This is a genomic window from Kitasatospora sp. NPDC018058, from assembly GCF_044327205.1.
Classification (GTDB): Bacteria; Actinomycetota; Actinomycetes; order Streptomycetales; family Streptomycetaceae; genus Kitasatospora.
This window is the reverse complement of record NZ_JBIRFA010000001.1, coordinates 227,318-339,629: the sequence shown is the minus strand read 5'-3', so window position 1 is coordinate 339,629 and position 112,312 is coordinate 227,318. Positions and strand designations below refer to the sequence as shown.

Below are 112,312 nucleotides of genomic sequence, written 5' to 3'. Positions count from 1 at the left end.
TACGAACGACCCCATGAGCCCGGCATGAGCTCCCGCCCGATCCGGCAGTATCTGCAGCTCGATGTTGGGCCGCTCCGCCATCTCCGAGAGCCGGTCCAGCTGTTGACTCATGACCTTCACCCCGCCCACCTGGACTCGCAGCGCCGCTTCCCCTGCGATCACACAGACACGCGGCGGGTCGGCACGGTTCAACACCTCCTGCCGCGCGATCCGAGCAGTTACAAGGGCTTCCACCTCGTCCTTGCTCAGCGTGGACGGTCGCGCCTGGAGCACGGCTCGGGCATAGTCCGGCGTCTGCAGCAGGCCTGCTACCAACACGTTTTGGAACGACCGGATGTAGTCAGCCGTCTCCTCGTAGCCAATGAAGTCCGAGTATGACGGCCTCGCCAAGCTCGCACGCTGCACCCAGCCCGACTCGCGGCCGCGCCGTGCCATGGCCACCATGTCATCGACATACGCCTGATCATCAACGCCATAGAAGGTCAACAGATCACGCAGCTCGCCAAGCGAGATTCCCAATCTGGCGTTCTCGATCCGGCTGATTTTGGTCCGGTGGCAACCGATCCGTTGAGCCGCCTCCTCAGGCGTCTTGCCCGCCTCTTCTCGCAGCTTGACCAGCGCGGCAGCCAGCCTTCGACGGCGCACCGTCGGCCGCACATCGCTCATTTGACGCCCCTTCATGCATGGACCACTACCAGCGTACCGTCGCAGCCGAATCTTGGAACGAGTTCCAAAGTCTCAGTTGCGGATGGAACGCGAGCGGATGCAAGCTACTGCATGTAGTCGCTAGATCACCACAGGGTGATCATGGCGGCTCTTCCCCGGGCATCCCCATGCCTTCTTCAGCCGCTCTCACCTGCACACTCCAGAGGTGGCCCCGCCATGCCTGAAACCGTCTCCACCACCCCCGCCGAGCAGACCTGCTGGCTGCCCCGGCACCGCAAGTCCCCCCGAACCGCCCGCCAGGAGCTCCGCTCCTTCCTCCTCCCCCACCCCTGCGGCGAACCCCTCCTCCCCACCGGCGAGTTGCTGGTCAGCGAGCTCGTCACCAACTCCGTCCAGCACGCCCGTGTCCCGCGCGGCCGCCTGATCTTCGTCCGCTTCCACCTCAGCCCGGACGCCACCCTCCGCATCGAGGTGCACGACGCCGACAGCGAGAAGCCCATGCCCCGCCCCATCTCCACCTCCGCCGAGACCGGCCGGGGCCTGTTCCTCGTCCAGGAGTTGGCGCAGAGCTGGGGCTGCTCCCCGCGCGAGGGCGGCATCGGCAAGTTCATCTGGTGCCACGTCACCCCCGAGGCGGCCGCCGCGTGAGCGCCGTCCGGGCCGGGATCGCCGGCATCATGCTGCCGACCGACTTCCCCAGCCTCGACCACGCGCTGCCCGTCCTCTGGGAGCGTGTGCGCGCACTCCCGATCCGCGAGGCCCACCGGGACTTCATCCGCTGCTGCATCGGCCCGGGCGGCGGCACCGGCGCCGCCCGCTGCCTCGCCCGCAGCGGCCGCTGGAGCGTCATCCTCTACGTCGGCGAGATGACCGACTGGACCGCCCACCCGATCACCATCACCACCCACACCCCCTGAACTCCCCCGTCCCCGCCCGGCGTTCACGCCGAGCGGGGACGGGGGAACCGCAAAATTCCTCCGTGCGCATCCGACTACGGCTCTAGATTGCTCTCGTGAGCTCTACAGACCCCGCTACCGGCCCCTGCTGGTTCAGCTGCCGCATCCGCTTCGCACACATGTCAAGCAGCGACAACACCCTTCTGTATTCGGTATCGGTGTACTTGATCCGAGCCGACGACGACGAGACCGGCCTGGAACTGGCACTGGCCCGGGGGCGCCAGGATGAGCGGGTCTACGCCAACGCGGCGGGTGGCACGTCCAGGGTCGCCATGGTGGAGGTCGAAGCCCTGGACATGCTCGACCCCACCATCGAAGACGGCGTCGAAGTCGCCTGCCTCTGGTCCGACGACATCGTCCCGAACCCGTTCCCGATGGACGTCACCTTCCAGCCGGAAGCATCCAACCCCGCCAACACGGTGTGAGCGGGCCCTGAACTCCCCGCCCCTGCCTGGCGTGAACGCCAGGCAGGGGCGGACATCCACGCGCGGCCCAGTGCACAGAAAGTCGGCCCCGCCGACTTTCTGTGCACCGCGCCAGCCTCACTCCTCCCACCACTCAGCCGCGCAGAACCGGACCTCGCTGGACGTTCTTCCGCTACTTCGCGTCCAAGGAGGACGTGGTCGTCCGGTTCCTGGCGGAGATGGGCGGCGGCATGCGCGCCGAACTCGCCGGGCGGCCCGCCGAGGAACGCCCCTCCACCGCGCTGCGGAACACCGTCTGGGCCGCCATCGACGCCTGCGCCGGCCACGCCGACCGAACCCTGCGGGTGGTGCAACTGATCCTGGGCACGCCGGCCCTGCGGGCCCGCTTCCTGGAGCGTCAGGCGCAGTGGCGCGAGGAACTGGCCGCCGAACTGGCCGACCGGCTGGGCCTGGACCCCGAGACCGGCCTCTACCCCCGGCTCGCCGCCGGAACGGCCCTGACCGCCTTCGACGTCGTGCTCCAGCGCTGGAGCGACAGCGACGGCGCCGAGGACCCGGCCGCGCTGACCGACCAGGCCTTCGCCGCCATCGCCCCCGCCCTGGACGCACCCCCTCGGTAGCGGTCGACTCCCCCGCCCGGCCCGGCGTTTGCACCGGGCGGGGCGGCAACGGCGCCGCACGCCGCCCGTCCGTATGAACTCCCAAGCCACACCGGCACCACACGCATACGCACGACCCGCCCCCGGTTACCGTCCGGCCCACAGCCGAACGAAAGGGGCACCCCCGTGACGACCGGAATCCTCGACTACGAGAGCGACGCCATCGTCCAGCTCATGAGCATGGCGGAGGAGGACTGGACCGAGCAGGAGCTCAAGGACGCCCTCCAGCGGGCGATCATGCTGGAGGTGTCGACCATCGCGCCCTACGCCACCGCCCTCTGGTCGATCACCGACACGGACAACAGCAAGCCGGTCCGTCACACCATCCACGAGATCATCCTCGACGAGATGTACCACTTCGGGCTGGTCTGCAACATGCTCACCAGCATCGGCGGCACGGTCGTCCTCACCGACCCGCTCACCGTCCCGAAGTACCCGGGCGAGCTTCCCGGTGGCGTGAATCCCGGGCTGACGGTCTACCTCAGCGGGTTGACCCGCGACTCCGCCAATCTCTTCTCCGACATCGAGAAGCCCGAGAACCCGCTCGCCTTCGCGGCCGACGGCAACACCATCGGCGCCTTCTACCAGCGCATCGCCAACGTCTTCCCCAAGTTCGCCCACCTCCTCACCGGTCAGCGGCAGGTGACCTCCTCGCCCGGGCCGAACCGCGACCTCTTCGCGATGAATGCCATCGACGACGTGCTGAAGGCGATCCACATCATCCAGACCCAGGGCGAGGGGACCACCGCCTCCCCGGAGGACCCCTTCCCCAGCGCCCCGGGCGAACTCGCCCACTACTACGCCTTCAAGGAGATCGCCGTCGGCAAGAAGCTCGTCTTCAACGACATGACCCAGAAGTGGGAGTTCACCGGCGCCGACGTCCCTCTGCCGGACACCTCCCCGGTCGCCCGGGTGCCCAGGGGTGGCTGGCCCCGCACGGGCGACCCCAACTCGCCCGACCAGCCCACCGCCAAGCTCCTGGACGCCTTCAACAAGCAGTACAGCGACATGCTGCGCGCCCTCGAACACGCCTGGAGCGACGACCCGTCCGCGATCGGCACCGCGATCGGCCTGATGTTCCAGATGCGCACCACGGCCCAGCAGATCGAGGTCGTCAAGCTCCCCGCCGACCCCCGCTCCACCTACGGCCCCGAGTGGCTCCTGGTGTAACCGGACAGCGCGAAGGCCGGTGCGGACGGGTCCGCACCGGCCTTCAACTCGCAGTCAGCGGTTACTCGTTCGGCACGGTCGCGTAGCGCGCGGTGCCCTCGGCCATCTGTCGCAGCGCGTCCTTGCGGTCGCGCTTGGACAGCTTGTCGATGTAGAGGAACCCGTACAGGTGGTCGGTCTCGTGCAGGAGGCAGCGGGCGAAGAAGCCGGTGCCCTCGACCCGGATCGGGTTGCCGTCCTTGTCCACACCCGTCACGGCCGCGTAGTCCGGGCGCGGCAGCTCGGCGTAGGCGGTGGGGACGGACAGGCAGCCCTCGTTGCCGTCGTCGAGCACGCGGCGGCGGTCGGCCGGGTACTCCTCCAGCTTCGGGTTGATCACGTGGCCGATGTGGCGCACGCCCTCGTCGTCCGGGCAGTCGTAGACGAAGACCTTGAGGTCCACGCCGATCTGGTTGGCGGCGAGGCCGACGCCCTCGGCGGCGTACATCGACTGGAACATGTCGTCGATCAGTGCGGACAGTTCGCCGTCGAAGACGGTGACGTCCTTGACCTCGCGGTGCAGCACCGGGTTGCCCACGACGGTGATCGGACGCGCGGTGCCCTTGGCGAGGTCGGGCTCCTCACCGATCACCTTGACGGGCGCCTCGGGCGCCGCCCCCTCCACGTCGTGCTCGTGCTCGTGGTCGTGCTGCTCCGCCATGTCTTCCGCTTCCATAGGTCTACGCGTACCTCACCAGGGTACTCAGCAGACTTCTTCGAGATCCCGGTAAGCCCGGCTCCCGGGGGCGGCCGCGACCCAGCGGTCCAGCAGGGCGCGGACCAGGTGCGCGGGGGCGGCGATCCCGCACTCGCGCTCGACCAGCCAGGACATCCCGGCGGCGCCGCCCTGACTGAGGTGGCTGAGGTGCCCGGGGTGGGCGGCGTCGCCGTCGTCGTGCGGGTCGTGGTGGGCGACGACGCCGTCGTCGGAGGCCATCCGGCTCTCCGAGCAGGCCCGGCACAGCAGCCGCACCGAGGAGGTCCAGTCCTCGGCCGCGTAGCCGGCGTCGGCGACCAGCCGCTCCAGGGCGTCCCGGTCACCGGCCGTGGCGGCCTGCAGCAGCACCACGTAGGTGGGCACCGGGGAGGGCGCCCACAGTTCGATCTCGTCGAAGACGGGGTAGGCGACGCCGTCGGTGACCCGCTCGCCGTGCGGGGCGCCGTCGTGCAGCACCACCTCGCCCCAGCGGCGGCCGGAGGAGGGCAGCGGGATGGACAGCACCTCGATCCGGGCCGGGTCCAGGCGCCGGCCCCACACCACCTCGGACTCGCCGTCCGGGGACAGCCGCACCGGGGTGGTGCCGAGGTCGAGGCTGACCGGGCCGTCCACGCCGGGGCCGCCGGGCAGCCTGAGCCCGTACGCCTGCCAGGCGCGGCGGGCCAGCGGCCAGTCCTGCAGGGCGGTGGCGGTGATGCCGAGGTTCCACCAGTCGGGGGCGCCGTGCTCGCGGTCCAGCAGGGCGACGGCGCGCAGGCCGGCCGAGCGGGCCTGCTCCCAGTCCCGGCGGAACTTGTGCAGCAGGGCGAGGTTGAACCAGGAGTCGGACAGCCAGGGCTCCAGGTCGGCGGCCATCACCAGCAGGGCGCCGGCGTCCTCGTAGCGGCCGTCGCCGATCAGCGTGAAGGCCCGGTCGGTCGTCTGCCGCCAGGTGGCGGACGGCCGGTGCCGTGCCCGGTGGAAGATCCTCACGTTCGTCCCTGCCGTCGTCATCCGCTCAAGTCCCGTACCGCCGGGCCCGTCCCGTCCTCGACGGGGCCCGGGTCCCGGTGCTCCGGGTCGGTGTTCCACGCTACGACCGCATCCAACCACGCCCGCCCCCGCCCGCGCTCCCCACCGCCGAGGTTGGGGCCCGCCCCTCCCCAGCCTGCCCGCCGGAGCGCGCCTCCTCAACCCCTGGCCGCGCGGGCCCGATCCGAGGGCGAGCGGGCCTCCACCCCGACCCGGCCGCAGCTGTGCCCGCGCCCGGGGGCGCACCCGGGGCGCGCTCAGCCGCGGGTCTGCCCGCCGACCCGGGCCAGGGCGTCCACCACCCGGGCGTCGTAGACCCGGCCGCGGCCCAGCCGCAGTACCTCCAGCGCCTCCAGCCGCCCCACCGCCTCGCCGACGCCCCGGCCGCGGGCCGCGGTCAGCAGGTCGTCGTGGGCGTTGGCGACCCGGATGATCCGGGCCGCGAGCGGCACCGGGCGCTCGCCGCCGACCGGCCCGGAGCAGGGGTCGGCCAGCCGGGCGACCTGCTCGGCGACCTGCCGGGGCACCCCGGTGCGGCTGATCACCTCACTGCCCAGGCGGGCGATCCGCTGCTGCTCGTCGTAGGGCAGCAGCGCGGTGGCGCCGTCCGGCACCGGCTCGACCAGGGACAGCTGGCCGACGTCGTGCATCAGCGCCGCGTACTCCAGTAGGGCGAGCTCCCGGGTGCCCAGCCCCAGCTCGCGGCCCAGCGCGCACGCCGTGTCCGCGACCCGGCGCGCGTGCCCGTGCGGGGTGTAGCCGGCCACCTCGGTGGCCCGGGCCAGGGTCGCGATGGTCTGCCCGGTGGTGGCCCGCACCGCGGCGGCCCGCCGGAAGGACACCTGGGCGAGCAGCAGCGGGGTGCAGAACAGCGGCAGCGCCCACAGCCCGACCTCGCCGGCCGCGAGACTGACCAGCATCCCGGTGGAGACGATCGCCGAGCCGATCCCGAACAGCGAGCGCAGCTCGTCCTCCAGCGCCGCCGGGAACCGCGGCCCGCTCCCGGGGCCCGCCGTGTCGCAGCGCAGCAGCGCCGCCAGGGTGGCGTCGCAGAGCGCGGCCAGCGCGGCGACGGCGGTCAGGAACGCCCCGTAGGCCGGGCCCTCGGGCGAGAAGCGGTCGACCAGGCCGCCGTTGTAGAGCGGCTGGAAGACGGCGGCGGCGAAGCCGACCGCGAGCAGTCGACGGGCGGCGCTGTCCCGGCGGGCCGGGTCGGCCCAGGGCGGGCGCCGGTGCGGGCGCTCGGGGCGGTGCGGCAGGGCGAGGCCGGGCAGCCAGGCCAGCAGCAGGCCGGCCCCGGTCACCGCGACCACCTGGAGGATGCCGTGCGCGGTCGGCACCCCGCGCAGCGGTCCGAGCAGGGCGTACGCCAACGCACCGGCCGCGCCGATGGGCGCCTGTTCGCGGTCGCCCGGAAGGGTGATCCGGACGCACTCGCCGAGCGCGATCAGCGCGGTGAACGCCAGCGCGACCCTCGGCTCCGCGACCCCGCGCAGCGCGACCGCGCCGAGCGCGACCGCCAGCAGGACGGCGGCGGCGGTGTGCACGGCGCGGGCGGTGTGCCCGCGGGCCGCCCGACCGGACGCGGCACGGGCGGAGGCGGCACGGGCGGAGGCGGCACGGGCGGAGGCGGCACGGGCGAGCGCCGTACGGGCGGAGCCGACGCGCCCGGGGCCCGTCACAGCTGCCCGGCCGCGGGGACGGTCCTGCCCTGGGCGGGCACCCGGACGGGCGCGGCCCGCACCGGCTCGGGCACCCCGAGCGGGATGTCGGGGACGGCCCGCACGTAGTCCTCGGAGTGCACCACCGGCTGCCAGTCGTGCACGGCCAGCGCGGCGATCAGCGCCCGCACCATGGCCGGGTCGAACTGGCTGCCCGAGCAGCGCTCCAGCTCGGCCACCGCCTCGGTGACCGGGCGGCCGCGCCGGTAGGAGCGGGTGGAGGTCATCGAGTCGAAGGCGTCGGCGACCGAGATGATCCGGGCGAACTCGGGGATCTGCTCGCCGGCCAGCCCACTGGGGTAGCCGCGCCCGTCCATCCGCTCGTGGTGGTGCAGGATCCCGGCGTGCGCCTCGCCGAGGAAGTCGATCCCGCGCACCAGCTCGTACCCGTACACCGGGTGGATCTCCACGGCCCGGCGCTCGTCCTCGCTGAGGGGACCGTTTCTGCGCAGCAGCTCGGTGGCCACGCCCAGCTTGCCGACGTCGTGCAGGATCCCGGCGAAGCGCAGGGTGCGCAGCCGCTCGGCCTCCATGCCGAGCTGAGTGGCGATCAGCACCGAGGCCCGGCCGACCCGTTCGCTGTGTCCGCGGGTGTACGCGTCCTTGATCTCCACGGCCTGCACCAGCGACTGCACGGTGGCCTGGTGAGCGTCCCGCTCGCGCTGGCCCTGGGCGAACACCCAGGCGGAGATGGACAGCGGCAGCAGCGCCAGCAGCGCGGCGAACGCCCCGTACGGGCCCTGCCAGAGCACCGCGACCATCAGCCCGCCGGCCGCGTGCACCAGCACCGGCAGCCCGCACACCGAGCAGGCCCCACGCAGCACGACCCCGGCCCCGCGGCCCTCGCTGAGCATCAGCATCACGCCCACCACCGCGCCGTTGACCAGGCAGAACACGGCGACGGCGGCGGAGCCGGGCAGCAGCGCGGCCGGGAAGCGGGAGCCGAGCAGCAGCTGCGGGCCGCGCAGCAGGTGGAAGGCGGCGGAGGAGCCGAAGGCGCACAGCGCGAGCTGGGAGCCGTTGAACAGCTGGCGCCGGCGGCAGCCGGGGCCGGTCGGGCCGCCGAGCAGCGCGGCGGGGGCGGCGACCAGGGCGGCGGCGGCCGGCGGGAGCATCAGCACCCCGGCGAACAGCACCGGGAAGAAGGCGTTCACCCCGGGCCGGGCCGGCGCCCGCTTCGCCGGTGCGGGGCGGCGCAGCAGCCGGCGCAGGAGGAGTCGGCAGGGGGTGGGCAGGCCCTGGGCGAGCGACTCCCAGGCGCCGTGCAGGAAGGCCAGCAGCCCGACCTTGGGCCAGTCCACCGGGTGGCCGAGCCAGCGCGGCACCCCGGGCGCCGCGGCGGCGGGCAGCAGCGGCAGCAGGCAGCACAGCGCCGCCACCGGGACGGCCACCAGGTAGCGCGCCGCCCCCTGCGGCAGGGTCGCGCCTCCACTGTCGGTAGCGATCTCGACCTCCCCGCCGTCCGGGCCCGTGTTGCCTCAGCACGCCGGGAGTACCGGCGGTGAGCGTCCGTCAGGAGGATAGGCCGCCGTCCGGGCATGGGGACGCATGATCGCGCAATGGCGCAGTTGGCGCACCGCCAACTCACTCGAACGAGTGACGGCGCATGCGAGCAGAACGGGAGCGGCCCCGGGAGCGCACACTCCCGGGGCCGCTGAACTCCTTGCCCGAACCGTTCGGGCCGCCCTCGTCGACGGGCCGACGGACTACTCCGCCCGGCCGGTGGCCGTCACGCCGTGCTTCGACCGGCCGGTCACTCCGCCTGGGCGGCGGCCTCGACCGGCGCACCGGGGCGCGCGGCCTGCTCCTCGGTCGCGCCCTCCTGCGCCAGGGTCGGCGCCTGACGCGCGGACTCGACGTGCACCTCGACCGGGGTCTCCACGGCGACCACCACCTGCTCGCCCGAACGCTGCCCGGACCGGATCGAGTCGATCCTGGCCAGGACCTTGCCGCGCAGGTCGGCCGGGGTGTCGTCGCAGCCGCAGGAACGCTTGATCAGCGCCTTGATCGCCTGCTCCAGCCCGTACTGCTTCAGGCAGGGTGAGCACTCCTCGAAGTGCACGCGCAGCTTGGCGCAGTCGCCCTCGGCCATCTCGTTGTCGAGGAATTCATAGAGGTGGTCGAGGACCTCGCCACACTCCGTTTCGTGCGGATCGCCGCAGCTCATGAGCCCGAGCCCTTCGCTTCCTGCCCTGCCCCGCTGCCGGCCGGGACCAGCCCGCGCTCACGGGCGTAATCCTCCAGCATGCCGCGCAGCTGACGGCGGCCGCGGTGCAGCCGAGACATCACCGTACCGATGGGAGTACCCATGATGTCCGCGATCTCCTTGTACGCAAAGCCTTCTACGTCCGCGAGATAGACGGCGATCCGGAATTCCTCCGGAATGGCCTGGAGCGCGTCCTTCACATCGCTGTCGGGCAGGTGGTCGAGCGCCTGGGTCTCGGCCGAACGCAGACCCGTCGACATGTGCGACTCGGCCCGGGCCAACTGCCAGTCCTCGATCTCCTCCGCCGCGGTGCGCTGGGGCTCCCGCTGCTTCTTGCGGTACGAGTTGATGAACGTGTTGGTGAGGATGCGGTACAGCCAGGCCTTGAGGTTCGTGCCCTCACGGAACTGGTGGAAGGACGCGTACGCCTTGGCGAACGCCTCCTGGAGCAAATCCTCCGCATCCGCGGGGTTGCGCGTCATGCGCAGCGCCGCCGAGTACATCGGATCCAGGTAGCCCAGGGCGTCGCGCTCGAAGCGCTCCCGCCGGGCCTCCTCGGTCTCCTCCGCCGACACCCGGAAGGTGTCCTCGCCGATCACCTCGGCCAGCTCCTCACCGGTGAGCGCCTCGTCCGCAGGCAGGACCTCGTCCGGGCCACGGCCCGGCTCGGCCTCGTGCTCGGTCCCGACGACCGGACCCACCTCCTCGGCATGACGGACACGGCCCACGGCGGGCCGCCCAGAAATGGAGGATATCGGGCTGACGGGCTTCTCGCCCGCGTCAAGCCACTCCGACCAGGAGGGGGCGAACGCCGCTGCGGCCTCGCGCTCCTCAGGCCGTTCCGGGCACGCGATCGAACCCATCTGCCCTGCCTCTCACCGGTGACTCGTGCTGACGGAGACGACAACCACCGACACCCCGCCCGCATTCCCGCCCCCGCGCCCCGTTCACTCGCACGAGTGAGCGACTGCGAACTCCCTGCTCACAGCCGTCCCGGCGGCGAAGCGCTCACACCAGCCGCAGCACCCAGTCCCCCACCGCCGAACAGACCAGCCCCAGCACCTCGTCCTCCCCCATCGGCGCCCGCTTGGGCACCGCGAACCCGTGACTGCCGTACGGCACCCCCACCAGCTCGTGCCCCTGCGGCAGCTCGGGGAACTCCTCCGGCCCGCCGAACGGGTCCGCCGCGCTCTGCACCACCAGCGTCGGCAACCCCGACTCCAGCAGCTCCTCCGCCCGGCTCTTCTCCGGCTTGCCCGGCGGGTGCAGCGGGAACGCCAGCGCCACCACCCCCACCGCCCCGGTCGCCGCCCCCGTACGGCAGGCCACCCGCGCCCCGGCACTGCGCCCGCCGACCACCAGCGGCAGCCCCTGCCCGGCCAGGTGCTCGGCCACCGGCCGCCAGCCCAGGTCCAGGGTCTTCGGCGCCGGACCCAGCTTGCGGCCCTCCACCCGCCAGGGCTGCTCGACCAGTGCCACGGTGATCCCGCGCGGTGGCAGCCGCTCGGCCAGCGCCACCAGGTCCCGGGCCTCGATCCCGCCGCCCGCGCCGTGCCCGAGCGCCAGCACGGCCTTCGGGGCGGCCGCCCGGTGGAAGGTGATCCGGGCCTCGCCGGCCTCGGTGGCAACGAGTTCGGAGGTGGTCATCTCGGCGGCTCCAAGGAAAGGTTCGGACTCCGTCAATTCTCAGGCTGCATCGATTCTCAGAACAGGGTGGTCTCGTACTCGACCTCGGCCCACGGCTCCTTGAGCTCCGGGCCGTTGTTGCGGATGTTGCCGACCGCCGGGGACACCGGCGTGGCCAGCAGCGCACCGGGCGGCGGGGGTATCAGCAGCCGCCGCGGCCCGTCCGGGTCGCCCGGCCGCGGATCCAGCCACTCGCCCCACGACTCGCGGTCCAGGAACAGCGGCATCCGCTCGTGGATCGGCGCCAGCGCCTCCTCGGCGTCCGTGGTGACGATCGTGAACGTCACCAGCCACGCCTCGGGATGCCGCGGCGGCACCGCCCGGTTGCGCCAGAACTCGTACAGCCCGGCCAGCGCCAGCGGGGCACCGTCCGCCCGGGAGACGAAGAACGGCTTCTTGCGCGCCCTGCCCCACTCGCCCGGCACCGTCTGCCACTCGTAGTAGCCGTCCACCGGCAGGATGCACCGCCGCGAGGCGAAGGCCTGCCGGTACGCGGGCTTCTCGTGCACCGTGTCCGACCGGGCGTTGATCATCTTGACCGCCGTCTCGGCGGAGTTCGACCACTGCGGCACCAGCCCCCAGCGCAGCGCCCGCAGCTGCCGCACCGGCCGCGCCCGCTCCTTGGACAGCCGCTCCAGCACCACGAACGCGCTGTTGGTCGGCGCCACGTTCCAGTTCGGCTCCAGGGCCTCCTCGGGATCCCAGAACTCCACGTCGAACAGCTCGACGATGTCCTCGGGCTTGCTGCTGGCTGCGAAGCGACCGCACATGCGGGCCAGCTTGCCATGCCGCCCGTCCTCACCACTTCCTCATCCACCGGCCGGAACCGCCCGCTCCCGCCCACCCGTCCCCGCATGGGAGGCTGCCCCGAACGGCCCAACGCAGCGAACGGAGGCGCAGGCCCCCCGATGAATCCGAACGACCACAACCTCGGCGCCCTGTGGGACCAGGTCACCGGCACCCAGACCGCCCCGCCCGGCTGGCTCGTCCTGGCCACCGCCGCCGCCGCGCTGCTCACCGTCCTCGCCCGCCCGCTCTGGCACGTCGCCCGCAACGCCGTCACCATCGCCCACGAGGGCGGCCACGGCCTCGCCGCGCTCGCCACCCGCCGCAAACTCGCCGGCATCCGGCTGCACTCCGACACCTCCGGCCTCACCCTCTCCTACGGCCGCCCCACCGGCCCCGGCATGGTCCTCACCGCCGCCGCCGGCTACACCGCCCCCGCCCTGCTCGGCCTCGGCTGCGCCGCCCTGCTCGCCGCCGACCGGATCACCCTGCTGCTGTGGCTCGCCATCGCCCTGCTGCTGGCCCTGCTCATCCGCATCCGCAACGCCTTCGGCCTGTTCACCGTCCTGGTCGCCGGCGGCGCCTTCTTCCTGGTCTCCTGGTTCGGCAGCGCCCAGGTCCAGGCCGGCTTCGCCTACCTCGGCTGCTGGTTCCTGCTGTTCGGCGCCGTACGCCCCGTCCTGGAACTCCAGCACCAGCGCCGGATCGGCTGGGCCCGCGACTCCGACGCCGACCAGCTCGCCCGGCTCACCCACGTCCCCGCCCTCGCCTGGGTCACCGTCTTCCTGCTCGTCGCCCTCGCCTGCCTCGCCCTCGGCGCCAGCTGGCTCCTCCAACCCCTGTGACCCCACCGCGGGGGCGGGCGGCCCGTCCCGGCATGCGGCCACCGCAGGGGACCGTTCCGGTACGGCCCCTAGACTGGCCCACATGACCGAGACCCTGTGGCCCGCCCCCGTCGCCACCGCCCCCGTCGACGCCACCGTCACCATCCCCGGCTCCAAGTCGGTCACCAACCGGGCGCTGGTGCTGGCGGCACTCGCCGACGGGCCCGGCTGGGTGCGCCGCCCGCTGCGCAGCCGCGACTCCCAGCTGATGGCCGACGGCCTGCGCGCCCTCGGGGTCACGATCGAGGAGAAGGTCAACAACGACTCCGGCGGCACCGGCGGCGGCGAGGCCTGGCGGGTCATCCCCGCGCCCGTCCTGCGCGGCCCCGCCAACGTCGACGTCGGCAACGCCGGCACCGTGATGCGCTTCCTGCCCCCGCTCGCCGCCCTCGCCGACGGCCCGGTCCACTTCGACGGCGACCCGCGCAGCCACGAGCGCCCCCAGCACGGCGTGATCAACGCCCTGCGCGCGCTCGGCGCCCGCATCGAGGACGGCGGCCGCGGCAGCTTCCCGCTCACCGTCCACGGCACCGGCGGCCTCGACGGCGGCCCGGTCGAACTGGACGCCTCCTCCTCGTCCCAGTTCGTCTCCGCCCTGCTGCTCTCCGGCGCCCGCTACAACCAGGGCGTCGAGGTCCGGCACGTCGGCGGCCCCGTCCCCTCCCTGCCGCACATCCGGATGACGGTCGAGATGCTGCGCCTGGCCGGCGCCCAGGTCGACGCCCCCGAGGACGGCGGCGAGAAGGACGTCTGGCGGGTCACCCCCGGCGCCCTGATCGGCCGCGACCTGGTGGTCGAGCCCGACCTGTCCAACGCCGCGCCGTTCTTCGCCGCCGCGCTGGTCACCGGCGGCCGGGTCACCGTCCGCGACTGGCCCAAGCACACCACCCAGCCCGGCGACCAGCTGCGCGACCTCTACACCCGGATGGGCGGCGCCTGCGAGTTCACCGACGAGGGCCTGCAGTTCACCGGCAGCGGCCGGATCCACGGCATCGAGGCCGACCTGCACGACGTCGGCGAGCTCACCCCGGTGATCGCCGCCGTCACCGCCCTCGCCGACTCCGAGTCCCACCTGTACGGCATCGCCCACCTGCGCCTGCACGAGACCGACCGGCTCGCCGCCCTCGCCAAGGAGATCAACGACCTCGGCGGCGACGTCAGCGAGACCGAGGACGGCCTGCGGATCCGCCCGCGCCCGCTGCACGGCGGCGTCTTCCACACCTACGAGGACCACCGCCTGGCCACCGCCGCCGCCGTACTCGGCCTCGCCGTGCCCGGCGTCGAGGTGGAGAACGTCGCCACCACCGCCAAGACCCTGCCGGACTTCCCCAGGATGTGGGCGGAACTGCTCGGCGAAGCGGCGGCGGACGCCTGAGCGGAGACTTGAGCCATGCGCCGCTACGGCAAGGACGCCGACGAGGACGACATCCGCAACCGCCCCGCCCGCCGGGGCTCCCGGCCGCGGACCCGGATCCGGCCCAAGCACGAGGACGCCGCCGAGGCGATGGTCCTGACCGTCGACCGCGGCCGACTCACCTGCCTGGTCGACCCGGGGACCAAACAGGAGCGCCAGGTCGTCGCCATGAAGGCCCGTGAGCTGGGCCGCAAGGGCGTCGTCGTCGGGGACGTCGTCAGCCTGGTCGGCGACCTCACCGGGGACGCCGACACCCTCGCCCGGATCGTCCGGGTCGAGGAGCGCGGCTCCGTGCTGCGGCGCACCGCGGACGACGACGACCCGTACGAGCGGATCGTCGTCGCCAACGCCGAACAGCTGGCCATCGTCACCGCGCTGGCCGACCCCGAACCGCGCCCCCGGCTGATCGACCGCTGCCTGGTCGCCGCCTACGACGCGGGCATGGAACCGCTGCTGGTGCTCACCAAGTCCGACCTCGCCCCGGCCGCCCCGCTGCTGGAGTCCTACGCCCCGCTCGGCATCAACTACGTGGTCACCCGCCGGGACGAACTGGAGACCACCGGCGCCGAGGCCGTCCGCGAGCACCTGCGCGGGCGCTCCACGGTGTTCATCGGCCACTCCGGCGTCGGCAAGACCACCCTGGTCAACGCCCTCGTCCCGGACCGCCAGCGGCAGACCGGCGACGTCAACGCGGTCACCGGCCGCGGCCGGCACACCACCGTCTCCGCCCTCGCGCTGCGGCTGCCCCCGCCGCCCGGCGCCAAGGCGGGCTCCAAGAAGGCGCTCAACTCCGGCTGGGTGATCGACACCCCCGGCTTCCGCTCCTTCGGCCTCTCGCACATCGACCCGTCCCGGGTCATCCACGCCTTCCCCGACCTGGAGCCCGGCACCGTCGACTGCCCGCGTGCCTGCAGCCACGACGAGCCGGACTGCGCCCTGGACGCCTGGGTCGCCGACGGCCACGCCGAGGCCGCCCGGCTCTACTCGCTGCGCCGCCTGCTGGCCAGCAAGGAGTCCCGCGAGGGCGACTGACCGCGCGGCCCTCCCTTGAGGCCCGTGGGCCGTTCGAGGTGTCGGAGCTAGCCCGCCTGGCGATCATAGGAAAGTCGGGCCGGGCACGGTCCGTCCGTCGATCGACAGGGAGGGCACGCGATGGCATGGGCCCTGGTGGTCCTGGCCGGCCTGCTGGAGACCGGCTTCGCGATCAACCTCAAGCTCAGCGAGGGCTTCACCAAGCTCTGGCCCACCATCAGCTTCTGCGTGTTCGCCCTCGGCAGCTTCGGCCTGCTCACCCTGTCCCTGAAGAGCCTGCCGGTCGGTCCCGCCTACGCCGTGTGGACGGGCATCGGCGCGGCCGGCACCGCCGTCTACGGCATGGTCTTCCTGAACGAGACCACCTCGGTGCTCAAGCTGGTCTCCATCTCCCTGGTGATCGCCGGCGTCATCGGCCTGCAGCTCAGCGGCTCCGCCCGCTGAGGGAGGGAAGGATGCGTCCCGCTCCGCGAGCCCGGCTGTGCCGATCGGGGCGGGCTCGCTAGGGTTTCGGACATGGCCGACTACCACGACGATCTCCGACTCGCCCATGTCCTCGCCGACTCGGCCGACTCGGTCACCCTGGAGCGTTTCCGCGCCCTCGACCTGACGATCGAGACCAAGCCCGACCTCACCCCGGTCAGCGACGCCGACAAGGCCGCCGAGGAGCTCGTGCGCAGCGTGCTCCAGCGGGCCCGTCCGCGCGACGCGGTCCTCGGCGAGGAGTTCGGCCTGCAGGGCTCGGGCCCGCGCCGCTGGGTGATCGACCCGATCGACGGCACCAAGAACTACATCCGCGGCGTCCCGGTCTGGGCCACCCTGATCGCGCTGCTGGAGGACGGCCCGGACGGCGTCGAGCGCCCGGTGGTCGGCATCGTCTCCGCGCCCGCGCTGCAGCGCCGCTGGTGGGCCGCCAAGGGCCTGGGCGCCTTCGCCGGCCGCAGCCTGGCCAAGGCCTCCCGGATCCACGTCTCCGGCGTGTCCCGGATCGAGGACGCCTCCTTCTCGTACTCCTCCCTCACCGGCTGGGAGGACCGCGGCCGCCTCGACCCGTTCCTGGACCTCACCCGGGCCTGCTGGCGCACCCGCGCCTACGGCGACTTCTGGTCCTACATGATGGTCGCCGAGGGTGCGGTGGACATCGCCGCCGAGCCCGAGCTGTCGCTGTGGGACATGGCCGCGCCGTGCATCGTGGTCGAGGAGGCGGGCGGCCGCTTCACCGGCCTGGACGGCATCCCCGGTCCGGGCGGCGCCGACGCGGTCGCCTCGAACGGCCTGCTGCACGAGGAGACCCTGCGGCGGCTGAGCGTGTAACTCGCTCCCGTATTGGTGCGGGCCCCTTGACCAGTTCGTGCTGGTCAAGGGACCCGCCGCTTGCTCGGTCACGGTCGCCGCTACTGCTTGCGCAGCTCCCGGACCGCCGCCTCCAGCCGCTGTCCGTAGTCGGCGTCGGCCTTGCGGAAGTTGTCGACCGCCCGCTCCACGATGTCCTCGCGGTCGGCGGAGACCTTGGCGATGAAGCCGGCCAGGTTGGCGATCAGCCGCTGCTTCTCGTCCTCGGAGTAGAGCCGGTAGAGGTTGCCGGCCTGTGTGAAGTCGTCGTCCTCGGCGTGCGAGGGCGCCGCGTGGTTGCCGGTGAGGCCGTCGACGGCGGTGGCGGCCCACAGCGGGCGGCCGGTCTGCACCGGGCCGCCGAAGCTGTTCGGCTCGTAGTTCTTCTGTCGCCCGTGGCGGCCGTCGTACAGGTGGCCGTCGCGGCCGTTGGTGCGGGCCTCGGTGGCGTGCGGGCGGTTCACCGGCAGGTGGTCGGCGTTGATGCCGACCCGGTAGCGGTGGGCGTCGGCGTAGGCGAACAGGCGGCCCTGGAGCATCTTGTCCGGGGACGGGCCGATGCCGGGCACGAAGTGCGCCGGGGAGAAGATCGACTGCTCGACCTCGGCGAAGACGTTCTCCGGGTTGCGGTTGAGCTCCAGCCGGCCGATCTCGATCGGCGGGTAGTCGGCGTGCGGCCAGACCTTGGTCAGGTCGAAGGGGTTGAAGCGGTAGGCCGCCGCGTCGGCCGCCGGCATGATCTGGACCTGCACCGTCCAGGTGGGGAACTCGCCGCGCTCGATGGACTCGCGCAGGTCGCGCTGGTGGCTGTCCGGGTCCTCGCCGGCGAGCGTGTTGGCCTCGGCCTGGGTGAGGTTGCGGATGCCCTGGTCGGTCTTGAAGTGGTACTTGACCCAGAAGTACTCGCCGGCCTCGTTCTGCCACTGGAAGGTGTGCGAGCCGTAGCCGTTCATGTGCCGGTAGGTGGCCGGGATGCCGCGGTCGCCGAACAGCCAGGTCACCTGGTGGGTCGCCTCGGGCGACAGGCCCCAGAAGTCCCAGACGTTGTCGGCCTCCTGCGAGCCGGTGTACGGGTCGCGCTTCTGGGTGTGGATGAAGTCCGGGAACTTGACCGCGTCCTTGATGAAGAACACCGGGGTGTTGTTGCCGACGAGGTCGTAGTTGCCCTCCTCGGTGTAGAACTTCACCGCGAAACCGCGCGGGTCGCGCACCGCGTCGGCCGAGCCGAGGTTGCCGGCCACGGTGGAGAAGCGCAGGAAGACCTCGGTCTGCTGGCCGACCTCGGACAGGAACGCCGCCCGGGTGTACCGCGACACGTCGGCGGTCACCGTGAAGGTGCCGTACGCCGCGGCGCCGCGGGCGTGCACCACGCGCTCCGGGATCCGCTCGCGGTTGAAGTGCGCGAGCTTCTCGAACAGCAGCTGGTCCTGGATCAGGGCCGGGCCGCCGACGCCCGCGGTCTCGGTGTTCTGGTTGTCGGCGACGGGGGCACCCGCCTCCGTGGTGAGGGTCGGGCGCAGCTCGTCCTGCGTGGTCATAACGGGTGCCTCCGAGGGATCCGGTCGTGATGACACGATCCTAACTTAGACTTTGTCTAAGTCAACACTGGAACCAAACTCAGAGCGTGACTTACTCTGGTGCCATGAGTGACCTGCTGGAGAGACTGCGCGGACGCGGCTGGCGGCTCACCTCGCAGCGCCGGGTGGTGGCCGAGGTCCTCGACGGCGAGCACGTCCACCTCACCGCGGACGAGGTGCACGCCCGCGCCGCCGCCCACCTGCCCGAGATCAGCCGCGCCACCGTCTACAACACGCTCGGCGAACTCGTCGCCCTCGGCGAGGTGCTGGAGGTGGCCACCGACGGCCGCGCCAAGCGCTACGACCCCAACGCGCACCGCGCCCACCAGCACCTGGTCTGCTCCGGCTGCGGCGCGATCCGCGACGTCCACCCGCACGGCGACCCGCTGACCGCCCTGCCCGCCGCCGAGCGCTTCGGCTTCGCGGTCACCGCCGCCGAGGTCACCTACCGCGGCCTGTGCCCCGACTGCCGCCCCTGACCCGCAGACCGGCCCTGCCCCGACGACCGGCGCCGCCCCGCTGACGGGGCGCTACGCGCTGAGTTCCGCGTGCAGCGCGCCGAGCAGCCGCCCGGCCCGCTCGGCCACCTCGGCCGGCCCGTAGTCGATCGCCCGCCGGCACCAGTTCTCGGCCTGCACCGGCTCGCCCCGGCGCAGCGCCAGCAGCGCCAGGCGCAGCGCGGCGCGCCCGTGTCCGGCGTCGGCGGCCCGGGTGTACCAGAGCATCGCCTCCGCCTCGCTGTCCTGCCGGGCCAGCAGCAGCCCCAGGTTGAACGCGGCGCTGCGACTGCCCACCTCGGCGGCCCGCCGGTACCAGCTCTCGGCGATCTCCAGCGCCCCGCGCTCGGCCGCCCGCACGCCCATCCGCACCTGCGCCCGCCGGTGCCCGGCGTCGGCCGCCACCGCGTACCAGTGCTCGGCCTCGGCGTCGGCGTCCCCGCGCCGGTCCAGCACCGAGGCCAGCCGGAACGCGCCCTCGGCGGAGCCGCCGGCCGCCGCCTGCCGGTAGCGCTCCAGCGCGCCGGCCAGGTTGCCGCGCTGCTCCTGGGCGACGGCCAGCTGCAGCGCCGCCTCGCCGTGGCCCTCGGCGGCGGCCCGCGCGTACCACTCCTGGGCCTGGCGGTGCTCGCCGCGCCCGGCGTGCAGCACGCCGAGGTTGAAGGCGCCGTCGACGCTGCCGGCCTCGGCGGCCTTGGAGAACCAGGGCTCGGCGCCGGACTCGTCGCCGCGCTGCAGCAGCACCACGGCCAGCGCGTTGCAGGCCTCCCGGTGCCCGGCGTACGCGGCCCGGCGGTACCACTGCTCGGCCTGCTGTTCGCGGCCGGTGCCGGCGCAGAGCAGGCCGAGGTTGAAGGCGCCGTTCTGGTCGCCCGCGTCGAGGGCGGTGCGGTACCAGTGCTCGGCCTCCTTGGCCTCGCCGCGGCTCGCGTGCAGGGCGCCGAGCGCGTTGGCGGCGTTGCCGTCGCCGGCCTCGGCGGCCTCCTGCCACCACTCGGCGGCGGCGGTGACCTCCCCGGAGTCGCGCAGCAGGAAGCCGAGCGCGCAGGCGGCGCGCGGCTCGCCGTTCTGGGCGGACTGCCGGTACCAGCGGGCCGCCTCGTCCAGCAGCGACTGGTCGGCGCGGGAGCGCTCCTCCAGCAGCACGCCCAGGCGCAGCGCGGCGCGGGCGTGGCTGCGGGCGGCGGCGGTGCGGTACCAGGCCTCGGCGGTCTCCTTGTCCCCGGCGGCCTCGCGCATCCGGGCCAGCCGGTAGGCGGCCTCGCGGTGCCCGGCGTCGGCGGAGACCTTGAACCAGCGCTCGGCCCGCACGTCGCGCCGGTGCTCCATCAGGTCGCCCAGCGCGTAGGCGCCGAGCGGGTGTCCGTGGTCGGCGGCGAAGTGCAGCCAGTACTCGGCGGCCTCCTCCTCGCCCTGGTCGCGCAGCTGGAGCCCGAGCGCGTGCGCGGCCGGGGCGCTGCCGGCCACGGCGGCCTGGCGCCACCACTGGCCGGCCTCGGCGCGGTGGCCCTGCTGGTGCAGCAGCACGCCGAGGTTGTTGGCGGCGGCGCGCACCCCGGCGGCCGCGGCGGCGCGCAGATAGGGCTCGGCGTCCTCCAGGTCGCCGCGGCGCAGCAGCAGGGCGCCGAGCCGGGAGGCCGCGTCCGGGTCGCCGCCGTCGGCGGCCTGCCGGTGGCGGGCCTCCAGGGCGGCGGACTCGCGGGCGGCCAGCGCGGTCTCGAAGCTGGTCGGATCCAGGCCGGCCGGGTCCAGGGCGGCGCCCGAGGGCGCGTCCTCGCCGGCCGCGGCGCCGTACGGGCCGACGGCCTCGGAGAACTGACGGGTGGGCACGTGGACGAGGCTGTCCGGCCCGAAGCCGCCGGCCTGGGGGCGCTCCGACAGTCCGCTGGTGCGCTGGGCGGGCAGGGCTCCGGGGCGGCTGTCGGGGCTCTCGGTGCTCTCCGCCCAGGCGTCGGTGTCCGCCTCGACGGCCGCACCGGACTTGGTGCCTGACTTGCCGATCAGCCTCATGCCGACTCCCGCTCCCCCAGAGTGTCGCGGCATCGTGCCCCGGCCCGCGGCCGGAGGGACTCGCGGGAGAGGCGCCGGACCCGACGGCCGGTCAGCAACCGTGCACCGTCCCCCATGTGTCCCATCGTCGCATCACCCGCTACCCGCGTACACCTACCCCGGCCGAATTCGGGCGGGGCCGACCCGAAGCCGACGAAATTGCTTCGGCGCTTTGTCGATTTCCCGACACTTCCACCCCACAAACCCCAGTGCCGTCCCCGTTGGCGACGGTCGATAGTACCGGAGCGGTTCCCACCGCTTCCGGACGGAAACGCCCGCACCCGCAAACGCGAAGGGCCCGGAGGAAGAATCCTCCGGGCCCTTCGGCTACTGAGTAGCGGGGACAGGATTTGAACCTGCGACCTCTGGGTTATGAGCCCAGCGAGCTACCGAGCTGCTCCACCCCGCGTCGGTGGTTAAACCTTAGCACGGAAATGACGACGCAAATGCCAGAGGCCCGGAGGAGTGATCCTCCGGGCCTCTGGCACTGAGTAGCGGGGACAGGATTTGAACCTGCGACCTCTGGGTTATGAGCCCAGCGAGCTACCGAGCTGCTCCACCCCGCGTCGGTGATTGAACTCTAGCACGGGCGCGGGGTGGAGCGGAAAACGGTTACCGCAGCTCAGCGGGACTACGGGTGCGGGCTCGGCGATCCACTCGCCGAGGCCGCGCCCGTGGGCGTCGCCGTCGGGGCCGGCGCCGGGCCGGCGCCGCGGGCCGCCTCGGCCGCCTTCAGGGCGTCGCCGAGCGCCTTCTGGGCGTTGCCGTAGGCCACCCAATCGCCGTTCTTGAACGCGGTCTGGCTGTCGTTGTACGCCTTCCCCGCGTCCGTGAGCGCCTTCTGCAGCTCCGGCGAGATCGTCCCGCCCGGCGCCGGGGTGGCCGGCCCGGTGGGTGTGGGCGTCGGCGTCGTCCCGTTGCCGGCGGTGGACGGCACGGTCGGGGTGGTCGCCGGGGCCGCCCCCGAGAACACCTTCTTCAGCGCGTCCTCCAGGGTGTTCTCGAACGCCACGTTGTCGTCCCCGTACACCGCCAGGACCTTCTGCAGCGTCGGGTACTTGGCACCGCGTCCGCGCACGTACACCGGCTCGACGTTCAGCAGCCCGTTGCCGACCGGCAGGGTCAGCAGGTTGCCGTACTCCAGCTCCGAGTCGCCGCCGCTCTTCAGCAGCGTGATCTGGGAGGCCACCTCCTGACGGGAGTTGAACTTCGACTGCACCAGGCCAGGGCCGGGGGCGCCGCTCTCACCCGTCATCTTCAGGATGCGGATCTTCCCGTAGTCGTCGCCCGGATCCGCGTTCACCGCCATGAACGCCGCCAGGTTCGGCCGCTGGTTCGGCACGAAGGTACTGGTGAGCGAGAAGCTCGCGGCGTTCGTGTCCGGCATCCGCACCGTCACGTAGTACGGCGGCTGGACCTGCTTGGTGTCGCTGGTCGGGTCCACCGGGACCTGCCAGATGTCGCTGCCGTTGAAGAAGGAGTTGGCGTCGGTCACGTGGTACTGGCCGAGCAGGTCGCGCTGCACCTTGAACATGTCCTGCGGGTAGCGCAGGTGCGGCAGCAGCGACTGCGGGATGTCCGCCTTCGGCTCGACCGTGCCCGGGAAGGCCTTCATCCAGGTCTTCAGCACCGGGTCCTTCTCGTCCCACTGGTAGAGCTTCACCTCGCCGGTGTAGGCGTCCACCGTGGCCTTGACCGAGTTGCGGATGTAGTTGACCTGGTTGGCGACGGCCAGCAGCTCACCGCGCTGGTTGGTCAGCGAGTCCTTGGTCGCGGCGCCCAGCGTCGTCTTCGACGAGAACGGGAAGCCGTCCGAGGTGGTGTAGCCGTCCAGCACCCACACCACCCGGCCGTCCTGCACCACCGGGTACGGGTCGGCGTCGATCGACAGCCACGGCGCGACCTTCTCCACCCGTTCCTTCGGCGTCCGGTTGTAGATCACCTTGGCGCCGTCGGTGATCGCCCCCGCGTACAGGATCTGCGGCTCGGCGAAACGCACCGCGTACGCGGCCCGGGTGATCGGGTTGCTCAGCGACACCCCGCTGTCGCCGGAGTAGGTGTACTCGGCGTTCTGGCCGGTCTTGGGATCGGTGTAGTCGATCTCCTTGTTCGAGCCGCCGACGATCGAGTACGTCGTCGTCTTCTCGCCGTAGTAGACCCGCTGCTCGTAGTCGCCCAGCGCACCGGTGGCCGGCAGGCCCGACTCGGTGAACACCGGCTGGCCCCGGTCGTCGACCTGGTTGCCCTTGGCGACCACCGCGCCGTAGCCGTGGGTGTACTTGAAGTGGTCGTTGATCCAGTTGCGCTGCACCCCGTTGAGGTCCAGCTCGCGCAGGCCGATCACGGTGTCCTGCTTGCCCGTGCCGGTGCCGTAGCGGTCCACGTCCAGCGTGCTCGGGAACGCGTAGTAGTTGCGCTGCTGCTCCAGCGACTGGAACGTCGGCGAGACGATGTTCGGATCCAGCAGCCGGATGTCCGCGATGGTCTGCGCGTCCGGCTTCAGCGCGTCCGCGTTGGTCGAACCCTGCGGGCTGTACGGGGTGGTCTGCGCGTCCGCGATCCCGTACGCCTGCCGCGTGGCGTCGATGTTCTTCTGGATGTACGGCGTCTCCTTGGCCTGCTCGTTCGGCTTGACCTGGAACTGCTGCACGATCGCCGGGTACAGCCCGCCGATCAGCACCGCCGACAGCACCATCAGCCCCAGCCCGATCAGGGCCGGCGCCCAGGTCCGGCGGATCGGCGTCAGGAAGAACAGCACCGCGCAGATGATCGCGACGAAGAACAGGATCGTCTTGGCCGGCAGGAACGCGTTGGCGTCCACGTAGCGCAGGCCCGTCCAGCCCGACACGCCCTTGTACGAGCCGGTCTTCACCGCCAGCGCGTACCGGTCCAGCCAGTACGCCACCGCCTTCAGCAGCACGAACACGCCCAGCAGCACCGCCAGGTGCCCCTGCGCGCCCGCGCTCGCACGCCGGCCCGGACCCTGCAGCCGCAGCCCCCCGTACAGGTAGTGCACCAGCGCCGAGGTCAGCAGCGAGACGATCACCGCGCTGAACGCGAAGCCCAGCACGAACTCGTAGAACGGCAGGTCGAAGGCGTAGAACGAGACGTCCATGCCGAACTGGGCGTCCTTCTCACCGAAGGACGTCGCGTTCGTCCACATCAGCCAGGTCCGCCACTGGCCCGACGCCGCCGCGCCCGCCACCAGACCGATCACCAGCGAGACCCCGATCAGCGCCCAGCGCTTGAACGGCGCCAGCCCCGCCCGGTAGCGGTCCAGGCTCTGCTGCTCGACCGACATCGCCGACAGCGGCGGCCGCAGCCGGTGCGCCAGCCAGATGTTGAAGCCGACGATCACCGCCATCAGCAGGCCGAACACCGCGAACAGCCCGATCTTCGTCCACAGCTGGGTGGTGAACACCGAGGAGTAGTGGACCGACCTGAACCACAGCCAGTCCGTCCAGAAGCCGGCGAACATGACGAACAGCAGGAACAGCACCGCGAGCACGCCCAGGGTCAGCAGGGCCACCCGCGCCCGCCGGGAGGGCGGGCCTACCCTGCGCCGGAAACCCGGCCCTGAGCGTTCCGGCATCTGGAATACCACGGTGGCACCTCAGCTGTGTCGTCTGGAAGGTCGGTCGTCAGAGCAACTAAACCAGGCTTCGGCCGAGTTCCCACCGTTAGCAGACGGTTACGACGCCGTTCCCCCACACCCCCGTCACCGGCGCCCTGGCCCGCCCGGCGGGCGCCACCCGCCCGGCGTGTGAGGATTGAGTCATGTCCGACGCGTCTGCATTCACCAACCCCCCCGGCTCCGCCGACGATGTCTCCAAGCTCCCCGCCGCCACCCCGCTCACCCGGGCCGCGCTGGAGATCGACGAGTACGCCGCCACCCTCGGCTGGGACCTCCCGGCCCGGCTGTTCGCCCTGGTGGACAGCACCGCCCTGCGCAAGGCCGACCCGAAGATCGCCAAGCAGCTCGGCCTCACCGACGGCGACGAGCCCGGGCTCACCCCGATCGAGCAGGACGAGATCCCCGCCGGCACCCCGCTCGACAAGTTCCTCGGCACCATCGCCTGGCCCGACGCGGTGGCCGGCTGTGCCCTGGTCGTCGAGCGCCAGATGCTGCCGCCGGGCGCCGAGCAGTCCCGCCCGCGCAACGCCAGTGACGCCCAGCTCGCCGAGTGGGTGGCCAACCACCCCAAGCGCGAGGAGGTGCGGATCACCGCCGCGGTGCTGCGCGACGGCAAGAAGGAGATCGCCCTGCGGCTGCGCTCCAAGGACACCGCCCGCGAGGTGCTGACCGGCCCGGACCTGGTGCCCGGCCTGACCGACGCGCTGCTGGCGACCTTCGCGTAACCGCCGCTACACCTGGGCTACTTGGCGCAGGACGGCAGCGCGGAGGTCTGCCCGGAGCGGATCTGCTCCAGCGACTTCAGCGCGCCGTCCAGCGTGTCCGTCTTGATCAGGGTCAGCCCGGACGGGACGTTCTTGGTGGCCTCGGTGCAGTTCGAGGACGGGGTGAAGAAGTACTCGGCGCCGGCATCGCGGGCGGCGATCAGCTTCATCGATATCCCGCCGATCGGGCCGACCTTGCCGTCGTCGTCGATGGTGCCGGTGCCGGCGACGAACTTGCCGCCGGTGAGGTCGCCGCCGGGGGTGAGCTTGTCGATGATGCCGAGCGAGAACATCAGCCCGGCGCTGGGGCCGCCGACGTCCTGCAGGCCGATGTCGATCTGGAACGGGTAGGTGTGCCGGATCCCGGTGCCGATGCCGACCACGGCGAGGTCGGCCCGCTCGGCCGGGGCCTTCGGGTCGAGGTCCCTGGCCCGCACGGTCGGGACGGTGACATCGGTCCTGGTCCCCGGGGTGGCGGTGCCGTTGCCGGAGGCGTCCTTGGTGCGCGGCACCACGGTGAAGACCACCGACTCGCCGGGCTTGTGCTTGGTGACGGCGGCGACCACCTGGTCGACCGAGGAGACCGCGGCGCCGTCCACGGCGACGATCTGGTCGCCCGCGTGCAGCCGCCCCTCGGCGGGGGCGCCCGCGGTGACCGACTTGACGATCAGGTCGTTGCCGACCGGGATGCCCAGCTGCTTGAGCGCGGCGGTGCGGGCGCTGTCCTCGGAGGAGGCGAACTCCTCGGCGTTCTGCTTCTTGGCGTCGGCGTCCGACTGCCCCTTGGGGTAGACGTTGTCGTGCGGCACCACCAGCACGTCGTCGCGCAGCCAGCCGATCACCGCGTTGACCAGGCTGGGCTCGTACTTGGCCCCGGTGACCTGGACGGTGGTCATGTTGAGGTGCCCGCTCGTCCGGTACGAGTCGTGCCCGGTGATGGCGATCACCGACTTGCCGCCCTGGTCGCCGAGCGTGTTGTACGTCGGCCCCGGGCTCATCTCCGTGTACGGCACCTTCATCAGCACCGAGACGCAGAGCAGCGCTATGAGCAGCAGGGTGGCAGCGAGCATCGTCGCGGAGCGGCGTGGCATGCCTCGACACTACGGGACGCGGGTGACGCGGCGCCCGCCGGGCTACCGGGCGGAGCGCTCACCGGGGGCGGCGGTGCCGGAGGTGGTGCGTTCCATCGCGGCCATGAAGCGCCGGTGCTCGGCGAGTGAGGCCGGATCGCCCGTGGCCTTCGGGGCCCGCTGGGCCCAACCCGCCCACGCGGCGGCGGCCAGGACGGCGACAACCGGAATGATCAACCAGGCGAGCGCACCCATACCAGTACTCCCCAGCTCGTCGTGTCTATGAGCAGATTAACCACTCTGGCGGACAACGCCGCCGGCGCCGTCCGGGTAACGGGACGGCCGATCGGCTCACTTCCAGGGAGTATTCGGCGTACCGGTCCAGACCCGTTCGGGTGAAGGCGACGGCGCGCCTGCCCCAAGGACGCGCTCCGTGTGCATCCGGTTCCGCCACGCACCGGCACCGCGGCACGCCGACTCCGCGGCACGCCGGTTCCGCCCCCGGCGAGGGGTCAGCAGCCGCCGGCGCCGACCCACTCCTCCTCGCCGTCGGCGAAGACCTGGTGCTTCCAGATCGGCACCTCGTGCTTGAGATCGTCGATCAGCCGGCGGGCGGCCGCGAAGGCCTCACCGCGGTGGGCGCAGGAGACGGCGACGATCACGGCCTTGTCCGTGATCTCCAGCCGGCCCACCCGGTGGACCGCGGCGAGCGCCTTGACCGGGAAGTCGGCGACGACCTTCTCGGCGACCCGGCGCATCTCCTGCTCGGCGGTGGGGTGGCAGCTGTACTCCAGCGCGGCGACCGACTTGCCGCCGTCGTGGTCACGGACCGTCCCGACGAAGACGGTGGTGCCGCCGGCCGCGTCGTCGCCGACCGCCTCGTACACCTCGTCCAGCGAGAGCGGGGTGTCGCGGACGGCGAGAAGGCGGATGGGGTCGTGGTTCTCGGACATGACCCCATGATTCCCCATCCCCACCCGATCGGGGCAAGAGGTTTCCACATCACGATGTGGAAATTTCGCATCGTGATAATTATCGCCGCCTGGTCGACTCCCCGACCGATCGGACCGGCCGGCTCCCCCCATCGATCAGAACCGGCGCCGCTTGCGGGCCCGACGCACCAACGCCGCCGTACCCACCAGCGCCACCGTCGCCCCGGCCGCCCCCAGACTGGTCGCGGCCTCCTTGCCGCCCAGCCGGCGCCCCGCCACCGCGTGCTTGCCGGACACCTGCGCCAGCAGCTCCGCCAGCACCTGCTCGTTCGTGGACGCCGGACGCCACCCCGCCTCGTGCAGCCGACTGCCCGACACCACCCACGGGTACATCGTGTACGCCAGATCCCCCGCCGGGGCCGGCGTCAGGCCCAACCGGTGCAGCCGCGCCGCCGTCCCGAGCGCCAGCGCCGCCGGCAGCTCCATCCGCCGGATCCCCGACAGCCGCTCCACGTCCTCCTGCTCCAGCCAGCCGTCGCAGCCGACCGTCACCTCGCCCTCGACCAGGCCCAGCGCCGCGTACTCCAGCGCCGCCGCCAGGTCGTCCACGTGGCAGAACTGCCAGCACGGACGCGAGCCGGCCACCACCAGCAGCCGCGGCGCCTCGAAGTGCCGGGTCAGCACGGTGTCCACACCCGGGCCCACCACCACGGCCGGACGCAGCACCGTCACCTGCAGCCCCGGGTGGGCGCGCGGCGCCCGGCGGGCCAGGCGCTCGATCTCCAGCAGGTCCCCGACCAGCGAGGCCTCCTCGGTCGCGCGCAGCTCGGAGTCCTCGGCCAGCGGCACCTCGTTGTCGGCCAGCGCCCCGTAGACCATCGCGGAGGTGCACAGCACCACCCGGTGCACCCCGGCGGCCGCGGCCGCGGTCAGCACCGTCTGGGCGCCGCGCACGTTGTAGGCGCTGCGGGCCCGCGGGTCGGACTCCATCCCGAAGTCCATCGCCAGGTGCACCACCACGTCCACCCCGGCCAGCCGCTCGGCCACCGCCGGGTCCCGCACGTCCAGCACCCGCCAGTGCACGCCCGGCACGTCGCCGCGCCGGTCGTCCACCGCCAGCACCCTGCGCACGTGCGGGGAGGCCACGAGCCGGGCGGCGACCCGCTCGCCCAGCACCCCTGCGGCACCGGTGACGGCCACGGTCAGCGGCCGCCCGCCGTAGGCTGGAGGCGGCGACGCCGTGGCGTCCGAAGCGTCCTCCCCTCCGGTCAGCCCAGAGCGAACGTCCGAAGGCGGGGAACTCACCGGCCATCCTCCACGGTTAGCTTATGTGCGTACGGACGTGTGTCACGTACGTCCATCCTGCCCGAGGCGAAGGCCCCGCGGTGCACCCGGCGCGGGCCTGCCGCGCGGGAGCCGCCCACGAGTCCCCCGCTTCAGCGGAGCCCCGGGCCGGCAGCACTTCCCGCCACACCCGCATGACGGCCGACCGGATCGAGGACCCCGTGAGCGACCTTCCCTTCGGATTCGGCGTTCCGCCCGAGGAGCCCGAGGACGGCAAGGCCAAGCCCGACGACGCGCAGAAGAAGAAGGACCAGGGCCCGGCCGGCTCCGGCGACAGCGGCCCGCAGCCTTTCGGTTTCGGGACCGGCAACCCCTTCGGCGCCCTCTTCGGCATGCCCGGCGCTCCGGGCGGCCCCGGCGGCGCCGGGGCCGACAACCCCTTCGCCGCGATGTTCGGCGGCGTCAACCCCGGCGACCTCGGCGCCGCGTTCCAGCAGCTCGGCCAGATGCTCTCCTTCGAGGGCGGCCCGGTGAACTGGGACCTCGCCACCAACATCGCCCGGCAGACCGTCGTCGCCGAGCCCGCCGAGGGCAAGAGCAAGGACCGCTCGGTCAGCGCGGCCGAGCGCGCCGCCGTCGCCGAGTCCGTCCGGCTCGCCGACCTGTGGCTCGACGGCGTCACCGAGTTCCCCTCCGGCGCCGGCACCGCCGTCGCCTGGAGCCGCGCCGAGTGGATCGAGGCCACCCTCCCGGTCTGGAAGGACCTCGTCGACCCGGTCGCCGAACGCGTCGGCAACGCCATGGGCGGCGTCCTGCCCGAGGAGATGCAGGCCATGGCCGGCCCGCTGATGGGCATGATGCGCTCCATGGGCGGCGCCATGTTCGGCACCCAGATCGGCCAGGCCCTCGGCGCCCTCGCCGGCGAGGTCGTCGGATCCAGCGACGTCGGCCTGCCGCTCGCCCCGGCCGGCAAGGCCGCCCTGCTGCCGCAGAACGTCGCCGAGTTCGGCGAGGGCCTCAACGTGCCCGCCGAGGAGGTCCGGCTCTACCTCGCCCTGCGCGAGGCCGCCCACCAGCGGCTCTTCGCCCACGTGCCGTGGCTGCGGGCCCACCTGCTGGGCGCCGTCGAGGCCTATGCGCGCGGCATCAAGGTCGACACCTCCCGGATGGAGGAGCTCGTCGGCCAGCTCGACCCGACCAACCCCGAGGCGCTCCAGGAAGCGCTGGCCGGCGGCCTGCTCCAGCCCGAGGACACCCCCGAGCAGAAGGCCGCGCTCGCCCGCCTGGAGACCGCCCTCGCGCTGGTCGAGGGCTGGGTCGACGCCGTCGTGCACGCCGCCGCCGAACCCCACCTGCCGCAGGCCGGCGCCCTGCGCGAGACCGTCCGCCGCCGCCGCGCGGCCGGCGGGCCCGCCGAGCAGACCTTCGCCACCCTGGTCGGCCTGGAGCTGCGCCCGCGCCGCCTGCGCGACGCCGCCCGGCTGTGGGCGCTGCTCGCCGACGCGCGTGGCGTCGAGGGCCGCGACGCACTGTGGGAGCACCCCGACATGCTGCCCACCGCCGCCGACCTGGACGACCCGGACGCCTTCGTGCACCGCGGCGGCGACCTGGAGGGCGGGATCGACTTCGACGCCCTCGACAAGCTGCTCGGCGAGGCCGCGGCCGGCAAGCCCGGCCTGACCAAGAACGACCAGCCGAAGACCGACCAGCCGAAGGCCGACGAGGGCGGCACCGACGGAAAGGGCGAGCCCACCGCATGACGGCCACCGACACGGGCGCGTCCACGCTGCACGCGGACGCGGTCCGCACCCTGACCGACTGGCGGCCCGCCGACGACGACCAGGAACAGCTTCGGCGCGACTACCTCGCACACCTGGCCGAGCAGCCCGAAGGCCTGTACCGGTCCTGCCTGCCCGCCCACATCACCGCCAGCGCGGCGGTCGTCGACCCGGCCGCCGGACGGGTGCTGCTCACCCTGCACCCCAAGGTCGGTATGTGGCTGCAGATGGGCGGGCACTGCGAGCCCGGCGACGCCGACCTCGCCTCGGCCGCGCTGCGCGAGGCCGTCGAGGAGTCCGGCATCCCCGACCTGACCCTGCTGCGGGACAACGGCGCCCCGGTCCCGGCCAAGTTGGACCGGCACCTGGTCCGTTGCACGGGCAAGGACCGGCCGGAGAACACCCACCTGGACGTCCAGTACATCGCACTGGCCCCGGCCGGGGCGCAGGCGCTGATCAGCGAGGAATCGCTGGACCTGCGCTGGTTCGACTACGACCGCCTGCCGGAGCTCACCGACCACTCGGTGCGCGACCTGGTCGCCCGGGCGCGGCGGCTGACCGGCTGAGGTGTGACGCGACAAGGGGGCGCGGGCAGATAGCCCGCGCCCCCTTGCATGCCCCGTGCTCAACCGCAGGAGGCCGCCGGATCCTGACCCGGCGAGCCGTGCCTGGCACCCGGGATGTGCGGCAGGCGGGCCGCGGAGACCACACCCTCCAAGTAGCCGCGGGCCCGCTCCGTCCGCGGGTAGGCCTCCAACAACGCCCAGAACGCCGGGCCGTGGTCCGGCACCAGCAGATGCGCCAGCTCGTGCAGCAGCACGTAGTCCAGCACGTACTCCGGCATGCCCTGCAGCCGGTGGGACAGCCGGATCGTCCCCTCACTGGGGGTGCAGGAGCCCCAACGCGAATTCTGGTTGGTCACCCAGCGGACCTGGGCGGGCTGGGCGCGATCGCCCAGGTAGGCAGCCGACAGCTCCCGGGCCCGGGCCATCAGGGCGTCGTCCCCGAGGACCCGCCGGCGCTCCTGGGCGGCGAGCTTCTCCAGCATCTGCGCGACCCAGCGCTGCTCCTCGGCGTGCGACATCCGGGCCGGGATCAGCACCACGGTGCGGTCGCCCTCGCGGTAGGCGGAGACGGTGCGGCTGCGGCGGGCGCTGCGCCGCACCTCGACCCGGCTGCGGTCGTGCGCTTCCGGGGGAACAACCCCGGTGGGCGGATGCTGCGGCCTGCTCTGCGGCTTCTCGTCCGGGCGCCCGCGCGTGCTCGGCGCCGCCGTCTGGGATCCGGACGCTGCACGGGCACGCCGACGCGACGCCGGTGGATGGGAGTCCCGCTCGGCTGCCATGGCACACGACGTTACCCGGTACCACTGACAGAAGTCCGCTGCCATGGCCGAAATCTTTCGTGGAGTGATCGGGAACGAAAGGTCGACGGAGGGTGTCCGGAAACCGACGTCCGGGAGGATGGGCAGTTATCCACAGGGCCTGCGAACAGATGGTGTGATCATGCGCCCGGGCCTGTGGATAACTTTCCGCACACGGTCGGCGCGATGGGGCATGCTGCGGTCAGCCGTCCGGAAACGATCGGAAGGGAGATCGTCGTGCGCCTCGCTCTGAAGCCCGCTCTGTCCCGCAGCTGGCGGGACTCCGAGACCCTGCAGTTCGGCACCGTCACCCGGTACGCGGGGGTGCTCGGCAACGCCGACAAGACCCTCTGCGACTTCCTCGGGTTGGTCGACGGAACGCGCGACCGACCCGAACTCCTGGAGGCCGGCGAGCGGATCGGCCTCGGCCGCGAACCCGCCGACACCCTGCTGACCGAACTGGAGGAGACCGGGCTGCTGGACGACGCGGAGGCGACCGACCGGGCGCTGTCCCGCTTCCCCCAGCCCCACCGGGACCTGCTCGGGCCCGACCTCGCTTCGCTGTCCCTGGTCCACTCCGGCCCGGGCGCCGCACCGGCGGTCCTGACCCACCGGGCCGGGACCCGGATCGAGGTGCGCGGCGCGGGCCGGGTCGGCGCCGCCCTGGCGGCGGTACTCGCCGCGGCCGGCACGGGCACCGTCACGGTCTCCGACGGCGGGCGGGTCAAGCCCGGCGACTGCTCCCCGGCCGGGCTGCCGCCCGCGGACATCGGGCGGCTGCGCTCGACAGCCGCGCGGGAGGCGGTGCAACGGGCCGCCGGCCGGCCGCCGGTGCCTCTGCCCCGGCGGAAGCCCGACGACCCGCCGCCCGCCTTCGTGGTCCTCGCGCCCAGGGACGGCAGCGCCGCCTTCGCGGGCGGGACGTACGAAGCCCGGCTGCTGCTCCGGGCCGGGGTACCCCATCTGTACGCAGGCGTGGTCGAGGAGTTCGGCATCATCGGGCCGCTGGTGATTCCGGGGCGGTCGGCCTGCGGGCACTGCCTGGTGCTGCGGCGGGAGGACGAGGACGCCGCGTGGCCACGGGTCCTGGCCCAGCTGGCGAACAACGGCCCGGGCCGGGCCCGCACCCCGGCCTGCGACACGGCGCTGGCGACGACCGTCGCCGGACTGGCGGCCCTACATGTGCAGGTGTTTCTGGACGGCGGCCGGCCGCCGAGCGTCGACGGCTGGTGCGAGGTGTCGGCGAGCGACGGGATGCCCCGACGGCTGCGGCTGCGAGGACACCCGGACTGCGGCTGCCTGTGGCAGCCGCTGCCACCGGGCTGAGGCCGTCGAGGGCGGAAGGACGGGAAGCGTGCCGGGCACGGGCCGGGCGGCTGCGGGGCTCAGCAGCCGCCCGACCTGGGCCTGGGGCGAACACGAACGGGGCGCCCGGCCAGGTGAGCCCGCCTAGCGCCCGCACCCCGCGCAGGAAGTCGGCCCCGCCGACTTCCCATGCAGCCCCCGAGAGAACGCCGAAGGCCGGCGCCCCCAAGGGCACCGACCTTCTCAGTGAGCTCCCGGCCGAACCGGCCTCAGGCGGCGATCCCGATCTCCTTCGCGGGCTCCGCGACCTCCTCGGCCGCGCCCTCCCCCGCCTTCCGGTCCCGCATCACCAGCACGGCCACCAGCGCCGCCGCCAGCACCCCGATCGCGCTGACCGTGAAGGTCGTCGACATCGCCCCGGCGAACGCCTCCCGGGCGGTCCGCACCAGCCCGGCGTCCCCGTTCGCGGCCGCCAGCGCCCCGGCGATGGAGCACTTGGCCTGCTCCGGTGTCCCGGCCGGCATCCCGCTCGCGAAGCCGCTCGACAGCAGCGAGCCCAGGATCGCAATGCCGAGCGCCGTGCCGGCCTGCTGGATGGTGTCGTTCAGCGCCGAGCCGACGCCTGCCTGCTCCGACGGGATGGTCCCCATCAGCGCGCCGACCGCCGCCGGCATCGCCAGGCCCGCGCCGAGGCCGAGCAGCCCGAGCGCCGTCGCCGGGACGGCGAAGCCGGTGTCCGCCGAGACGGTGGTCAGCAGCGCGAAGGAGGAGGCCATGACGAGCATCCCGGTGAGGATCAGCAGCCGGTTGCCGAGCTTCGCCGCGAGCTTGGCGCCGACCCCGTTGCCGAGCAGCGCGGCGACGGCCAGCGGCAGGAAGGCGAGGCCGGCCTTGACCGGCGAGTACCCGAGCACGAACTGCAGGTACTGGGTGAGCACCAGCAGCAGCCCGCCGTTGCCGATCTGCACGAGGGTCAGCGACAGCGAACCACCGCTGAAGTTGCGGGCCTTGAAGAGTGCCAGCGGCACCATCGGCGCGGAGGTGACGTTCTCCCACACGACGAACCCGGCGAGGGCGAGGACCGCGACGACCAGGGTGACCAGCGACCGGCCGGCGAAGGCGCCGTGCTGCGGGATCTCGATGATCCACCAGATCAGCGCGGTCATGCCGACGGCGGAGAGCACCGCGCCGAGCGGGTCGGGCTTCTGCCACGGGCCCTTGGACTCCGGCATCAGCAGCAGCCCGGCCAGGATCGCCAGCGCGACGACCGGCACGTTGATGAAGAAGATCGAGTGCCACGAGAAGTGGTCGATCAGCACGCCTCCCAGCACCGGGCTGCCGACCAGCCCAAGCATCGACACCGCGCCCCACGCGGCCATCGCCTTGTTGCGCTCCTCCTCGTCGAAGACGGTGATGAGGATCGACAGCGTCGAGGGCATGATCAGCGCGCCGCCGACGCCCATCGCGATCCGGGCCGCGACGACCTCGCCGGGGCTGGTGCAGAAGGTCGCCGCGAGAGACGCCGCCCCGAAGAGCAGCAGTCCGATGATCATGACCTTCCGGCGGCCGAACCGGTCACCGAGGCTGCCCGAGGTGAGCAGCAGTCCGGCGAAGACGAGGACGTAGGAGTCGAGGATCCACTGGGTGTCCTGGGCGCTGGCGCCGAGGTCGGCGGTCATCGAGGGGACCGCGACGGTCAGAGCCATGCTGTCGACCACCAGGACGAGCGAGCTCAGGCAGAGCACGATCAGGATCCACCAGCGGTGCGGGTTGCGGCCCTCGGCCGGGTTGCTGACTGTCATCGGACACCCTCCCCTTCTTGCGCGCACACCGTCCCTTCGGTGCGCACTGCGTTCCGTCGATGCGAACACTGTACGCAGAGGGGAACAGCGTGCGCAACACCCGACTCCTGTACGCTCAATGCGAACGGTGTGCGCACCCTGTCGGTCGACCGGCAGCGCGACTGGCACCGGAAACAGCGCCCCCAGCGAGAGGGCCCAGGAAGAGGAGCCGCGCATGGCCGCCCGAACGAACCCCGTCCCGTCCGTCTGGGCCCGCCAGCCGCGTGAGCCAGAGCAGCCCTCCCTGAGCCGGGCCGCGATCGTCCGCGAGGCGGTCGTCATGCTGGACGCCGAGGGCATCGACGCCCTGAGCATGCGCAAGCTCGCCACCCGCCTGAACGCGGGCGCGACCTCCCTCTACCGCCATGTGGCGACCAAGGACGAGCTGATGGAGCTCGCGGTGGACGAGGTCTTCGGCGAGATCACCCTGCCGCCCGCCGACAGCTCGAACTGGCGCGCCGCCGCCGTCGAGGCCGCCCAGGCCTTCCGGGCGACCACCCTGCGCCACCCCTGGCTGTCCTCGGTGCTCGGCCAGGCCGGTCTCGTCTACCTCGGCCCCAACCTGATGTCCTTCTCCGAGCGGCTGGCCGCCCTCTTCACCGCGGCCGCCTTCCCCGAGCCGGCCCGGGCGATCGAGACCCTCATCTCCTACGTCGTCGGCATGAGCACCGCCGAGGCGGCCTGGCTCACCGCCGTGGCCCGCTCCGGCGAGAGCGAGGCCGAGTTCGTCGCCCGTCTGATGCCCGCCGCCGAGCAGGCCACCGTCGGCTACGAGCACCTCAACGGGGACTCCACGGCCGCCGCCGAGGATCCGGCCGCCTCCCGCGACGCCAAGTTCTCCTACGGCCTGGAGGTCGTCCTGGACGGCCTTGCCCTGCGGCTGCCCCGCTGACCCGGCGGCCCACCGGACCAAGCCGCCCAACTCCCCGCAAAGACCCCCGCAAGGGACCCCGCGAGGGAACGGCGCCGCCCGCCCGCCCCGTGAAATACCGGCGGCGGCGGGGTGCGGAGCGGGCACAATGGCGTAGTGATGGTGGGCCGTCCGGTGTCGGGGGGCCAGGGATTGGAGGCCCGGGTGAGCGATCTTCCGCGCAAGGCAGTGACCCGCACGGCACGGCTCGCCGCCCTACCGCTGGGGATAGCCGGACGCGCCACACTCGGACTTGGCAGGCGCATCGGCGGCCGCTCCGCCGAGGTGGTCACGGCCGAGCTCCAGCAGGCCACCGCCGACCAGCTGTTCAAGGTCCTCGGTGAACTCAAGGGCGGGGCGATGAAGTTCGGGCAGGTGCTGTCCGTCTTCGAGGCCGCGCTGCCCGAGGAGGTCGCCGGGCCGTACCGGGCCGCACTCACCAAACTGCAGGACGCCGCTCCCCCGATGCCCGCCGCCAAGGTGCACACCGCGCTCGCCCAGCGGCTCGGGGACGGCTGGCGCGAGCTGTTCCGGGAGTTCGACGACCGCCCGGCGGCCGCCGCCTCGATCGGCCAGGTGCACCGGGCGGTCTGGCACGACGGCAGACGGGTCGCGGTCAAGGTGCAGTACCCGGGTGCGGGTGAGGCGCTACTCGCCGACCTGTCCCAGCTGAGCCGGGTGGCCTGGCTGCTCGGCCCGCTGATTCCCGGGCTGGACATCAAGCCGCTGATCACCGAGCTGCGCGAACGGGTCTCGGAGGAGCTGGACTACGAGCTGGAGGCGCAGGCCCAGCGCCGGCACGCCGAGGAGTTCGCGGGCGACCCGGACATCCTGGTGCCGGGCGTGGTGGCACAGGCCGACCAGGTGCTGATCACCGAGTGGATGGACGGCATCCCGCTGGCCGAGGTGATCGCGCGCGGCACCCAGGAGGAGCGCGACCGCGCCGGTCAGCTGCTGGCCCGGTTCCTGTTCGCCGGCCCGTCGCGGACCGGTCTGCTGCACGCGGACCCGCACCCGGGCAACTTCCGGCTGTTGACGGACGACGGCCCCGCCTCGGGCTGGCGGCTGGGCGTGCTGGACTTCGGCACGGTGGACCGGCTGCCGGGCGGGCTGCCCGAGCCGATCGGGGCCTCGCTGCGGATGGCACTGGACGGGGACGCTGCGGGCGTGCTGAAGATGCTGCGCGAGGAGGGCTTCGTGAAGCCCTCGATCCAGCTGGACCCGGACGCGGTGCTGGACTACCTGCTGCCGATCATCGAGCCGGCCGCAGTGGACAGCTTCCACTTCACCCGGGCGTGGATGCGCTCCCAGGCGGCCCGGATCGCCGATCCGCGCTCGCCCGCCTACAACCTGGGCAAGCAGCTGAACCTGCCGCCCGCGTACCTGCTGATCCATCGGGTGACGCTGAGCACCATCGGGGTGCTGTGCCAGCTGGGTGCCAAGGCGCCGTTCCGCGCCGAGATGCTGGAGTGGCTGCCCGAGTTCTCCGACGAGCAGCCCGCTGAGCCGGCCGAGCCCGCGAAGCGCGCCAGGCCCGCCCGCAAGAACTGAACGGCTGACGAACGGCCGCAGGCCGCTCCCCGTGGACGGGGGGCGGCCTGCGGCACGACAGGGGTCGGTACGGCGGTGGTCGACGCCGACGTCAAGGCGACCGCATCAACGCGCTCGTATCAACGTGACGGCATCAACGCGCTCACATCAACGCGACGGCGAGGGCCTTGCGGGCCCGCATCGAGGCCCGCTCGGCCCGCTGCTTGAGCTTGCGGGCCCGGACGACCCGACTGACGAGCCGTTGGTTCTCGGCCTCGTGCAGCCTGTCTTGCATATGGGCACGGGCCAGGGATTCATGCAGGAGTTGCATCTCGAGGATCCTGTTCTGGGTCTGGAGTTCGGTGGTCTGCTCTGCGCGGACGGTCGGATCGATGGCGGCGGGGGTCATGTGGTGGTCCTGCTCGTGGTGCGTGCTCGGGAATGGACGGGTGCGGGCTGCTGCGTCGGCCTTGGCGGCGGCGATCCGGACGGACCGACGGAGGGTGGTGTCCAGCGGGGGCTGCTCTCCCCGACGGACGGCCCTGGCGAGGTCGGCGGGGTTCACGCCATGACCTCGGTCTTGCGCGGACGGCCACGCGGCCGCTTGCGGGCCACGACGACGCCCTGGACGAAGAGCTCGCCACCCCAGACGCCCCACGGCTCGCGCCGCTCCAGGGCGCCGGCCAGGCAGGCCTCCTTCACCGGGCAGGTGCCGCAGAGGGACTTCGCGTACTCGACGTCGGCGGGCGTCTCGGCGAAGAAGACCTCGGGGTCGAAGGCGCGGCAGGGGATGGGGAGACCGAGCGCCTCGGCCTGCTCGATCGAGCTGATCTGCATGGAAGGAACCTCCGGGGGGTCGGCCTGGTCGGCCTTGGTGATCTGGCTTGTCGGCGGTACGGACGGGATGGGCGGCGTGATGACCGTGGACACTGTGGGCGTCTTCCTCGTCTTCTCAGTGGTTCCGGCCCAGTGGACTGGTGGTGCTGGGCCGGAGGCCCCGGAGGGCCTGGGTGGTCTTGCGTACCGGACAAAACAGAAGGGCCGCGGATCCCGGTGGTGACGGGTTCCGCGGCCCTGGAGGTGCCGACCTGAGGTTGACTCAGGTTCGTTCTCTCCAGGGTTCAGGCCCGCGGAAGGCCCGCATCCGGATGGCCTTGGCGCCGATGAAGGCGGCCTCGGCCTGGTTGATCTGCTGCTCGTTCTGCTTCTGGGCGTTTCCGGCACCGATGACCTGCGCATAGCCGCCATGCATGGCGGCGGCTACGGCCGCCTTCGGTGCCTGGATCGGTCGCTCATCGCACATGCGACGCGACGTGCCGACCGGCGCCCAGTCACGGGACAGACCGGTCTCGACGACGGTGCCTTCGACACTCCTGCCGCCCGCGATGTGCAGATCAGTGTGTCCAAGACCACTGACAGCGGAGGCGACGGAGACACCGGTGGCGTCGAGACCCAGACCGGTTCCACCGAGCACGGCGAGCGCCCGCAGGCGGGCGTCACGCAGGGAGGCGGGGACAACGGTCCGGCCAGTCATTTTGGTGATCATGATGTTTCCCACTGTCTTCGCCTCCTCTCGGCGTCTCGCGGAGCCTGGTTCCCCTGGCTCCGAATGTTCGGATGTCTGTCTCGGTAAAGCTGTGGGGCGAGGGGAATCGGCACAGGTGTCACCCCGTGCGACCGCGTCCCCTTGACCGCTCCGGCAGGCTATTGCGCTCCCGGTATGCCGCGCAAACTATTTTTCACGCGAGTTCCGCGGCGCGTTACACGGCGCGATCCGCGGCGTGTTCCGCGGCGGCTTCGAAGTCCCCCGAGCAGTCCCCTGGACCGCGCCCGCGCCGGCTCACGCCGGATCGACCGGACCGTCGTCCTCGACGCCGTCCGGATCCTCCTCGGGCTCCTCCCCCGCACACAACGAGAGCACGGCTGCCCCGTACTTGTCCAGCTTCATGGCGCCGACCCCCGAGATCAGGGCCAGTTCCCGACTGCTGGCGGGCACGTCCTCGGCGATCGCCATCAGCGTCGCGTCGGTGAACACCACGTAGGCCGGGGCACCCTGCTTCCGGGCCTGCCCGGCCCGCCACTCGCGCAGCCGCTCGTACAGGCCCTCGTCCATCGTGGAGGGGCAGTCCTCGCAGCGGCGCAGCTTGCGTTCGACGGCCTCGGTGAGGACCTTGTCGCAGACCCGGCACTTGACCGGTCCGCGCACCCGTCGGGCTGCCGAGCGCTCGCCGGTCTCGATGCTCCCCCGCCCGCCCCGCGCGCCGGTGCGCGCGCCCGGGGCGGCGGAGCCGGGGCGCAGCCCGTCCAGGAAGCGGCTGGGCTTGCGGCCGGCGCGGCCGCCCGGGGAGCGGGCGAGGGCCCAGGAGAGGCTGAGGTGTTTGCGGGCGCGGGTGACGCCGACGTAGAGGAGGCGGCGTTCCTCTTCGATCTGTTCGTCGGTCTTGGCGTAGATGATCGGGAGGGTTCCCTCGGTGAGGCCGACGAGGAAGACGGCGTCCCATTCGAGGCCCTTGGCGGCGTGCAGGGAGGCGAGGGTGACGCCTTCGACGGCGGGGGCGTGCTGGGCGGCGGCGCGGGCGTCGAGTTCGGCGACGTAGGCGGCGAGGTCGGTGGTGCGGCCGTCGGCGGTGCGGGTGCGCTCGAATTCCTCGGCGAGGCGGACGAGGGCGGCGAGGGATTCCCAGCGGTCGCGGACGGCGCCGGAGCCGGCGGGCGGTTCGGGGGTGAAGCCGCGGGTGGCGAGGACGGCGCGGACCTGGCCGGCGAGGTCGGGAGCGCCGGCGGTGAGGGGGTCGGCGGCGGCGCGGGCGGCGCCGCGCAGCAGGACGCTGGCGTCGCGGACCTCGGGGCGTTCGAAGAACCGTTCGGCGCCCTTGAGCTGGTAGGGGACGCCGAGGTCGGCGAGGGCCTGTTCGTAGACCTCGGACTGGCCGTTGGTGCGGAACAGGACGGCGATCTCGCTGGCGCGCACGCCGGCGGCGAGGAGGTCCTTGATCCGGCGGGCGGTGGTCTCGGCCTCGGTGGGTTCGTCCTCGTACTCGGTGTAGACGGGTTCGGGGCCGGCTTCGCGTTGGGAGACGAGTTCGAGGCGGTGGCGGGCGGCTTCGCCGCGGGCCTGGGCGAGCAGTCCGTTGGCGAGGTGGACCACCTGGGGGGTGGAGCGGTAGTCCCGGACGAGCTTGACGACGGTCGCCTCGGGGTGGCGGCTGCGGAAGTTGAGCAGGTAGCCGGGGGTGGCGCCGGTGAAGGAGTAGATGGTCTGGCTGGCGTCGCCGACGACGCAGAGGCTGGCGCCGCCGTCGGGGCCGGTCCACTGGTCGAGCAGGCGCTGCTGGAGCGGGGAGACGTCCTGGTACTCGTCGACGGTGAAGTGCCGGTACTGGGCGCGGACCTGGTCGGCGATGTCGGGGCGGTCCTCCAGGATGGCGGCGGTGAGGAGCAGGACGTCCTCGAAGTCGATGGTGCCGCGGCGGCTCTTGGTCTCCTCGTAGACGCGGTAGACCTGGGCGGTCTCGGCGGGGTCGCGGGGGGCTTCGCGGCCGGATTTGGCGACGGCGACGGGGTAGTCCTCGGGGGCGGTCTGGGTGACCTTGGCCCATTCGATCTCGGCGGTGAGGTCGCGCAGTTCGGTGCGCTGGACGCGCAGTCCGCAGCGGCCGGCGGCTTCGGCGACGAGTTGGACCTTGCGTTCGAGGAGCTGGGGTACGGGGCCGCCGACGGCGCGGGGCCAGAAGTACTGGAGCTGGCGCAGGGCGGCGGCGTGGAAGGTGCGGGCCTGGACGCCGTCGGCGCCGAGTTGGCGCAGGCGGCCGCGCATCTCGCCGGCGGCGCGGGCGGTGAAGGTGACGGCGAGGACCTGGGCGGGCTGGTAGACGCCGCTGCGCACGCCGTAGGCGATGCGGTGGGTGATGGCGCGGGTCTTGCCGGTGCCGGCGCCAGCGAGGACGCAGACGGGGCCGTGCAGGGCGGTGGCGACGGCGCGCTGTTCGGGGTCGAGCCCGGCGAGCACCGCGTCGGGGCCGGTGGCGGCGCCGGGGTCGGCCCAGGGGGAGCCGTGGGGGGCGTCGTACGGGCTGCCGCTCAAGAGGTCTTCCTGCATGCGTTCCATCCTCTCAGTCCGGTGGGACAACGGGGGCGGGGTTGTCCACAGGCCCGGTGTGATCGCAGGATGATCGCTCCGCGTGTCGACCGATGGCATGTCGGAATGCCCGCCGCCCGGCGGACGTTTGGTCGTGAGACCGCGTGAACCTCTCTTTCGAAGGAGCCCCCTCGATGTCCGGCACCGTGACGATGTACAGCACGACCTGGTGTGGGTACTGCAACCGCCTGAAGAGCCAGCTGGACCGTGAAGGCATCGGCTACACCGAGATCAACATCGAGGAGGACCCGGCGTCGGCGACCTTCGTGGAGTCGGTGAACAACGGCAACCAGACGGTGCCGACGGTACTGGTGCAGCCGGCCGGCGGCGGCGAGCGGGTCGTGATGACCAACCCGAGCCTGCTGCAGGTCAAGAAGGCCCTGGCGGCCTGACCCGCCCGGTCCCGACCGGGTCGGCGCGCGTCACGGCGCGTCGGCCCGGGCGGGGTCGACGGGGGCGGCGGGGGCGGGCAGGGTGGTGCGCGCGCCGAGGTCGCCGATGCCGTAGACGAGCCGGCTGCGGTCGGCGGAGTAGCGGGTCTCGATGACCCGCACGGGCCCGCGCCGGTCGTAGGTGACGCGGGTCTGCACCATGAGCGGGACGCCGGGGCCGCCCTGGAACCACTGGGCCTCCTCGGGGCCGGGCATCCGGGCCACGAGGTGGTCGACGGCGCCGATCTCGGTGCGGCCGAGGGCGTCGAGGACGGCTTCGTCGCCGCCGTCGACGGGGTCGGGTTCCATCAGCGGGGTGCCGGCGGCGAGTCCGGCCCGGTAGTGGCTCTCCTCGATGGAGTAGGGCTCGCGGTCGAGCAGCCGCAGTTGGCGGCGGACGACGATGGCCTCGCCGGGGCGCAGCCCGAGGCGTTCGGCGACGTCGACGCGGGCCCGGACGATCATCATCTCGAAGTCGGTACTGAGTTCGCGTCCGGCGTCGGCGGCTTCGCCGAGGTAGACGGCGGAGGGCGCGGCCAGGCAGTCGCGCGGCGCGGGGGCGAGGGCGGGTCCGTAGGCGCGGTGGTCCAGGACGGGGTGTTCGCGCAGGTAGGTGCCCTTGCCCTGGAGGCGGACGAGCCGGCCTTCGTTGACCAGGACGTCGACGGCGAGGCGGACGGTGTTGCGGGCGACGCCGTACTGGCGTTCCAGTTCGCTCTCGACGGGCAGGGCGGCGTCGGCGGTGAACTCGCCTTCGGCGATCCGGCGGCGCAGGTCGGCGGCGAGGCGCTGGTATTTGGGGGATTGGGCGGTGCCCCGGGGGATTGTCACCCGAGTGAATGTAGCGAGCGCGGTGACGCGGTTTCAGCCGTTTCCGGCAATGTCGTCCGCGTGGGTTGACGGCGGGGACCCGGGAGTGTCCGGCGGTAGCAGAACTGGCCCGTCCGGCCACGAACCGCCGGTCGTGCGGGATCCGGGAAGGGCTGGAAAAGAAAAACAGGGGCGCGCGACATAAGCCGCACGCCCCCCTTCCGTACAGAATCGGCCAGAAGCGGAACCGGTCGGATTTCGTACCGGATTACCAGCGCGCGGCCGACGGCAGCGGCTCGCCGTACCAGAGTTCGACCAGGTGCCGGGCGATCGAGATGCCGGAGGGTGGCAGGATCTCGCCCGCCTCCATCCCGGCCCGCAGCTCCTCGCGGGAGAACCAGCGCGCCTCGGCCAGCTCCTCGCCGTCCACGGTGATCTCGGTGCCGCCGGGCAGCGCCTTGCCCATGAAACCGAGCATCAGGCTGGACGGGAACGGCCAGGGCTGGCTGGCGACGTAGCGGACCTCGCCGACCCGGACCCCCGCCTCCTCGTGCACCTCGCGGGCCACCGCCTGCTCGATCGACTCCCCCGGCTCGACGAAGCCGGCCAGCGTGGACCAGCGGCCCTCCGGCCACAGCGCCTGGCGGCCGAGCAGGCAACGGTCCTGCTCGTCCGTGATCGCCATGATCACCGCCGGGTCGGTGCGCGGGTAGTGCTCGGCCGCGCAGGAGGTGCAGCGCCGCACGTGCCCGGCGCCGGCCTTCTCGGTCGGGTGCCCGCAGCGCGAGCAGAAGCTGTGCAGCCGGTGCCAGTGCTCCAGCGCCACGGCGTGCACCAGCAGCCCGGCGTCCCGGCCGGACAGCAGCGCGCCGACCTCGCGCAGCCCGGCCGGACGGGCGTCGCCGTCCAGTCGGCCGGGCAGGCTCTCGCCGGCCAGCGCGAAGTACGAGACGCCGTCCTCGTCGGTGCCGAGGAAGTACCGGTCCCCGGTCTGCGGCGCCTCGAAGGAGGGCAGCAGCACGAGCTCGGTGCCCCGCGCGGTGTCGACGACGAAAGCCTCGCCGCCGGCGATCGGCAGCACCCGGGTGGAGGGGTGGCTCCAGGCGGCCGCCAGCCAGGGCTCGTCGAACCGGTGCTCGGCCGCCCGGTCCACCCCCGACCTGGCCAGGGCCAGCGGACGCTCGGTCTCAGGCACGGTGCTCACTTCGTTCCATCCCCACGTGGTGAATCATCCGGATGAGTGATCTGACTGCCATGGTCGTGATCGCGGTGACGGGCCCGGGGCCCGGTCACGCGCCGGGCCTGAAGTTCTCGGCCAGGTCGCCCCACAGGTACGCGGCGGTCTCCACGCCCTTGGCCAGCAGGTCCAGCTCGACCTTCTCGTTGACCGAGTGCCAGCCGTCCGAGGGCACCGAGATGCCGAGGAACAGCACCGGGGCGCCCAGCACGTCCTGCAGGTCGGCGGCGGGGCCGGAGCCGCCCTCGCGGGTGAACAGGATCCGCTGTCCGAAGGCCCGGCCCATCGCGCGCACGGTGGACTGCAGCGCCGGGTGGTCCAGCGGCGTCAGGCAGGGCCGGGTCGCGCCCGGGAAGACCAGCTCGTGGCGGATGCCCTCGGGCACCCGCTCGGCGACCCAGGCGCTGACCGCCTCGCGGACCTTCTCCACCTCCTGGCCGGCCACCAGCCGGAAGGACAGCTTGAGGTGCGCCGAGGACGGCACGATGGTCTTGCCGCCGGGGCCGGTGTAGCCGCCCCAGATGCCGTTGACCTCGGCGGTCGGGCGGGCCCAGACCCGCTCCAGGGTGGAGTACCCGGCCTCGCCGCGGGTGCCGTACGACTTGGCGACGCGCAGCCACTGCGCCTCGTCGAAGGGCAGCTCGGCGAACAGCTCGCGCTCGCGCTCGGTCAGCTCCACGACCCCGTCGTAGAAGCCCGGGATCGCGACCCTGCGGTCGGCGTCGTGCAGGGCGGCGGCCAGCTCGGCCGCGACCTGGGCCGGGTTGGGGACGGCGCCGCCGAAGGAGCCGGAGTGGATGTCGGTGTCCGGCCCGTACAGGTCGAGCTGGGCGTCCGCCAGGCCCCGCATGCCGGTGCAGACGGTCGGCGTGGTCTCGGACCACATGCCGGTGTCGGAGATGACCACCACGTCGGCGGCCAGCCGCTCGGCCTCACGGCGCACCAGGTCGGCGAAGTGCGGCGAGCCGGACTCCTCCTCGCCCTCGATCAGCAGCTTGAGGTTGACGGCCGGCGCGGTGCGGCCGGTGGCGGCCAGGTGGGCGCGCACACCCAGGGTGTGGAAGAACACCTGGCCCTTGTCGTCGGCGGCGCCGCGGGCGTACAGCCGCCCGCCCACCACGGTCGGGGTGAACGGCTCGGTGTCCCAGCCGTCCTCCTTCGCCGCGGGCTGCACGTCGTGGTGCCCGTAGACCAGGACGGTCGGCGCGGACGAGTCCCCGGAGGGCCACTCGGCGAACACCGCCGGCAGCCCGTCGGTCTCCCACACCTCGGCGACCGGGAAGCCGGTCTCGCGCAGCTTGGCGGCCAGCCACTCGGCGGAGCGGCGCACGTCGCCGGCCCGGTCCGGGTCGGCGGAGACCGAGGGGATGGCCAGCCACTCGGACAGGTCCGCGAGGAACGCGGCCTGGTGCTGGTCGATGAAGGAGTGGACGGCGCTGTCCGGAGTTCTCGTCATACCGACGACTGTAGTTCGCCCGTGTGGGTGCCCGCCCCGGCCGTCCGGTTGCAGCTGCCCGTCAGGGCTGTAACCTCCGTCACCCCCGCCGCGGGGAACGGCGGACGGGGGTGACCGGAGGGACCCGCACGGCTCAGCCGGAGCGGCGCAGCAGCGAGATCCGTGAGCGGGTGAGCAGCGCCGCCAGGCCCGCCGCGAGCAGCGGCAGCACCAGCACGGTGGCGGCGATGGTCGGCCAGGGGAAGACCACGGCCGACTTGTCGGCGAGCGCCTCGGGGCTGATGCCGGGGTAGTCGCTCGCCAGGCCCTGGACCTTGCGGATGGCCACGGCCGGCACGATCCCGCAGACGATGCCGAGCAGGGTGCCCATGGCGGCGATCACCCCGCACTGGAAGCCGGAGAGCGAGCGCCGGATCCGGGGTTCGGCGCCGACCGCGGCGAGGGTGGTCAGGTCGCGCTGGGAGTCGGCGGCGGCCAGTCCGGTGGCGATGCCGGCCGCGCCGAGGGCGACCAGGCCGGCGAAGCCGGACAGGCCGAGGCCGACGAGTCCGGCCTTGGTCTGGTAGCCGCGTTCGATGTCCAGGACGCTGTGGTCGGTGAGCTTGGCGAGCGCGCCGTCCGCCTTCTGCTGGGCGCCGTCGGAGGTCATGGTGTCGGGCAGCCAGACCGAGCCGGCCGGGCTGGTGGTGAAGCCGAGCCGGGTGGCGGTGTCCGGGCTGATCACGGCCTGGCCGTGGGCGGGCAGCGCGGCGGGGGCGAGGACGGCGTCGACGGTGACCTCGGTGAGCGTGGGTGGCTTGCTGCCGAGGGCGCCGTAGTCCGTGGTCGTCGGTTCGCTGTAGCGCAGGACGAGCTTGCCGTCCTTGACGTAGCGCGGGTCGAAGACCACCGCCTTGCCGGCGGCGAGGGCCTGGCCGGCCGCCTGGTCGGTGACGCCGTACAGGTTGCGCAGCAGGGTGGCGTCGCCGGCCGTGAGGTCGCCGTAGCGGCTGGAGTGGTGTTCGCGGACCTGGCAGCGCTTGTCGGTCTTCATGATCTGTTCGATCTCGCCCGGGCTGCGCCTGCTGTCGCGGTCGAAGACCGGGCAGCGCAGGTCCTTGGGCACCATGACCTCGATGTAGCCGCAGCTGCCGCCGCTTGCGCAGTCGCCCTTGTAGTTGACCTGGGAGACGTCGGCGCGCGGGCCGAGGTCGGGGATGCTGCGTTCCACGCCGTCGCGCAGCTGTGGCAGCAGCTTGGCGTCGGAGCCGGCCGTCCAGCCGCCGAGCATGACGGCGCCGGGGGCGCCGGTGGGGGTGTAGTCGCGGCGGTACTGCTCGTCGTAGCTGGCGATGTAGATGCTGACGGCGACGGAGCCGGCGACGGCGGCCATCACGGCGGCGACGGCGGGCGCGGTGCGGCCGCGGTGGCGGACGGAGTCGCGCAGGGCGAGCCGGGGGCCGAGCGAGAGCCAGCGGCCGAGCTTGCCGAACAGGCCGACCAGGTACGGGGTGAGGGCGACCATGCCGAGTTCGGCGACGGCCGAGCCGCCGAGGACGGCGATGCTGCGGCTGGTGAGGCCGCTGGTGGCGCCGACCAGGGCGAGCGCGCCGCCGCCGGTGAGCATCAGCAGGCCGAGCAGGGCGAGTTTGCGGCTCGGGGGCTTGAGCGAGTCGCGGCCGGTGAGGGCGGAGACGACGTCCTGGCGGGAGGCCTGGACGGCGGGCACGACGGCGGCGAGCAGGCCGGTGACCAGGCCGACCAGGAGCACGCCGAGCAGGTCGAGCGGCTGCAGGTTGAAGTGGCCGAAGCGGGCGCCGGCGTACTCCTCGGCCCGGGTGCGCAGCAGGGCGACCAGGCCGACGCCGAGGCCGAGGCCGAGGGCGGCACCGGTGAGGCCGAGGACGATGCCGCCGCCGAGGACGACCGCGCGGACGTTGGCGCGGTCACCGCCCGCGGCGGCGAGCAGCCCGAGCTGCCGCCGGGAGCGCCGGGCCCCGACGGCGAAGGCGGGGCCCGCGAGGAGGACGATCTCCAGCAGGGCCATGCCGACGACGGTGCCGAGGATGACGACGGAGGTGCGGTCGAGGAAGCGGGGGCCGTTGCTGTACTTGTCGATCTGGACGTAGTACGGCACGTCGGAGCGGCGGGGCGGGTCGAGCAGGACGGCGCGGGAGGTGAGGGTGAAGCCGTAGCCGTTGAGTTCGGTGACCTTGGCCCAGTCGAGGGTGGCGCCGGCGGGGAGCTTGACCAGCCAGCGGTCGGCCGTGTCGGTGCCGCGGCCGGAGCCCTGGCCCTCGGCGAGCTTCCCGACCAGGGTGCCGGGCCGGGCGACGAGTTCGGTCTTGTCGAGTTCGCCGGGGTACTCGACGACGGCGGTGATGGTGAAGGGGCTGGACTCCAGGCCGCGGACGGTGGTGCGGTCGCCGAGCTTGAGTCCGGAGCGCTTGATGAACTGCCGGGTGACGGCGACCTGTTGGTCGTTGGCGGGGGCGCTGCCCTCGACCAGGTCGACCCGGCCGTTCCAGACCGGGTCGGTCAGGTCGGCTTCGCTGGTGTGGGTGGTGAGCAGGCCCTCGGTGCTGCTGGTCGCGGTGTACGGGCCCTGGCGTTCGGGCACCAGGGTGCTGCCGGGCGGGAGCAGCTGCTGTGCCAGCTGGGCGGGTTCGGTGTCGAGGGCGCGCTGCTGGGCGGGGGTGTACTGGGGGGCGGCGCCGTCCTTGGCCTCGCGCTTGGGGTTGTCGGTGATGAAGCCGTCGTCGGCGTTGGGGGCCTGCCTGACGGAGGATCCACGCTCGACCATGGTCAGGTCGCCGTCGGCCCGGCCCATGATCCGGACGACCTGTTCGGCGGGTTCGAGGGTGGCACTGCGGAAGAACACGTCGGCGCCGGTGACGCCGAGGACGGGCAGCGCGACCATGGCGACGACCAGGGCGCTTCGGCCCTTGGCGCGCAGGGCGTCGCGGCGGGCGATGCGCAGGGCGAGCCGCCAGGCGCTGAGCTTCACTCGTCCACCTGCTTGCTGTTCGCGGCGGCGCTGACGAGCAGGCTTGCGGCGTCCTGGCTGACGGACTCGTCGACCATGCGGCCGTCGCGCAGGAAGACCACGCGGTCGGCCCAGGCGGCGTGCCGGGCTTCGTGGGTGACCATCATGGCGGCGGCGCCGGCGTCGCAGCGGGCGCGCAGGACGGCGAGGACGGCTTCGCCGGTGGTGGAGTCGAGGGCGCCGGTGGGTTCGTCGGCGAGGACGAGGCGGCGGTCGCCGATCAGGGCCCGGGCGATGGCGACGCGCTGCTGCTGGCCGCCGGACATGTCGTCGGGGAAGCGGTCGGCGAGTTCGGGGATGCCGAGTTCCTCCAGGGCGGTGAGGGCCTCGCGTCGGGCGGCGCGGGCGGACAGGCCGTCGAGTTCGCGCGGCAGCGAGATGTTCTCGGCGGCGGTGAGGGCCGGTATCAGGTTGTAGTCCTGGAAGACGTAGCCGATGGAGCGGCGGCGGACCCGGGCGAGCTGCTTGCGGGTGAGGCCGCCGAGGGCGACGCCTTCGACCAGGACCTGGCCGGTGCTCGGGGTGTCGAGGCCGCCGGCGAGGGTGAGCAGGGTCGACTTGCCGGAGCCGGAGGGGCCCATGACGGCGACGAACTCGCCGGGGTGGACCTTGAGGTCGACGCCGCGCAGGGCCTGGACCTCGGCGGCGCCCTGGCCGTGGACGCGGGTGACGTTCTCCAGGTGCAGCACCGGCGTGGGCCGGGACTCTTCGGTGTGGGACACGATTCCCCCCTTGTGCTGGGTACGGGCCCGGCGTCGTGGCGCCGGGCCTCTGGTTCGAGTGGCTGGGGCGGGCCCTGCGGATCGCCGCCGGGCCCGCGGAGCGCGCCGCCCTAGGTGCGGCTGCGGCGGCCGAGCCGCTTGGGCTTGGCGGCGCCGTCGCGGGCGGCCTCGGCGGCGCGGGCCTGCTGGAGTTCGGCCTGCTGGGCGAGCCGGGTCTCGCAGTGGTCGAGCCAGCGGATCTCGGCCTCGGTCTGGAAGATCAGCTGGTCGAGGACGAGCAGCCAGGCGAGTTCGTTGCTCTCCGAGGGCACGGTGCCGGGCCGGGCCTCGCCCGCCAGGGCGCGACCCTTGAGCCGGGTGTAGTCCTGCAGCGCCTTGATGCTGTGCCGGCGCTGGCCCTGGACGACGGCGGAGACGTCCACCCCCGGGACGGTCACCGCCATGGCGAGCTTGATCGCCAGTTCGTCGCGCGGGGGGTTGGTCCGGGGCACCGGGGTGTCGAACCAGGCCCGCAGCTCGGTGCGGCCGGCGTCGGTGACGGCGTAGAACTGGTGTCCCTCCTCGTCCTCGCCGGCGGGTTCGACCAGGCCGTCGCGTTCGAGTCGGGAGAGTGTGGTGTAGACCTGCCCGACGTTGAGCGGCCAGGTGGCGCCGGTGCGCGCCTCGAACTCGGTGCGCAGCTGGTAGCCGTAGCGGGGGCCCTGGTCGAGCAGGGCGAGCAGACCGTGGCGGATGGACATACTCAGTATGTATACCCGGTATGCCCTACCGCCTCAAGCCGCGCCCCCTCGGGTACCGTCGTGCGGTGTGAGCCAGTTGCGCATCGCCACCTTCAACCTGTTGCACGGTCAGCCGCTCGCCCCGGACGGCGCGCCGCGCCCCTACCCGGCCGACGCGGGCGCCCCGCTGGCGGAGGCGGTGGCCGCGCTGGACGTCGACGTGCTGGCCCTGCAGGAGGTGGACCGGCACCAGGCACGCTCGGGCGGCACCGACCAGGCGGCGGTGGCGGCCAAGGCGATGGGCGCCGGCGACTGGCGCTTCGCCGCCGCACTGCACGGGCGCCCGGCGCCGGTCGCGGGCTGGGTGCCGGAGCCGTCCGGGCCGAACGGGCTGCGGGTGTACGGGCCGGGCGATGTGGGCGACGGCGCCCCGCCCTCGTACGGGACGGCGCTGCTGACCCGGCTTCCGGTGCGGCACTGGCGGGCCCGGCGGTTCGCCCCGGCGCCCTTCGGGCTGCCGCTGCGGGTGGCCGGGCGACGCGGGCTGACGCCGGTGCCGGACGAGCCGCGGGCGGCGCTGGCGGCGGTACTGGAGGGAAGGCGCGGGCCGTTCACGGTGGTGGCCGCGCACCTGTCCTTCGTGCCGGGCTGGAACATGGCGCAGTTGGCGGGGATCCGGCGCTGGATCGCCGATCTGCCCCAGCCCTACCTGGTGCTGGGCGACTTCAACCTGATCGGCGCGGTACCGCGCACGGTGCTGGGCGGGGCGACGGCGCTGGAGCGCACCGCGCCGCGGGTGCGGGTGCGCGAGCTGCGGGCGGCCCGGCGGGCCCGGCCCGCGCTGGTCGAGCCGCGCCGACGGCGGGTGCGCGAGCCGCGGGCGCGGCTGCAGGGCTGGTACGACCTGGCGCGCACGCCGACCTACCCGTCGCACCGGCCGGCGGTGCAGTTCGACCACGTGCTGGCGGTCGGGGTGCCGCGCGCGGCGACGGGCCCGGCGGCGGCGCCGCGCGCGGCGGTGTCGGACCACCGGCCGCTGCTGGTCCAGGTGTCGCTGTAGAGCGGCCGGCCTTCGAACGCCCCGCAGGCGGAGTCCGAAGGCCGGCCGCCAGGACGTGGCCGTCAGCCACGCCCTAGTTGAGGCGGCTCAGCATCCCGTTCTGCTGCGGCAGCTGGACGGCCGCGGTCGGCTGGGGGTCGTACTGCAGGAGCAGCATGGCCGCGTCGTCGCCGAGTTGGCGGCCGACGTGGCGCACCACGTCCTCGTGGAGGCGCTGCAGGACGTCGGCGGGGTGGCCGTCGGCGCAGCGCGGGAGGCGTTCGGCGAGCGGGTAGAAGGCGCCGGAGCGGTCGCGGGCCTCGATCATCCCGTCGGTGAACAGCAGGACCCGGTCGCCGCCCTGGAGCGGGACCCGGTGCACCGGGGGGTGGACGTCGGCGGGGTCGAGGACACCCAACGGCGGTACGGTTTCGGCGAGTTCGAGCGGGCGAACGGTGTCGCCGCGCAGCAGCAGCGGGGCCGGGTGGCCGCAGTTGACGAGTTCGGCGGTGCCGTCGGGGCCGACGCCGATCAGCACCAGGGTGACGAACTCCTCCTCCACGCCGGGGTGGTCGTTCTCGTGCAGGGCGCGGTCGAGGCTGACGGCCAGCCAGCCGGCCACCCGGTCGAGGGCGCCTTCCTGATGGGCGGCCTCGCGGAAGGCGCCGAGCACGGCGGCGGCGGTCTCGACGGCACCGAGGCCCTTGCCGCGGACGTCGCCGACCACGGCGCGCACGCCGTGCCGGGTGTTGACGACCTCGTACAGGTCGCCGCCGATGCGGGCGTGCGCGGCGGCGGCCTCGTAGTGGACGGCGGCACGCATGCTGCCGACCTTCTCGGGGACGGGCCGCAGCAGCACCCGGCGGGCGATCGAGGCGACCAGCTGGGCGTCAGCGAGGGCGCGTTCCTGGCGCAGTCTCAGGGTGGCGCTGACCCAGCCGATCGTGGCGACCAGCAGGATCGCGATGACGCTGGCGGCGTGCACGGACTCGCCGAGCGCGTCGCTGCGGAAGGCCATCAGGAAGGCCGCCGCCTCGGTGCACAGACCGATGACGAGCGGGTACCAGGTGCGGCGGCTGACCACGGCGGCCAGCGCGGGAACGGCGGTGAGGGCGGGTTCGACCGTCACCTCGGTGCCGCTGAGGTAGTCGAGGACGACGATCAGCGCCATGCCGATGAAGGGCAGCGCGAGCGCCGTCCTCGGCCAGGTGCCGGTCGCGCCCGGGGCCGGGCCCGGGGTCGGCCCGGTGAACCGCTCTCTGATCCATCCGGTCGCGCTCAACTTCGGTCTCTCCAGCAGAAGACGCCGATGCCCTGGGGCACCTGCGGCGATGACTGAGGGTTAGGGAATGCGGGCCTCGCTGGCGGCCGGAGCACGGGGGTTGACCGGTTACCGACCCCACAATAGGTGCGAAACGTGCACGACGCACAGGTTTCGGACGTCGCCGTGATGACTTGGATGCTCTGCGTGACTCATTATTCACTGTTCCCGATCAGGAGCCGTTCCAACTCTTTTCGGTCGGGAAGTCCTCCCGGACGGACGATCCGCCCGCTGCGGACGTACAGGAACGAAGCCGTGACCTGCTCGGGATCTACGCCCGCCTGCTCGGCCCAGGCCAGCCGGTAGACCGCGAGCTGCAGCGGGTCGGCCGTCTCCTCGCGGTGGGTCTTCCAGTCGACCACTTCGTAGCGTGACGCACCACCGGATTCCGACGGCATGTCACTGTCACGGTAGACCGCGTCGATCCGGCCGCGCACCACCCGACCCGCCAGCACCAGCTGGAACGGCGCCTCCACCCGGTGGGGCTTGCGCTGCGCGTACGGGGTGCGCAGGAACGCCTCCTTGAGCCGCTCCAGGTCCTGCTCGTCCTCGATGCCGTCGTCGTCGGCGCCGGGCAGCGCGCCGGGCTCGATCAGCAGCAGCGGCTCGATCCGGGACTGCACCCAGGCGTGGAAGCGGGTGCCGCGCCGGGCAGCGGGCTGCGGGGGGCGGGGCATCGGGCGGGCCAGGTCGCGGGCGAAGCCGTCCGGGTCGGCGGCCAGCCGCAGCAGCTGGGTGGCGGACAGCGCGGCGGGCAGCGGCACCTGCCGGGCGGTGCGCCGGGACCGCTCCAACTCGCCGAGCAGCGCGGTCAGGTCGCGGTCCCAGGAGGCCGTCTGGCGCTGGTCCTCGGCGGCCATCGGCTCCGGCTCGGGGGCCGGTGCGCCGGCGATCCTCCCGCGCACCACCGCGGCGACCCGGCGGCGGGCGTGCTGGGCGGCCGGGTCCAGCGGCAGCGGCCAGGGACGCTCGACGGCGGCGGTCAGCGCCGGGTTCTCGGCGCCCTTCTCCGGCTGCTCGGCCCAGTGCTCGACCTCGCCGGCGCCGGGCTGTTCGCAGTGCTCGCGCAGCTGCTCCAGGAAGGCGGACGGGCCGCGGACGGTCTTCTGGCTCGGCCCCCACCAGTGGCCGGAGGCCAGCAGCAGCGTGCGGGGGCGGGTGAACGCGACGTAGCCCAGGCGCAGTTCCTCGGTGCCGGAGTGCTCGGCCAGCTCCTTCTTGAACGCGGCCATCGACTTGCTGTTCCAGCCGCCGCGGACGTCCGGCAGGGTGGCGGCGTCACCGCGCAGGGCGTGCGGGAGCACCCGCTTGGTGCTGGTCCAGCGTTCGCGCGGGGTGCCGGACGGGAACGCGCCCTTCACCAGCCCGGGGACGGCCACCACGTCCCACTCCAGGCCCTTGGACTTGTGCGCGGTGAGCACCTTCACGGTGTCCTCGCCGCCGGGCAGGCTGCTGTCCAGGCCCCGCTCGTACTCCTGGGCGGCGCGCAGGAAGCCGAGGAAGGCGGCCAGACCCGGGTCGCCGTCCAGGTCGGCGAAGGAGGCGGCGACGTCCAGGAAGGCGTGCAGGGTCTCCCGCCGCCGGGCGGCCAGCGCCTGCGGGGAGGCGGCGAGTTCGACCTCCAGGCCGGTGACGGCCAGCACCCGGTGCAGCACGTCCATCAGCGGATCGGCGAGCGAACGGCGCAGCTCGCGCAGTTCGGCGGCGAGCCGGGCGAAGCGGACCCTGGCCTCGGCGGAGAACGGCAGCTCGTCCGACTGGTCGCCCCCCTCCCCGGTCGAAGCGGTCAGGAAGGTCTCCACCGCGTCGGCCAGCGAGACCACCTCGGTGGGGTCGGCCTCGGCGACGGCCGCGGCCAGCGCCTCCACGCCCTCGGGCCGGTCGGTGCGCACCAGGTCGGCGGCGCGGCGGCCGAGCAGGGCGAGGTCGCGCGGCCCGATCCGCCAGCGCGGGCCGATCAACAGGCGCACCAGGGCGGCGTTGGCCGTCGGGTCCTGCAGCACCTCGCAGACCGCCACCAGGTCGGCGACCTCGGGCAGTTGCAGCAGCCCGCCGAGGCCCACCACCTCGACCGGCACCTCGCGGGCGACCAGGGCGGCGTGGATGTCCGGGAAGGCCGCGCCGCCCCGGCACAGCACGGCGATCCGGCCCGGCGCGGTGCCGGTGCGCACCAGGTGGGCGATCGAGTCGGCGAGCCAGTCGACCTCCTCGGCGTGGGTGGGCAGCAGCGCGGCCCGCACGTAGCCGTCCTGTTCGGCGCCGGGGGCCGGGCGCAGCGCCTCGACACCCTCGTGCATGGCGCGCAGCGGGGCGGCGAGCCGGTTGGCGAAGGCGAGCAGGCGGCCGCCGCTGCGGCGGTTCTCGCTGAGCGCGTAGCGGTCGGCGGGGCGGCCGTCGGCCTGGGGGAAGTGCCGGGGGAAGTCGTCCAGGTTGGCGACGGAGGCGCCGCGCCAGCCGTAGATGGCCTGGCAGGGGTCGCCGACGGCGGTGACGGGGTGGCCCCCGCGCCCGTTGCTGTCGGGGGCACCGCCGAACAGGCCGGCGAGCATGAGCCACTGGGCGACGGAGGTGTCCTGGTACTCGTCGAGCAGGACGACCTTGAACTGGCCGCGCAGCAGTTCGCCGACCTCGGGACGCTGCTGGGCGAGGCGGGCGGCGGCGGCTATCTGGTCGCCGAAGTCCATCAGCCCGGCGGCCCGCTTGCGGCGGCGGTAGTCCTCGACCAGGCGCAGCAGTTCCAGCCGGGCGCGGGCGGTGGCGGGGACGGCGCGCAGGTCGTCGTTGCCGAGCTTGACGGTGGCGAGGGTGTCGAGCAGGTCCTCGTCGTGGGCGCGCAGGGTGGCGGGCTCGACCAGGTGCTCGGCGAGTTCGCCGTCCAGGGCGGTCAGGTCGGCGACGAGGTTGGCGAAGGTGCCGGTGAGGGCGGGGAAGGGGCCGCGGGCGGTGCGCAGCACCTTGGCGGCGAGCTGGAAGCGGGTGGCGTCGGCGAGCAGGCGGACGTCGGGTTCTATGCCGATCCGCAGGCCGTGTTCCTTGAGGAGGCGGCCGGCGAAGGCGTGGTAGGTGGAGATCTCCGGGTCGCCGAGCGGTTCGGTGTCGTCGCGGTCGGCGATGCCGGCCCGGAGCAGGGCGGTGCGGACGCGTTCGGCGAGTTCGGCGGCGGCCTTGTTGGTGAAGGTGAGCCCGAGGACCTCTTCGGGGCGCACGGCGCCGGAGCCGACCAGCCAGACGACCCGGGCGGCCATCACGGTGGTCTTGCCGGAGCCCGCGCCGGCCACGATCACGGCCGGGGCCAGGGGGGCGCCGATGGCCGCCATCTGCTCCCGGTTGAAGGGGATGCCCAGCAGCTCCTTGAGCTGGTCGGGATGGCTGAGCACGGCGGTCACCCCGCAACCGTAACCGGAGCGGCGGACAAGCCCTCATTCCACGAGCTGCGCACCGTCGCGCTGGGCGGAGCAGCTGCGGCGGAAGGTGCAGCGGTCGCAACCGCCGCCGGTCTGCGGCACGAAGCGCTCGGCGAGGACCTTGCCGGCGGCCTCGGCGAGCAGGCTCTCGATCCACGGCTGGCCCTCGGGCGGCTCCTGGCGCTGCACCTTGGGGGCGTCCGGGGCGGCCTTGGCGGCGGGTTCGCGCAGGTGGACGAGTTCGGCGCCGCCGGTGGCCGGGGGGCGGGCGGTGAAGCCGGGCAGGTCGTTGAGGGCGCCGGCCCGCACGGCGAGCTGGTAGACGGCGAGCTGCTTGTGGTCGGGCAGCGACTTGTCGGTGGGTATCTGCTTGCCGGTCTTGAAGTCGACCACGTAGGCGCGTCCGGCCCGGTCCTTCTCGACCCGGTCCATGGAGCCGCGGATGCGCACCGAGACGCCGCCGACGTCGAGGGTGACGTCGAAGCCGTGCTCGGTGGCGACGACGTCCCGGCCGCGTTCCAGGACGTGCCAGTTGAGGAAGCGCTCCAGGGCGGCGCGGGCCTCGGTCTTCTCCTGCTGGGACTTCCAGGGGGCGTCGAAGGCGAGCGCGTCCCAGACGGTGTCCAGGCGGGCCATGAGGACGGCGAGGTCGGCGGGGGTGCGGCCGGAGCCGACCTCGTCGGCGAGGGCGTGCACCACGTTGCCGAAGCCCTGGGCGGCGGAGCCGACGCCCCTGGCCTTGACCTCCTTGTCGAGGAACCACTGCAGCGAGCAGTTCTCCAGTTGTTCCAGGCCGCTGCCGGAGAGCCGTACCGGCAGGTCGGCCCTGCGCAGCGGTTCGGGGGCGGTGGTGGCGTCGTCCAGGCCCCACCAGCGGTCGGGGTGGGCGGCGGGCACCAGCGGCAGGCCCTCCTCGTCGGTGGCGGCGGCGAGGGTGGCGAGGCGTTCGGTGGCGGCGCGGCGCAGTTCGGGCGAGCGGGTGGGGTCGACGGTGACGGCGCGCAGTTCGGCGACCAGGGCGGCGACCGACAGCGGGCGGCGCGGACGGTGGGTGACGTCCTCGACGGTGACCGGCGGGGTGCGGCGCAGCACCTTTCCGGTGCGCGGGTCGACGTCCTCGCGGTAGAGCTCGCGCAGGAAGCGGGAGGGTTCGTCACCGTCGTCGGCGGGTGCCTTGACGGCGGTGACGATCAGCCGTTCCTTGGCGCGGGTGGCGGCGACGTAGAAGAGGCGGCGTTCCTCGCCGAGCAGGGCGGCCGGGGAGAGCGGTTCGGCGAGGCCGTCGCGGCCGATCCGGTCGGCCTCCAGCAGGGAGCCGCGGCGGCGCAGGTCGGGCCAGAGGCCGTCCTGGACGCCGGCGACGACGACCAGGCGCCATTCCAGGCCCTTGGCGCGGTGGGCGGTCATCAGCCGTACCGCCTCGGGGCGCACGGCCCGGACGGTGAGGGTGTCGGCGGCGATGTCCTGGGCTTCGAGTTCGGCGAGCAGGTCGAGGGCGCTGCGGTGGCCGGTGACCTGTTCCTCGGCGCGGGCGGCGGTCTCGAACAGGGCACACAGGGCGTCGAGGTCGCGGTCGGCGTTGCGACCGGCGGCGCCGCCGCGCAGGGCGGCGCGTTCCAGGCGTTCGCGCCAGCGGCGGCTGCCGTCCCACAGTTCCCACAGCGCCTCTTCGGCGGTGCAGCCGCCGGCCAGCAGTTCGCGGACCTTGCGCAGCAGGGTGCCGAGGTCGCGGGCGCGGCGGGCGGTGGCGGGGTCGAGGGCGATCAGGCGCTCGGGTTCGGCGAGGGCCTCGCGGATCAGTTCGTCGGCCGGGCGGGGGGCGGCGGGGTCGCCGTCGGCGCGCAGGGCGGCGCGTTCCTCCTCGCGCAGGGCGCGGCCGAGACGCCGCAGATCGGAGCCGTCGAGGCCGCCGAGCGGGCCGGTGAGCAGGGCGTGGGCCAGTTCGGCGGTGAGCGGCTCGGGGGTGTCCGGTTCAGCGGTGTCCGGTTCGGCGGTGTCCGGGTCGCCGTGCTTGTCGCGGGCGGCGGGCTGTGTGGCCTGTCGGGCGCAGACCCGCAGGGCGAGCAGCAGCTGGGCGACCGCGGGCTCCTCGCGCAGCGGCAGGTCGTCGCCGTCGATCTCCAGCGGGACACCGGCCGCGCCGAGCGCCCGCCGCACGCCGGGGATGGAACGGGCGCCGGCCCGGACGAGCACGGCCATCTCGCCCCAGGGCACGCCGTCCTCCAGGTGGGCGCGGCGCAGCAGGTCGGCGATCGAGTCGAGCTCGGCGCCGGGGGTGGGGTAGGTGTAGACGTCGACCCGGCCGCCCTCGCGGGAGGGCAGCAGGGCGCGGTGCTGGGCGAGTTTGTCGGCGGGCAGGCGGCCCATCGGCATCCGGCGGGTGATCTCGCGGGAGGCGGCGAGCAGGACGGCGCCGGAGCGGCGGGAGACGCGCAGCACCTTGACCTCGGCGGGGCTGCCGTCGGCGTGTCGGAAGGTCTGCGGGAAGTCGAGGATGCCGTTGATGTCGGCGCCGCGGAAGGCGTAGATCGACTGGTCGGGGTCGCCGACGGCGACGAGGTCGCGGCCACCGCCGGCGAGCTGGCGCAGCAGCCGGACCTGGGAGGGGTCGGTGTCCTGGTACTCGTCGACGAAGACGACGTCGTAGCGCCGGCGGAGGTCCTCGCCGACCGCGGGCCGTTCGGCGAGCAGGACGGCGCGGTGGACGAGTTCGGCGTAGTCGAGGACGCCGCGCAGGTCGAGGACGTCGAGGTAGTCGGCGAGGAAGTGGGCGGCGGCGGCCCAGTCGGGGCGCTGGACGCCCTGGGCGAAGCGTTCGAGTTCGGCTTCGCCGAGGCCGAGTTCGCGGCTGCGGGCGAGGACGGCGCGGACCTCGTCGGCGAAGCCGCGGGTGGTCAGGCAGGCACGCAGGTCGGGCGGCCACGGGATGCGGGTGCCCGCGGCGGAGCCTCCCCCAGCCTCCGGCCGGGGGTGCCCCCAGATCGACTCCGTGAGTTTGGCGTCCTCGGCGCCGCCGGCAAGCAGTTCGCGGACCATGACGTCCTGCTCGGGGCCGGAGAGCAGCCGCAGCGGTTCGGCGTAGTCCTGCGGGTCCTGGTGGGCGCGCAGCAGGGCGTAGCAGAAGGAGTGGAAGGTGGTGGCCTGGGGGGCGGCGGCGGTGCCGAGGCGGCCGGACATCCGGTCGCGCAGTTCCATCGCGGCCTTGCGGCTGAAGGTGAGGACGAGGATCTTCTCGGGGTCGGTGCCGTCCTGGACGCGCCGGGCGACCGCCTCGACCAGGGTGGTGGTCTTGCCCGTGCCCGGTCCGGCGAGGACGAGCAGCGGGCCGCCGGTGTGCTCGACCACGGCGCGCTGGTAGGCGTCCAGCGCGGGCGGGTCGGGCTGGACGAGCGGGCTGCGCACGAGCCGGTAGGGGGAACTCACGAACTGTCCTGGGGTTGCACAAGGGGGCGTGGCCGGGGCGGGCCCGTCGGGGGCCCGCCCGTATCGAGCCTACGATCCTGCCCCGTCATTCCCGTCCGCGCGGGGGTTTCCGCTAACCGGGCTCCCCGTCCCAGCGGGCCAGCTTGAGGTTGACCCGGGGCGGGTCGGCGAGTTCGCGCAGCGGGGTGCCCTCCTCGCTGTAGTGGGCGAGGGCGCGGTGTTCGTGCCCGGGCAGGAAGCGGCCGTCGGCGCGGATCACCCGCCACCAGGGCACCGAGCCGCCGTAGAGGGCCATCACCCGGCCGACCTGGCGGGGACCGCCCTGGCCGAGGTACTCGGCGACGTCCCCGTAGGTCATCACTCGGCCGGGTGGAATCCGCTCGGTCAGGTCGAGCACCAGTTCGGCGAAGGGCGGCAAGGAGTCCGGGAGGCCGTCGTCTGTTACGTCCGTCACCTGGGGCATTCTTCCTTACAGGGGCGCACGCGCGGCCCCGGATGAACGATCCGCCGCGCCCGATCCGCCCCCTGTCCAGCACAGGGGCGCGGGGCATGCCACCATCTTCGGGGCGGTGAGTGGTGATACGAGGACAAGACCAGATGACCGGGACGGCTGACGTGGGCGTGGACAGGGACTCCGACGAGTCCGGATCCGCCGTGCCCCCGGCGCCCGGCGGCGAGTCCGGAGGTGGGCCCGAGCACGGGCCGACGCCGGAAGTCTCCCTGATCAAGGACCTGACGATCAAGACCCCCGCACCGGAGAAGGCGCCCGAGCCGGCCGAGCGGCCCTCCGTGCCCGCGCCGTCGGCCCCACCCGTGCCGCCCTCCCCGCCCGCCCCGCAGACCGAGTACCACGACCCGCTGGAGGACGCCCCGCACCTGGACGTCGACGAGCCGCTGCTCGCCGCCCGCGCGCACCGCCCGTCCGACCTGATCCGCTTCCTGGCCGGCGTGTTCGGGATAGTCGCCGTCTTCGTGCTGGCCGGCATCGCCACCTCGACCACCACCGGCATCGAGCAGGACATCGCCACCAACGCACCGCACTTCTCCGTGGTGCTGTCCACCATTACCGGTCTGGTCTCCAGCGTCGCGGTGCTCGCCGTACCGCTGGCGTTCGCCGTCGAGCGGCTGATCAAACGCGACGGCCTGCGGGTCGCCGACGGCGTGCTCGCCTCGGTGCTGGCGTACGGCGTCTCGCTGGGCATCGACTGGTGGGTGGCCGAGGGCGCCTCCGAGCACATCCGGGAGGCGCTGACCCGGCTGCCGATGGACAGCAACGGCACCCTGACCGACCCGGTGCACGGCTACCTCGCCCCGGTGATCGCCTACATGACCGCCGTCGGCATGTCGAGCAGACCCCGCTGGCGGGTGGCCCTGTGGGTGGTGGTGGTCTTCAGCGGGGTCACCGAGCTGCTCGGCGGCTACACCACCCCGCTGTCGCTGCTGCTCACCGTGCTGATCGGCTGGTCCGTCGCCTACGGCACGCTGTACGCGATCGGCTCCCCCAACATCCGGCCCACCGGCCAGCACCTGATGATCGGGCTGCGCAAGGTCGGCTTCACCCCGGACGGCGCCCACCGCGCCCCGGACGCCCCCGGCGGCACCCGCCGCTACTACGTCACCCAGCAGGACGGCCCGCCGCTGGACGTCCACATCATCGACCGCGAGCAGCAGGCCTCCGGCTTCTTCTACCGGGCCTGGCGGCGGCTGCGGCTGCGCTCGGTGGCGGTGCGCCGCAGCCCCCAGTCGCTGCGCCAGGCGCTGGAGCAGGAGGCGCTGATCGCGTACGCGGCGGCCGCCTCGGGCGCCCGCGCGCCGCAGCTGGTCGCCACCTCCGAGCTGGGCCCGGACGCCGCGATCCTGGTGTACGAGAACGTCGAGGGCCGGACCCTGGACGAGCTCGCCGACGAGGAGATCACCGACGAGGTGATGGCCTCGCTGTGGCAGTCGGTGGCCGCCCTGCACGAGCGCCGGATCGCCCACCGTCGGCTCACCGGCGAGTCACTGCTGGTGGTGGACGGGAAGACGGCCTGCCTGGTCAACCTCTCCGGCGGCGACATCGCGGCCACCGACCTGACGCTGCGCATCGACGTCGCCCAGCTGGTGACCACCTTCGCGCTGCGGATCGGCCCCGAGCGGGCCGTCGCCACCGCCAACGCGGTGCTCGGCGCCGAACGGGTCGCCCAGGCGCTGCCGCTGCTCCAGCCGGTCGGGATGAGCCGCTCCACCCGGATCGACCTCGCCAAGCTGACCAAGGAGCGCAAGGCCGCCGCCCGGGCCAAGGCGCTGGAGCAGGTCGCGGCCGGCGAGCGCACCCAGCAGCAGGCCGAGGAGGACATCGCGGCGGCCGGCGAGGACCTGCTCAGCCGCATCCGCGGCCAGATCCTGCAGATCGCCCCCGAGGCGCCGATGGAGCCGGCCAAGCTGGAGCGGCTGAAGCCGAAGAGCCTGATCATGGTGATCGCGCTCACCTTCGCCGCCTACCTGGCGCTGACCACCATCAAGCCGGCCCAGCTCAAGCTCTCCCAGATGAACTGGGTCTGGGCGGCGGCGGCCCTGCTGGCGGCCGCGTTCAGCTACGTCGCCGCCGCGATGAGCCTGACCGGTTTCGTCCCCGAGCGGCTGCCGTTCCGGCGCACCGTCGCGGCGCAGCTGGCCGGCTCCTTCGTCAAGCTGGTCGCCCCCGCCGCGATCGGCGGCATCGCGCTCAACACCCGCTACCTGCAGAGGGCCGGCATCCGTCCCGGCCAGGCGGTCGCCTCGGTCGGCGCCTCCCAGCTGGCGGGCCTGGCCGGGCACCTGCTGCTGCTGTTCAGCTTCGGTCTGATCACCGGCAGCCAGACCAACGGCGACCTCTCCGCCTCCCGCGCGGTGATCATCGGCGTGCTGACCGCCGCCGTGCTCGCCCTGGTGGTGGCCGCCGTCGCGCCGCTGCGCCGCTTCGTGCTGGGCCGGCTGCGGTCGCTGTTCTTCGGCGTGGTGCCGCGGATGCTGGACCTGATGCAGACGCCCAGCAAGCTGCTCACCGGCTTCGGCGGCATCCTGCTGCTGACCCTCTCCTTCACCGCCTGCCTGGACTTCTCGGTGCAGGCCTTCGGCGGCGAGGTCAGCTTCTCGGCCGTCGCGGTGGTCTTCCTGACCGCCAACGCGGCCGGCTCGGCGATCCCCACCCCGGGCGGTATCGGCCCGGTCGAGGTCGCCCTGATCGGCGCCCTGACCGTCGCGGACGTGCCCCCTGCGGTGGCCACCCCGGCGGTCTTCCTCTACCGGGCGCTCACCTTCTGGCTGCCGGTGCTGCCGGGCTGGATCGCCTACAACGTGCTGCAGCGCAGGAACGCGCTCTGACGGCACGCGGGAACGCACGCACGCGAGAACGCACGAGGGAGGGCCCGCCGGAGTCGGCGGGCCCTCCCTCGTTTCGGCCCCTGGGGAGGCCGGCCCTCAGCAGACCGACCTCTCAGCAGACCGCTCTTCAGTAGACCGGCTTGTGCGGCTCGATCTGGTTCACCCAGCCGAGCACGCCGCCGCCCAGGTGGACGGCGTTGGCGAAGCCCGCGGCCTTGACCACGGCCAGCACCTCGGCCGAGCGCACGCCGGACTTGCAGTGCAGCACGATCTTCTTGTCCTGCGGCAGCTTCTCCAGCGCGTCGCCCATCAGGAACTCGTTCTTCGGGATCAGCACCGCGCCGGGGATGTTGACGATCTCGTACTCACCGGGCTCGCGGACGTCGATGAGGTAGATGTCCTCCTCCTCGTCCTGCCACTGCTTGAGCTGCTTCGAGGTGATGGTCGAACCGGCGGCGGCGGCCTGCGCCTCCTCCGACACGACGCCGCAGAAGGCCTCGTAGTCGATCAGCTCGGTGACCGTCGGGTTCTCACCGCAGACGGCGCAGTTCGGGTCCTTGCGGACCTTCACCTGGCGGTAGTTCATCTCCAGGGCGTCGTAGATCATCAGCCGGCCGACCAGCGGGTCACCGATTCCGGCCAGCAGCTTGATCGCCTCGTTGACCTGGATCGAGCCGATGGACGCGCACAGCACGCCCAGCACGCCGCCCTCGGCGCAGGAGGGGACCATGCCCGGCGGCGGGGCCTCCGGGTACAGGCAGCGGTAGCAGGGGCCGTGCTCGGCCCAGAACACGCTGGCCTGGCCGTCGAAGCGGTAGATCGAGCCCCACACGTACGGCTTGCCGAGCAGCACCGCGGCGTCGTTCACCAGGTAGCGGGTCGCGAAGTTGTCGGTGCCGTCCACGATCAGGTCGTAGCCGGAGAAGATCTCCATCACGTTGGAGTTGTCGAGGCGCTCCTCGTGCAGGATCACGTCGACGTAGGGGTTGATCTCCTTGACCGAGTCCCGCGCCGATTCCGCCTTGGAGCGGCCGATGTCGGCCTGGCCGTGGATGATCTGGCGCTGCAGGTTCGACTCGTCGACCACGTCGAACTCGACGATGCCCAGCGTGCCGACACCGGCCGCGGCCAGGTACATCAGCGCGGGCGAGCCCAGGCCACCGGCGCCGACGCACAGCACCTTGGCGTTCTTCAGCCGCTTCTGCCCGGCCATCCCGACGTCGGGGATGATCAGGTGGCGGGAGTACCTGCGGACCTCGTCAACGGTGAGCTCGTCGGCCGGCTCGACCAGGGGTGGCAACGACACGGGGACTCCGATGGGTGTCTTGTTCAGGTGGCCCAGGGCCGCCTCGGACGGGGTTGTTGCTCCGCCACTCAGGTGGCTCTCTAGGCCAACAGTGTCACGCCCCTCCGGTATTCCGAGACAGCCCGTCCGCTGGGCGAGACGGGCCGCGCCGGATCGTGGAACCGGCCGCAGGGCCGCTCCCGGCGCCCCGGACCCGGGATTCCGGGCCCGGGACACCCCCGGCCCGACCTCACACCCGGCAGGCCGTCTCCAGCCAGACGTCCCCCAGCGACTCCTCCAGCGGCACCTGCGTCCGCCATCCGAGACGGTCCCGGGCGGTGCGCACGTCCGCCTGCCGCCACGGCACCGGCTCGCCCTGGGCGGGCCGGCCCTCCGGCCGCTGGCCCTCCGTCCGGTGGCCCGGCAGATGCTGCCCTGACTGGTGATGATGGCCCGGCAGGTGGTCGCCGCCCTGCCCGGCGACCTGTGTGGGCAGCAGGACCTGCCGGTTCTCCTCGACGATCGCCCCCTCGAAGCCCGAGGCCCGCACCAGCAGCTGGGCCGCGTCCCGGGCCCGCACGGCGTGCCCGCTGCCGATGTTGACCACCCCGGTGGCGGCCGAGACCGCCGCCGCCTGGATCGCCCGCGCGACGTCCCGCACGTCCACGAAATCCCGGTATCCGGACAGGTCCGGCATCCGCACCTGGTTCTCGCCCCGCTCCAGCGCCCGGCGCAGCCCCTCGGCGAGCCGCCCGAACAGCGAGGCGGTCGGCGCCCCCGGCCCCACCACGTCGAACACCCGCAGCACCGCCGCGTCCAGCCCGGAGGCCAGCACCAGCTCCGTCCCGGCCAGCTTGGACACCCCGTACGGGCCGACCGGCCGCGGCTCGGCCTGCTCGGAGACCGGCACCCCGCCGGGCACCGGCCCGTACTCGGCGGCCGAGCCGACGTGCACCAGCCGGGCCGGCTCCCGACTGCGCCGGATCGCCTCGCAGACGGTCGCGACGGCCAGCGTGTTCGACCGGATCAGGGTGCGCGAGCTGCCGTAGGTGGCACCCGCGCAGTTGATCACCACCTGCGGCGCGACCGCGTCGAGGAAGCGGGCCAGCGCGCCCGGGCTCCCGGTGGTCAGGTCGAAGCGGATGTCGGCCGAGTCGCGCCGGCCGAGCACCGTCACCTGCAACTCCTGGTCCATCAGCAGACGATCGGTCACCCGGCGGCCGATGAAGCCGTCGGCGCCCAGCAGCAGCACCCTCATCGGGGGCGTCCTTCCACGAAGCGAGGTCGGGGACGACCTGGCGGACTGAGAACTACGAACGAACAGCGTTTTCAAGCGTCGAAGCGTCGAAGCGGCCAAGCATCGAAGCGGCAGGGCGTCGGGGCGTCAGCGGTGCGAGCCGGCCCGGCCGAGCCGCGCCCAGGCGTACGCCAGCAGCACCGCCGCGACCGTGCCGCCGCCCAGCAGGACGGCCGACGGGGTGGAGCCGCCCAGGGCGAGCGCCACCGCCGCCGCGGCGGGCCCGGCCAGCGCCCCCAGCGCCGCGGCCGTCGTCCGGCCGCAGCGCGCCAGCAGCGCGGGCAGCACCAGCAGCAGGCCCAGCACGCCCTGCGCCGCCCACTGCGCGGCACCGGCCCGCTCGGCGGCCAGGTGCAGCAGCCCGCCGCCGTGGCCGGGCCCGGGGCGCGGCGCCACCGCGGCGAGGACCGCCAGGGCGGCGTACGTCAGCACCGCGAGCACCGCCAGGTGCAGCGCGACCGCGACCGGCAGCACCGGCCGCATCCGGGCCCGGAACTCGGCCAGCGTGCGGGCCGCCCTGAGGTGGCCGCACCCGACCTGCCGGTACCAGCGGGCCGCCCGCTCGGCCGAGCCCGTCGACACCGCGGCGGCCAGCACCAGCGCGGCGGCCAGCGGCCGGTCCCCGCCCGGCGCGGCCAGCGGGAGCAACAGCAGCGCGGCCAGGCCCAGCCCGTACCCGAGCGCGGCGGGGCTCCGACGGGAGCCGGGGGACGGGGGCGGGGTCCGGACCGGCCCCAGGGCGTCGCAGGCCGGGCCACCCGGCGGCGGGCCGGCCTCGGCCGGGGCCGGGGCGGTCAGCGCCGGCAGCAGCACCAGGGGTACGGCGGCGGGCAGCAGCACCGGCCAGCGGGCGCCCAGCGCGACCACCCCGGCGCAGGGCGGCACGGCCAGCGCGGCGGCGGTCAGCGCCGCCCGGACCCCGGCCCCGCGCGGCCCGGGCCGGGCCGGCTCCGGCGCGGTGGGCGGGCGGCGGGGCACCCGGGCGTACAGCTCCTCGGCCAGCGAGAACAGGTCGGCGTGCCGGCAGCGCGCGGCGGCGTCCGGGCCGAGCCCGGCGTCCTCCAGCCCGGCGGCGATCTCCAGCGGGTCGACGGCGCGCTCGCACAGTTCCCGGTGCTCGGCCATCACTTCACGCACCGGGTCGACAGCCGCGCCGCCGGACATCAGACGGCCTCCACGAGTTCTTCGGCGCGGTCCTGCCCGCCGGGGTCGTCGCCCCCGTCCTCCGGGGCGTCGGCCCGACCCCCGCGCGGGCCGTCGGTGAGCCAGTACTCGGCGGGGCGGGCGAACGGACGCGGCGCCCGGCCGCCCTCGCCGCCGCCGGGGAAGGCCGGGTACTGCGAGACCAGCTCCAGGTAGACCTCCCGGAAGGCGCCGATCACCGGCTCCACGGCGAAGCGTTCCTGCGCGCGCAGCCGCCCGGCCAGCCCCAGCCGGGCCCGCCGCTCCTCGTCGCGCAGCAGCGCCAGGCAGGCCCCGGCCAGGGCGTGCGGATCACGGGCGGGCACCAGCAGCCCGGTCGGGCCGACCACCTCGCGGGCCACCCCGACATCGGTGGACACCACCGCCCGGCCGCTCAGCATGGCGTCCGCGAGCAGCCGGGGGCTGCGCTGGGAGAGTGCCGAGAAGACGGCCACCGTGCCGCCCTCCCAGGCCTCGGCGAGCGAGCCGGGGCGCCCGGCGAAGTCCACCGCCGTGGTGATCCCCAGCCGCTCGGCGACCGCCGCGCAGTGCGCCCGGTAGCCGGGGGCCGTCTCCTCGCCGTGCACCACCAGGCGCGCCCCGGGCAGTTCGGCGCGGACCCGGGCGAAGGCGTGCAGCATCAGTTCGGTGTCGCGCCCCGGCTCCAGCGCGCCCGCCCACACCAGGGTCGGCCGCTCGGGCTCCGGGCCGGCCGCCGGGCGGTCCACGGCCGGGGTGCCCTCGTACACCACCCGGGTGCGCGCCGGGTCGGCCCCGCAGCGGCGCTGCCACTGCTGGTCGTGGGCGCTGCCCGGGGTGAGTATCGCCGCCTGCCGGTAGGTCTCCTCGGTGAGCGCCCGGAAGAAGGACAGCAACAGGGCGCGCACCGGCGTGGGGGTACCCCCGGCCGAAGGCTGGGGAAGGTACGGCGCCTCGCGGTAGCCGAGGTACTGCTCGCGCAGGTGGAGGCCGTGCTCGGTGACCACGAACGGCACCCCGTGCAGGTGCCGGGCCACCAGGGCGGGCAGCGCGGCCGGGCCGCCACCGACCACGTGGCACAGGTCGGCGCCGCCCAGGCCCCCGGGGCCGGTGCCGTACCAGGGCGCGGACAGCGGCCGCAGGCACTGCTCCAGCAGGTCGGCGGCGACCAGCACGTCGCGGACCAGCGGCTGGCCGGCCGAGGTGTCCGCGCCGGGCAGCCGCCAGGTCCGCTCCAGGACCCGCCGGGCGTGCGCGGAGGCCAGGAAGGCGGCCAGGGTGCCGTCCTCCCGGGCCAGCGCGGCCAGCCGGTGGAGCCCGGCACCGAAACCGGCCCGCTGCCCCGGCAGCACCAGTGCCCGCACCAGCTCCTCGTACGCTCTGGCGTACTGGCGTCTGCGCAGCGCGCCCGGCGCCCGGCCGCCCGGCCTGCGCCCCCACAGGGCCAGGTCGCGCGCCCCGCGCCAGGCGGGCGAGAGCCGCTCGGCGGCGCCGAACCCCTCGGGGCCGGTCAGCAGGTACAGCTCGAACTCGTGCTCCGGCAGGCCCTCGGCCAGCCGGTCGCACCAGGCTCCGGCACCACGCCGGGGATGCGGACGGGCACCCTCGGTGAGCAGGGCGACGCGCACGGAAGACCTCCTTCTGCCTCGGAGAGGGGCGGTGACGGCAGCCCTCGGTCAGGGCCGGCTGTCCCCTCGCACCCCTTGGACGCCCCTGAGCAGGGGCCACGGGAGCCGCGGGGCCGTACGCCGGGACCCTTGCCCGGGCCGCCCGCCGTGTGCTCCCGGCGTCAGCGGCCCTCCCCCACACCTGTTCGGTCCGGCAGCAGAAAGGTAGGACCGGCCCGGGGCGATCCATCGGTCACATGCCTGGCTGCCACCTGAACGAGTGAACCGCCGTGACCTCGCCCGAACCGGGCCGTTACCGGGCGCTATTCGGGTGCCCGCTCCGAGGACACCGCCCGGCCGCTCAGCGGCCGGTCCCCGCGATCAGCTCGCGGACGGCGCGGGCGACCGCGTCGGGGTGCTCCATCATCGCCACGTGCCCGGACTCCGGCAGCACCAGCAACCGGGAGTCCGCGAAGACCGCGCTCGCGCGCCGGGCCGAGCGGTAGGCGACCAGCTTGTCGCGCAGCCCGTACACCAGCAGCACCGGCGCCTCGACCTGCTCGGCCTGCCGCCACAGCGCCTGGTCGCCGCGCTCGGTGTACGCCGAGACGATGCCGCGGGCCGAGCCGATCAGCGCCTGCATCGCGTGCGGCACCTCCAGCCGGCGCCGGTACTCGGCCACCGCCTCGGCCCGGGTGGCCGGGCTCAGGCCGGCCGGGTCGCCGTACACCAGCCGCAGGAGGTCCTCGGTGGCCGCCTCGACGTCGCGCCGGCCCGCGGGCAGTCGGCGCAGCAGCGCGGGCACCCCGGGCAGGGCGAGCAGGCCGGTGGGCCAGGCGGAGCGCTGCGGGGGCAGTTCGGGCAGGGCGGGCGAGACCAGGGTGAGGCTGCGGACCAGGTCGGGGCGCAGCGCGGCGAGCCGGACGGCGACGGCGCCGCCGAGCGAGTTGCCGAACAGGTGGACCGGTCCGCGGCCGGAGGCCTCCAGGTAGCCGATGACGGCGCGGACGTGGCCGGAGAGGCTGAGGTTGCCGTCGGTGGGCGGGTTGGAGCGGCCGAAGCCGGGCAGGTCGACGGCCTCGCCGTCGACGAGGCCGGACAGGCGGTCCATGAGGGCGGTCCAGTTGGCGGCCGAGCCGCCCAGGCCGTGCACGAAGAGCCCGGGCTCGCGCCCGTCGGCGACCGCTTCCTCGGCCGGGCGGTGCACCGCGAGCACCGCGCCGGGAACCTCGACCGTACGTACCTGCTGCTCAGCGCTGCTCATGGTGGACGATGGTAGTGAGCCCCGGCCGGGGGCGACGGGAGGGTGGTCCGGCCGTTCCCTCCCTTGTCGTACCACTGCCGACGCCGAGGTCAGCGCCGTATTGTGGGCTCCTGACAAGTAGGCCGAGCTGCTTTTCTCGCCTTCGCCGAACGCGGGAGCGGTTACCGAAAAGTAGAATCGACCCTCTCGCCAGCCCCGAACAACCCCGAAGTGAGGAGCGCCGTGACGGCCATCCAGGAGGCGCAGGAGCGCCCGCGCGGTGCCCGCCTGCCGCGAAGCGCCCGCCGTGAACAACTGCTCGGTGCCGCCCAGGAGGTGTTCGTCGCGCAGGGTTACCACGCGGCCGCCATGGACGACATCGCCGACCGCGCCGGGGTCAGCAAGCCGGTGCTCTACCAGCACTTCCCCGGGAAGCTGGAGCTGTACCTGGCGCTGCTGGACAAGCACTGCGACGCCCTGGTCGAGTCGACCCGCGAGGCGCTGGGGACGACGACCGACAACAAGCTGCGGGTGGCCGCGACGATGGAGGCGTACTTCAACTACGTCTCCAGCGAGTCGGGCGCGTTCCGGCTGGTCTTCGAGTCGGACCTGACCAATGAGCCGGCCGTGCGCGAGCGGGTCGAGCGGGCCTCCGAGGCGAGCGCGACGCTGGTGAGCCAGGTGATCCAGGAGGACACCGACCTGCCGGAGTCGGAGTCCAAGCTGCTGGCCGCCGGGGTCTGCGGTCTGGCGCAGATCACCGCCCGGTACTGGCTGTCGCAGGGTCTGGAGATCCCGCGCGACGAGGCGGTTCGACTGGTCGCCAGCCTGGCCTGGCGCGGGCTGAAGGGCTTCCCGATGCACCCGGGCGAGCAGGCCGGGGAGGCCTCCGCGCAGCGGTGACGATCCGCTGACCTTCGCCTGGACGGTGATCCGGTGCTCTATGGTGAAGCCGTACGGCGCGGTCGCCGCGAACGCCTGTTCCAGGTGGTCCGGTGCCCGCGCGTGGAGGCTGCAACCCCGGAGGGACGGAAGCCGTGGAGGTCAAGATCGGCGTGCAGAACGCGCCGCGCGAGATCGTGATCGAGAGCTCGCAGACTGCCGATGAGGTCGAGAGCGCGGTCGCGAAGGCGCTGGAGGGCTCCACGAAGCTCTTCTCGCTGACCGACGAGCACGGCCGTCGCGTCATCGTCCCGGCCGAGCGCCTGGCGTACGTGGAGATCGGCGAGCAGGCCGCCCGCAAGGTCGGCTTCGGCACCCTCTGAGGCGCCGCCCGAACAGCTCGTTCCGGTGCCCCGTTCCCCTCAGGGAGCGGGGCACCGCTGCGTGTACGGCCGGGTGGGCCTGGGTACGGCGACAAGTGCGGCGCCGGTGCCGCACGCCCGTCCCCCGGGAGGCTGCCTTGCTGGTCGAGTCGATCCTCTTCGTCCTGGTCGGCCTGGTCGCGGGTGCGGCCGCCCTGGTGGGCCTGCCCCGGTACTTCCGGGCACCGCGCCCGCTGGTCGTGGGCACGGCGCTGGCGGCGGCGCCGCTCGGCGGGGCGGTCGCGCACTTCTGCCTGGACGGGCGCTACCCGGTGGTCGCGGTGGCGTTCTCGGCGCTGACCGCGGGGGTGATCACCTCGCTGCTGGCCCGGCCGGACCTGGCCGCCGGCCGGGCGCCGGCGCACCGGCACCACCCGCACCGGGCCGGTGCCCACCGCGCGCCGCGGCGGCACCGGCCTGCCTGACGGTCGTCAGGAGGCGAGGCCGAGGGCGGCCATCCGCTTGGTGTGGGCCTCGGTGATCCGGTTGAACATCTTGCCGACCTCGACCAGGTCGAACCCCTGCACCTGGACGCCGCCGACCAGCAGGTTGGACAGCGCGTCGCGCTCGGCGACCACCCGCTGGGCCTGGCTGAGCGCCTCGCCCATCAGGCGCCGGCCCCACAGGGCGAGCCGTCCGCCGGCCCGCGGGTCGGCCTCGATGGCCTGGCGGACCTTGTCGACGGCGAACTGGGCCTGGCCGGTGTCGGACATGACGCCGAGGACCAGGTCGCGGGTGTCGTCGTCCAGCCGGACGGCCACCTCGCGGTAGAAGTCGGTCGCGATGGCGTCGCCGACATAGGCCTTGACCAGGCCCTCCAGCCAGTCCGAGGGCGCGGTCATCCGGTGGAACAGCTCCAGTGGCTCGACGAAGGGGCGCATGGCCTCCTGCGGGTCGGCACCGATCTCGGCGAGCCGGTCGTGCAGCCGCTGGTAGTGCTGGAACTCGGCGGAGGCCATCCGGGCCAGCGCCGCCTTGTCGGCGAGGCCCGGCGCCAGCTTGGCGTCCTCGGCGAGCCGCTCGAAGGCGCTCAGCTCCCCGTACGCGAGCGCGCCGAGCAGATCCAGCACCGCCGCGCGGTAGGCCGGCTCGGCCGAGCACGTGGCCCAGTCGCCGATCGAGCCGGCCGCGCCGTTCTGCGTCTCACCATGGGTCTCCATGACCTGCCACCTTAGTCCCGCCCGGGCCGGAGCCCCACCACCCGGCGCACCCGGGTGACCGCCCGGAGTGCCCGGTCACGGGCCGGTCGACCGGGGCAATGTCATCCGCGTCACGTGTTCGAGTCGTCGCCTGACTGTATGGTGGTACGGAGCCCCGTCGTGCTCGCACGGTGTCACCGCCGTCTCGGTGGCCCGCGCAAGCCCGCTCCGTAGCGGCACCGTCCCCTCGGACGTGTCCGCACCGGAGGCACGGGTACTCACGTACGCGGATGCCCGGTCGGAGAGCCGATCGGCTCCGACCATGGCTTGGACTTCAAGCCCTGGCACCGCATCAGTGGCCGAGCGAGGGCCGCCGAGACCGCGCCCCCCTGGCGCAGGTCCCGCGCAGGTCCCTCACGGGAATCCTCCCCGACGCCGCCGGCGACGCGCCCCGCACCGGGCCGCGCGCACCGGCCGGCCGCAGGGACCGGCACGGTTGTGCGTCCGCGCAGCTGCATTCGGGGCCGCCCAGGCCCGTACGCAGCCGCGCGGTCGCCCGCCCGCCGCTCGCTCTCGGCCCCTCCGAAAACGGAAGAGGCAGCACCCTGTCCACCACCGCTGAACCCATCAAGACGACGTTCCGGGAACTGGGGATCCTCCCGGAGACCGCCGAGGCACTCGAGTCCGTCGGCATCGTCCATCCCTTCCCGATCCAGGAGATGACCCTCCCGGTCGCGCTGACCGGCCATGACGTCATCGGCCAGGCCAAGACCGGCACCGGCAAGACCCTCGGCTTCGGCCTCCCGCTGATCGAGCGGGTCGTCGTGCGCGCCGACGTGGACGCCGGCCGGGCCACCGAGGAGCAGCTCTCCGACTTCCCGCAGGCGCTGATCGTCGTCCCGACGCGTGAGCTCTGCACCCAGGTCACCAACGACCTGCAGACCGCCGGCAAGGTCCGCAACGTGCGGGTCCTGGCCGTCTACGGCGGCCGGGCGTACGAGCCGCAGGTCGAGGCGCTCACCAAGGGCGTCGACATCGTGGTCGGTACCCCGGGCCGCCTGCTGGACCTGGCCGGGCAGAAGAAGCTGAACCTGTCCAAGGTCCGCGCGCTGGTCCTGGACGAGGCCGACGAGATGCTCGACCTCGGCTTCCTGCCGGACGTCGAGAAGATCATCACCATGCTGCCGGCCAAGCGGCAGACCCTGCTGTTCTCGGCCACCATGCCGGGCCAGGTGATCAGCCTCGCCCGCCGGTACATGAGCCAGCCGACCCACATCCGGGCCACCGCCCCGGACGACACCGGCTCGACCGTCGCCAACATCGAGCAGCACATCTTCCGTGCGCACTCGCTGGACAAGGTCGAGATGGTCTCGCGCATCCTGCAGGCCGAGGGCCGCGGGCTGGCGATGATCTTCTGCCGTACCAAGCGCACCGCCGCCGACGTGTCCGACCAGCTGACCCAGCGCGGCTTCGCGGCCGGCGCCGTCCACGGCGACCTCGGCCAGGGCGCCCGCGAGCAGGCGCTGCGGGCCTTCCGCAACGGCAAGGTCGACGTGCTGGTCTGCACCGACGTCGCGGCCCGCGGCATCGACGTCGAGGGCGTCACGCACGTCATCAACTACCAGTGCCCCGAGGACGAGAAGACCTACCTGCACCGGATCGGCCGCACCGGCCGGGCCGGCGCCTCCGGTACGGCCGTCACCCTGGTCGACTGGGACGACATCCCGCGCTGGCAGCTGATCAACAAGGCGCTGGACCTGCCGTTCAACGAGCCGGAGGAGACGTACTCCACCTCGCCGCACCTGTACGAGCTGCTGAAGATCGCGCCGGGCACCAAGGGTGTCCTGCCGCGTTCGGAGCGCACCCGGGCCGGTCTCGGCGCGGAGGAGATCGAGGACCTCGGCGAGACCGGCGGTCGGAACTCCCGCGCCGGTCGCGGCCGCGGCGGGCGGAACGGCTCGGGCCGTGCCGCCGTCGAGACCCCGGTCGAGGAGAAGCCGCGCCGTACCCGTGAGCGCCGCCGCACCCGCCGCGGCGCGGCGGTCGGCGCCGAGGGCGAGGTCGCTGCCGCCGCCACTGCCGTGACCGAGGCGGCTCCGGCCGTCGAGGGCGAGGCCGCGCCGCGTCGTCGTCGCCGCCGTTCGCGCGGTGCTGCCGCTGCGGTCGAGGCCGCCGCGGTGGCGACCGAGGCCGTGGTCGAGGCTGCTCCGGTGGTCGAGGCCGCCGTGGCCGTCGCCGAGACGGTGGCCGAGGAGAAGCCGCGCCGCACCCGGACCCGCAAGCCCAAGGCGGAGGCCGTCGAGGCCGCCACCGAGGCGCCGGTCGAGGCCCCGGCCGAGGAGAAGCCCGCCACCCGGACCCGGACCCGCAAGCCCAAGGCGGAGGCCGTCGAGGCCGCCGCCGAGGCGCCGGTCGAGGCCCCGGCCGAGGAGAAGCCCGCCACCCGGACCCGGACCCGCAAGCCCAAGGCGGAGGCCGTCGAGGCCGCCACCGAGGCGCCGGTCGAGGCCCCGGCGGAGAAGAAGCCCGCCACCCGGACCCGGACCCGCAAGCCCAAGGCGGAGGCCGTCGAGGCCGCCGCCGAGGCGCCGGTCGAGGCCCCGGCCGAGGAGAAGCCCGCCACCCGGACCCGGACCCGCAAGCCCAAGGCCGTCGCGGAGACCGCCCCGGAGGCGCCGGCCGCCGAGGCCGCCGAGGTTCCGGCCCCGCGTAAGCGCACCCGCACCCGCAAGGCCGCGGCCACCCCCGAACCCGCCGTGGAGAGCTGACAGCCACAGCCCCGGAGGGGGGCGGGCCGGGCCGCGATGGCCCGACTCGCCCCCCTTCGGGCGTTCTGGCTCGTGGGAGCGGCATAGGCTCGCCTCGTCGCCTTGTCGCGGGAGGGAAGCCGCCCATGAGCGAGCGATGGGGGGGTACCCCCGGCCGGAGGCCGGGGGAGAGCGAATCATCGAGAGGTGCGCGTGGGCGAGTGCCCCCGCCGAGCGAAGGAAGTCGGGCGCATGAGTACTCCACCGTTCCTGGCTCTGCCCGGTTGTGCCCGGGCGGAGCGTGTGGTGACCGCGCGCGGGGAGTTCGCGGCGCTGCGGGCGGAGCCGGACGGGCCGGTGCGCGGGTCCGCGCTGATGGTGCCGGGGTTCACGGGCAGCAAGGAGGACTTCATCGGGCTGCTGGCGCCGCTGGCGGCCGCCGGGTACCGGGTGACGGCCGTGGACCAGCGGGGCCAGTACGAGACCGGCGGACCGGACGAGGCGGCCGCGTACGGGGTGGCGGCGCTGGGCGCGGACGTGCGGGCGCTGACCGAGGTGCTGTCGGCCGAAGGAGTGCCCCTGCACCTGCTGGGGCACTCCTTCGGCGGCCAGGTGGCGCGGGAGGCCGTGCTCGCGGCCGCCGCCGAGGGGCCGCTGCCCTGGCGTTCGCTGACCCTGATGGCCACCGGCCCGGGGGCGATCGACCCGGCCGAGGCGGCCCGGACCAAGCTGCTGCTGGACGTCCTGCCGGTCATGACCCTGGAGGAGATCTGGCAGGTCATGCGGCAGATGGACGAGAGCAGCGACGCACCGAAGCCCGTCCTGGAGCCGGACGTCGCGGAGTTCCTGCACCGCCGCTGGGTGGCCAATGTGCCGCGGGCACTGGCCGTGACCGGCGGGCACCTGGTGTCCGCGCCGGACCGGGTGGACGAGCTGGCCACGGTGACCGCCGGGGTGCTACCGGTGCTGGTGCTGTCCGGGGTGCGGGACTACGCCTGGCCGGTGCCGGAGCAGTCCCGGATGGCGGAGCGGCTGAGCGCCCGCCGGGTGGTCGTCGCGGACGCGGGCCACTCCCCCAACGCCGAACAGCCGGCCGCCACGGCTGAGGCGCTGGCCGCGTTCTGGCTCTGACGACCCGGGTTCCGGGCCGAAGGAGCGGCCCCAGCGGAGCCCCTCGCGACACCCCTGCCGGAGTGGTCTGAACCACTTCTGGAAGCTCGACCGTCCTCGACGCAGGACAAAATTCGTTAGTTACGGTAATCTTTGATTCTGTCCGGGAATCATCGCCGGCCCTCACGCAGGTGCCAATCAGTCGAAACCTGGACGTTACGGACGAGCAACGGCCCAGTAGCACCGCCACGGCACCGTGGTTGCACGAGGCATTGGACGCACCAGGCAAGCAGGGGGAGCCCTTGCCGCAGCAGACCGCCGCACGTACGACGCGATCGGTCCGGCCGTACCGCCGGATCCGCAAGACCCCGAACGGGCTGATACCGACTCAGCCGCAATCGCCCCGCCCCGCGGGGCCAGGAAAGGAGACGCCCATGACCAAGCCCATGCGCTTCGAGATCCTCCGACTGGACGACACCGACGGCTCCGCCACCGACCGCCTGATCGCCGACGCCGAGACCGTCCGCGAGTACGTCGAGGCCGCCGCCCGCACCGGCGAGCGCCTGCTCATCCGCCCGTGCCCGACCGTCTGACCAAGCGCGGCGCCTCCGACCGGGAGCCCTCACCCGCCGCCGACGAGCCCGGCGCGTCCGATCCGGACGTTCCGATACCCGACTGACGCCCCGTCACCGCATTCGCCGATGACGGGGCGTCAGCGCGTCCGGGGCCTGACCCCGGGGACGTTTGCCGCCGCCCGCGACGGGACATGCCCCAACGGGAACCGCCCGCGCCGCGCCCACCCCGCGTCGGCCGGGCGTCCGCCACCGACAGGTGCCGCCGAGCCGTCCGTACGGGTGATCGTCCTTGACGCGGCGGTCCGGAGGGAGGAGCGTTGTCGGCTATGAGGGGCGAGCCAAGCTGCCCGAGGTGCGCCGGTCGGGTCCGCGCCCCCGGTCTGTTCTCAGACACCTGGCAGTGCAACCGGCACGGAGCCGTGCACCCGATGCAGCCCGTGCTGCCCCCCAGCGTGGAGGCCCTGGGCGTGGCCGTCGCCCGCTCACAGGTCCCCGTCTGGCTGCCCTGGCCGCTCCCGGTCGGCTGGCTCTACACCGGCATCGCCCACGTCGGCGACGACGTCTCCGGCGCCCGGGCCACCGCCGTCGCCTGTTCCGGGCCGGCCCCGCTCGGCGGCTTCGGCGAGCTGGTGCTGATCGCCGAGGAGCTGGGCGTCGGGCTCGGCGCCCGCTACGCCGGACTGCCCGGCCCGGACCCAGGCGATTCGGTCGGCCTCTACAAGCCCGCCGACGCCAAGCTGATGGCCGCCGGGCGCCCCACCCCGATGTTCCACGTCCCGGACGCCCCGGCCGACCGCGCGGTGTTCGCCGGCGAGGCCCGCGGGCTCTGGCTCTGGGCGGTCGCCTGGCCCGAGCAGTCCGCCCTGGTGATGTACGACGAGCTGGTGCTCACCGACCTGCGCGAGGCCGGCGCCGAGCTGGACCTGCTGCCCTGCGGGGCCCTCTCCCCCCGGCTGCTCGGCTGACCGACCCGCGAACGGCCTATCCTGGGCGGCACCCACGAGCCTCCAGGAGTCCGCCCCGTGCGCATCGACCTGCACGCCCACAGCAACGCCTCCGACGGCACCGACAGCCCCGCCGAGCTGGTCGCCGCGGCGGTCGCCGCCGGCCTCGACGTGGTGGCCCTCACCGACCACGACACCGTCGCCGGCCACGCCGAGGCCGCCGAGGCGGTGCACGCGCTGCCGGACGGCGCCCGGCTGACCGTCGTCCCGGGCGCCGAACTGTCCTGCGTGGTGGACGGCATCAGCATGCACCTGCTGGCGTACCTGTTCGACCCGCGGGAGCCGGAGTTCGCGCGCGAGCGGGAGCTGGTGCGCACCGACCGGTTCCGGCGCGGGCGGGCGATCGTCGAGCGCTGCCGCGAACTCGGCGCGGACATCAGCTGGGAGCAGGTACAGCGGATCGCCGGGGCCGGCTCGGTCGGGCGGCCGCACATCGCCAGCGCGCTGGTCGAGGCGGGCGTGGTGGCCACCGTCTCGGACGCCTTCACCCAGGACTGGCTGGCCAACGGCGGCCGGGCGGACGTGCGCAAGCACGAGACCGACCCGGTGGAGGCGGTCCGGCTGGTCCGGGCGGCCGGCGGGGTGCCGGTCTTCGCCCACCCGGGCGCGGTCAAGCGCGGCCGGACGGTCTCGGACCGGGTGATCGCCGACCTCGCGGCGGCCGGGCTGGCCGCGCTGGAGGTCGACCACACCGACCACGACGAGGAGACCAGGCAGCGGCTGCGCGGCCTGGCCGGCGAGCTGGGCCTGCTGGTCACCGGCTCCAGCGACTACCACGGCAGCCGCAAGACCGTCCGGCTCGGCGAGCACACCACCGACCCGGCGGTGTACGAGGCGCTGCTGGCGCAGGCCACCGGCGCCAAGCCGATCGAGCGCTGAACGGAGCGCCGCGCGGGGGGCGGGGCGGCCGTACCGGCATGCGGGGCCTCTGCCGCGCTCCCGCGTACGGAGGCGCGGCACGGGCGTGCGTAGTGGCCCGCACACCCGGCCTGAACGGTCGTCAGTCGAGCCGGACGCCGCGCCGGTCCGGGTCGCGCAGGTCGGTGCCCTGGTTCAGCCAGCGCTCCTGGAGCGCGGCCGCGCCGTGCACCCGCTTCCAGCCCGCCTCGTTGGGCGTCATCGGCAGCAGCGGCAGGAAGCGCACCGGCTCGGCGGGCTCGGCCAGTTCGAGGTCCTCGACCAGGCCGCCCGGCTCGGCGGCCAGCACCGAGGTGAAGGGGGCTCCGTCCCAGAGCGGGGCGCCGAGGTCCAGCGAGCCGCCGGGGGCCACCACCAGCCCCTCGACCTGCGGGGTCGCGGCGAACGTGGCGAGGCTGCGCAGCACGCTGTCGCGCCCGCCGCGCACGGTCAGCACCAGTTCGACGCGTGGGCCGCGCACCTGGTCGGCGACCAGCGCGGTCGGGTCGGCCATCGGCGCGGCGGACATCCCGAGCGTGGTGTAACGGACCAGTCCGTCGGCGTCCGGGCCGAAGCGCAGCACCTCGATCCGGTCGGCGCCGAGGAAGGTGACGGCGGCGCGGCCGCCCGGTTCGCCGAAGGTGGAGACCAGTCGGGCCTCGACGGCGGCCAGCACCGCCTCCCGGGAGAGTTCCGGGGAGTTGCCGCCGTGGGGGTCGCCGAAGGACGGGAAGTCGTGGGCCATGCCGGTGAGCGTAACCGGCCGGGGTACGCGGGCTTCGTGCGGGCGGTGCGGCGGGCCGGGGCGTCAAGGGTCCGCAAAGGGAGGGGAAACCCCTCGGCGCCGATGCCCGGTCAGATGTTAGGGTGAGCGACTGGCCACCGGGATCGTTCGTCCCGGGGCGGCGGCGCGAAGGAGGTGGTTGCGGTGGATACCGGCCGACCATGCAGTACCGGCAGCTCTGCCCGGCCCCGACTTCCCCGCTTCCCTCGCCTCGCAGGCCGTACCGGCTGATCCAGCCGTAGTGGCCCCGGGCGCGGATCGACGGCGGACGGACCGGCCGGGAGAGCACCCTCATCCCCTTCACCGGTGTTCCTCGCCGTCGCACCACGGCCCTGCTTCCCGCGTTCTCCGTGCCGCCGTGCGACGGCTCCTGCCCCAGGGAGCCTGCCATGTCGATGATCAACAGCCTGCGCGCCGCCGTCCGCACCAACCGCCGTCGGAGCGTCACCGGTCCGTACGACGCCGTGCCGGAAGGCGACAGCTCGGCGATCGTGGACTGCGCGGTCTACCAGCACGGCCGGCGCAGCGGTGAGACCTGCAGCCCGCACGACGCCGCCCGGCGGGTCAAGGCGGCGCACCAACTCCCGGGCAGCTCGGGGTCGTTCAGCTGGATCGGGCTGCACGAGCCGACCGAGGGCGAGTTCGAGGGCATCGCGCAGCGCTTCGGCCTGCACCCGCTCGCGGTGGAGGACGCGGTGCACGCGCACCAGCGACCCAAGGTGGAGCGCTACGACGACGTGCTGTTCGCCGTCTTCAAGACCATCCGCTACGTCGAGCACGACCAGCTCACGCCCACCAGCGAGGTGGTGGAGACCGGCGAGCTGATGGTGTTCGCCGGGCGGGACTTCGTGATCACGGTCCGGCACGGCGGCCACGGTTCGCTGCAGGAGCTGCGGCACCGGCTGGAAGCGGACGCGGACGAGTCCGGGCTGCTGTCCAAGGGCCCGTCCGCGGTGCTGCACGCGATCGCCGACCACGTGGTGGACAACTACCTGCTGGTCGCCGAGCGACTGCAGAACGACGTGGACGAGATCGAGTACGGCGTCTTCTCGGCCAAGGGCGGGCGCAGCGCCGATGTCGGCCGGGTCTACCAACTCAAGCGCGAGGTGCTGGAGTTCAAGCGTGCGGTGGTACCGCTGCTGCGTCCGATGCAGCAGTTGTCGGAGCCGTCGCAGGGGCTGGTGGACCCGGACATCCAGAAGTACTTCCGGGATGTCGCGGACCACCTGGCCCGGGTCACCGAGCAGGTGCACGGCTTCGACGAGCTGCTGAACTCACTGCTGCAGGCGAACCTGGCGCAGGTCTCGGTGGCGCAGAACGAGGACATGCGCAAGATCACCGCCTGGGCGGCGATCTTCGCCGTACCCACCATGATCACCGGCGTGTACGGGATGAACTTCGACTACATGCCGGAGCTGCACAACCCGTACGGCTATCCGGCGGTGCTCGGCGCGATCTCGCTGATCTGCGTCGGGATGTACCGGGGCTTCCGCCGCAACGGCTGGCTGTAGGCGGGGTTTAGGGCGCGTCCGACGATTCGCGCCCGGCGGGAACCGTCGGACACGCTTTAGGGCCGCTGCCCGCCGCGGGCCACCAGGACCAGGCCGAGCAGGATCAGCACCACCGCCGGGTAGGCGGCCGCCGGGGGCCACTGGCCGAGCCAGAGGGCGGCGATCAGGGCCGCGCCCGGGGTCTCCAGCAGGATCGCGGTGGAGGTGATCGAGGGGCCGAGGTTGCGCACCACCCGGTTGCTGAGCGAGTGCCCGAGCAGCTGGGCGACGACCATCAGCAGCACGATCTGCCACCAGGCCCCGGCCGACCAGCCGGACAGCGGCGTCCCGGTGGCCAGGCAGATCACCAGCAGGCCGACCGCGGTGGTGGCGTAGCAGATCAGGGTGTAGCCGGTGGTGCTGACGGTCTTGCGGACCTCGGCGCCGAGCAGCATGTACCCGGCCGCGGCGAGGCCGGCGGCGAGGGCGAGGGCGTCGCCGAGCAGGGCGCGCGGGGAGAGCGAGAGGTCGACGCCGGTCAGGACGAGGACGCCGGCGAAGGCGACGACCGTACCGAGCCAGACCGTGCGCGGGGCGCGGACGCCGAACAGCCGCATCAGCAGGATGGTCCACAGCGGGGTGGTGGTGACCAGAGCGGTGGCGGAGGCCACCGAGGTCATCCGCAGGCTGGGCATCCAGAGTGCGAAGTGCACGGCGAGCAGGGCGCCGGCGGCGATCGCGAGCAGCAGTGCCCGGCGGCCGATGCCGCGCAGTTCGGCGCGGTGGCGCAGCAGGGCGTAGGGGCCGAGGACGCCGACGGACATGACATTGCGCCAGAGGGCGATGGCCAGCGCGGGTGCGGCGGTGGCACTGATCAGCGGCCCGGAGAACGAGATGCCGCCGATGGAGACGGCGAGCAGCAGCAGGTCGAGGGTGGGGAGCGGGTGCGCGGGCCGGGGGTCGTCGGCGGCGGGGGTGGCAGGGGCGGTCGCGGGCCGGGCGGCGGGCACGGCGCTCCTTCGCTGGTCATGGTGTGGGGCGCTCATACGGTAAGGCCCGTGGCGCGCGAATGGAACTGTCGCCCGGAGGCTGAGACATCCGGTGGACAGGAAGCGACGGCAAGGAGCGGGAAGGGACGGCGAAGGCGGGGAACCCGTACGCTGTCGGCCATGGACCGTACGCCCGCCGCCGCGACCACCGACGACTTCCTCGACCAGGCCCTGCTGGAGGAGGCCGCGAAGAAGTCCGGTCTGCTCTGGGTGCGCGCGGACGGCCAGGAACAGGCCCGGCCGCTGTGGCACGCCTGGCACGACGGCGCGGTGGTGGTGGTCGGCGACGGCGGCGAGCAGCCGCTGCACGGTCTGATGCCGGGCGCCGGGGCCGTGGTCACGGTGCGCAGCAAGGACAAGGGCGGTCGGCTGACCGGCTGGGGCGCCAGGGTGGTGGAGCTGGCGCCGGGCGGCGAGGCCTGGCGGGGCGCCGTGGAGGAGCTCAGGGGCAAGCGGCTGAACGCGCCCGACACCGACGCCATCACCGAGCGCTGGGCCCGCGAGTGCCGGGTGCTGCGGCTGGAACCGGCCGGCGCGCTGACCGAGCGCCCGGGGGCGATGCCGGACGGCTCGCACGCGGCCCAGCCGATGCCGACCCCGGCCACCACCCGCCGCCCGATCCCCGCCGGTCTGCCCAAGCTGCTGTTCAAGCGCCGCTGACGGTTCACGTCCACGACTCCTGCGGCCGCTACCGTGCCACTCCGGGCCGGGCCCCGAGCACACGGGTAGCCTTGGCGGCGGGTGTGTTCGGCGCACCCTCCTCACGGCGTCGAGCGATCAGAGGGAGTCCATGGCAGGGCCAGGCACCCGGGTCTTCATCTCCCATCTCTCCGCCATCGCAGTCTTCGACCCGAACGGCGACCAGGTCGGGAGGGTCCGGGACGTGGTGGTCTCGCTGCGGCTCGGCGGCCGCCCGCCGCGGGTGCTCGGTCTGGTGGTCGAGGTCGTCGGCCGGCGCCGGATCTTCCTGCCGATGACCCGGGTGACCAGCCTGGAGTCCGGCCAGGTGCTCACCACCGGCCTGATCAACCTGCGGCGCTTCGAGCAGCGCCCGTCCGAGACCCTGGTGCTCGCCGAGCTGCTGGACCGCACCGTCACCTGGTCCAAGACCGGTGAGGCGGTCACCGTGCTGGACGTCGGCATGGTGCAGACCCGGTTGCGCGAGTGGGAGATCAGCAAGGTCTTCGTCCAGGTCGGCCGGGCCGGTCGGCTGCGCAAGGGCAAGGGCGAGCGGCTCACCCTGGACTGGCAGGACGTCACCGGCTTCGCGCTGCCCGAGCAGGACCAGGGCGCGGCCAACCTGCTGGCCACCTTCGAGCAGCTGCGCCCGGCCGATCTCGCCAGCGTGATGCACCACCTGTCCGCGAAGCGCCGCGCCGAGGTGGCCGCCGCGCTGCCGGACGACCGGCTCGCGGACGTCATGGAGGAGCTGCCCGAGGACGACCAGGTCGAGATCATCGGCAAGCTGAAGGACGAGCGCGCCGCCGACGTCCTGGAGGCGATGGACCCGGACGACGCCGCCGACCTGCTCTCCGAACTGCCCGGCGAAGAGGCGGAGCGGCTGCTCCAGCTGATGGAGCCGGAGGAGGCCGCGCCGGTGCGCCGCCTGCTGTCCTACGAGGAGGACACCGCCGGTGGTCTGATGACCACCGAGCCGATCGTGCTGGAGCCGGACGCGACGGTCGCCGAGGCGCTGGCCCGGATCCGGGTCAGCGACCACAAGCCCGCGCTGGCCGCGCAGATCTTCGTCTGCCGCCCGCCGAACGAGACCCCGACCGGCCGCTACCTGGGCACCGTGCACTTCCAGCGGCTGCTGCGCGAGCCCCCGTACGTCCTGGTCGGCTCGCTGGTGGACGACGACCTGGACCCGCTGCCACCGGACACCCCGCTGTCACTGGTCACCAGCTACCTGGCGACCTACAACCTGGTGGCCGCGCCGGTGGTGGACGAGGCGGACCACATGCTGGGCGCGGTGACCGTCGACGACGTGCTCGACCACCTGCTGCCCGAGGACTGGCGCGACGCCGCGCTGCACGCCCGCGACGACGAGAGCGAGGAGATGGCCGGTGGACGGTGACCGCAACGGACGGCCGGACGACTCCGCGCGCCGGCGCCTGCAGGGCGAACTGCGGGAGCTGCGCCAGCTGCGCGAGCTGCGCGCCCGCGAGGGCGGCGGCCGGGACCGCCTGGAGACCGCCCCGATCACCGGCTCCAGCCGCTCCCGGCTCGACCAGCCGCGCACCGCCCGGCCCGGCCTGATCACGCTGCCGTCCTACGACCCCGAGGCCTTCGGCGTGCTGTCGGAGCGGATCGCCCGCTTCCTCGGCACCGGGCGGTTCATCGTCTGGATGACGGTGGTGGTCGTCATCTGGATAGGGTGGAACAGCCTGCTGCCGGCCAGCGTGCGCTTCGACGAGTACCCGTTCATCTTCCTGACCCTGGCACTGTCGCTGCAGGCCTCCTACGCGGCGCCGCTGATCCTGCTGGCGCAGAACCGCCAGGACAACCGGGACCGGGTCAACATGGAGCAGGACCGGGCCCGCAGCGACCGCAACATCGCCGACACCGAGTACCTGACCCGCGAGGTCGCCGCGCTGCGGCACGGGCTCGGCGAGGTCGCCACCCGTGACTTCATCCGCTCCGAGCTCCAGTCGCTGCTCAAGGAGATGGACGAACGCCGGGACTCCTCCGGAACGTTGTGACCGGCAGCACGCTACCGACCGGTTAAGCGGTTCGCCCGGAGCCGTACCATCAAGGCATGGCCAACGAGACAGAGGTCGCGGGCGGCGTCACGGAGGAGTCCGTACGCGAGGCACTGGCGACCGTCAACGACCCGGAGATCAACCGCCCGATCACCGAGATCGGCATGGTGAAATCGGTCGAGATCGCCGAGGGCGGCGCGGTGCGCGTCGCGGTCTACCTGACCGTCTCCGGCTGTCCGATGCGCGACACCATCGTCACCCGGGTCCGTGAGGCGGTCGGCAGGGTGCCCGGCGTGACCGGCGTCGAGGTCGAGCTCGACGTGATGAGCGACGAGCAGCGCAAGGAGCTCTCCCAGCTGCTGCGCGGCGGCGCCCCCGAGCGGGAGATCCCGTTCGCCAAGCCGGGCACGCTGACCCGCGTCTACGCCGTCGCCTCCGGCAAGGGCGGCGTCGGCAAGTCCTCGGTGACGGTCAACCTGGCCGCCGCGATGGCCGCGGACGGCCTGAAGGTCGCCGTGGTGGACGCCGACATCTACGGCCACAGCGTGCCGCGCATGCTGGGTGTCGAGGGCCGGCCGACCCAGGTCCAGGACATGATCATGCCGCCGCAGGCGAACGGCGTGAAGGTCATCTCGATCGGCATGTTCACCCCGGGCAACGCCCCGGTGGTCTGGCGCGGCCCGATGCTGCACCGCGCGCTGCAGCAGTTCCTCGCCGACGTGTGGTGGGGCGACCTGGACGTGCTGCTGCTGGACCTGCCGCCCGGCACCGGCGACATCGCGATCTCGGTGGCCCAGCTGATCCCCAACGCGGAGATCCTGATCGTCACCACCCCGCAGATGGCCGCCGCCGAGGTGGCCGAGCGGGCCGGCACGATCGCGGTGCAGACCCACCAGAAGATCGTCGGCGTGATCGAGAACATGTCCGGCATGCCGTGCCCGCACTGCGACGAGATGATCGACGTCTTCGGCACCGGCGGCGGCCAGACCGTCGCGGACGCGCTCACCCGCACCGTCGGCGCGACCGTCCCGGTCCTCGGCTCGATCCCGATCGACGTCCGGCTGCGCGAGGGCGGCGACGACGGCCGCCCGGTCGTGCTCGCCGCCCCCGACTCCCCGGCCGGCGCCGCCCTGCGCGCCGTGGCCGGCAAGCTCGGCGGCCGCCAGCGCGGCCTGTCGGGCATGTCCCTCGGACTGACGCCCAAGAACAAGTTCTGACATCGGCGGACAGAACGGGCCGGGTGCACTCGCACCCGGCCCGTTCGCATGCCCTCGGGCGGCGAGACGCCCGACCCGCCCCTCGCGGGCCCTACGGGCGGGCGTAGGCGCTCAGGTCGGGGACGGTGGCGAAGCCGACGCCGTAGGCGCTGACGCCCCGGCCGAAGGCGCCGAGCAGGATGCCGGGGGCCTCGCCCGCGAGCACCCAGCCGTACTCCGACTCGCGGTAGCGGAAGGGCTGTGGCGAGCCGTTGACCGGCAGGCTGAGGGCGGACCAGCCGGGGCCGGCCAGGTCGTCGGCAAGGTCCCAGGCCAGGGCGCTCTGCTGGTCCAGCCAGTCCCGGCGCAGCGTCCGGTCCAGCTGGCCGGGCCAGGTCGCCGCGAGCAGGCCGGAGCCGGCCAGCCAGGCGGCGGAGGAGGCGGAGGTCGCCTCCAGGGTGCCGGTGTTGTCGGCGCTGCGGCGGCTGTCCCGGCGGGCCACGGTGACCACGCCGGCGAACTTGCGCATGTCGCGCGGCTCGTACTGCCTGGCCGGCTCGTCGCCGTGGCCGAGGGTGCCGTAGTCGACGCTGCCGGCCGCCGCCCCGGCGCGGCCGGCGCCGGCGCCGGCGCCGGCCTGCATCAGGAAGCGGCGGCCGGTCCAGCCCTCGTCCAGGCCGTACCAGGGGAAGTCGGCGGACAGGTAGGGCACCAGCGGGTCCGCCGGGCCGGCCTGCCCGCCGACCACCGGGCCGCCGGCCGTGGCCGTCGCCCCTCCCACCTGACTCGTCGCGTCCATCCCCGGGCCTCCTCAAAACGCACGTATGCCTGCCGTGGCGCGCTCCCATGGTGGCGCACCTCGGCGTTCCCGGAGCCGTTCCTGGTCCGCGCGAGCGCGGATGTGACGGACGGCCCAGCGGGAACAATCAGCACAATAGCGGCGTGGATGCCGCTGCCCCGCTCAGCCGGGCGGCCGGGCGGAGCGGTGGCGTCGAGTTCCGGCCGGGGCCGCAGGGCCTGTCGGCGGGTTTCGTCGGACCCGCCGAGGACCCGCCGAGCACCTGTCGGACAGGCCCTACGTCGCGTCGGGGTCGAACGGGGGACGCTCGCCGGGCTTCAGCGGGGCGCCGGTGGAGGCGGCCGCCGGGGCGGCCTTGTCGAAACTCACGTTGCCCGCCCGGCCGTTCACCGGCGCCGCGGGCTTGTCGTCCAGGACGGAGCGGATGTCGAGCGAGTCCTTCATGTCCTTGAGGCCCAGCGGGTCCTCCTCGCCGCCCATGAGCTGCTTGCGGACGAAGGTCTTGGGGTTGAGGTCCTCGAACTCGAAGTCCTTGAACTCGGGACCCAGCTCGCTACGGATGTCCTCCTTCGCGTTGTCGGCGAAGGAGCGGACCTTGCGGATGAAGCCCATGGTGTCCTGGATCAGCTTCGGGAGCTTGTCGGGGCCGAAGATGATGATCGCCATCACGATCAGGGTCAGGATCTCCAGCCCGCCTACGTCGCTGAACACCTTTGCTCCCTAGCTCGCCGGATGACGGTTCCTCCAGAGTAATGGCCACCGGCGGGTCTCTGGTCCACGCTGCGATGAAGCCGTGGTAAAGACCAGCCGGTGGCCGGGCCCGAAGGCGGGGTGTTCGCTAGCGGACCTGCTGGCGAAGGGCCGCGATGGTGCCCGGGTAGCGCTCCGGCGAGGAGGACGGGCTCGCCTCGCGGGTGGCGGCGACCGGGCGGCCCGGGAAGTCCACCTGGATCTGCGCGGTCATCGGGACCAGGCCGCCGCGCCCGGTGGTGCCGCCGCCGATCGGGCTGACCGTGGTGCCGTGCTGGTCCTCGCCCTGGGCGAGCCCGCCGACGCCGCCGAGCGTCACCGCGGCGACGGAGAAGGCGCCCGCGGCGGCGAACACCAGGCGGCGCCCGCGCGCGGCGGGGCGGACGGCGGCCGCGGCCGGCTGCGGCCGGACGGCGGTGCGGTCGGGACGGGCGGCGGACTCCGGATGGCCGGTGCGCCGGCCCATCAGGGGCCGCAGCACCGAGCCGCGACCGAAGGCACGCGGGTCGACCCCGGGCACCGGGGTGTCGGCGCCGAGCGCGCCCGCGCCGAAGGAGGCGCCGGCGCCGCGGCCGAAGGAGCCGCCGGTGAGCCGACTGCCGCCGAGCGTGCCGGTGGCGGCGACCCCGCCGCCGGGCAGGTCGTCGTCGTCGCGGCGGCCGCGGTCACCCGGCCAGCCGCCGTCCGCCGGGGCGTCCTCCGGCAGGTTGCCGACGGCCATCAGCCGGGCCATCAGCGAGGTGGACGGGCCGGGGGTGTCGGTGCGGGTCAGCAGGTGCTTGACGGCGCGGCCCTCGTCGGCCTCGGCCTTGCACTGCGGACAGGTGGCCAGATGGGCCTGGACCCGCTCGCGCGAGTCGTGCCCGAGTTCACCGTCCAGGAAGGCGGACAGGCGGTCGCCCAGGTGGTGTTCCTCGGCAGCGGGCTCCACGGGGCGTACCGGCACCGCGCGCAGCGCCGTGTCGCCCGGCAGTGGGACTGCGGGCAGCAGCGGCTCACCGGGGTCGTCACTGCCCCGGCGGCCCAGCGCCCAGCTCCGCCAGGTCTGGGGCCGGTCGGACGCCTCCGACCGTTCCGGACCGGACCGGCTGGTTTCGCTCACGATCGCCTCCGTCCGCGCCCACCCGGCGCAGCCGCGGCCTCGGCGGCGGCGACGGCGCCCACCGGCACCGGCTCCTCCGAGCCGCCGCGGCGCTCACGGCCGGGGATCTGGCCGGGGGCGCGGTGCTTGAGCGCGGCGCGCAGGTGCGAGCGGCCGCGGTGGATGCGGCTGCGGACGGTACCGAGCTTGACGCCCAGCGTGGCGGCGATCTCCTCGTAGGACAGGCCCTCGATGTCACAGAGCACCACGGCGGCGCGGAACTCCGGGGCGAGGGTGTCCAGGGCGTGCTGCACGTCGGCGTCGAAGTGGGTGTCGCTGAAGTGCTGGGCCGGGCTGGGCTCGCGGGAGGCGAGCCGCTCGGCCGCGTCCTCGCCGAGCGCGTCGAAGCGGATGCGCTGGCGGCGGCGGACCATGTCCAGGAACAGGTTGGTGGTGATCCGGTGCAGCCAGCCCTCGAACGTGCCGGGGGTGTAGGTCGACAGCGAACGGAACACCCGGACGAAGACCTCCTGGGTGAGGTCCTCGGCGTCGTGCTGGTTGCCCGTCAGCCGGTACGCGAGGCGGTAGACGCGGGCGCTGTGCGCCTCGACGATCTCCTCCCACGTCGGCGGAGTCCAGCTCTGCGCGTCGGGTCCCTCGGCGAAGGTCGCGAGGGCGGGGGCCACGGTGGTACCGACGGCCGGCGTCTCGGCGGCGGCGGGGTCCAGGTCGGAGTGCGCAGGCTGGTTCATCACGGGCTTCGGCGTACGGGCCGACGCGGTGCCGCGGGAGTGCCGCCGCACAGGGACGTCGCCCTCGGCCACACCTCCTCGGTCGGCTCTTCTGCCCAGCAGGGCCACCACCATATCCACCTCACCCGTCAAGCCCGGATAAAAGTGCCCGGGAGGTCTCCCGCACCCGGTCCTCAGTGACAACGGCCCGCCGCCGTACGCGGTTCCCGCCCGGCCAGTAATCTGTGGCAGGAAATATCGACATCCCTCCGCACCGGGCCGCCGCCCGGGGCTCCGAAAGAGGCAGCCATCAGCGAGTTCGGGCCCGCGCGCGCGGCCCTCGCCGACACCTACGTGGGCGAGGACGCGGTGCTGACCTACGCCCGGGCGCAGTCCGCGCGGACGGGGATACGGGCCATCGGGCCGAGCGGCGGGGCGTGCCTGCGGCTGCTGGCCGCGGCGCTGGACGCCAAGGCGGTGGCCGAGATCGGCACCGGCACCGGTGTGTCCGGCGTCTACCTGCTGCGCGGGATGCGGCCGGACGGTGTGCTCACCACGGTGGACTCCGAGCCGGTGCGCCAGCAACTGGCCCGCGAGGCCTACCAGGCCGCCGGGTTCGCGGCCAACCGCTCCCGGTTCATACCCGGCCGGGCGCTGGAGGTGCTGCCCCGGCTCGCCGACGGCCAGTACGACCTGGTGTTCTGCGACGGCGATCCGGCCGAGTCCCGGGAGTACCTGTCGGAGGCTCTGCGGCTGCTGCGGCCGGGCGGGATGGTCTGCTTCGAGGGGGTCTTCCAGGAGGGCCGGCTGGCCGAGCCGGAGCTGCAGGACCCACAGACCGGCGCGGTGCGGGACCTGGTCCGGGACGTACGGGAGAGCGACGCGCTGCTGCCCGCGCTGCTGCCGGTCTCCGACGGGCTGCTCTGCGCCGTGAAGCGCTAGCGGCCCCGCAGAACGCGCGGGCCCGGGCCGACATGACGTCGTACCCGGGCCCGGCAGCACATCTCCAGGAGATGGCGAGCACCCGCTGCGGTCAGCCGCAGGCCTTCTTCAGGGCCTCGCCGAGGGCGTCGGCCTCGTCAGGCGTGAGCTCCACCACGAGGCGTCCGCCGCCTTCGAGCGGAACGCGCATGATGATGCCCCGCCCCTCTTTGGTGACTTCGAGCGGGCCGTCACCCGTCCGCGGCTTCATGGCCGCCATGCTCGTTCCCCTTCCTGCAACCGCTCAGCTACGCACCGGCAGTCCGTCCACCGCCGGTATCGAACGCATTGATCGGAAGCCATTATCCCGCATGCCACGGCCTGATGACCAACATCACTCTCGGTGCAACCTCGGCCGGACCGACTCCAACCGCCGCAATTGGCGTCATAAGCCCCGGCGTGGCGGCCTTGCCGTCACCGCCGGAAGGTGCGATACCTCACACTCCCCAGCCGGCCGTGTGCTCCGGCATCCTGGCACAACCATCGACGCGACGATCGTTTAGGGAGCCCTCGCCCATGTCCGATTCCGTGCTGTACGAGCTGGACGGCGGCCTGGCCGTCATCACCATCAACCGCCCGGAGGCGATGAACGCCCTGGACGTCGCCACCAAGGTCGCCCTGCGCGACACCGTGACCGAGGCGGCCGCGGACCCGGCCGTGCGGGCGGTGCTGCTGACCGGGGCGGGCGAGCGGGCCTTCTGCGTCGGGCAGGACCTGAACGAGCACCTGGCGATGCTGAAGCGGTACGAGGAGACCGGCGAGGGCGCGCTGCGGACCGTCGCCGAGCACTACAACCCGCTGACCCGGGCGCTGGCCGGGATGCGCAAGCCGACCGTGGCCGCGGTCGGCGGGGTGGCGGCCGGCGCGGGCGCCTCGCTCGCCTTCGCCTGCGACTTCCGGATCCTCTCCGACCGGGCCGGCTTCAACACCGCCTTCGCCGGGATCGGCCTGACCGCCGACTCGGGCGCCTCCTGGACGCTGCCCCGGCTGGTCGGCCATGCCAAGGCCACCGAGCTGCTGATGCTGCCCCGGACGGTCAAGGCCGCCGAGGCGATGGAGCTGGGCCTGGCCACCAAGGTGGTGCCGGCCGAGGAACTCGCCGCCACCGCACGGGTCTTCGCCCGCGAGCTGGCCGAGGGGCCGACCGTGGCCTACGGCGCCATCAAGGCGTCGCTGGCGTACGGCGCTTCGCACTCGCTGGACGAACTACTCGACAAGGAGGACGAGCTGCAGACCCTGGCCGGCGAGAGCGAGGACCACCGGATCGCGGTGCGCGCCTTCATCGCCAAGGAGAAGCCGAAGTACGTCGGCCGCTGAGGCTCAGCGCTTCCGCTTCCCGCCGGTGCGGACGTGGCAGTCCGCCAGGTGGTCGTCGACCAGACCGCAGGCCTGCATCAGGGCGTAGGCGGTGGTCGGGCCGACGAAGCGGAAGCCGGCCTTCTTCAACGCCTTCGCCAGCGCCGTCGACTCGGGCGTGACGGCCGGCACCTCCGCCAGCGTGCGGGGGGCCGGCCGGGCCGGGTCGGCGGCGAACCGCCAGATCAGCGCGTCCAGGCCGCCGTCCAGGTCGCGGGCGACCTTGGCGTTGGCGATCGTCGCCTCGATCTTGGCCCGGTTGCGGATGATGCCCGCGTCGGCGAGCAGCCGCTCCTTGTCCGCCTCGCCGAACTCGGCGACCTCGGCGATCTCGAAGCCGGCGAACGCGGCCCGGAAGCCCTCGCGGCGACGCAGGATGGTCAGCCAGGACAGGCCGGACTGGAAGGCCTCCAGGCAGACCCGTTCGAACAGGGCGTCGTCGCCGTGCACCGGGCGGCCCCACTCGGTGTCGTGGTAGACGCGGTAGTCGTCGGTCGAGTCGCCCCAGCCGCAGCGGCGCCGGCCGTCCGCGCCGAGCACCGCGCCCTCCGCGACGTCGGTCACTGCTCCGTCCCCGGCTTCGCGTCCTCGGGGGCCTCGGCGGGCGCCGCGGCGGGCTGGACCACCTTGGCGAACTCCTCCAGGCCGGGCAGCGGTTCGGCGTCCGGGTCCGGGGCGGCGGTGGCCTCGACCGCACCGCGCAGGTGGGCGGCGGCCTCCAGCTCGGCGATCCGCGAGTCGCGGTAGGCGAGTTCGGCGCCGAGGCGGTCCAGGACGTCGTCCACCTCGTCCATCCGGTAGCCGCGCAGGGCCATCGGCAGGCGCAGGTCGTCCACGTCCGTCTTGCTCAGCGGTCGGTCCTGCGGCAGCCGCGCGGCGATGCGGTCCGGCACCGCCTCCGGCATCGAGCCGCCCCCGCCCAGCGCCACCAACGCGGCGCCGCCGACCACCACGGCCATGGCGACCACGATCACCCAGAACACGAGCTGTCCTCCCGAACTCCCGGCCGGTCCTCGATCAAGTGCCAGGGAACCAGACTGATCATGACAGCATGGTCCCTAGTGAGGCCGGGGGCCATCATCGCACCCGCAGGAGCTGTGGAGGAGACATCGGTGGCACTGCGCCTGGGACCGCGCGAATTCGGTGACGACGAGCTGGTGATCATGGCGATCGTGAACCGGACGCCGGACTCGTTCTTCGACAAGGGCGCGACCTTCGCCGACGAGGCCGCGTTCGCCGCCGCCGACCGCGCGATGGCCGAGGGCGCGGCGATCCTGGACATCGGCGGGGTGAAGGCCGGTCCCGGCGACGAGGTCACGGTCGAGGAGGAGCTGCGGCGCACCGTCCCCTTCGTGGCCGAGCTGCGCAAGCGCCACCCCGACGCGGTGATCAGCGTGGACACCTGGCGGCACGAGGTCGGCGAGGCGGTCTGCGAGGTGGGCGCGGACCTGCTGAACGACGCCTGGGGCGGGGTGGACCCGGAGCTCGCCGAGGTGGCCGCCCGGTACGACGTCGGGCTGGTCTGCACCCACGCGGGCGGCGCCGAGCCGCGCACCCGGCCGCACCGGGTCGGGTACGAGGACGTGATGGCGGACATCCTGCGGGTGACCGTCGGGCTGGCCGAGCGGGCGGTGGGGCTGGGCGTCCGCCGGGACGCGGTGATCATCGACCCGGGGCACGACTTCGGCAAGAACACCCGGCACTCGCTGGAGGCCACCCGACGGCTGCCGGAGATGACCGCGACCGGCTTCCCGGTGCTGGTCTCGCTCTCCAACAAGGACTTCGTCGGCGAGACCCTGGACAAGCCGGTAAACGAGCGGCTGCTCGGCACCCTGGCCACCACGGCGGTCTCGGCCTGGCTGGGCGCGCAGGTGTACCGGGTGCACCAGGTCGCGGAGACCCGCCAGGTGCTGGACATGGTCGCCTCGATCCGGGGCGTCCGCCCCCCGGCGGTCGCCCGCCGGGGGCTGGCCTAGGGCCCCTCGACGGCGCTCGGCTCGCCTCCGGAGCGCTCGGGACCCGGTGCCGACGCTCGCTCGCGCTAGATCTCGTCGGCGGGCCGGCGGGCGTCGGCGAGGATCTTCATGACCTCGTCGATCTCGTCGGTGATGTGGAACAGCTCCAGGTCGTGCGGGGCCGCCTTGCCCTGCTCGACCAGGGTGTTCTTCAGCCACTCGTAGAGGCCGCCCCAGTAGGCGCTGCCGTAGAGGATCACCGGGAAGCGGGTGACCTTCTTCGTCTGCACCAGGGTGAGCGCCTCGAACAGCTCGTCCAGCGTGCCGAGCCCGCCGGGCAGGACCACGAAGCCCTGGGCGTACTTCACGAACATCGTCTTGCGGACGAAGAAGTAACGGAAGTTCAGCCCGAGGTCGACGAACTCGTTGAGGCCCTGCTCGAAGGGCAGCTCGATGCCGAGCCCGACGCTCAGCCCGCCGGCCTCCGTGGCGCCGCGGTTGGCGGCCTCCATGGCACCCGGGCCGCCGCCGGTGATCACCGCGTAGCCGGCCTCGGCCAGGGCCCGGCCGATGGCCACCCCGGCCTCGTACTCGGGCGAGTCGACCGAGGTCCGGGCGGAGCCGAAGACACTGATCGCGGGCGGGAGTTCGGCGAGGGCGCCGAAGCCCTCGACGAACTCGGAGGTGATCCGCAGCACCCGCCAGGGGTCGGTGTGCAGCCAGTCGGTGGGACCGGTGGTGTCCAGCAGGCGCTGGTCCGTGGTGCTCGTACCGACCTGGTCCCGGCGCACCAGTACCGGGCCCTTCTGCTTCTCGGGCCAGGCCTTCTTCTTCCGCGGCACGCCGACCTGCTCGGGGCCGTGTCCGTAGTGCTTGTCGTCTCCTGTGCCTGTCATGACGAAACCCTACGCCGACCTTCCCCCGTTTTCAGGCAACGGGGGAAGGTCGGTCGGGCAACCGGAAGATGGCGGTCAGCCGCCGGTCGGATCAGCCGTCGAACCCCGAACCGGCCCGGATCAGTCGGTCAGCCAGGCGCGCAGCCGGGCCTCGGTCTCGGCGATGGCGGTCAGCGAGCAGTGCTCGTCCCGCTTGTGCGCGAAGTTCGGGTCGCCGGGGCCGTAGTTGACCGCCGGGACGCCGAGCGCGCTGAACCGGGCGACGTCGGTCCAGCCGAACTTGGCCCGGGCCTGGCCGCCGGTGGCCGCCAGGAAGGCCTGCGCGGCCGGCTGGGAGAGGCCGGGCAGGGCGCCCGCGGCGAAGTCGGTCACGGTCAGCTCGAAACCGTCGAAGACCTCGCGCACGTGCTTCTCCGCCTCGGCCTCGCTGCGGTCCGGCGCGTAGCGGAAGTTGATCGTGATCACGCACTCGTCCGGGATCACGTTGCCGGCCACGCCGCCGTCGATCCGCACCGCGTTGAGGCCCTCGCGGTACTCCAGGCCGTCGATCTCCACCCGGCGCGGCCGGTAGTCGGCGAGCCGGGTGAGCACCTCGGCGGCATGGTGGATGGCGTTGTCGCCGAGCCAGCTGCGGGCCGCGTGGGCGCGCACACCGGTGAGCCGGATCTGCGCCCGCAGGGTGCCCTGGCAGCCGCCCTCGACCACGGCGCCGCTGGGCTCCATCAGCACCGCGAAGTCGGCGGCCAGCCACTCCGGACGGTCCTTGGCGAGGTGGCCGAGGCCGTTGCGGTGGGCCTCCACCTCCTCGCAGTCGTAGAACACGTAGGTGAGGTCGCGGTTGGGCTCCGTCAGGGTGGCGGCCAGGCGCAGCGCGACGGCCACACCGGACTTCATGTCCGAGGTGCCGCAGCCGTAGAGCAGGTCCCCCTCGACGTACGAGGGCAGGTTGTCGGCGATCGGCACGGTGTCCAGGTGGCCGGCCAGCACGACGCGCTCACCGCGGCCGAGGTCGGTGCGGGCGACCACGTTGTTGCCGTAGCGGTCCACGATGAGGTGCGGGTAGCCGCGCAGGGCGGTCTCCACGGCGTCGGCGAGCGCCTGCTCGTCGCCGCTCACCGAGGGGAAGTCGACGAGTCGGGCGGTCAGCGCGCCGCCGTCGAGAGTGAGGTCCAGGGGCGTCGGGTTCGGGCTGCTCATGGCGCCAGCCTATCCGCGCGGATGTGCGGCTCGTGTGGGCGTTCTGTGACACGGAAGGTGCCCGGATCGGCAACCGGAGTACGCCGCACATCCGTCCGAGTGGGTACGGTGTCGGATCAAGATGGCGGGCGCGAGAGGGGCGACGGTGGCCAGGAAAAGGAACAGCGAGGAGCTGGGCGAGGAGCTGGGCGACGAAGCGGCGCCCCGCCGCCGCGGCCCGGTGCGCGCGCTGTTGCTCGTGCTGGTCGGGCTGCTCGGCCTGGCGATGGTCGCGGGCCTGGCGGTGGTCGGGATCTGGTGGTTCGGGTTCCGGCCGGGCGTCTCGGAGGAGTGCTCGGTGAAGACCGCGGCCGGCAGCGGCACGCTGGAGCTGCCGCAGGCCGCCAACGCCGCGACGATCGCCGCGGTGGCGCGTTCACGCGGGCTGCCGGACCGGGCGACCGCGATCTCGCTGGCGACCGCCATGCAGGAGTCCAAGCTGCGCAACCTCGCGGGCGGTGACCGGGACTCGATCGGTCTGTTCCAGCAGCGGCCCTCGATGGGCTGGGGCACCCCGGCGCAGATCGCTGACCCGGTGTACGCGACCAACAAGTTCCTGGACGGTCTGGTCAAGGTCAACGGCTACACCCGGATGCCGCTGACCGACGCGGCCCAGGCGGTGCAGAAGAGCGGCTACCCGCAGGCGTACGCCAAGCACGAGACCAAGGCGACCCTGCTGACCTCGGCGCTGGCCGGGCGTGAGCCGGGCTCCTTCAGCTGCGTGGTGCACGACTACGCCAAGCCGGACCCGGCCGACTCGCCGTCGCCGACCGCGGGCGCCACGGCGACCCCGGCCGCGCAGCCGGACCGTGCCCAGGTGCTGTCCGACCGGGTGCGCCGGGAGTTCGGCCGGACCGTGACCCCGGCCACCGGCTACACCTCGACGATCAAGGGTGCCGAGAACGCGGTCTCGCTGACCCCGGACCCGGCCGCCGCCGCGCTGACCTCCTCGGCCGACGCCGGGGCCGACGCCGGGGCGAGCGCGGAGCGGGCCAGCGGCTGGGAGGTGGCCCACTGGGCGATCGCGCAGGCCCAGCAGCTGGGCATCGCCACGGTGGCCTACGACGGGAAGATCTGGCGCAAGACCAAGTCCGAGGACGGCTGGCAGACCCAGACCTCGGGGACGTCGACCAAGCTCGTTCAGGTCACCCTGGCCCCGTACGACAAGAGCTGACGCACTGATGTACGGGTTGCCGCCGAACGGGTGATTCCCGTCAACTCCGGTGGACTGACCGCCCGTTCCGGCGAACCCGGGTGGAGAACCGTCACTTCCCATGGCCGGGGCCGATTCGACGGTGCGCGGCGGGGCCCGGTGAACCCCGCCGCCGTGGTCATACGATCCGATGGTCGGTCGGGAACTTTCCTTGCACCGGCCGAAACCTTCTGGCTTCTCAAGCGGTAACAACCTCGTCCGCCCGGTCCCGTCCAGGCCCGGTCGTCCACCCGGTGGACGGGACGGACCCAGACCCCTTCGAGGAGCCCCATGTCTCACCCCCTCACGCGCCGGATCGCCCAGGCCGCGCTCGTCGTGGCCGCCGGAGCGACCCCGCTGGTCGCGGCCGGCTCCGCGTCCGCCCTGGGCGGGGACGCCCTGCTTCCCAAGAGCGACCTCGCGGCGCCGCTGGGCCAGCTGACCAACACCGACACCGGTTCCACCCTGCAGCACACCACCCACCAGCTCGGCCACGCCGCCGGCACCACCGGCGCGGCCACCGTCGCCGCGGGTGTGCCGGCCTCCGCCGACACCGCCGGCGACATCGTCGCCCACCAGTTCCCCGCGGCGAACGAGAAGGCCGGCTCGCTGACCGCCCCGGTCGACCAGACCGCCGCCACCACCGGCCAGCTCTCCTCCGTCACCCCGAAGGTCGCCTCGGGGCTGACCGGCAAGCTCGGCGAGGCCGTCACCGGCAAGGGCATGGGTGTGGGCACCCGCAGCGCCAACGCCGGCGCCGGCCCGGTCGGCGGGCTCGGCCAGGCGGGCGCCGTCGCCCAGGCGCTGCCCGGCGCCGACAAGCTCTCCGGCGCCGTCCCCGGCACCAACGCCGTCACCGACGCGCTGCCGGTCGGCTCGGTGGAGCGCGCGCTGCCGGTCGGCTCGGTCGAGCACGCCCTGCCCGGCGACCTGCCCGGCACCGACGTCCTGGGCCTCGCGGAGCACGGCTCGGCGAACCGCCTCGGCGGCGCCGACCTCGGCCCGAACAACCCGCTCTCCGGCCTGACCGGCGCGCTCGGCCCGGTCGGCGGCCTGCTGGGCGGCGCGAACGGCGGCGGCATCAGCGGCCTGCCGCTGTAGTCCCGACGCGCCGGGGCGTGTCGTGCGGGTCTTGTCGGACCCGGCGGAGATCCGCAGGACACGCTCCGACCCCCACGGCGGAGGGGCCGGTGTTCCACTCGGAACACCGGCCCCTCCGGCGTGTCGTCAGCGCGCCGCGTTCAGCCGCTCGACGGCCGCGGCGACCCGCTCGTCGGTCGCGGTGAAGGCGACCCGGACGAAGCGTTCGCCGGCCGGCCCGTAGAAGTCGCCGGGCGCCACCAGGATGCCCAGCCGGGCCAGTTCGGCCACGGTCTCCCAGCACGGGCGGTCCTGGGTCGCCCACAGGTAGAGGCTCGCCTCGGAGTGCTCGACCCGGAAGCCGTACGCCTCCAGCGCCGCCCGCAGCGCCGAGCGCCGGGCCGCGTACCGCTCCCGCTGCTCGGCCACGTGCGCGTCGTCCGCCAGGGCCGCGACCGTCGCCGCCTGGACCGGCGCCGGCACGATCATGCCGCCGTGCTTGCGCACCTCCAGCAGCTCCTTGACCACCACCGGGTCGCCCGCCACGAAGGAGGCGCGGTAGCCGGCCAGGTTGGAGCGCTTGGAGAGCGAGTGGACGGCCAGCAGGCCCTCGTGCTGCGTTCCGTCGCCGGGGTCCCCGCAGACGTCCGGGTGCAGGACGGAGACCGGGTCGGCCTCCCAGCCCAGCTCCAGGTAGCACTCGTCGCTGACCAGCAGCACCCGGTGCTCCCGGGCCCACTCGACGGCGCGGCGCAGCTCGTCCTTCCCGAGCACCCGGCCGGTCGGGTTGGACGGCGAGTTCACCCAGAGCAGGCGCACCCGGGAGCCGTCCAGCTCGTCCACCGAGTCGTACGCGACCGGCTCGGCGCCGCACAGCCGGGCGCCCACCTCGTAGGTCGGGTAGGCCAGCCGCGGGTAGGCGACCTGGTCGCCCGGGCCGAGGCCGAGCTGGGTCGGCAGCCAGGCCACCAGCTCCTTGGAGCCGACGGTCGGCAGGACGGCCTGCGGGCCGATCCGCGCGCCGCAGCGGCGGTGCAGCCAGCCGGCGATCGCCTCGCGCAGCTCCAGCGGCCCCCAGACGGTCGGGTAGCCGGGCGTGTCGGTGTGGGCGGCCAGCGCCTTCTGGATCACCTCGGGGACCGGGTCGACGGGGGTGCCGACCGAGAAGTCGCAGAGACCGCCGGGGTGGGCGAGCGCGGTGGCCTTGTAGGGCTCCAGCTTGTCCCAGGGGAACACCGGGAGCCTGTCCGAAACGCGGCGCGCCGCCCCCGGGTGGCCCGGGAACGGCGCGCGCGTGCTGTTCGTGTTCACAGCTCAGTAGCCACCGATCGTCAGTGGTCGGCGTTCTGCGGCGGCAGAGCGGCGATGAACGGGTGGTCCCGCTCGATCAGGCCGAGCTTCGAGGCGCCACCGGGCGAGCCCAGGTCGTCGAAGAACTCGACGTTCGCCTTGTAGTAGTCCTTCCACTCCTCCGGAGTGTCGTCCTCGTAGAAGATCGCCTCGACCGGGCAGACCGGCTCACAAGCGCCACAGTCGACACACTCATCCGGGTGGATGTAGAGGGAACGGCTGCCCTCGTAGATGCAGTCAACCGGGCACTCTTCGATGCACGCCTTGTCCTTCACGTCGACACAAGGCTGCGCGATGACGTAGGTCACGCTGTCGTTCCTCCTCGGAAGGGCCCTGGCGGCCCGTTCTGTTCTGCTCGCGTGCGCGGTGAGCGCGGCGTCGTCGATGCCCGCCCCTAGTATCGCGGGTCTGAGACCGCAAATGCACAGGAGGTGGCCGGATCATGACTCGGGACCCGCTGGAGAGCCGTCCGGAAGTCCGGATAGATCGCTCTGACGTGGGGCGACGCGTGTCCGCGCGTCGCGTGTCGGAGTTCGTGGACGGCCGCCCGGTGTTCCGCGATGTGATCGGCGTGCTCACATCCTGGGACGATCAAGGACTCGTGATCGTACCGCGCTCGGGGGAGCCGGTCTCCTTCCCGGAGAAACTGCTGGTCGCGGGCAAGACCGTCCCGCTGTTCCCGGCCCGGCGCGCGGCACGTCCGGACGCCACGCCCGTCGAGCTGCAGCGGATCGCCGGGCGCGGCTGGCCCGGGGTCGAGCAGGAGGCGCTCGGCGAGTGGACGCTGCGGGCCGCCGCCGGGTTCACCCAGCGGGCCAACTCCGTCCAGGCACTCGGGGACCCGGGGCTGCCGCTGCCGCGGGCGCTGGCCGCCGTCCGGGACTGGTACGCGGCGCGCGGCCTGCCCGCCCTGGTCGAGGTGGTCACGCCCGGGGCGGCGGACGAACTGCGGGCGCTGCTGGGCCCGCTGCGCTCACCGACCCTGGTGCGCACGGCGCCGCTGGCCGGGGTGGCGCGGGCCGGCTCCGGGCACGACAGGGTGCGGCTCTCACGGACGGCGGACGCGGAGTGGATGTCGCTGTACGGGCGGCTGAGCGAGGACCCGGCGGTGCGGGAGGCGGCCCGGTGGGTGCTGCACGGTGGCCCGTCGGTCTGGTTCGCCACCGTGCCGGGAGCCCCCGGGCAGCCACCGCTGGCGATCGGGCGCTGTGTCATCGACGGGCCCTGGGCCTGCTTCGGCGCGATCGAGGTCCAGCCGTACGCCCGGCGGGCGGGGCTGGCGACGACGGTCATGGCGGTGCTCGCCGCCCGGGCGGCCGAGGAGGGCGCGAGCGGCGCGTACCTGCAGGTCGAGGCCGGCAACGACGGGGCGATCGCGCTCTATGACGGACTCGGCTTCACGACCAGTCACACTTACCACTACGCACCCGTGCCCCAGGGGTAGCCGCCCGACCGTTACGCCCTTGTTTGTCCGCTTGTCCGTCCGTCGTACGAAGGCCGTCGTCGTCACCGTGACCGAGCAGAGCAGAGACCGCTTCCGGACCGCCGCCCGCGCCGATCAGCCCGACCCGGTGCTGCTCTGCGTACTCGCCGCCGCCGAACACGGCCCGGTCCTCGACCCGGGCGACCCGGGCGAGCCGCCCGGCGTGGACGCCCTGCTCGCCGCCTGCGAGGCCGCGCTGGACCGGCACGCGGCGGCGGTACGGCTCGCCGTGGCCGAACGCTCGCCGTCCGGGCCGGAGGAGACCGCCGCCCTGCTCGCCGCCGTCCTCGGCGGGCGGGAGCGGTTCCACGGGCGGCAGTCCGACTACCGGCGGCTGGAGTCCTCGCTGCTGCCGGACGTGCTGCGGCGGCGGCGCGGGCTGCCGATCATGCTCTCGCTGGTGTGGATGGCGGTCGGGCGGCGGGCCGGACTCACCGTCCACGGCATCGCGCTGCCCGGCCACTTCATCGTCGCGGTCGGCGGCCCGGCCGGCGGCGAGGAGTACGTGCTCGCCGACCCCTTCCACGGCGGCCGGCTGCTCGACCCCGCCGACGTCGAGCAGTTGGTCGCCGCCGCCGGGCACGACTTCACCCCCGACCTGCTCACCCCGGCCCAGCCGCTGGACATCGTGCTGCGGGTGCTCGGCAACATCCGGGTCTGGGCCGCCGACCGCCCCGAGCACGCCCGCACCCAGCTGTGGGCCGCCGAGCTCGCCCTGCTGCTCCCCCGGCACCCCGCCCAGCTGCGCCTGGAGCGGGCCGAACTCCTGGTGCGGATGGGGGACTTCCTCGGCGGATCGGCGGAGATGGACGCCTACGCGCAGATCCTGGACGCCTTCGACCCGGACGGCGCCGCCAAGGTCCGCCAGGAGGCCCGGGCGGCCCGGCACCGGCTCAACTAACGGCTTACAGCCAGCCCTTCTCGCGGGCGATCCGGACCGCCTCGGTGCGGTTGCGGGCCTCGGTCTTCTGGATCGCCATCGAGAGGTAGTTGCGGACCGTCCCCTCCGACAGGTGCAGCCGCTTGGCGATGTCCGCGTTCACCGCCCCGTCGGCGGCCGCGCCCAGGACGTCCCGCTCGCGCGGGGTCAGCGGGTTGGCACCCTCGGCCAGCGCGGCCGCCGCCAGCACCGGGTCGATCACCCGCTCACCGCGCAGCACCCGGCGGATCGCCTCGGCGAGCTCCGAGGCGGGCGCGTCCTTCACCAGGAAGGCGTCCGCACCGGACTCCATCGCCCGGCGCAGATAGCCGGGGCGGCCGAAGGTCGTCGCGATGACCACCTTCGTCCGGGGCGCTCGGCGGCGCAGCTCGGCGGCCGCCTCGATGCCCGTCATGCCCGGCATCTCGATGTCCAGCACGGCGACCTGCACGTCGTTCCCCAGCACCGCCGCCACCACCTCGTCCCCGCGGCCCACCTGCGCGACGACGTCGATGTCCCCCTCCAGCCCGAGCAACGCCGCCAGCGCCTCGCGGACCATGCCCTGGTCCTCGGCGAGCAGCACGCGGATCGAGGGGCTGTTCTCTGTGGTACCCATGGCCATGACCTTAGAGGGCCTGTCAGGAAACGGGCTTGAGTCTCCGGCGGGGGGGGGGGAGACCGTACCGCGGCGCCCGTGGACGGCCGGCCGGTGCGGGCGAGCCTGCGGAAGGTATTCGGGTGGTTCACCGAGGCCCTGCGCAGCAGACTGGCCGGATGCCGACCCTGGAGCCCCTCCGCCCCGACCACGCCGACGCCCTGCTCGCCTTCGAACGCGCCAACCGGGCCTGGTTCGCCCGTACCGTCCCCGACCGGGGTGACGCCTACTTCGCCGAGTTCCCGGCCCGCCACGCCGCCCTCCTCGCCGAACAGGCGGCCGGAACCTGCCGGTTCCACGTCATCCTGGACGCCGACGGCGCCCTGGTCGGCCGGATCAACCTGGTCGACCTCGTCGACGGCGGCGCCGAACTCGGCTACCGCATCGCCGAATCCGCCGCCGGTCGGGGCCTCGCCACCGCCGCCGTCGCCGAGCTCTGCCGCCTCGCCGCCACCGCCTACGGCCTTCGGTCCCTGACCGCCGCCACCACCCTCGACAACCCCGCCTCCCAGGCCGTCCTCACCCGCAACGGGTTCGCGGTCACCGGGGACTTCCTCCTCGGCGAGCGCCCCGCCCTGCGCTATCACCGGGACCTGGACCGGGTGGGACTGGCATGATGGCGGGCATGACGACCTACCGAAAGGCCGATGCCGCGTAAGCGGCCCGGCGCCTTGCGCGCCCACGTCGATCGCGCCCGCCGCTGGGACACCGCTGCGCCGGTCCGGATTCGCGGGCTCTCGACCTCGACCAGCCTCGCCGTCCACCGGTACGAGCGACTGACCACCTCGTACTACGCGTTCCCCGGCGCCACGGCGATCGCCCTGTGGCGGTACCGCCTGTTCCTCGACCCGCCGGGCACCCGCCCGCGCTACCCGAGCCCGTCCGCGTGCGGCTGCCGTGGCTGCTCGTTCGACGACGTCCGGCACGCCCGCGACGTCCTGGACGAGGTGCTGTCCGCTCTTCCACCGGGGCCGCGGGCCGAACTCTCCCGACTCATCCGCCCCCTGGACGCGGCCTACCTCCGTCGCACCCTGCCCGATCCCTTCGCCGACCGCCGCTATTCGGACGCGTGGTGGTACCGCCGTCTCGGCGAACAGTGGGAGTGCGGGGAGGGAGGCCGGCGGGGCCGACTCCCCACGGCGGTCGCCTGAGTGCACGCACCCGCACCGGCCGGAACGAGGCCCGCGTGGGTGCGGTCACTCGTACCGGAGTCCCGGTAGGGGCCGCGCTCGTCCCAGCGGCGCCCTTGAGGATCCCTAGCCCACCTTCGAGGACTCCGGGGCCGCCGCCGGCACCGTCCGCAGCGGCACCGAGGCCCGCATCCTGAAGCCCTTCCCGCGCTCCCCCGGCCCGGTCTCCAGCCGCCCGCCGACCAGCGCCAGCCGCTCCTCCAGCCCGGACAGCCCGTTGCCCGGCTGGGACTTGCCCGGCCCCCGCCCGTCGTCGGTGATCTCCAGGACGGCGTACCGCTCGCCCCTCGTCTCCCAGCTCTCGTCCGCCGTCACCGTGCAGACGGTGGCGCCCTCGCCGTGCCGGACGATGTTGGTGACGGCCTCGCGCAGCGCCCACGCCAGCGCGCCGGCCTCCTCGTTGGCCAGCGACGGCCAGGCGTCCACCAACTCCGGAGCGGCCTCCAGCCGCACCTGCGCGGCGGCCAGGGCGGTCCGGGCGGCGGCGAGCTCGACCGGCAGGGTCGGACGGCGGAAGCCGGTGACGGCCTCCCGGACGTCGATCAGCGACTGGCGGGCGACCTGTTCGATGTCGGCGACCTGAGCCCGCGCCGCCTCGTCCTTGCCGGCGTCCATGAACCGCCCGGCCAGCTCGCTCTTCAGGGTGATCAGCGAGAGCGAGTGCCCGAGCAGGTCGTGCAGGTCGCGGGCGAGCCGCAGCCGTTCCTCGGAGGCGGCCAGGTGGGCGACGGCCGCGCGGGCCTCGCGCAGCTCCTTCATGGTGGCGACCAGCCGCTGCAGGCCGGTCATCGCGACGCCGGAGAGGAAGGCGGTGAGGGCGAAGGTGGTGATGTTGTCCGCACTGGCGTGGATCAGCAGGCCGACCACGGCGGCGAGCCCGGCCATGCCGCCGAGGGCGGCCAGCGCGTAGTTCGCCGGTGTGATGATCGCGACGCACACCGAGGCGTAGATGAAGAGGGTCAGGAAGGCTTCGCCGAGGATGAAGGGGGCGGTGGCCGCGAGCGCGACCATCGTCCCGACGATCACCTGGCAGGCCCGCGGCCGCATCCCCGCCTGCGAACGGAAGATCACCAGCAGGATGTACGCCGCCACGAACGCGCCCAGGCAGCACCAGCCGAGCACCTGGGCCGCCGGGCTGTGGTTCCTGTTCAGCAGGTTGCCCGCCGGGTAGACCAGGTAGAACATCCACAGCAGCATCCAGGCGACCTTGACCAGCAGCTGCCGCCGGGTCTCCGCCGGGGCTCCGGGGACGTTCATGAACGACACCCGCGCCACACCCGCCTCCGGCCGCTCGTCGGTGCGGTGGGTCCGGCGCGCGTCACTCATGTCGATCATCATGCCTGGCGGGTGTCACGGCGGTACAGGGCCGCGGCAGCGGCCACGAACACCGCGAGGAAGACGGCCAGCCCGGCGACCGCGACGGTGTCCAGGGAGTGCCCGGGCTGGGTGAAGCCGGCCAGCTTGTTGTACAGGTACACCGGGTTGAACCGGGCGTACGTCTCCAGCGAGCCGCTCACCGGGAACCAGGTGCCGCCGAACAGCGACATCAGCATGTACGTGATCATCACGATGGTCTGCACCGAGTCCGGCGCCGCCGCGTAGCCGAGCGCCACCCCGAGCGCGGCGAAGACGAAGCTACCCAGCCACAGCGCGGCCGCCAGCCCGATCCACTGCACCGCGCCGAGCTCGACGCCCTGGCTCGCGCCGACCGCGAAGACCACCAGGATCGCCGGCAGTGTGGTCACCGCGCTCGCGCCGATCTTGCCGAAGGTGTACGCCCGGCCCGGCAGCGCGGTCAGCCGCAACTGGCGCACCCAGCCGCTCTTGCGCTCCAGCGAGATCCGCTGCGCGCTGCCGGTGAGGACCGCGCCGACCGCGCCGAAGGTGGCCATCGAGACCATGAAGTACGTCTTCACCGGCAGGCCGCCGGCCAGCTTGTCGGAGCTGTAGGCGTGGATGAAGAAGAAGTACATCAGCGCCGGGTAGGCGATGGTGAAGAGCAGGTAGCGCCGGTTGCGGAGGGTCCGCAGGATCTCCAGCTTGATCAGGGTGGTCATCGCACGCTCTCCTTCTCGGCGCCGGCCTCGCGGTCCAGCTCGCCCGTGATGGTCAGGAAGGCCTGCTCCAGGCCGACCCCGGCGACCTCCAGCCCGCGCGGGTACAGCCCCGCCCGGTAGATGCCGGCCACGCTCGCGTCGGCGTCCGCGGTGCGGATCCGCACCGTCCGCACCCCCGGGACCCTCGCGGTGACGTCCAGCGACTGGACGCCCGGCAGCGCGCGCAGCACGGCCTCCTCGAACTGGCCGGCGGCCGGGGCGAAGTCGGCGTCATGGAGTTCGAAGGCGATCCGGCGGGCCCCGGCGCGCGCCTTGATCTCCGCGGAGCTGCCGTCGGCGATCAGCCGGCCCCGGTGCAGCACCAGGACGCGGTCGGCGATCGAGTCGGCCTCCTCCAGGTAGTGGGTGGCGAACAGCACCGTGCGACCGGCGTCGGCCTGCGCCCGCATGCTCACCCAGAACGCCTGCCGGACGCTGACGTCCATGCCGGTGGTGGGCTCGTCGAGCACGATCAGGTCGCTCTCGCCCGCGATCGCCAGGGCGAAGCGGACCCGCTGCTCCTGGCCGCCGGACAGCTTGTCGACCCGGCGGTCGGCGATCTCGGTGATCCCGGCGTCGGTCAGCACCCCCGTGACCGACCGACCGCTCGGGTGCACCTTGCAGGCGAGCTCGACCAGCTCGCGGACCTTGACGTCGGTCATCAGCCCGCCGCTCTGCAGCATCGCGCCGACCCGGCCGGCCGCGATCGCCTCCCGCGGGGTGCCGCCGAACAGCGTGACGCTGCCCTGGTCGGGCTCGCGCAGGCCGAGCAGCAGGTCCAGGCTGGTGGACTTCCCGGCGCCGTTCGGGCCGAGCAGGGCGACGGTCTCGCCCGGCCGCAGCACGAGGTCCAGTCCGTCCACGGCGCGCACCCGCCCGTAGCTCTTGCCGACGCCTCGGAAGGCGGCCACCTCGGTCCCCATCGCCCCGCTCCTCTCCCCTGAAGGTGTCGCGTGCGGCGCTGTCCGCACCACCTCAGAGTCCCGCGCGGGCGGGGGCCGACGGCAGTGTCGGCCGTCGTGCCTTCGGCATGACGGATGTCATGCCGGCGGCCGGTACCCCCGTCACACCCGAGGGGACAGAAGGGGGACCGGCCGCCGAATCCGCTGGTCAGAAGGGCTCTACAGCCCCAGCGAGCGCTTCACGAAGTCGACCTGGAGCAGCAGCAGGTTCTCCGCGACCTCCTCCTGCGGGGTCATGTGGGTGACGCCCGACAGCGGCAGCACGGTGTGCGGGCGGCCGGCCGCGAGCAGTGCCGAGGAGAGCCGCAGGGTGTGGGCGGCCACCACGTTGTCGTCCGCGAGGCCGTGAATGATCATCAGCGGGCGCTCCAGCCCGGCCGCGTAGCCGTTCAGCGAGTTCGCCCGGTACACCTCGGGCCGCTCGGCCGGGTGGCCCAGGTAGCGCTCGGTGTAGTGGGTGTCGTACAGCTCCCAGTCGGTCACCGGCGCCCCGGCCACCGCCGCGTGGAACACGTCCGGGCGGCGCAGCACCGCGAGCGCGGCGAGGTAGCCGCCGTACGACCAGCCGCGGATGGCGACCCGGTCGAGGTCGAGCGGGAACTCCCCGGCGAGCGCCTGGAGCGCGTCCACCTGGTCGTCCAGGGTGGCCCCGGCGAAGTCGAAGGCGATCGACTTCTCCCAGGCCGGCCCGCGCCCGGGGGTGCCGCGGCCGTCGGCGACGATCACCGCGAAGCCCTGGTCGGCGAACCACTGCGAGTTGAGGTGCGGGTTGTGCGCCTGGACGACGCGCTGGCCGTGCGGGCCGCCGTACGGGTCCATCAGGACGGGCAGCAGGCCGTCGCGCTCGCGGTCGTAGCCGGTGGGCAGGAAGACGGCGGCCGGGACGCGGCGCTCGCCGGCGAAGCGGAAGACCGGGCGGGCGGTGATGACCGGGGTCTCGGCGTGGGAGGCGATGACGGCGACATCGTCGACCACCACGCCCTCCGGCAGGTCGCGGGCGACCTGGACCAGGGTGCCGGGCAGGTCGGGCTCGGCGGTGGCCCGGACGGTGATCCCGCCCGCGTGCACCGCGCTGGTGACGGAGGTGAACGGACGGCCGTTGGAAGACTCCCAGGCCAGCCGCTTGCCGTCGTGGCTGATCCGGCCGACGGCGATCCAGCCGGGCTCGGGGTCGGTCTCCCCGGCACCGCCGGAGGCGCTGAAGAACACCTCCTCCTCGGTGACCGCGATGACCGACCGGACGTGCAGGTCGGCCCCGGTGACGGCCTGGTCGCCGACCACCAGCGCCCGCACGCCGCCCTCGTCGGAGATCCGGACCAGCTTGCCGTCCGGGGTCCAGGCCGGGACGCCCGGGAAAGCCTCCAGCCAGGCGTCGTCGCGCTCCTCGAACAGCACCTCGGTGGCGCCGGTGGCCACGTCCAGGCCGAGGATGCGCTGTGCGCGCTGGTCGCGGGACTCGACCAGCAGCAGCGGCACGCCGCCCTTGGACCAGTGCACCCGGGCCAGGTACGGGAAGGCCTCGCGGTCCCAGGACACCTCGGTGCGCCCGCCGTGCAGGTCGAGCACCCAGAGGCCGACCTCGGCGTTGGCGGTGCCGGCCGCCGGGTAGGCGACCTCGGCGGGCTCGCGGTCCGGATTGGCCGGGTCGGCGATCCACCAGCGACGCACCGGGCCGTCGTCGGCGCGCTCGACCAGCAGCCGGTCGCTCTCCGGGGACCACCAGAAGCCGCGGTCGCGGTCCATCTCCTCCTGGGCGATGAACTCGGCCTGCCCCCAGGTGACGTTCGGGCCGTCCGGCTCGGCGAGCGCCCGGTCGCCACCGCCGTCGGTGCGGGTCAGCCGCAGCTCACCGACGGTGTTGGCATAGGCGACGTGTGAGCCGTCCGGGGAGAGCCGCGGGTCCAACAGCGGTCCGCGGGCCGGCAGTTCGGCGGTGGCGCCGGTGGCCAGGTCGGCGGTGAACAGCCGGCCGGACAGCGCGAAGGCGGCCAGTCGGCCGTCCGCGTCCAGGGCGTAGCCGACGATGCCGGCCGAGCCCTCGCGGCTGCGCTCGCGACGGGCCTTCTCGGCCGGCGAGAGGTCCTCCTCGCCGCCGCCGAGCAGGACGGCCGGGTCGGCGGCGATCCGCTCCTCGCCGGTCGCGGTGTCGAGGGTCCAGAGCAGGTTGGCCCGGTCGCTGCCCGAGAGCGAGCGGAGGAAGACGACCCGCGAGCCGTCCGGTGCGACGGAGAAGGAGCGGGGCGCGCCGACGGTGTAGCGCAGGGTCCGCGCGTACTGCCGGGGGAAGGTGTCCGCAGGGGTGTGGGAGGTCATGGCACCAGACCCTACGACGGCGGACTCTCACTGCCGGGTGACTGGTGATCACTCGTTCGGAGCATCGTTCCCAAGTACGCCCTAAAGGGGTCCAAACCCCCTCCGACCGGCCCATGCGCCCCGGGAGCGCCCCGACGCCCCGGCACGCGTGGGCTCACTGAATGTAATGCTCCCCTTACCCATCGGGTATGACTGGTCGGGCGAGTGATCGTCGGGCCCGTCCCGACCCCCGGTCACCCGACCCCGATTCCCGTACGGTCCCACCGCCGCCCTCCCCGGGGGGTCGGCGCCCGAGAAGGGGCATGAGCCGACATGGCCATGAACATCTCCGCAGTCGTGCTGATGCTGACGATCGTGGTGGTGCTGATCCGCCGCTCCAGCCTGAAGCTGGCGCACGCCATCGTCTGCGCACTGCTCGGCTTCTACCTGGCCTCCAGCTCGATCGCCCCGTCGATCACCCAGGTCACCAGCAACCTCGCCGGAATGATCAACGGCCTGAAGCTCTAGCACCCTCCGGCCGGTGGGCAAGGGCCTGCCGCCGAACTCGTCCCTGCGGGGCCCGCCCTCCGGCCGGTGGTTAGGCTTCCTCCCATGACCGCGACTACCGGCCGCAGCCTCCTCCTGGTCCACGCCCATCCCGACGACGAGTCGATCGGCAACGGCGCCACCATGGCCCGGTACGCCGCCGAGGGCGCCCGGGTGACGCTGGTGACCTGCACCCTCGGCGAGGGCGGCGAGGTGATCCCGCCGGGGCTGGCCCATCTGACGGCCGATCGGGAGGACGCCCTCGGCGCGTACCGGATCGGCGAGTTGACCGAGGCGATGCGCGCCCTCGGCGTCACCGACTTCCGCTTCCTCGGCGGCCCGGGGCGCTATCGCGACTCCGGGATGATGGGCGTGCCCGACAACGACGTCCCCGGCTGCTTCTGGCGGGCCGACGTGGACGAGGCGGCCGGCCACCTGGTCGCGGTCATCCGCGAGGTGCGGCCGCAGGTGCTGGTCACCTACGACGAGAACGGCGGCTACGGGCACCCGGACCACATCCAGGCGCACCGGGTCGCGATGCGCGCGTACGAGCTGGCCGCCGACCCGGCGCACCGCCCGGAGCTGGGCGGGGCCTGGCGGATCGCCAAGGTGTACTGGAACCGGATGCCCCGCTCGGTGATCGAGGCCGGGCTCGCCGCGGCCGCCGCCGAGGCGTCCTTCCCCGGCGTCGCCCAGCCCGCCGACGTGCCCGGGGTGGTCGCCGACGGGGCGGTCACCACGGTGCTGGACGGCGCCGCGTACGTCGGCCACAAGGCCGCCGCGATGGCCGCACACGCCACCCAGATCACCGTGGACGGCGCCTTCTTCGCGCTCTCCAACGACCTCGGCCAGCCGCTGTTCGCCACCGAGTACTACCAGCTGGTGCACGGCCAGGCCGGGCCGGAGCGGCCCGAGCGCGACCTGTTCGAGGGCCTGGACCACGTCACCGCGACCGCCACTGAGGAGAGCGCCCGATGACCGCGCCCGCCACGCCGCCGCGCCGCTCGTTCGCGGCCGCCGTCCTCGGCACCCAGAAGGAGCGGCTGGCCGAGCCTCAACCCCCGCGCGCCGCCCGGATCGCGGTGTATGTCCTGTTCTTCCTGCTGGGCATCGCGGTGTCGATCTGCGGATCCTTTGTGCAGGCCCTGTGGCCGCCGGTGGGAGTTCTGCTGGCGCTCGCCGCGAGCGCCGCGACCTTCTACGCGGGCCTGCGGATCACCGGCACCCGGCTCGGCGCCGCGATGCCCGCGGCCGGCTGGTTCCTGGCGATGCTGCTGATGATGGTGCCCCGGCCGGAGGGCGACAACGTGCTGTGGTCCAACCCCACCTCGCTGGCCTGGCTGTTCGCCGGCTCGGTCCTGGGCGTGATCTGCGCCACCCTGCCCACCCGGAACAGCTGGCTGCCCGGGGTGCCCAACCCCCCGCGCTGACCCGGCCCGCGAACGGCGTACGGTACCGCGTACGACGCGCAGTCAGGGCCACACGGCCGTACTCTCATACCGGAGGAACCGGACGTATCAGGATCTGTCCGTAGCCGTTCACCGCTCAGTTCTTCCCAGTATGGTGGTCCCGCAGTACGACGTCCCCGACCGCCGCCCGCCCGCCCGAGGCCCGGCGACCACGAACCGCGGTCGCGCCGCACGGCCCGCCCGCGAACCCGGAGCAGAGCAGCATTGAGCAGCCGCGAATCTGACAACGCCAACCCGACGCCCCGGCGTACGGGTCCGGACGCCTACCCGTCGGGCACGCCGCCCTACGGCACCCCGGGCCTCCCCGGCGGCGACCGGGCCGCGGCCGGTGCCGACCACGGCACCGCGTCGGGCGGCGAGGACGACGGTCCGAAGACCGAGACCACCTTGACCACCCGGGTCCGGATCAACATCCCCGGCTCGCGCCCGATCCCGCCGGTCGTCGTCCGCAGCGCCGTCAAGAACGAGGACGGCCCGGGCGACCAGGCCCCGGCCGCCGCCGAGCCGGGCGGCCCGCGGCACCGCTCCGCGCCCGCCTCGCCCGTCCTCGGCGTGATGGACGGCGGCGGCACGGCCACCCCGCCGAACCTGCCGCCGGAGTGGCAGATCCCGCCGATCCCGCCGGCGACCTCCGAGTCCGAGTCCACCGGCGCCTGGTTCCGGCCGCGGCAGAAGAAGGCCGCCGAGCCCGCCCCGGCCGCCGTGCCGGCCGGCGCCCCGAGCGCGCCGGAGGCCGCGGTCGCGCCCGGCACCGTCGCCGAGGCCCGTCCGCAGGGCGCCCCGAACGGTGCCCGACCGGCCGCGGCCGCCGCTGCGGCCCGTCCGAACGGCCGCCCGGTGCCCGCCCCGGGCAAGTCGCCGAACCAGGCCGCTCCCGCGCCCGCTTCGCCGTACGGCGTCGAGACGCCGGCCGAGGAGCCCGGCGTGTACGAGGCCGCCGACCCCTTCGCGCCGGTCGCCGACCCGTTCGCCCCGACCGGCCCCGCCGCCGGTGCGCGCGGCCCGCGCGGCGGCCGCCGCCAGCCGCAGGCCCCGCAGCCGAACGCGGCCCGGCAGGACGCGCCCCAGTCGAACCGGCCGGACCAGCCGAACGGCCCCCGGCCGAACCGGCGGCAGCAGAACGGCCCGCAGGGCGCGCCGGGGCTGAACGGCCGCCCGCAGGGCCCGGCCGCCGAGCCCAGCGCGGAGGACACCTCCATGGACGGCTTCGCGCCGATCCGGGAGAACACCCCGCCGCCGGCCGCCATACCCGGCCTGCCCCGGAACGGCGCCCCGCGCGGCGCCGACGCCCGTCCGCAGCCGGGCCTGTTCGCCTCGGCCCCGACCGGCGCCGACCCGTTCGCCACCCAGCGTCCGGCCGCCCCCGGCCAGGACGCCTTCGGCGCCCCGGCGGCCCCCGGCGGGCTCTTCCCGGGCGCGCCGCAGCCCGCCCCGGGCGGTCCCCGGCAGGCCGGGCGCGACCCGGAGACCACCGCGGTCACCCCGCTGCCGACCCCGGGCCCCGAGGCGACCCGGCCCGGTCCGGGTGCTCCGGGCGGTCCCGTCCCGCCCGGTCCCGCCGGGCAGTCCGCCCCCGCGCCCGCCCCGGCTCCGGCCAAGAGCGAGCCCGCCGCCCCCGCCAAGGGCAAGGGCAAGGCCAAGGGCGGCGGCACCAAGAAGCTGGCCAAGCTCGGCGTCTACGCGATCGGCGGTGTGCTCTTCCTCGGCGCCGCCGCGTACGGCACCGGCCTGATGCTGAACCAGTCGGACGTCCCCAAGGGCACCGTGGTGCTCGGCACCGACATCGGCGGCAACAGCCGCGACCAGGCGATCCACTCGCTGGACGACTCGGTCGGCAAGGCCGGGCAGCAGCCGCTCAAGCTGAAGATCGGCGACCAGACCGTCAACCTCGACCCGACGGTCGCCGGACTGAGCTTCGACACCACGGCCACCGTGGACGGCCTCGCCGCGCACAGCTACAACCCGGTCGACGTCATCAAGTCGCTCCAGGGCGGCAGCAAGGCGGTCGCACCGGAGGTCCGGGTCGACCGGGCCAAGCTCAAGGCCGCGCTGGACTCGCTGGCGGCCGGCTCGGGCCAGGGCCTGCAGGAGGGCTACGTCAAGTTCGCCGACAACGGCGACCCGGTCGTGGTCCCCGGCAAGGCCGGCCAGGCGGTGGACTCCAACGCCGCCCTGGACGTGGTCGAGCAGGCCTACCGCGACCGCGCCGCCGGCAAGCCCGACCAGCCGATCGCACTCGCCGTCACGGCCGCCCAGCCCAAGGTCTCCACCCAGGCCCTGCAGGCCGCCGCGGACAGCCTCGGCAAGCAGGTCACCAACGGCAAGATCCACATCGTGGCCGGCACCAAGCCCTGGGACTTCGGCGGCAAGACCGCCTCCAAGGCGCTCACGCTGGTT

At 73.6% G+C, this 112,312-nt stretch carries 101 protein-coding genes, 2 tRNA genes and 1 pseudogene (2 of these 104 cut by a window edge); 46 read left to right on the top strand and 58 right to left on the bottom strand.

What is annotated here, in order from left to right:
- Positions 1–666: the 5' portion of a helix-turn-helix transcriptional regulator gene (locus ACH4E7_RS01535; RefSeq protein WP_396246968.1), read on the bottom strand. 192 nt of this gene lie to the left of the window's left edge; 666 of the gene's 858 nt are visible here — the first part of the coding sequence; it begins with the start codon at positions 664–666; its stop codon lies beyond the left edge, outside the window.
- A gap of 216 nt (positions 667–882) precedes the next feature.
- On the opposite strand from ACH4E7_RS01535, the gene ACH4E7_RS01530 reads away from it, so the two are divergent.
- The 5 genes and pseudogenes from ACH4E7_RS01530 to ACH4E7_RS01510 all read left to right on the top strand — a co-directional run bounded on the left by ACH4E7_RS01530 (position 883) and on the right by ACH4E7_RS01510 (position 3,876).
- A complete protein-coding gene (locus ACH4E7_RS01530; RefSeq protein ID WP_396246967.1) occupies positions 883–1,314 on the top strand; it encodes an ATP-binding protein in 432 nt (143 codons plus the stop codon).
- Positions 1,311–1,583, top strand: coding sequence for a hypothetical protein (locus tag ACH4E7_RS01525; RefSeq protein WP_396246966.1), 273 nt, complete (start codon positions 1,311–1,313; stop codon positions 1,581–1,583). Before ACH4E7_RS01530 ends, ACH4E7_RS01525 begins: the two co-directional genes overlap by 4 nt.
- Positions 1,584–1,678: 95 nt before the next feature.
- Positions 1,679–2,047 carry a DUF4288 domain-containing protein gene (locus ACH4E7_RS01520; protein ID WP_396246965.1) on the top strand — a complete coding sequence of 123 codons (369 nt, stop codon included), beginning with the start codon at positions 1,679–1,681 and terminating at the stop codon, positions 2,045–2,047.
- Positions 2,048–2,208: 161 nt separating this feature from the next.
- Positions 2,209–2,667: pseudogene (locus tag ACH4E7_RS01515) on the top strand (TetR family transcriptional regulator); the annotation flags it as partial.
- 165 nt (positions 2,668–2,832) lie between these two features.
- A complete protein-coding gene (locus tag ACH4E7_RS01510) occupies positions 2,833–3,876 on the top strand; it encodes a ferritin-like protein (protein ID WP_396246964.1) in 1,044 nt (347 codons plus the stop codon).
- A 61-nt stretch (positions 3,877–3,937) separates the two neighbouring features.
- Here the strand turns inward: ACH4E7_RS01510 and def are convergent, their stop codons facing one another.
- The 8 genes from def to ACH4E7_RS01470 all read right to left on the bottom strand — a co-directional run bounded on the left by def (position 3,938) and on the right by ACH4E7_RS01470 (position 12,027).
- Entirely contained in the window at positions 3,938–4,507 is a 570-nt protein-coding gene (gene def, locus ACH4E7_RS01505; protein WP_396247141.1) for a peptide deformylase, read from the bottom strand.
- 111 nt (positions 4,508–4,618) lie between these two features.
- Complete coding sequence (locus ACH4E7_RS01500; protein ID WP_396246963.1) at positions 4,619–5,605, bottom strand: tetratricopeptide repeat protein; 987 nt, start codon at positions 5,603–5,605, stop codon at positions 4,619–4,621.
- Positions 5,606–5,901: 296 nt separating this feature from the next.
- Entirely contained in the window at positions 5,902–7,191 is a 1,290-nt protein-coding gene (locus tag ACH4E7_RS01495) for an HD-GYP domain-containing protein (RefSeq protein WP_396247140.1), read from the bottom strand.
- Positions 7,192–7,322: 131 nt separating this feature from the next.
- Positions 7,323–8,756: an HD-GYP domain-containing protein gene (locus ACH4E7_RS01490; protein ID WP_396246962.1), complete on the bottom strand. Its 1,434-nt coding sequence runs from the start codon at positions 8,754–8,756 to the stop codon at positions 7,323–7,325.
- A gap of 362 nt (positions 8,757–9,118) precedes the next feature.
- Entirely contained in the window at positions 9,119–9,532 is a 414-nt protein-coding gene (gene rsrA, locus ACH4E7_RS01485; RefSeq protein ID WP_396246961.1) for a mycothiol system anti-sigma-R factor, read from the bottom strand.
- Positions 9,529–10,179 carry a sigma-70 family RNA polymerase sigma factor gene (locus tag ACH4E7_RS01480; protein WP_396247139.1) on the bottom strand — a complete coding sequence of 217 codons (651 nt, stop codon included), beginning with the start codon at positions 10,177–10,179 and terminating at the stop codon, positions 9,529–9,531. The genes rsrA and ACH4E7_RS01480 overlap by 4 nt, the downstream gene beginning before the upstream one ends.
- 400 nt (positions 10,180–10,579) lie before the next feature.
- Positions 10,580–11,218, bottom strand: a complete 639-nt coding sequence (locus ACH4E7_RS01475; RefSeq protein WP_355672450.1) for an alpha/beta family hydrolase — start codon at positions 11,216–11,218, stop codon at positions 10,580–10,582.
- 56 nt (positions 11,219–11,274) lie between these two features.
- Positions 11,275–12,027, bottom strand: coding sequence for an SOS response-associated peptidase (locus ACH4E7_RS01470; protein ID WP_396246960.1), 753 nt, complete (start codon positions 12,025–12,027; stop codon positions 11,275–11,277).
- Positions 12,028–12,165: 138 nt separating this feature from the next.
- Here ACH4E7_RS01470 and ACH4E7_RS01465 point away from each other — a divergent pair, with 138 nt between their 5' ends.
- From ACH4E7_RS01465 to hisN, 5 genes are all read left to right on the top strand, one after another.
- Complete coding sequence (locus tag ACH4E7_RS01465) at positions 12,166–12,888, top strand: M50 family metallopeptidase (RefSeq protein WP_396246959.1); 723 nt, start codon at positions 12,166–12,168, stop codon at positions 12,886–12,888.
- An 82-nt stretch (positions 12,889–12,970) separates the two neighbouring features.
- Positions 12,971–14,302: a 3-phosphoshikimate 1-carboxyvinyltransferase gene (aroA, locus tag ACH4E7_RS01460; RefSeq protein WP_396246958.1), complete on the top strand. Its 1,332-nt coding sequence runs from the start codon at positions 12,971–12,973 to the stop codon at positions 14,300–14,302.
- 15 nt (positions 14,303–14,317) lie between these two features.
- Positions 14,318–15,373 (top strand): ribosome small subunit-dependent GTPase A, encoded by a 1,056-nt coding sequence (rsgA, locus tag ACH4E7_RS01455; protein WP_396246957.1) that lies wholly within the window; start codon positions 14,318–14,320, stop codon positions 15,371–15,373.
- A 120-nt stretch (positions 15,374–15,493) separates the two neighbouring features.
- Positions 15,494–15,817, top strand: coding sequence for a DMT family transporter (locus ACH4E7_RS01450; protein ID WP_396246956.1), 324 nt, complete (start codon positions 15,494–15,496; stop codon positions 15,815–15,817).
- Positions 15,818–15,889: 72 nt separating this feature from the next.
- Positions 15,890–16,687, top strand: a complete 798-nt coding sequence (hisN, locus tag ACH4E7_RS01445; protein ID WP_396246955.1) for a histidinol-phosphatase — start codon at positions 15,890–15,892, stop codon at positions 16,685–16,687.
- An 80-nt stretch (positions 16,688–16,767) separates the two neighbouring features.
- Here hisN and ACH4E7_RS01440 read toward each other — a convergent pair whose 3' ends face one another.
- Complete coding sequence (locus ACH4E7_RS01440) at positions 16,768–18,243, bottom strand: catalase (RefSeq protein WP_396246954.1); 1,476 nt, start codon at positions 18,241–18,243, stop codon at positions 16,768–16,770.
- A gap of 104 nt (positions 18,244–18,347) precedes the next feature.
- Here ACH4E7_RS01440 and ACH4E7_RS01435 point away from each other — a divergent pair, with 104 nt between their 5' ends.
- On the top strand, positions 18,348–18,761 hold the full coding sequence (locus ACH4E7_RS01435; protein WP_396246953.1) for a Fur family transcriptional regulator: 414 nt from the start codon (positions 18,348–18,350) through the stop codon (positions 18,759–18,761).
- A 51-nt stretch (positions 18,762–18,812) separates the two neighbouring features.
- Here the strand turns inward: ACH4E7_RS01435 and ACH4E7_RS01430 are convergent, their stop codons facing one another.
- The 4 genes from ACH4E7_RS01430 to ACH4E7_RS01415 form a co-directional block, all read right to left on the bottom strand.
- Positions 18,813–20,789 (bottom strand): tetratricopeptide repeat protein, encoded by a 1,977-nt coding sequence (locus ACH4E7_RS01430; RefSeq protein WP_396246952.1) that lies wholly within the window; start codon positions 20,787–20,789, stop codon positions 18,813–18,815.
- 374 nt (positions 20,790–21,163) lie between these two features.
- Positions 21,164–21,237, bottom strand: a tRNA-Met gene (locus tag ACH4E7_RS01425).
- 83 nt (positions 21,238–21,320) lie between these two features.
- Positions 21,321–21,394, bottom strand: a tRNA-Met gene (locus tag ACH4E7_RS01420).
- A 65-nt stretch (positions 21,395–21,459) separates the two neighbouring features.
- Positions 21,460–24,420, bottom strand: a complete 2,961-nt coding sequence (locus tag ACH4E7_RS01415; protein WP_396246951.1) for a UPF0182 family protein — start codon at positions 24,418–24,420, stop codon at positions 21,460–21,462.
- A 185-nt stretch (positions 24,421–24,605) separates the two neighbouring features.
- On the opposite strand from ACH4E7_RS01415, the gene ACH4E7_RS01410 reads away from it, so the two are divergent.
- Positions 24,606–25,187, top strand: coding sequence for a PPA1309 family protein (locus tag ACH4E7_RS01410; RefSeq protein WP_396246950.1), 582 nt, complete (start codon positions 24,606–24,608; stop codon positions 25,185–25,187).
- Positions 25,188–25,204: 17 nt separating this feature from the next.
- Here ACH4E7_RS01410 and ACH4E7_RS01405 read toward each other — a convergent pair whose 3' ends face one another.
- From ACH4E7_RS01405 to ACH4E7_RS01390, 4 genes are all read right to left on the bottom strand, one after another.
- The gene (locus ACH4E7_RS01405) at positions 25,205–26,317 is read right to left on the bottom strand and encodes a PDZ domain-containing protein (RefSeq protein ID WP_396246949.1); all 1,113 of its coding nucleotides are present in this window, start codon (positions 26,315–26,317) and stop codon (positions 25,205–25,207) included.
- A gap of 42 nt (positions 26,318–26,359) precedes the next feature.
- A complete protein-coding gene (locus ACH4E7_RS01400) occupies positions 26,360–26,551 on the bottom strand; it encodes a hypothetical protein (protein WP_396246948.1) in 192 nt (63 codons plus the stop codon).
- A gap of 257 nt (positions 26,552–26,808) precedes the next feature.
- The gene (locus ACH4E7_RS01395; protein WP_396246947.1) at positions 26,809–27,249 is read right to left on the bottom strand and encodes a molybdenum cofactor biosynthesis protein MoaE; all 441 of its coding nucleotides are present in this window, start codon (positions 27,247–27,249) and stop codon (positions 26,809–26,811) included.
- A gap of 135 nt (positions 27,250–27,384) precedes the next feature.
- Complete coding sequence (locus ACH4E7_RS01390) at positions 27,385–28,533, bottom strand: NAD-dependent epimerase/dehydratase family protein (RefSeq protein ID WP_396246946.1); 1,149 nt, start codon at positions 28,531–28,533, stop codon at positions 27,385–27,387.
- 200 nt (positions 28,534–28,733) lie between these two features.
- Here ACH4E7_RS01390 and ACH4E7_RS01385 point away from each other — a divergent pair, with 200 nt between their 5' ends.
- Together ACH4E7_RS01385 and ACH4E7_RS01380 are read left to right on the top strand one after the other, a co-directional pair.
- Entirely contained in the window at positions 28,734–30,272 is a 1,539-nt protein-coding gene (locus ACH4E7_RS01385; protein WP_396246945.1) for a zinc-dependent metalloprotease, read from the top strand.
- Positions 30,269–30,856: an NUDIX hydrolase gene (locus ACH4E7_RS01380; protein WP_396246944.1), complete on the top strand. Its 588-nt coding sequence runs from the start codon at positions 30,269–30,271 to the stop codon at positions 30,854–30,856. The genes ACH4E7_RS01385 and ACH4E7_RS01380 overlap by 4 nt, the downstream gene beginning before the upstream one ends.
- 59 nt (positions 30,857–30,915) lie before the next feature.
- Here ACH4E7_RS01380 and ACH4E7_RS01375 read toward each other — a convergent pair whose 3' ends face one another.
- A complete protein-coding gene (locus ACH4E7_RS01375; RefSeq protein WP_396246943.1) occupies positions 30,916–31,635 on the bottom strand; it encodes a M48 family metallopeptidase in 720 nt (239 codons plus the stop codon).
- A gap of 255 nt (positions 31,636–31,890) precedes the next feature.
- On the opposite strand from ACH4E7_RS01375, the gene ACH4E7_RS01370 reads away from it, so the two are divergent.
- On the top strand, positions 31,891–32,979 hold the full coding sequence (locus ACH4E7_RS01370; protein ID WP_396246942.1) for a ThiF family adenylyltransferase: 1,089 nt from the start codon (positions 31,891–31,893) through the stop codon (positions 32,977–32,979).
- Positions 32,980–33,227: 248 nt separating this feature from the next.
- On the opposite strand, the gene ACH4E7_RS01365 is transcribed toward ACH4E7_RS01370, so the two are convergent.
- Positions 33,228–34,760: an MFS transporter gene (locus tag ACH4E7_RS01365; protein ID WP_396246941.1), complete on the bottom strand. Its 1,533-nt coding sequence runs from the start codon at positions 34,758–34,760 to the stop codon at positions 33,228–33,230.
- Between the two features lie 214 nt (positions 34,761–34,974).
- Here ACH4E7_RS01365 and ACH4E7_RS01360 point away from each other — a divergent pair, with 214 nt between their 5' ends.
- Complete coding sequence (locus tag ACH4E7_RS01360) at positions 34,975–35,691, top strand: TetR/AcrR family transcriptional regulator (protein WP_396246940.1); 717 nt, start codon at positions 34,975–34,977, stop codon at positions 35,689–35,691.
- 183 nt (positions 35,692–35,874) lie between these two features.
- Positions 35,875–37,260, top strand: coding sequence for an ABC1 kinase family protein (locus ACH4E7_RS01355; RefSeq protein ID WP_396246939.1), 1,386 nt, complete (start codon positions 35,875–35,877; stop codon positions 37,258–37,260).
- A 142-nt stretch (positions 37,261–37,402) separates the two neighbouring features.
- On the opposite strand, the gene ACH4E7_RS01350 is transcribed toward ACH4E7_RS01355, so the two are convergent.
- The 4 genes from ACH4E7_RS01350 to ACH4E7_RS01335 form a co-directional block, all read right to left on the bottom strand.
- The gene (locus ACH4E7_RS01350) at positions 37,403–37,804 is read right to left on the bottom strand and encodes a hypothetical protein (protein ID WP_396246938.1); all 402 of its coding nucleotides are present in this window, start codon (positions 37,802–37,804) and stop codon (positions 37,403–37,405) included.
- Positions 37,801–38,169 (bottom strand): WhiB family transcriptional regulator, encoded by a 369-nt coding sequence (locus ACH4E7_RS01345; protein WP_380615870.1) that lies wholly within the window; start codon positions 38,167–38,169, stop codon positions 37,801–37,803. The genes ACH4E7_RS01350 and ACH4E7_RS01345 overlap by 4 nt, the downstream gene beginning before the upstream one ends.
- Before the next feature lie 169 nt (positions 38,170–38,338).
- Positions 38,339–38,797 carry a hypothetical protein gene (locus ACH4E7_RS01340; RefSeq protein WP_396246937.1) on the bottom strand — a complete coding sequence of 153 codons (459 nt, stop codon included), beginning with the start codon at positions 38,795–38,797 and terminating at the stop codon, positions 38,339–38,341.
- Positions 38,798–39,079: 282 nt separating this feature from the next.
- On the bottom strand, positions 39,080–41,347 hold the full coding sequence (locus tag ACH4E7_RS01335; RefSeq protein ID WP_396246936.1) for an ATP-dependent DNA helicase UvrD2: 2,268 nt from the start codon (positions 41,345–41,347) through the stop codon (positions 39,080–39,082).
- Between the two features lie 164 nt (positions 41,348–41,511).
- Here ACH4E7_RS01335 and ACH4E7_RS01330 point away from each other — a divergent pair, with 164 nt between their 5' ends.
- Entirely contained in the window at positions 41,512–41,769 is a 258-nt protein-coding gene (locus tag ACH4E7_RS01330) for a mycoredoxin (protein WP_396246935.1), read from the top strand.
- Between the two features lie 30 nt (positions 41,770–41,799).
- On the opposite strand, the gene ACH4E7_RS01325 is transcribed toward ACH4E7_RS01330, so the two are convergent.
- From ACH4E7_RS01325 to ACH4E7_RS01300, 6 genes are all read right to left on the bottom strand, one after another.
- Positions 41,800–42,639 carry a GntR family transcriptional regulator gene (locus tag ACH4E7_RS01325; protein WP_355672476.1) on the bottom strand — a complete coding sequence of 280 codons (840 nt, stop codon included), beginning with the start codon at positions 42,637–42,639 and terminating at the stop codon, positions 41,800–41,802.
- A gap of 247 nt (positions 42,640–42,886) precedes the next feature.
- Positions 42,887–43,822 carry an NAD(+) diphosphatase gene (nudC, locus tag ACH4E7_RS01320; RefSeq protein ID WP_396246934.1) on the bottom strand — a complete coding sequence of 312 codons (936 nt, stop codon included), beginning with the start codon at positions 43,820–43,822 and terminating at the stop codon, positions 42,887–42,889.
- Positions 43,823–43,907: 85 nt separating this feature from the next.
- On the bottom strand, positions 43,908–45,311 hold the full coding sequence (locus ACH4E7_RS01315; RefSeq protein ID WP_396246933.1) for a dipeptidase: 1,404 nt from the start codon (positions 45,309–45,311) through the stop codon (positions 43,908–43,910).
- A 133-nt stretch (positions 45,312–45,444) separates the two neighbouring features.
- The gene (locus ACH4E7_RS01310) at positions 45,445–48,297 is read right to left on the bottom strand and encodes an FtsX-like permease family protein (RefSeq protein ID WP_396246932.1); all 2,853 of its coding nucleotides are present in this window, start codon (positions 48,295–48,297) and stop codon (positions 45,445–45,447) included.
- Positions 48,294–49,058, bottom strand: a complete 765-nt coding sequence (locus ACH4E7_RS01305; RefSeq protein WP_396246931.1) for an ABC transporter ATP-binding protein — start codon at positions 49,056–49,058, stop codon at positions 48,294–48,296. Before ACH4E7_RS01305 ends, ACH4E7_RS01310 begins: the two co-directional genes overlap by 4 nt.
- 110 nt (positions 49,059–49,168) lie before the next feature.
- Positions 49,169–49,798 carry a PadR family transcriptional regulator gene (locus tag ACH4E7_RS01300; protein ID WP_396246930.1) on the bottom strand — a complete coding sequence of 210 codons (630 nt, stop codon included), beginning with the start codon at positions 49,796–49,798 and terminating at the stop codon, positions 49,169–49,171.
- A gap of 67 nt (positions 49,799–49,865) precedes the next feature.
- On the opposite strand from ACH4E7_RS01300, the gene ACH4E7_RS01295 reads away from it, so the two are divergent.
- Entirely contained in the window at positions 49,866–50,837 is a 972-nt protein-coding gene (locus ACH4E7_RS01295) for an endonuclease/exonuclease/phosphatase family protein (protein WP_396246929.1), read from the top strand.
- Positions 50,838–50,910: 73 nt separating this feature from the next.
- On the opposite strand, the gene ACH4E7_RS01290 is transcribed toward ACH4E7_RS01295, so the two are convergent.
- The 4 genes from ACH4E7_RS01290 to ACH4E7_RS01275 form a co-directional block, all read right to left on the bottom strand.
- Positions 50,911–52,098 (bottom strand): PP2C family protein-serine/threonine phosphatase, encoded by a 1,188-nt coding sequence (locus ACH4E7_RS01290; RefSeq protein ID WP_396246928.1) that lies wholly within the window; start codon positions 52,096–52,098, stop codon positions 50,911–50,913.
- Positions 52,099–52,292: 194 nt separating this feature from the next.
- Complete coding sequence (locus ACH4E7_RS01285; RefSeq protein WP_396246927.1) at positions 52,293–55,523, bottom strand: UvrD-helicase domain-containing protein; 3,231 nt, start codon at positions 55,521–55,523, stop codon at positions 52,293–52,295.
- Between the two features lie 33 nt (positions 55,524–55,556).
- Positions 55,557–58,964, bottom strand: a complete 3,408-nt coding sequence (locus tag ACH4E7_RS01280; protein ID WP_396246926.1) for an ATP-dependent helicase — start codon at positions 58,962–58,964, stop codon at positions 55,557–55,559.
- Positions 58,965–59,076: 112 nt separating this feature from the next.
- Positions 59,077–59,427 carry an MGMT family protein gene (locus ACH4E7_RS01275; protein ID WP_396246925.1) on the bottom strand — a complete coding sequence of 117 codons (351 nt, stop codon included), beginning with the start codon at positions 59,425–59,427 and terminating at the stop codon, positions 59,077–59,079.
- 134 nt (positions 59,428–59,561) lie between these two features.
- Here ACH4E7_RS01275 and ACH4E7_RS01270 point away from each other — a divergent pair, with 134 nt between their 5' ends.
- The gene (locus ACH4E7_RS01270) at positions 59,562–62,306 is read left to right on the top strand and encodes a flippase-like domain-containing protein (protein WP_396246924.1); all 2,745 of its coding nucleotides are present in this window, start codon (positions 59,562–59,564) and stop codon (positions 62,304–62,306) included.
- A 127-nt stretch (positions 62,307–62,433) separates the two neighbouring features.
- Here the strand turns inward: ACH4E7_RS01270 and moeZ are convergent, their stop codons facing one another.
- The 5 genes from moeZ to ACH4E7_RS01245 form a co-directional block, all read right to left on the bottom strand.
- Positions 62,434–63,612 (bottom strand): adenylyltransferase/sulfurtransferase MoeZ, encoded by a 1,179-nt coding sequence (gene moeZ / locus ACH4E7_RS01265; RefSeq protein ID WP_355672488.1) that lies wholly within the window; start codon positions 63,610–63,612, stop codon positions 62,434–62,436.
- Positions 63,613–63,841: 229 nt separating this feature from the next.
- Positions 63,842–64,849, bottom strand: coding sequence for an NAD-dependent epimerase/dehydratase family protein (locus tag ACH4E7_RS01260; RefSeq protein WP_396246923.1), 1,008 nt, complete (start codon positions 64,847–64,849; stop codon positions 63,842–63,844).
- 126 nt (positions 64,850–64,975) lie between these two features.
- Positions 64,976–66,052 carry a hypothetical protein gene (locus ACH4E7_RS01255; RefSeq protein ID WP_396246922.1) on the bottom strand — a complete coding sequence of 359 codons (1,077 nt, stop codon included), beginning with the start codon at positions 66,050–66,052 and terminating at the stop codon, positions 64,976–64,978.
- The gene (locus ACH4E7_RS01250; RefSeq protein WP_396246921.1) at positions 66,052–67,677 is read right to left on the bottom strand and encodes a DUF3492 domain-containing protein; all 1,626 of its coding nucleotides are present in this window, start codon (positions 67,675–67,677) and stop codon (positions 66,052–66,054) included. Before ACH4E7_RS01250 ends, ACH4E7_RS01255 begins: the two co-directional genes overlap by 1 nt.
- 340 nt (positions 67,678–68,017) lie before the next feature.
- A complete protein-coding gene (locus ACH4E7_RS01245; protein ID WP_396246920.1) occupies positions 68,018–68,920 on the bottom strand; it encodes an alpha/beta fold hydrolase in 903 nt (300 codons plus the stop codon).
- Between the two features lie 222 nt (positions 68,921–69,142).
- Between ACH4E7_RS01245 and ACH4E7_RS01240 the strand changes: the two genes are divergently transcribed.
- The 3 genes from ACH4E7_RS01240 (at position 69,143) to ACH4E7_RS01230 (ending at position 70,628) form a co-directional block, all read left to right on the top strand.
- Positions 69,143–69,802, top strand: a complete 660-nt coding sequence (locus ACH4E7_RS01240; protein ID WP_355672493.1) for a TetR/AcrR family transcriptional regulator — start codon at positions 69,143–69,145, stop codon at positions 69,800–69,802.
- Between the two features lie 134 nt (positions 69,803–69,936).
- A complete protein-coding gene (locus tag ACH4E7_RS01235) occupies positions 69,937–70,164 on the top strand; it encodes a DUF3107 domain-containing protein (RefSeq protein WP_270144341.1) in 228 nt (75 codons plus the stop codon).
- 137 nt (positions 70,165–70,301) lie between these two features.
- Positions 70,302–70,628, top strand: coding sequence for a hypothetical protein (locus ACH4E7_RS01230; protein ID WP_396246919.1), 327 nt, complete (start codon positions 70,302–70,304; stop codon positions 70,626–70,628).
- Positions 70,629–70,634: 6 nt separating this feature from the next.
- On the opposite strand, the gene ACH4E7_RS01225 is transcribed toward ACH4E7_RS01230, so the two are convergent.
- Positions 70,635–71,363: a ferritin-like fold-containing protein gene (locus tag ACH4E7_RS01225; RefSeq protein ID WP_396246918.1), complete on the bottom strand. Its 729-nt coding sequence runs from the start codon at positions 71,361–71,363 to the stop codon at positions 70,635–70,637.
- Between the two features lie 698 nt (positions 71,364–72,061).
- On the opposite strand from ACH4E7_RS01225, the gene ACH4E7_RS01220 reads away from it, so the two are divergent.
- The 5 genes from ACH4E7_RS01220 (at position 72,062) to ACH4E7_RS01200 (ending at position 77,657) form a co-directional block, all read left to right on the top strand.
- The gene (locus tag ACH4E7_RS01220; RefSeq protein ID WP_396246917.1) at positions 72,062–74,110 is read left to right on the top strand and encodes a DEAD/DEAH box helicase; all 2,049 of its coding nucleotides are present in this window, start codon (positions 72,062–72,064) and stop codon (positions 74,108–74,110) included.
- Between the two features lie 231 nt (positions 74,111–74,341).
- On the top strand, positions 74,342–75,220 hold the full coding sequence (locus ACH4E7_RS01215) for an alpha/beta fold hydrolase (RefSeq protein WP_396246916.1): 879 nt from the start codon (positions 74,342–74,344) through the stop codon (positions 75,218–75,220).
- A gap of 413 nt (positions 75,221–75,633) precedes the next feature.
- Positions 75,634–75,792 carry a hypothetical protein gene (locus ACH4E7_RS01210; protein WP_380615731.1) on the top strand — a complete coding sequence of 53 codons (159 nt, stop codon included), beginning with the start codon at positions 75,634–75,636 and terminating at the stop codon, positions 75,790–75,792.
- A 308-nt stretch (positions 75,793–76,100) separates the two neighbouring features.
- Positions 76,101–76,739: a DUF6758 family protein gene (locus tag ACH4E7_RS01205; RefSeq protein ID WP_396246915.1), complete on the top strand. Its 639-nt coding sequence runs from the start codon at positions 76,101–76,103 to the stop codon at positions 76,737–76,739.
- Between the two features lie 57 nt (positions 76,740–76,796).
- Positions 76,797–77,657 carry a PHP domain-containing protein gene (locus tag ACH4E7_RS01200; protein WP_396246914.1) on the top strand — a complete coding sequence of 287 codons (861 nt, stop codon included), beginning with the start codon at positions 76,797–76,799 and terminating at the stop codon, positions 77,655–77,657.
- Between the two features lie 121 nt (positions 77,658–77,778).
- Here the strand turns inward: ACH4E7_RS01200 and ACH4E7_RS01195 are convergent, their stop codons facing one another.
- Positions 77,779–78,420: a suppressor of fused domain protein gene (locus ACH4E7_RS01195; protein ID WP_396246913.1), complete on the bottom strand. Its 642-nt coding sequence runs from the start codon at positions 78,418–78,420 to the stop codon at positions 77,779–77,781.
- A gap of 428 nt (positions 78,421–78,848) precedes the next feature.
- Here ACH4E7_RS01195 and corA point away from each other — a divergent pair, with 428 nt between their 5' ends.
- A complete protein-coding gene (gene corA / locus ACH4E7_RS01190) occupies positions 78,849–79,970 on the top strand; it encodes a magnesium/cobalt transporter CorA (protein WP_396246912.1) in 1,122 nt (373 codons plus the stop codon).
- Between the two features lie 56 nt (positions 79,971–80,026).
- Here corA and ACH4E7_RS01185 read toward each other — a convergent pair whose 3' ends face one another.
- Entirely contained in the window at positions 80,027–80,995 is a 969-nt protein-coding gene (locus ACH4E7_RS01185) for a DMT family transporter (protein ID WP_396246911.1), read from the bottom strand.
- Positions 80,996–81,118: 123 nt separating this feature from the next.
- On the opposite strand from ACH4E7_RS01185, the gene ACH4E7_RS01180 reads away from it, so the two are divergent.
- The 4 genes from ACH4E7_RS01180 to ACH4E7_RS01165 all read left to right on the top strand — a co-directional run bounded on the left by ACH4E7_RS01180 (position 81,119) and on the right by ACH4E7_RS01165 (position 84,917).
- Positions 81,119–81,658, top strand: coding sequence for a hypothetical protein (locus tag ACH4E7_RS01180; protein ID WP_396246910.1), 540 nt, complete (start codon positions 81,119–81,121; stop codon positions 81,656–81,658).
- A 130-nt stretch (positions 81,659–81,788) separates the two neighbouring features.
- Positions 81,789–83,075: a magnesium transporter MgtE N-terminal domain-containing protein gene (locus tag ACH4E7_RS01175; protein WP_396246909.1), complete on the top strand. Its 1,287-nt coding sequence runs from the start codon at positions 81,789–81,791 to the stop codon at positions 83,073–83,075.
- Between the two features lie 76 nt (positions 83,076–83,151).
- The gene (locus ACH4E7_RS01170) at positions 83,152–83,700 is read left to right on the top strand and encodes a DUF1003 domain-containing protein (RefSeq protein ID WP_396247138.1); all 549 of its coding nucleotides are present in this window, start codon (positions 83,152–83,154) and stop codon (positions 83,698–83,700) included.
- 56 nt (positions 83,701–83,756) lie between these two features.
- A complete protein-coding gene (locus ACH4E7_RS01165) occupies positions 83,757–84,917 on the top strand; it encodes an Mrp/NBP35 family ATP-binding protein (RefSeq protein WP_396246908.1) in 1,161 nt (386 codons plus the stop codon).
- A 91-nt stretch (positions 84,918–85,008) separates the two neighbouring features.
- On the opposite strand, the gene ACH4E7_RS01160 is transcribed toward ACH4E7_RS01165, so the two are convergent.
- The 4 genes from ACH4E7_RS01160 to sigE all read right to left on the bottom strand — a co-directional run bounded on the left by ACH4E7_RS01160 (position 85,009) and on the right by sigE (position 88,392).
- Positions 85,009–85,695: a hypothetical protein gene (locus ACH4E7_RS01160; RefSeq protein WP_396246907.1), complete on the bottom strand. Its 687-nt coding sequence runs from the start codon at positions 85,693–85,695 to the stop codon at positions 85,009–85,011.
- A 276-nt stretch (positions 85,696–85,971) separates the two neighbouring features.
- Entirely contained in the window at positions 85,972–86,406 is a 435-nt protein-coding gene (locus ACH4E7_RS01155) for a sec-independent translocase (RefSeq protein WP_396246906.1), read from the bottom strand.
- 127 nt (positions 86,407–86,533) lie between these two features.
- Entirely contained in the window at positions 86,534–87,547 is a 1,014-nt protein-coding gene (locus tag ACH4E7_RS01150; protein ID WP_396246905.1) for an anti-sigma factor family protein, read from the bottom strand.
- Positions 87,544–88,392 (bottom strand): RNA polymerase sigma factor SigE, encoded by an 849-nt coding sequence (gene sigE / locus ACH4E7_RS01145; protein WP_396246904.1) that lies wholly within the window; start codon positions 88,390–88,392, stop codon positions 87,544–87,546. Before sigE ends, ACH4E7_RS01150 begins: the two co-directional genes overlap by 4 nt.
- 174 nt (positions 88,393–88,566) lie before the next feature.
- Here sigE and ACH4E7_RS01140 point away from each other — a divergent pair, with 174 nt between their 5' ends.
- Complete coding sequence (locus tag ACH4E7_RS01140; protein WP_396247137.1) at positions 88,567–89,199, top strand: O-methyltransferase; 633 nt, start codon at positions 88,567–88,569, stop codon at positions 89,197–89,199.
- Positions 89,200–89,290: 91 nt separating this feature from the next.
- On the opposite strand, the gene ACH4E7_RS01135 is transcribed toward ACH4E7_RS01140, so the two are convergent.
- Positions 89,291–89,458 carry a DUF3117 domain-containing protein gene (locus ACH4E7_RS01135; protein WP_014137929.1) on the bottom strand — a complete coding sequence of 56 codons (168 nt, stop codon included), beginning with the start codon at positions 89,456–89,458 and terminating at the stop codon, positions 89,291–89,293.
- A gap of 296 nt (positions 89,459–89,754) precedes the next feature.
- On the opposite strand from ACH4E7_RS01135, the gene ACH4E7_RS01130 reads away from it, so the two are divergent.
- Positions 89,755–90,555 (top strand): enoyl-CoA hydratase-related protein, encoded by an 801-nt coding sequence (locus tag ACH4E7_RS01130; RefSeq protein WP_396246903.1) that lies wholly within the window; start codon positions 89,755–89,757, stop codon positions 90,553–90,555.
- 3 nt (positions 90,556–90,558) lie between these two features.
- On the opposite strand, the gene ACH4E7_RS01125 is transcribed toward ACH4E7_RS01130, so the two are convergent.
- Complete coding sequence (locus ACH4E7_RS01125) at positions 90,559–91,158, bottom strand: DNA-3-methyladenine glycosylase I (RefSeq protein WP_396246902.1); 600 nt, start codon at positions 91,156–91,158, stop codon at positions 90,559–90,561.
- On the bottom strand, positions 91,155–91,577 hold the full coding sequence (locus ACH4E7_RS01120) for a DivIVA domain-containing protein (RefSeq protein ID WP_396246901.1): 423 nt from the start codon (positions 91,575–91,577) through the stop codon (positions 91,155–91,157). Before ACH4E7_RS01120 ends, ACH4E7_RS01125 begins: the two co-directional genes overlap by 4 nt.
- 180 nt (positions 91,578–91,757) lie before the next feature.
- Between ACH4E7_RS01120 and folP the strand changes: the two genes are divergently transcribed.
- Positions 91,758–92,570 carry a dihydropteroate synthase gene (folP, locus tag ACH4E7_RS01115; RefSeq protein ID WP_396247136.1) on the top strand — a complete coding sequence of 271 codons (813 nt, stop codon included), beginning with the start codon at positions 91,758–91,760 and terminating at the stop codon, positions 92,568–92,570.
- Positions 92,571–92,635: 65 nt separating this feature from the next.
- Here folP and ACH4E7_RS01110 read toward each other — a convergent pair whose 3' ends face one another.
- Positions 92,636–93,445: a TIGR00730 family Rossman fold protein gene (locus ACH4E7_RS01110; protein WP_396246900.1), complete on the bottom strand. Its 810-nt coding sequence runs from the start codon at positions 93,443–93,445 to the stop codon at positions 92,636–92,638.
- A gap of 120 nt (positions 93,446–93,565) precedes the next feature.
- Positions 93,566–94,642, bottom strand: a complete 1,077-nt coding sequence (dapE, locus tag ACH4E7_RS01105) for a succinyl-diaminopimelate desuccinylase (protein WP_396246899.1) — start codon at positions 94,640–94,642, stop codon at positions 93,566–93,568.
- Positions 94,643–94,787: 145 nt separating this feature from the next.
- Between dapE and ACH4E7_RS01100 the strand changes: the two genes are divergently transcribed.
- Positions 94,788–95,855 (top strand): hypothetical protein, encoded by a 1,068-nt coding sequence (locus ACH4E7_RS01100; RefSeq protein ID WP_396246898.1) that lies wholly within the window; start codon positions 94,788–94,790, stop codon positions 95,853–95,855.
- A gap of 309 nt (positions 95,856–96,164) precedes the next feature.
- Positions 96,165–96,974: a hypothetical protein gene (locus ACH4E7_RS01095; RefSeq protein WP_396246897.1), complete on the top strand. Its 810-nt coding sequence runs from the start codon at positions 96,165–96,167 to the stop codon at positions 96,972–96,974.
- A gap of 126 nt (positions 96,975–97,100) precedes the next feature.
- Here the strand turns inward: ACH4E7_RS01095 and dapC are convergent, their stop codons facing one another.
- Both dapC and fdxA read right to left on the bottom strand, forming a co-directional pair.
- Positions 97,101–98,264, bottom strand: a complete 1,164-nt coding sequence (dapC, locus tag ACH4E7_RS01090; protein ID WP_396246896.1) for a succinyldiaminopimelate transaminase — start codon at positions 98,262–98,264, stop codon at positions 97,101–97,103.
- Between the two features lie 20 nt (positions 98,265–98,284).
- Complete coding sequence (fdxA, locus tag ACH4E7_RS01085) at positions 98,285–98,611, bottom strand: ferredoxin (RefSeq protein WP_350511846.1); 327 nt, start codon at positions 98,609–98,611, stop codon at positions 98,285–98,287.
- Positions 98,612–98,745: 134 nt separating this feature from the next.
- On the opposite strand from fdxA, the gene ACH4E7_RS01080 reads away from it, so the two are divergent.
- A complete protein-coding gene (locus ACH4E7_RS01080; protein WP_396246895.1) occupies positions 98,746–99,747 on the top strand; it encodes a GNAT family N-acetyltransferase in 1,002 nt (333 codons plus the stop codon).
- Between the two features lie 31 nt (positions 99,748–99,778).
- The gene (locus ACH4E7_RS01075; protein ID WP_396246894.1) at positions 99,779–100,687 is read left to right on the top strand and encodes a transglutaminase family protein; all 909 of its coding nucleotides are present in this window, start codon (positions 99,779–99,781) and stop codon (positions 100,685–100,687) included.
- Between the two features lie 4 nt (positions 100,688–100,691).
- Here ACH4E7_RS01075 and ACH4E7_RS01070 read toward each other — a convergent pair whose 3' ends face one another.
- Complete coding sequence (locus ACH4E7_RS01070; RefSeq protein ID WP_396246893.1) at positions 100,692–101,321, bottom strand: response regulator transcription factor; 630 nt, start codon at positions 101,319–101,321, stop codon at positions 100,692–100,694.
- A 158-nt stretch (positions 101,322–101,479) separates the two neighbouring features.
- Between ACH4E7_RS01070 and ACH4E7_RS01065 the strand changes: the two genes are divergently transcribed.
- Positions 101,480–101,977: a GNAT family N-acetyltransferase gene (locus ACH4E7_RS01065; protein WP_396246892.1), complete on the top strand. Its 498-nt coding sequence runs from the start codon at positions 101,480–101,482 to the stop codon at positions 101,975–101,977.
- 30 nt (positions 101,978–102,007) lie between these two features.
- Positions 102,008–102,511 carry a hypothetical protein gene (locus tag ACH4E7_RS01060; protein WP_396246891.1) on the top strand — a complete coding sequence of 168 codons (504 nt, stop codon included), beginning with the start codon at positions 102,008–102,010 and terminating at the stop codon, positions 102,509–102,511.
- Between the two features lie 105 nt (positions 102,512–102,616).
- Here ACH4E7_RS01060 and ACH4E7_RS01055 read toward each other — a convergent pair whose 3' ends face one another.
- From ACH4E7_RS01055 to ACH4E7_RS01040, 4 genes are all read right to left on the bottom strand, one after another.
- Positions 102,617–103,876, bottom strand: a complete 1,260-nt coding sequence (locus ACH4E7_RS01055) for a histidine kinase (protein WP_396246890.1) — start codon at positions 103,874–103,876, stop codon at positions 102,617–102,619.
- 8 nt (positions 103,877–103,884) lie between these two features.
- Positions 103,885–104,607 carry an ABC transporter permease gene (locus ACH4E7_RS01050; RefSeq protein WP_396246889.1) on the bottom strand — a complete coding sequence of 241 codons (723 nt, stop codon included), beginning with the start codon at positions 104,605–104,607 and terminating at the stop codon, positions 103,885–103,887.
- Complete coding sequence (locus ACH4E7_RS01045; protein ID WP_396246888.1) at positions 104,604–105,569, bottom strand: ABC transporter ATP-binding protein; 966 nt, start codon at positions 105,567–105,569, stop codon at positions 104,604–104,606. Before ACH4E7_RS01045 ends, ACH4E7_RS01050 begins: the two co-directional genes overlap by 4 nt.
- 198 nt (positions 105,570–105,767) lie before the next feature.
- On the bottom strand, positions 105,768–107,921 hold the full coding sequence (locus ACH4E7_RS01040; RefSeq protein ID WP_396246887.1) for a prolyl oligopeptidase family serine peptidase: 2,154 nt from the start codon (positions 107,919–107,921) through the stop codon (positions 105,768–105,770).
- A gap of 312 nt (positions 107,922–108,233) precedes the next feature.
- Between ACH4E7_RS01040 and ACH4E7_RS01035 the strand changes: the two genes are divergently transcribed.
- The 4 genes from ACH4E7_RS01035 to ACH4E7_RS01020 form a co-directional block, all read left to right on the top strand.
- On the top strand, positions 108,234–108,428 hold the full coding sequence (locus tag ACH4E7_RS01035; protein ID WP_396246886.1) for a DUF2304 family protein: 195 nt from the start codon (positions 108,234–108,236) through the stop codon (positions 108,426–108,428).
- Between the two features lie 84 nt (positions 108,429–108,512).
- Positions 108,513–109,424, top strand: coding sequence for an N-acetyl-1-D-myo-inositol-2-amino-2-deoxy-alpha-D-glucopyranoside deacetylase (mshB, locus tag ACH4E7_RS01030; RefSeq protein WP_396246885.1), 912 nt, complete (start codon positions 108,513–108,515; stop codon positions 109,422–109,424).
- On the top strand, positions 109,421–109,876 hold the full coding sequence (locus ACH4E7_RS01025) for a DUF6113 family protein (protein WP_396246884.1): 456 nt from the start codon (positions 109,421–109,423) through the stop codon (positions 109,874–109,876). The genes mshB and ACH4E7_RS01025 overlap by 4 nt, the downstream gene beginning before the upstream one ends.
- A gap of 243 nt (positions 109,877–110,119) precedes the next feature.
- Positions 110,120–112,312, top strand: the 5' portion of a protein-coding gene (locus tag ACH4E7_RS01020; protein ID WP_396246883.1) for a peptidoglycan binding domain-containing protein. The gene runs 201 nt beyond the window's last position; only the first 2,193 of its 2,394 coding nucleotides appear in the window; it begins with the start codon at positions 110,120–110,122; its stop codon lies off the right edge, out of view.

Bases quoted from the DNA above. Each gene is read 5' to 3' on its own strand.
- ACH4E7_RS01400 (WP_396246948.1), bottom strand. From the start codon at position 26,551: ATGGGTGCGCTCGCCTGGTTGATCATTCCGGTTGTCGCCGTCCTGGCC.
- ACH4E7_RS01060 (WP_396246891.1), top strand. From the start codon at position 102,008: ATGCCGCGTAAGCGGCCCGGCGCCTTGCGCGCCCACGTCGATCGCGCC.
- ACH4E7_RS01130 (WP_396246903.1), top strand. From the start codon at position 89,755: ATGTCCGATTCCGTGCTGTACGAGCTGGACGGCGGCCTGGCCGTCATC.
- ACH4E7_RS01065 (WP_396246892.1), top strand. From the start codon at position 101,480: ATGCCGACCCTGGAGCCCCTCCGCCCCGACCACGCCGACGCCCTGCTC.
- ACH4E7_RS01450 (WP_396246956.1), top strand. From the start codon at position 15,494: ATGGCATGGGCCCTGGTGGTCCTGGCCGGCCTGCTGGAGACCGGCTTC.
- ACH4E7_RS01470 (WP_396246960.1), bottom strand. From the start codon at position 12,027: ATGTGCGGTCGCTTCGCAGCCAGCAGCAAGCCCGAGGACATCGTCGAG.
- ACH4E7_RS01430 (WP_396246952.1), bottom strand. From the start codon at position 20,789: ATGAGGCTGATCGGCAAGTCAGGCACCAAGTCCGGTGCGGCCGTCGAG.
- ACH4E7_RS01215 (WP_396246916.1), top strand. From the start codon at position 74,342: ATGAGTACTCCACCGTTCCTGGCTCTGCCCGGTTGTGCCCGGGCGGAG.
- ACH4E7_RS01335 (WP_396246936.1), bottom strand. From the start codon at position 41,347: ATGGAACGCATGCAGGAAGACCTCTTGAGCGGCAGCCCGTACGACGCC.
- corA (WP_396246912.1), top strand. From the start codon at position 78,849: ATGTCGATGATCAACAGCCTGCGCGCCGCCGTCCGCACCAACCGCCGT.
- ACH4E7_RS01050 (WP_396246889.1), bottom strand. From the start codon at position 104,607: ATGACCACCCTGATCAAGCTGGAGATCCTGCGGACCCTCCGCAACCGG.
- ACH4E7_RS01160 (WP_396246907.1), bottom strand. From the start codon at position 85,695: ATGGACGCGACGAGTCAGGTGGGAGGGGCGACGGCCACGGCCGGCGGC.
- ACH4E7_RS01405 (WP_396246949.1), bottom strand. From the start codon at position 26,317: ATGCCACGCCGCTCCGCGACGATGCTCGCTGCCACCCTGCTGCTCATA.
- ACH4E7_RS01195 (WP_396246913.1), bottom strand. From the start codon at position 78,420: ATGGCCCACGACTTCCCGTCCTTCGGCGACCCCCACGGCGGCAACTCC.
- ACH4E7_RS01095 (WP_396246897.1), top strand. From the start codon at position 96,165: ATGTCTCACCCCCTCACGCGCCGGATCGCCCAGGCCGCGCTCGTCGTG.
- aroA (WP_396246958.1), top strand. From the start codon at position 12,971: ATGACCGAGACCCTGTGGCCCGCCCCCGTCGCCACCGCCCCCGTCGAC.
- ACH4E7_RS01300 (WP_396246930.1), bottom strand. From the start codon at position 49,798: ATGTCCATCCGCCACGGTCTGCTCGCCCTGCTCGACCAGGGCCCCCGC.
- ACH4E7_RS01365 (WP_396246941.1), bottom strand. From the start codon at position 34,760: ATGACAGTCAGCAACCCGGCCGAGGGCCGCAACCCGCACCGCTGGTGG.
- ACH4E7_RS01180 (WP_396246910.1), top strand. From the start codon at position 81,119: ATGGACCGTACGCCCGCCGCCGCGACCACCGACGACTTCCTCGACCAG.
- rsrA (WP_396246961.1), bottom strand. From the start codon at position 9,532: ATGAGCTGCGGCGATCCGCACGAAACGGAGTGTGGCGAGGTCCTCGAC.
- ACH4E7_RS01315 (WP_396246933.1), bottom strand. From the start codon at position 45,311: ATGACGAGAACTCCGGACAGCGCCGTCCACTCCTTCATCGACCAGCAC.
- ACH4E7_RS01035 (WP_396246886.1), top strand. From the start codon at position 108,234: ATGGCCATGAACATCTCCGCAGTCGTGCTGATGCTGACGATCGTGGTG.
- dapE (WP_396246899.1), bottom strand. From the start codon at position 94,642: ATGAGCAGCCCGAACCCGACGCCCCTGGACCTCACTCTCGACGGCGGC.
- ACH4E7_RS01530 (WP_396246967.1), top strand. From the start codon at position 883: ATGCCTGAAACCGTCTCCACCACCCCCGCCGAGCAGACCTGCTGGCTG.
- ACH4E7_RS01415 (WP_396246951.1), bottom strand. From the start codon at position 24,420: ATGCCGGAACGCTCAGGGCCGGGTTTCCGGCGCAGGGTAGGCCCGCCC.
- ACH4E7_RS01475 (WP_355672450.1), bottom strand. From the start codon at position 11,218: ATGACCACCTCCGAACTCGTTGCCACCGAGGCCGGCGAGGCCCGGATC.
- ACH4E7_RS01205 (WP_396246915.1), top strand. From the start codon at position 76,101: ATGAGGGGCGAGCCAAGCTGCCCGAGGTGCGCCGGTCGGGTCCGCGCC.
- ACH4E7_RS01175 (WP_396246909.1), top strand. From the start codon at position 81,789: ATGGCAGGGCCAGGCACCCGGGTCTTCATCTCCCATCTCTCCGCCATC.
- ACH4E7_RS01110 (WP_396246900.1), bottom strand. From the start codon at position 93,445: ATGACAGGCACAGGAGACGACAAGCACTACGGACACGGCCCCGAGCAG.
- ACH4E7_RS01040 (WP_396246887.1), bottom strand. From the start codon at position 107,921: ATGACCTCCCACACCCCTGCGGACACCTTCCCCCGGCAGTACGCGCGG.
- ACH4E7_RS01275 (WP_396246925.1), bottom strand. From the start codon at position 59,427: ATGCCCCAGGTGACGGACGTAACAGACGACGGCCTCCCGGACTCCTTG.
- ACH4E7_RS01440 (WP_396246954.1), bottom strand. From the start codon at position 18,243: ATGACCACGCAGGACGAGCTGCGCCCGACCCTCACCACGGAGGCGGGT.
- ACH4E7_RS01055 (WP_396246890.1), bottom strand. From the start codon at position 103,876: ATGAGTGACGCGCGCCGGACCCACCGCACCGACGAGCGGCCGGAGGCG.
- ACH4E7_RS01135 (WP_014137929.1), bottom strand. From the start codon at position 89,458: ATGGCGGCCATGAAGCCGCGGACGGGTGACGGCCCGCTCGAAGTCACC.
- ACH4E7_RS01255 (WP_396246922.1), bottom strand. From the start codon at position 66,052: ATGTCCGGCGGCGCGGCTGTCGACCCGGTGCGTGAAGTGATGGCCGAG.
- ACH4E7_RS01225 (WP_396246918.1), bottom strand. From the start codon at position 71,363: ATGGAGACCCATGGTGAGACGCAGAACGGCGCGGCCGGCTCGATCGGC.
- ACH4E7_RS01210 (WP_380615731.1), top strand. From the start codon at position 75,634: ATGACCAAGCCCATGCGCTTCGAGATCCTCCGACTGGACGACACCGAC.
- ACH4E7_RS01025 (WP_396246884.1), top strand. From the start codon at position 109,421: ATGACCGCGCCCGCCACGCCGCCGCGCCGCTCGTTCGCGGCCGCCGTC.
- ACH4E7_RS01435 (WP_396246953.1), top strand. From the start codon at position 18,348: ATGAGTGACCTGCTGGAGAGACTGCGCGGACGCGGCTGGCGGCTCACC.
- ACH4E7_RS01045 (WP_396246888.1), bottom strand. From the start codon at position 105,569: ATGGGGACCGAGGTGGCCGCCTTCCGAGGCGTCGGCAAGAGCTACGGG.
- ACH4E7_RS01360 (WP_396246940.1), top strand. From the start codon at position 34,975: ATGGCCGCCCGAACGAACCCCGTCCCGTCCGTCTGGGCCCGCCAGCCG.
- ACH4E7_RS01070 (WP_396246893.1), bottom strand. From the start codon at position 101,321: ATGGGTACCACAGAGAACAGCCCCTCGATCCGCGTGCTGCTCGCCGAG.
- ACH4E7_RS01165 (WP_396246908.1), top strand. From the start codon at position 83,757: ATGGCCAACGAGACAGAGGTCGCGGGCGGCGTCACGGAGGAGTCCGTA.
- hisN (WP_396246955.1), top strand. From the start codon at position 15,890: ATGGCCGACTACCACGACGATCTCCGACTCGCCCATGTCCTCGCCGAC.
- ACH4E7_RS01330 (WP_396246935.1), top strand. From the start codon at position 41,512: ATGTCCGGCACCGTGACGATGTACAGCACGACCTGGTGTGGGTACTGC.
- ACH4E7_RS01270 (WP_396246924.1), top strand. From the start codon at position 59,562: ATGACCGGGACGGCTGACGTGGGCGTGGACAGGGACTCCGACGAGTCC.
- mshB (WP_396246885.1), top strand. From the start codon at position 108,513: ATGACCGCGACTACCGGCCGCAGCCTCCTCCTGGTCCACGCCCATCCC.
- ACH4E7_RS01220 (WP_396246917.1), top strand. From the start codon at position 72,062: ATGACCCTCCCGGTCGCGCTGACCGGCCATGACGTCATCGGCCAGGCC.
- folP (WP_396247136.1), top strand. From the start codon at position 91,758: ATGGCGATCGTGAACCGGACGCCGGACTCGTTCTTCGACAAGGGCGCG.
- ACH4E7_RS01245 (WP_396246920.1), bottom strand. From the start codon at position 68,920: ATGAGCAGCGCTGAGCAGCAGGTACGTACGGTCGAGGTTCCCGGCGCG.
- ACH4E7_RS01395 (WP_396246947.1), bottom strand. From the start codon at position 27,249: ATGTCCGAGAACCACGACCCCATCCGCCTTCTCGCCGTCCGCGACACC.
- ACH4E7_RS01375 (WP_396246943.1), bottom strand. From the start codon at position 31,635: ATGGCAGCCGAGCGGGACTCCCATCCACCGGCGTCGCGTCGGCGTGCC.
- ACH4E7_RS01080 (WP_396246895.1), top strand. From the start codon at position 98,746: ATGACTCGGGACCCGCTGGAGAGCCGTCCGGAAGTCCGGATAGATCGC.
- ACH4E7_RS01465 (WP_396246959.1), top strand. From the start codon at position 12,166: ATGAATCCGAACGACCACAACCTCGGCGCCCTGTGGGACCAGGTCACC.
- ACH4E7_RS01185 (WP_396246911.1), bottom strand. From the start codon at position 80,995: ATGAGCGCCCCACACCATGACCAGCGAAGGAGCGCCGTGCCCGCCGCC.
- ACH4E7_RS01410 (WP_396246950.1), top strand. From the start codon at position 24,606: ATGTCCGACGCGTCTGCATTCACCAACCCCCCCGGCTCCGCCGACGAT.
- ACH4E7_RS01260 (WP_396246923.1), bottom strand. From the start codon at position 64,849: ATGAGGGTGCTGCTGCTGGGCGCCGACGGCTTCATCGGCCGCCGGGTG.
- rsgA (WP_396246957.1), top strand. From the start codon at position 14,318: ATGCGCCGCTACGGCAAGGACGCCGACGAGGACGACATCCGCAACCGC.
- sigE (WP_396246904.1), bottom strand. From the start codon at position 88,392: ATGGTGGTGGCCCTGCTGGGCAGAAGAGCCGACCGAGGAGGTGTGGCC.
- ACH4E7_RS01380 (WP_396246944.1), top strand. From the start codon at position 30,269: ATGACGGCCACCGACACGGGCGCGTCCACGCTGCACGCGGACGCGGTC.